The sequence below is a fragment of the Flavobacterium sp. T12S277 genome (genome assembly GCF_048514875.1).
In the GTDB taxonomy this organism is placed as follows: Bacteria; Bacteroidota; Bacteroidia; order Flavobacteriales; family Flavobacteriaceae; genus Flavobacterium.
Map to the genome: position 1 here is coordinate 57,672 of NZ_JBLYEG010000013.1, position 114,284 is coordinate 171,955.

Sequence of the window (114,284 nt, forward strand, 5' to 3'; positions counted from 1 at the left end):
TATTTAATGACGTACTGAATAAAATCTTCAGCCAAATCCATGTTGTCATCCAAATTATTGAAAGCAACTTCCGGCTCGATCATCCAAAACTCAGCAAGGTGACGAGAAGTATTAGAGTTTTCAGCTCTAAAAGTTGGTCCAAAAGTATAAATCTGACCCAAAGCCATCGCATACGTTTCTCCTTCTAACTGTCCTGAAACCGTTAAGTTTGTTTCTTTTTCGAAAAAATCTTCTTTATAGTTTACCTTTCCGTCTTCAGTTCTTGGCGTGTTGTCAAAAGGCAAAGCCGTAACTTTAAACATTTCTCCTGCACCTTCAGCATCAGAACCGGTAATGATTGGCGTATTTACATACACAAAACCTTTGCTTTGAAAATAATTGTGAACCGCAAACGATAATACCGAACGCACACGCATAATTGCACCAAACATATTAGTACGAACACGTAAATGTGCATTTTCGCGCAAGAAATCTAAACTAGGTTTGTTTTTTGGCTGTATCGGGAATTTTTCTGCATCAGAATCTCCTAAGATTTCCAATTTATTCACCTGAATTTCATATTTCTGACCAGCACCTTTACTTTCGATCAAGGTTCCAATTACAGAAACCGCAGCTCCGGTCGTAATTCTTTTTAAAGTTTCGTCAGGTGTATTTTCAAAATCAACAACACATTGTATATTATTAATGGTAGAACCGTCATTAAGCGCGATGAACTGATTATTTCTAAAAGTTCTCACCCATCCTTTTGCATTAACCTCCTGAAGCGTCGTCGTACTGTTTAATAAGTCTTTAACTTTTGTGTGTTTCATTTTATATATACTATTGAAATTAAATTATTTGTTGTGTAATAACTGCAAATATAAACGATAATAATTAAAATTAGAAGCTGTTTCCTGCTATCCGCTATATCTTTTTCTTCCTAAAGAAGTCAGAAAAAGGATACCGCTGCTATCAGGGCTAGGGCAATCGTTGTTATAAATCAGTTATTCTCTTTTGTCATTCCGAGGAACGAGGAATCTCCGTAAGCAGCTCTACAAAGATTGACGATCCTTAGTGCGGAGTTTCTAGTGTGATTTCTCCTTCGTCGAAATGACAGTATTGTGTTTTAAATCTTTATAAAGGTTTTAAGCTTTGATAAAAATCTAAGTTATCAATCCGTGTTAATTCGTGCAATTCGTGTTTACCCCTCCAAATTCTCCAAGTCCTCTTTCTTAGCCTTCTTTTTCTCGAAAGTCAAGACCAAAGCCGGTAAAACCAATAAATTGGCAAACATCGCAAAGGCCAATGTGCAGGAAATTAAACCTCCTAATGCAATGGTTCCGCTGAAGCTTGAAAGCGTGAAAGTAGCAAATCCAAGAATCAAAACCACCGAAGTGTAAAAAGTACTGATTCCGGTTTCTCTTAAAGCACTGAAAACTGATTTTTTTACCTTTCCGTTATTCTGCAATAAATCATGGTGGTACTTCGCCATAAACTGAATCGCATTGTCTACCGAGATACCAAATGCAATACTAAACACTAAAATCGTTGAAGGTTTTAATGGGATTCCAAAATACCCCATCAGTCCTGAAGTGATACACAGCGGTAAAATATTCGTAATTACTGAGGCAAAAACCATTTTAAACGATCGGAACAAGTAGAGCATCAGCGCGGCAATTACAAGTATCGCAAAAATCAAAGACTCAATTAAATTGTCAACCAGGTAAGAGGTTCCTTTTTGAAACACCAGTGCTTTTCCGGTTATCGTAACTTCATAGCGGTCTTTCGGGAAAATTTCATCAATCTTGCTGTGAAGTTTTTTCTCCACTTTAGCCATTTCATCCGTACCAATATCTTTCATGAAAGTCGTAATTCGGGCATATTGTCCGGTCGAATCTACATAGGCTTTCATCAGGTTTTCTTTGCTGTTTTTGGTTGCATTTTTAGCATACGACAAAATAAAAGTCTGTTCCTGCGAAGTAGGCAATTGGTAATATTCAGGATTTCCGTTATAAAAAGCCTGTTTCGAATACTTAACCAGATTTACGATCGAAACCGGTTTTGCCAGTTCAGGCATTTCTGTGATCGTGTTTTGCAATTCGTCCATTTTACGAATGGTAGATGCTTTCATGACACCCTTTTTCTTTTTGGTATCAATCATGATCTCAAGCGGCATTACACCATTGAATTCTTTTTCGTAGAAGAGAATATCCTTAAAGAAAGAAGCGCTTTTTGGCATTTCACCAATCAAACTTCCTGAAACTTTCATTTGAGTAACTCCAATAATACTAAAAATCAATAGTAAACCATAAATCGTATAGATTACTTTTCGTTTGCTTTTTACCGCATATTCAACAAAATCCAGTAAGGTCGAAATGTACGTTTTTGTTAAATGATACAAATGTTTTTCTCCCGGAACCGACATGAAACTGTACACGATCGGTACAATTAAAAGCGTTAGTAAATACACCGAAATTACATTGATCGAGGTAACCAGACCAAATTCAAAAAGCAAATCATTTCCGGTAATCATAAACGTTGCAAAACCAATTGCCGTGGTTAAATTGGTCATTAAAGTCGAAACTCCAATTTTAGAAATAATACGCTGTAATGCTTTTGCCTGATTGTTGTGGAGTTTGATTTCCTGCTGGTATTTGTTGATCAGGAAAATACAGTTTGTAATTCCGATTACAATAATCAATGGTGGAATAATAGCGGTTAGAATCGTAATTTTATAATGAAACAATCCTAAAGTCCCAAAAGACCAGATTACCCCCACAATTAAAATGCAGATGGAAATAAAGGTGGCTCGGTACGAACGGAAAAAGAAAAAGAAAATCAAAGAAACCGTCAGTAAGGCCGCACCAATAAAAAGTCCGATCTCGCCTTTCATATTGTCGGCATTGATCGTTCTGATGTACGGCATTCCCGATACACGTAAATCAATTCCTGTGGTTTTCTCGAATTTGTCAATTTTCGGAACCAGATTTTCCAGAATGAATGTTTTTCTTTCAGCGGTGTTTACAAGCGCTTTGTTGATGTAAATTGCTGAACGGATACTGCCGCTTTCTTTGTTATAAAGCAATCCTTCATAAAAAGGTAAATTATGAAATAAATCATATTGTACCTTTTTCAAATATTCGGGATCAGTTGCTTTGCTTTGATCGATAAACGGAGCCAGAACAAATTTTTCGTTAACCGTGTCTTTTTCCAGTTTCTTCAAATCGTTTAGGGAAACCACTAAGTCTACTTCTTTCGATTTTTTAAGGCCCGTCATAAGCTCATTCCAGGCAGCATAATTTTTTGGTGTGAAGAATTTTTTATCCTGAAAACCAATCACAACCAGGTTTCCTTCTTCTCCAAATTTATCCAGAAATTTTTGATAATCTTTATTGGCAATATGGTTTTTAGGAAGCAAATTTGCTTCAGTATAAGTCATAGAGAGGTTTTTCCATTGGTAACCAAGGAAAATAGTCAGGGCAGCGATCCCAACGAGTATAGAAATTCTGTTTTTAAGTATGATTCGGGCTAATTTCTCCCAAAATCCAACTTGTGTGACGTTTTTCATAAAATTTGTAAAATGGATGCAAATGTAGTGAAAAGTGCTCGAAATCTTAAATATTCGGCTTGGTTTTTACGGTTTGTTAACACAATTGAAACGATGCCGTCGTTTAAAAATGTGATATTTTATAGAATTCTACGTTAGCTTTTCTCATATTTGTATCTAATTTAAAAAGAGGTAGAAAATGAATTGGATTCTATTAATAATCGCAGGACTTTTTGAAGTTGCCTTTGCCTCTTGTCTCGGCAAAGCCAAAGAAACGACAGGAATGGTTTCGACCTACTGGATGATTGGTTTCTTTGTTTGTCTTTCCATCAGTATGTTTTTATTGTATAAAGCCACTCAGGTATTGCCCATTGGAACTGCCTATGCAGTTTGGACCGGAATTGGAGCAGTGGGAACTGTTTTGGTTGGAATATTAGTTTTTAAAGAACCGGCAACTTTCTGGAGAATATTCTTTCTTTCGACTTTAATTGCTTCGATTATTGGATTGAAGTTTGTTTCCAGTCATTAAAAATCTGTGGGCAAAAAAACTTTTAAACTTTACATAAACAATGCAAGACAATACGATCACTTTTATATTTCTGGCAATTCTCTTATTGCTTATCGCTATCATTTGTTTTTTGATGTACCAACTGCTGCAGTTCAAAAAAGCAAAAGACGATGCCGAGAAAAGCTTTTATGCACTCGAAATGAAGGTGAACGATTTACAGTTGGAGACTTTAGAGTCAAAACTGAATCCGCATTTGTTTAAGAATATTTTAAATTCGATTCAGTCACATGCTTATCAAACCTATTTTGCCTTAGATAAATTGGCGAATGTACTGGACTATATTCTTTACGAGAGTAAGAAAAAATTTGTCACGGCAAAAGAAGAAATTGATTTTGCACTCAATTTAATCGAAATCAATAAAATCAAAATCAGTCCGCTTTTTGAATTGAAAATCAAAACGAACATCAATAAAGAAGACAAGTTGTACGAGCAGCCTTTACTGGCACCGTTAATTTCGATCGATTTAATCGAAAATGCTTTTAAACATGCCGACTTACAGAGTGCTGATGCTTTTATTTCGGTTGTATTTGAGTTTAGGGACAATGCTTTTTCTATGACAGTTTCCAATAAAATATCGGATAAGAAAGTATTGAAAAAAGAACGAAGCGGTTTTGGCCACGCCACCTTAGAACACCGGTTGCGAATTATTTACAAAAACAACTTCAAACTCGACCGATTTGTCGAAAATGACATTTATATTGCTCATCTAAAAATAGACTTACTTGAATACAAAACTGAAATGCTTGCTGCTGGACGATGAGCTGCCGGGCTTAACGTATCTGAAAATGCTTTGTGAACAGATTCCCGAAGTAGAAATTGTAAAAACGTTTAACAATCCCGAAAAACTCCTCGCTGAAATTCCGAATCTCGATTTTGATTTGTTGATTTCAGATATCGAAATGCCCGGAATCGACGGTTTGCATCTGGCAGAAACTCTCGACAATAAGTTGGTTATTTTCTGCACAGCTTATAAAGAGTATGCCGCTGATGCTTTTAATATTGATGCTGTAGATTATATTACAAAACCGGTAAAACTCGAACGTTTGCAAAAAGCGATCTCAAAAGCTTTTGAACGTTTCGACAAACCGGATGCCGCTAAAAAATTCATTCAGTTGAATACCGATAAAGGCAAAACGTTACTTTATTTTAATCAGATTCAGTACATCAAGACGGCCATTAGTGACAGTCGGGATAAAACCGTACTGCTGGTTGACGGAAGTTTGCTCAACTTAAAGAATGTGAAATTTGATACCCTTTTACAGGAACTTCCCGAGACTGATTTTTGCCGTGTCAACAAAAAAGAAATTGTGGCTGTAAAGGCAATAAAGTTTTTTAACCATAACGAAATTGTATTGCACCATTTAGAAAAAGACGGTAAAAACAGCTCTTTAATTCTGAGTGAAACTTATCGTGCCGATTTCCTGAAAAGAGTGAAACTATAAGATTTTAGTTAAGGACGAAGTCCAAAGCCCTGTCAGGCTGAGCGAAGTCGAAGCCCCTCCTTTTTAGTTACAAAAACCTTCTACTTCGCTCAGGATGACAATCGTTTTAGAGGTTGTTGTTAACTTATTACAAAGTTTTTCGGACTTGTTACATGGATTGAAAATTAGCGGTAAATTTACTTTTGCACTACAATTGGAGTGTTGATATTTGCAGCAATAAATCAAAAAAACGAGTTATGAATAATATTAAAAACTCCTTGTTTTACGTTACTGTCATTGGAGGTTTTACGGCCCTGATATATTGGGTAATCTCAAAGGGAGCTTCACTTGAGGCCGGACGCGGAATCGTTCATAAAAAAATCGAAAGCAATCATTGGAATGATTTTCTTCACTCGATGGTAGATAACCTTCAGCATCCTTTAGCTATTTTGTTAGCACAGATTGTGACTATTATTTTGGTAGCACGTTTGTTCGGGTGGGTTTTTAGAAAAATCGGACAGCCTTCTGTAATTGGAGAAATGATTGCCGGAATTGTTTTAGGACCTTCCTTGATCGGAATGTACTTTCCTGAATTTTCAGGAGCCTTGTTCCCAAAAGAATCTTTAGGAAACCTGCAATTTTTAAGTCAGATTGGTTTGATTTTTTTCATGTTTGTGATCGGAATGGAATTGGATTTGAAAGTTTTGAAAAATAAAGCACATGATGCTGTAGTTATAAGTCACGCAAGTATTGTAATCCCTTTTGCCCTGGGTCTGTCATTAGCTTATTTTATCTACCATACTTTTGCGCCGGTTGGGGTTGAGTTTGCCTCTTTCGGATTGTTTATGGGAATTGCCATGAGTATTACAGCATTTCCGGTTCTTGCCCGTATTGTACAGGAGCGCGGAATGCAAAAAACAAAACTCGGAACCATAGCCATTACCTGTGCTGCTGCCGATGATATTACGGCCTGGTGTATTTTGGCATTGGTGATTGCCATTGTAAAGGCAGGTTCGTTTACAAGCGCTTTGTACGTAATTGGACTGGCATTATTGTATGTAATTATCATGCTGAAAATAGTTCGTCCGTTCCTGAAACGTGTTGGTGATTTAAATTCGACACGTGAGAGCCTGAACAAACCGGTTGTTGCTATTTTCTTTTTAACACTTTTATTCTCTGCTTATGCTGCTGAATTAATCGGAATTCATGCGTTGTTTGGTGCTTTTTTAGCCGGAGCCATTATGCCTGAAAATAATAAATTCAGAAATATCTTTATCGAGAAAGTAGAAGACGTAGCCATTATCGTTTTATTGCCATTGTTCTTTGTGTTTACAGGTTTGCGTACTCAGATTGGTTTACTGAATGACCCGTATTTATGGAAGGTAACTGCTGTAATTATTGGAGTAGCCGTAGCCGGAAAATTCTTTGGAAGTGCTTTTGCTGCAAAATTCGTCGGACAAAGCTGGAAAGACAGTTTAGCCATCGGAGCTTTAATGAATACCCGCGGTTTGATGGAGCTGGTTGTTTTAAACATAGGTTATGATTTGGGCGTTTTATCCACAGAAATTTTTACCATGATGGTAATTATGGCTTTGGTAACCACCTTCATGACAGGACCTGCACTGGATTTAATAGGTTTTATTTTTAAAGATAAAATAACGGCCATTCCACAGGAAATTGGAAATAAAAGCAAGTATAAAATTCTGCTTTCTTTCGCCACTCCTGAAAAAGGAAAAAAATTACTAAAACTGGCTAATAGTTTGGTGAAGAAACAAGCCGATAACTCTATAGTAACGGCAATGCATTTATCATTGAGTACCGAAATACACTCGTTTGATGTGAAAGATCACGAACGTAAAATGCTCATGCCTGTGATTGAAGAATCAGAACGTCTGAATCAGAATATGGTGAGCGTTTTTAAAGTGACAAATGATATCGATACGGATATTATTGATACTGCAAATCAAGGTGAATATGATTTATTGTTAGTGGGGTTAGGACAGTCCATTTTTGAAGGAACCCTGTTGGGTAAAATTCTCGGATTTACCACCAGAATTGTAAACCCGGATCGTTTGATTGATAAGTTTACCGGTAAAGAAGGATTGTTTGAGAATTCTCCTTTTGATGAAAGAACACGTCATATCATTGCAAAGAGCAAAATGCCAGTGGGAATTTTTATCGATAAAAAGCTGGAAGAAGTCAATCAGGTTTTTATGCCGGTTTTTAGTAAGGAAGATGCTTTTTTGATTGATTATGCTAAAAAGTTAATTAACAATAACGGCTCTCAGATTACCGTTCTGGACGCCAGCGGTGAAGTAAAAAACACCAGAGATATTCAGGAAACGATTCGTTCTATTGAACAAATTGCACCCAATCACATTATGATTATGCACGACCGAACGATTAAAAAAGAGTTTCTGGAGAATCAGAACTTAATGATTATTAGTTTGGACAGCTGGAAGAAATTAATAGAATCTCAAAGCACCTGGTTGAACAATACACCTTCAGTATTGATCTTGAAGCCGTAAAAGAGTTTAAATTACAATAGTTAAAATTACAAATCTCAAATCCCAAATTCCAATTTTATAATTGGGTTTGGGATTTTTTTGTTTGAGTTTTGTTCGCATTTTTATCATTCCTCGTTCCTCGAAACGAAACGATACGTCACATTGGAATTTGTTTTTTTTTGTTTGGCACGCGGATGACGCTGATTCGCTTTGCGAAAACGCGGATTTGTGCGGATTTCTTTGTTTCCTTATTTGTAATTACCCTTTTCGCTCAAATGATACTATACGTCACATTGGAATTTGGAATTTAGTTTTTGGGATTTAAAAGATTGGAATTTAGCTTTTGGGATTTGGAATTTAAAAGAATTGGAATTTTAGACTTAAAGTCCCAAATCCAGTACATAAGAAATCTTAACCGCAATGTTATCCTCAAACCTCATTAGCTGGTTCGGGCCATAACGATAGAAGCCACCTAAACCAATACCTTTATAAATCTTGTTGAGTTCTATTCCCGATTCGAAGAAACCTTTGTCGAGGGTTTTATAGGTCGGACCTACGTGCTGTTGCGGATTCTCCATATTTCCCCATGCCATTCTTGTAACCAGTACCAGAGAAGGACGGACTTTTTTGAGTATTCTGATTCGGTCAAAACCATGTTTGATTTGGAAAAATACATATTGACTGGAGAAAAACTCGTTAAAAAACATCGTTTCAAAACTGTTTCGTCCGGCAAAAGTGATACGCTGAATCACGGTTTCCTTCGTTAAGTTGTTGGGCATAGTGTTGTACAGATGGGTAAGGGGTACATCGCCCGTAGCGTAACCGCCCTGCAGGAGCAAACTTGTTTTCTGACCGTCCAGATATTTCTTTTCATACTCCGCTTTGAAATCTATTTTTCCAAAAGTAAAATCGTTTTCCATAACATTGGGCAGCGACTGCGTGTATTGAAAAGTAAACCTTGGAAATCTTTTATCCGTTTCCGTTCTTCCGGTCGGGGTTTGCATGAAAGCACTAAAGGGCGCCCAAACGATCGAAACCATTGCGGTAGTCATGACATAATCCGAGTACAGCTTCCCATTGTAATTAAAAAGATAATCGAATTTAGGTTCTACGGCAGTTCTCGAAAATTCCAGAATTGCTTCCGTTTTAGGGATGATTTTAGTCTGAATATTGGCTTTCCAGCCCACATACTGATAAAAAGTACTAATGTTGATAGGACGTGGGTCGTAAATCTTAAAAACGCGTTTGTCCACTGCAAAAACGGTACTCGCAATCTCCCGAACATCATCAGTATAATAGCCATTTACCCATGTATTGGTGTTTTTATCCAATAAAACTCCTGTGCCAAGACTGTACTTAAATGCACCGTCTTTTGTTCCGTAAGCCCCATATCCTTCGATTCTGAAATTTTTAGAAAAACGATCGTTGGTAATGCCGCCAAGCCCGAGTCTGAAACCTTCGTAATTGTTGTAACTGATAATTTTTTTCAAGTCCAGATCGACCGGACCAATCGGAAAATACCCGTTGATTATTTTTCGGCCCAATCCCAAACGATTTTCGATTCTTTTCTTTATCGAAAGACTGTCTATCAACTGATAGGTTTTTTGGCTTTTTAGGTCCAGACTTTCTTTTCTGTAGGTTTCCCAGAACGTTTCCGGTTTTTTGTTGGCATCGTCTTTAATTTCGATGTAAAGCGCCGGGTTTTTTATAGCGGGAGAGGTGTTGTAATGAATATCGAAATTATTACTCTCAGATAGCAGATACGTAAAATCGGAAGCCGATTTTTTTCGGGGTTCAAAATTATCTTCAACATCTCCGTCAAACTGAATCGTTCCTCCTAAGATCTTAATGTCATCGTCGCTTTTTCCTTTTACAATTTTAAAAGTAGTATTGCTTTGGAACCATATTTTTTCGCTGGGTACATATTCAAATTCATGAATTCCGCTAATGTCCAGAACTCCTTTGATACGCATTACCGCTTTGGCAACAGCAAAATTTTCCTGATCGATGTACAAAACGCCTTCTAAGCCCGATGATTTTCTTCTTTGTTTGTTTTTAAAGTAAATCATATAGGTTTCGCGACCCTTTATATTTACGGTATCCAGAATCTTGTAATTGTAACTTTGCGGAGCGTCGTTTGAAATTGGGTTTTCGTATTTCGTTTCAATCAGTTCGTACTTCGAATCATAAATCGAAATCGACTGTAGGTTAAAAGCAATAATTTCATAAATAGGCTGTTTAAACCCGGCCATCTTAGTCCCTAGTATGGTTTCTTTTAATTTATGATTGCCAAACTGATATTGGGAAACTTTTTCGGTTTGAAACAAATGCTGCTTGCTGATTATTTCTTTGAATTTATAATCAGAAGAATCAATGTTAATGCGTTTTTTGTCGAGATTTTTGTAAGCTGCTGTAGAGTCGATTCTACCGTCGATCGAATCCGGATTGGCGGTTACGATAAGTTTGTTGTAGCTTTTATATTCGAAGCTGTTGAGTTTTTTTTGCGGATTGTTTTTGTTTTTATTCGCAATGACCTTCTTAATGATTGTCAGGGCTGGGTTTTCGTTTGAAATCACCACCTCTTTTAAATCGTCGGTCTTTTGAGAAAGAGAGATGGGATAAAAAGTTTTATGTTCCGCAACTGAAATCGTTCTGGTTTGAAAGCCAATATACGAAACGGTAAAAGCAGCTGGTTTTGCAGACATTTTCAGAATGAACTTCCCGTCAACATCCGTAATCGTATTATTGCTGTCGGAAGTTGTAATGGTAGCAAAAGGGAGCGGTTTATTATTAGAGTCCGTTACAATTCCGTTTATTTGAAACTGCGCCTGAATGGTAAGCGTGAAAAACAAAGTCAACAAACAAAATAGCTTCATAGAGAATGTTATAGTTTCAAAAACGGACAAAATGTAAAAATGGTATGCAAAAATAAGAATAAAAAAATCCGTTCAGTACAATTTAACTAAACGGATTTTTATTTTGTGTTGATTAGGATTACACCTTCATGATTTCGGCTTCTTTTGCTGCCAGTAATTCATCGATTTTTTTGATGTACGTATTCGTTAAATTCTGAACCTGATCTTCGGCTGATTTGCAAATGTCTTCAGAAGTTCCTTCTTTTTCTAATTTTTTGATATCCGTATTGGCATCCTTACGTACGTTACGAACCCCAATTTTAGCATCTTCTGCTTCAGATTTTGCTTGTTTAGCTAAGTCTTTACGACGCTCTTCTGTCAAAGGCGGAACACTGATGATGATAACATCTCCGTTATTCATTGGGTTGAAACCAATGTTGGCTACCATGATCGCTTTTTCGATAACCTGCAGCATGTTTTTTTCAAAAGGCTGTAAAGTGATCGTTCTCGCATCAGGAACACTAATTTTTGACACCTGAGAAAGAGGTGTTGCAGATCCGTAATAATCTACAAAAACACTTCCCAACATTGCCGGAGAAGCTTTTCCTGCACGAATGTTAAGAAATTCTTTCTCTAAATGTGCAATCGAACCATTCATAGATTCTTCAGTACTATCTAATATAAATTCTATTTCTTCCGTCATTTTTTTAGATTTTTAGATTTTAGAGGATTGGTTTTTCAAATTTTAAAGAAAATACTCCTCTAATTTACTAACTAATATATTTTATTTTTATGAATACTTTGTAAACATTGTCAAAATTTAGAAAAATGGAATGATTTAAAATTCTGACAATCTAAGCAGTCTAAATGTTCACTACTGTTCCAACGTTTTCACCTTCACAGATTTTCAAAAGATTACCAATTTTGTTCATATCAAAAACAACGATCGGTAATTTGTTTTCCTGACTTAAAGTAAAAGCAGTGGTATCCATCACATTCAACCCTTTTTTAAGGACATCATCAAACGAAATAAAATCAAATTTTACAGCTGCTGCATTTTTTTCAGGATCTGAATCATAAACACCATCCACACGGGTTCCTTTTAAGATCACATCTGCATTGATTTCAATTCCTCTTAAAACGGCTGCTGTATCGGTTGTAAAATATGGATTTCCGGTTCCGGCACCAAAAATTACAATTCTTCCTTTTTCAAGATGACGGTCTGCTCTTCTTTTGATATAAGGTTCTGCAATAGATTCCATTTTTAAAGCAGTCTGCAAACGCGTTTTCATTCCTTTGTCTTCAAGTGCACCCTGCAAAGCCATCCCATTAATTACAGTAGCAAGCATTCCCATGTAGTCACCTTGTACTCTATCCATACCGGCACTTGCACCTGCAACGCCTCTAAAAATATTTCCTCCGCCAATAACAATAGCAATCTCTACTCCTTTGTTATGAATTTGCTTAATTTCTTCAGCATATTCAGCTAATCTTTTAGGGTCAATTCCGTATTGTAAATCACCCATTAAGGCCTCGCCGCTAAGTTTTAGAAGAATTCTTTTATATTTCATTTTTGTGTTGCGTTAATTTGTGCAAATATAGACATATTCTGATTTTTAGAAATAATGTTTCAAAAAAAATAATAGTTCTTTTCGTTTTAAATCAATACAGATTTTTTAGATTTCTTTGAATGTGACAAAAGTCATTCTTTAAGTCCTCTTAAAAGTTGTAAATTTATACAATCCAAAAAACGCTAAATATGAAAAATAGTATAGCCAAAGCATTATTCAACAGTCATTCGTATACTGAATATCGAAAAATAGTCACCGATTTATTAATAGAGGGTAAGTCAACCGGTAATGAACAATCTGAAAGCTTAACCAATTACAGCAAGCTCAATGAAGCCAGAATGAATCGACTGGAGAAAACCATGAAAGTTGCTGATGAGGTACTTTTAGAATTAGAAAATTTAAAGCACAATTATATCTGGCTGGTAATTTCGGAAGGCTGGTGTGGTGATGCGGCGCAAATACTTCCTATTCTTCATAAAATGGCTTTGGTTTCCCACAAAAAAATAGATCTGCGAATTGTTTTTCGCGATGAAAATGAGGTGTTAATGAATCAGTATCTCACAAATGGGGGGAGAGCGATTCCAAAAGTCATCGTGATTTGTAAAGAAACCGGAATTGCCCGTGCTGATTGGGGACCAAGACCCAAAGGTGCTGCCGACTTGATGATAAATTATAAAAAGGAGTTTGGTGTGATTGATGAAAAGATCAAAACCGATTTGCAATTGTGGTATTTGGCCGATAAAGGTTTGAGTACCCAAAACGAACTTATGGAAATAATGCGTTTGGTTGAAATTCGGGAGTAATGAATAGCTATGAGCAAACCGGATATGCCTGTCTCGAGAACTTTTTCTCCGAGAAGGAACTTATTGCTATTGAAAAAATACTGATTCAATTTCATGAACGCTGGTTATTTGACCATGCAGCGGATTATGAAAAGGGAGTTTTAAACAGCCATAGTCTTACCTCAGGAGAATATCTTAACGAAGAAGAGAAAGCAGCTCTTTTTGAATTTATTTCTCAGGACAAATTAGCAGAATTGCTGAAAGCGATTTTTCCGAAGACTCCAATTTTTTTGAACACACAGCTTTTCTTTAACCCAAAGAATGCCGATCAGAAAAATTATTGGCATCGCGATATTCAATATACTGGCATGACCGTCGACGATCAAAAGAAAGCCATCCAAACTCAAAATGTAGTTCATTTCAGGATTCCGATGAAAAGCGAACCCGGGATCGAACTGATTCCGAAAACGCATCGCGAATGGGATTCACCAAAAGAGTTTGAGGTTCGTAATGCTTTGAACGGTTGTCGCCCAAGTGATGCTTTAGAACGGGGAGAAGTTATAAAACTGAATCGTGGAGATCTATTGATTTTTTCTGCTAATATGATTCATCGTGGAATTTATGGAAACGATCGGTTTTCTTTTGATGTCATTTTTTGTGATAACATTCCCGAAATAAAAAGTTTTGTAAACAGAGACAATTTGCCGTCGGCGAAAATACTCGGAACGCTTAAAAACAAAGTGTTTTTTGATTTTTTGTAGGTTTTAGTGATAAAGAAAGTAGGAAAAGGCGCAATTGCAGCAAGTAAAAAAATAAATCGTTGAAACCCCTTATTTTTCGGGTAATCGGCTATAAATAAGAATTTTAGTAATAAAAAATATACTAAAATATTTTGTACTATTTTAATTTTTTGTAACTTGGCAGAGTAATCCCACTTCTATTATTCATTTTCTTATTTACTCTTTTTATTGGTGTTTATTTAATGTTTAACAATTAAAAAATACACTATCATGAAAAAGTTATTCGAAAGATTTTACGATTTTGTTTCGGGCTTGTTGTTTGGAGGTAAGAATGTACCACATTACTAACTTCTAAAAAAGAGAGCTTATGAAATAAAACTACTTTGCAAGAAGTTGGCACATTACTATGGATATACATGAAGTAATGTGCTTTTTTGTTTCTGACCCCCAAGGCAATTTAGTTTATTAGAGAAATGAATTGAAAAACAAGTGGTTTTCTTCTCTTACAGAAACGATGCTGTAAAATTTCCTTTGTATTACTTGGCCGTTTTAAAATCTATTAAAAAAGGCTTCAGTCTTATTCCGTTTTGCTTTCTGAAATTGTCCGAAATTAAAATTTGATAGTGATGATCGGGTTCTAAATCGGCTTTAATAGTCCACGATTTCATATCTGAGGACCAGATTCTTTCCGTACTTATTCGTGGAAAAAAGTTTTCGCCAAGTGGGCCAAAATCTACGCCTGTACTGCGTCCGTTTAGAGGTTCCGAAAACGTAATGGTAATTTCGATAGCTCCTGCTTTTACCTTTTGACTACCGTTTTTAAATGCTGACAGGGAAACAACAGTTGGTCTTTGCTTTTCGTAATTCTGCTGCAATTTTTTCAGACTTTGGGGGAATAGTTTTGTACCATCAACAATGCGGGCAACCTCTTTTTCATTGTGGTAATCCAATTCGATAAGCGTTTTTATCGCTTTTGCTTTGTCTTGGGCAGCATTGTAGTAACGTTCGCAAATTTCATAACCCACATAATAGCCCAGATCTCTAACCTTTAAGCTGTTTTTATTTTCACCCCAGATCCAATTGTAATTGTTGCTTCTGAGGTATAAGTCGGCAATAAACTGATCGATTACTTTTTGTTGGTTGCTTTTCCCAAATTCAATTGCAGATGCACTAGACTTTTTACCGGTTACTTTGCAGGAAATAAATTCGGCCACACCTTCATACAAACACATCGAAAGTAAATTTTCGACCAGTTCTTTTTGCTGTGTATGGATGTATTCATGTGTGCAGAGCAGTGCTATGTTTTTTCTCGGATGGTACTCTTTGTAAAAAGACTGTCTCCAGGCAGGGAGTTCATCAATAACAGTGGTTTCGTCTGCCAGACTCATTTCGCTTCCAATTAAAATCTGATCATTCTGAACCGTTCCGTTTGTTCGGAAAGCTCCAATAGAAAAATAAAGAGTTGATGGTTTTAAATCGGGATAAGCTTGTTTCAGTTTGTTGATGTCGGCATCGATCTCCGGGTAAAGTTCGCTCGAGTTTAAAGTATTTGGTTTTAATGAATTCCAGAATTTGGGATACTTGTTTATCGCATTGATAAAATCTTTAGAGGTGTAATTGCGAACTTCGATTAAGCTTTTTAAACCCGGACTGGCTTTGTCGAGGTAGAATTCCTGTAAAAGAGAATATTGTTTTACGCTGTCTTTTTCAATGCTGATTTTGCTGTAGGCATTCCAGAAATTATCAATATCAACGGAAACAATTTTTTGATTGCCGGTTTGACTATAGGAGGATATCGCAAAGACAAACAGTACTAGCAAAAAGTGGTTTTTCATGTTTTTGGTTTTTTAGTCTGCCGTCTAAAATACAAAAAAAATGAAAAGATATAGGTTTGCTAAAGCTCCCTGAAAAAAAGGTACGTTTTATTCGGACTGAAGGCTTTCTTCAAAAAGAGTAATGTCGATTGCGTTTTTTACGTCGTAATCGCCAATCTTAGTGCGTCGCAACACCGTTAAATGCGATCCGGAGTGCATCGCTTTTCCAAAGTCAAAAGCCAAAGAACGAATGTAGGTTCCTTTGCTGCAAACGACTCTAAAATCGATTTCAGGTAAAGCAATTCGGGTGATTTCGAATTCGTGAATAGTGGTTTTTCTGCTGGTAATTTCTACCGTTTCTCCGGCGCGTGCATGCTCGTACAAGCGAACACCATCTTTTTTGATGGCAGAGAAAATAGGCGGTTTCTGATCGATTTCGCCCAAAAACTGTTTCACTGTTTCATGAATCAACGCTTCGTCGATATGAGAAGTTGGAAAAGTCTGATCGATTTCGGTTTCTAAATCGTAAGATGGAGTGGTGGCTCCAATATAAAAAGTTCCTGTATATTCTTTCGCCTGACCCTGCAGCTCCGAAATTCTTTTGGTAAATTTTCCGGTACAAATGAGTAATAAGCCTGTTGCCAACGGATCTAAAGTTCCCGCATGACCAATTTTGAACTTTTTAGGAAGTCCAACTTTATTAATTAAGAGGTATTTTAATTTATTGACAGCTTGAAACGAACTCCATTTTAAAGGTTTGTCAATCAGTAAAACCTGTCCGTTTAAATATTCTTCAGGAGTCATTATATAATCGTAAGGGGATGAATGAAAAAGTGAATCAACAGCAGAACAATTCCGGCGATTATTCGGTAGTAACCAAAAACTTTGAAACCGTTTTTAGTCAAAAATCCAATAAAGGATTTGATGGCCAGAAGCGCTACAATAAAAGCAACGACATTTCCAATCACTAATATATTAATCTGATCGTGAGATAGTTCGAATCCGGCTTTGTAATAATCGTAACATTTTTTTACCGTGGCACCCAACATGGTCGGAACGGCTAAAAAGAAAGAGAATTCCGCTGCTGTGGTGCGGGATAGTTTTTGAGACATTCCACCCACAATACTGGCTCCGCTTCTTGAAACTCCCGGAATCATGGCAATACATTGAAACAAACCAATTTTGAAAGCTTGCAAATAGGTGATTTCTGAAGAACTTTCGGTAGCATTCGGATTGTTGAACCACTCGTCAACTTTTAGTAAAATTAACCCTCCTATTAAAAGAGAAATGGCAACTGTAACAGGGTTTTCTAATAAGCCATCGATAAAATCGCTTAGCAATAAACCTAATACTACAGCCGGAATGAAGGCTACTAAAAGTTTAAAGTAAAAATCAAGTGTTTGAAAGAAACGTTTGAAATACAAAACAACTACTGAAAGTATAGCACCAAGCTGGATGACAATCGTGAAAAGTTTGGTAAAATCTTCGTGAGCAATTCCAAAAAAGGAAGAGGCAATAATCATGTGACCTGTTGAAGAAACGGGTAAAAACTCGGTGATTCCTTCAATAATAGCAAGAACGATAGCTTGTAATGTATTCATTTATGAGATTGTTAGAATTTTAGGCTTCTTAGACTTCTTAGATTTTTTAAAAGATTATCTGAATAATCTAAAGATCGAAGAAGTCTAAGGAGTCTAAATAAAGTCTATTTGGATTTTTTGAAAATAGAGTAAATAGTGATTCCAAAGCCGATTAAAACGGTTGTTGGTGCCAGACGAATGCGTCGGAAATTAAAAACATCTTCATTAAAAACATTCGGATCGTTACTTCCTCCGCCAGACATTAAGATAAAACCTAAAGCGATAACTCCAATTCCGATTAATAGAATTTTGTAGTTGATTCCGTCAAAAAGGAATTCTTGTTTTGGTGCCTGTTCTTCTTTATTGTTGTTTTTCATTTTATTTCTTTTGTGCCGCTGAGCGTAGCCAAGGCTTTTTAAAAATGTGCAATCTAAAATCTATAATCTGCGATCTAAAAAATTAATACAGATCGTCGGTTCTTAAATTCAGGAAACGTTGTGTTGCAAAGTGCGTACTTACCCAGGTAATCAAAACTCCTAATCCGAATACGCCTACTAATACCAATCCAATTAAGGCTTTGTCTTCTATAATACCTAAGCCCGGGAAATTGGTTTCTACATAAAGTAAAAGTCCAACTAAAGCGATAATGGCCAAACCGGCACCTAACATTCCCAGTTTTACACTGCGCATTACAAAAGGCTTACGAATAAACGATTTTGTTGCCCCAACCATTTGCATGGTTTTAATGATAAAACGATTAGAGTGAATGGATAAACGCAGTGAACTGTTGATTAATAAAACGGCAATTATCGCAAGGAAACCGCTAATAATCAAAATCCACATACTTACTTTTTTGATATTGTCATTTACCAGATTTACCAATTGTTTGTCGTAAACAATATCTTCAATCATAGTATTTTGACGCAGTTTGCTTTCTATTTTAAGGATGCTGTCTCTTTCAACATAATCCGCTTTTAAGTGAATGTCGTAAGAGTTCAATAATGGATTCTCTCCTAAGAATGTCAGGAAATCTTCTCCAATAATGTCAGTGTGTTCCTTTGCCGCTTTCTCTTTGGTTACATAAACGAATGATTTTGCAAAAGGAGCTCTTTTTAATTCGGTATTGAAAGCTTTTATCACGCTATCATTGGCTTCGTTTTTAAAGAAAACCGTCATCGCGATTTTTTCTTTAAAATCATTAGCCAGTTTTCTAGAGTTGATAATGAATAATCCCAGTACCCCTAAAAGGAATAAAACCAGAAATACACTTAATACAACCGAAAAATAAGAGGAAATTAACCTGCGCTTTTGAAATTTATCAAAGTTAGAACTCATAGTTTGCTTAAATTATGGGGTAAAAATAATAAAGAATTTCTTTAAATGAAGTTAATAACGTTCAAAGTTTTAACTTTCGTACAATAAATGTAAATTTGCGGACTTAATAATTCAGTACAACAAAACTTAGCAACTAGGTTACCTGGTAACTCAGCAACTCAAAGAAATGAAATACAATCCAAACGAAATCGAAACGAAATGGCAGAAGTATTGGGCAGAAAACCAAACTTTTGCGGCGAAAAACAATTCTGAAAAACCTAAACATTATGTGTTAGACATGTTTCCTTATCCTTCAGGAGCGGGATTACACGTAGGGCATCCGCTGGGTTACATAGCTTCAGATGTATATTCCCGTTTCAAAAGACATCAGGGATTCAATGTTTTGCACCCAATGGGTTACGATAGTTTTGGATTACCCGCAGAACAATATGCGATTCAAACAGGGCAGCGTCCTGAAGATACAACACGTGTTAATATTGACGGGGGAGTAGACAAAGAAGGAAAGCAAATTGCAGGATATAGAAAGCAGTTGGATAAAATTGGGTTTTCATTTGATTGGAGCCGTGAAGTGCGAACTTCAAATCCGGATTATTACAAACATACACAATGGATTTTTATCCAGTTGTTTAATTCATGGTACAACAAGAATGCTGATAAAGCAGAAGATATAGCCACTTTGATTGCTCTTTTTGAAAAAGAAGGAAATGCAACTGTAAATGCGGTTTCTGATGATAACATCGAAGCTTTTTCGGCTGAGGAATGGAATGCTTTCTCGGCTGACAAACAAGAGAAAATTCTTTTGCAGTACAGATTGACTTATTTGGCAGAAACCGAAGTGAACTGGTGTCCTGGTTTGGGAACTGTTTTGGCCAATGACGAAATCGTAAACGGAGTGTCAGAACGTGGAGGTTATCCGGTGATTCGTAAAAAAATGACTCAGTGGAGCATGCGCATTTCGGCTTATGCAGAGCGTTTGTTGCAAGGTTTAAATGAGATCGACTGGAGCGAATCGATAAAAGAATCACAAAGAAACTGGATAGGAAAATCGGTAGGCGCAATGGTTACTTTTAAATTGAAAAATCACGATGAAGTAATTGACGTTTTCACAACCCGTCCTGATACCATCTTTGGAGTCACTTTTATGACTTTGGCGCCCGAGCATGATTTGGTGGCTAAAATTACAAGTCCTGAGCAAAAAGAAGCGGTTGAGGCGTATATCGAAAAAACAGCAAAACGTTCAGAGCGTGAGCGTATGGCCGATGTAAAAACAATATCGGGTGTATTTACCGGTGCTTATACAGAACATCCGTTTACAAAAGAACCAATTCCGGTTTGGATTGGTGATTATGTTTTGGCAGGTTACGGAACAGGTGCTGTAATGGCGGTTCCTTGCGGAGACGAAAGAGATTATGCTTTTGCAAATTTCTTTAAAGGTCAGAACGGAATGCAGGAGATTAAAAATATTTTTGCAAACGTTGATATTTCAGAAGCAGCATACGGTTCAAAAGACAATGTGGAGATCGCTAATTCTGATTTCTTAAACGGATTAAATTATAAAAAAGCCACTCAGGTTGCTATTGCCGAGTTGGAAAAAATAGGACAGGGTGTCGGAAAAACCAATTATCGTTTGCGTGATGCGGTTTTTTCCCGTCAGCGTTATTGGGGAGAGCCTTTCCCGGTATATTATGTAAATGGTTTGCCAAAGATGATCGAGGCGCAGCATTTGCCAATCATTTTGCCTGAGGTAGAAAAGTATTTACCAACCGAAGACGGTTTGCCTCCATTAGGAAACGCAGCTGTTTGGGCCTGGGATACAAAAAACAATAAAGTCGTTACTACCGACTTAGTAGATCATGCAACGATTTTTCCTTTAGAATTGAATACCATGCCAGGTTGGGCAGGAAGTTCATGGTACTGGATGCGTTATATGGATGCGCACAACGAAACTGAATTTGCAGGCAAAGAAGCACTTGCTTATTGGGAAAGTGTTGATTTGTATATTGGAGGAAGCGAACACGCGACCGGACATTTATTGTACTCCCGTTTCTGGAACAAATTCTTAAAAGACAAAGGTTTTGCTCCAACCGAAGAACCATTCAAAAAACTGATCAATCAGGGAATGATTTTGGGAACGACTGCCTATGTTTACAGATTGGAAGGAACGAATACTTTTGTGTCTAAAAATAAAATTGGAGAACAAAATGTACAGCCATTACGTGTAGATGTAAATTTTGTTAATTCTTCGGACGAGTTAGATATCGAAAAGTTCAAAAACTGGAGAGAAGATTTTAATACTGCAGCATTTGTTCTTGATGAAAACGGAAAATATATCGTTGGACGTGAAGTGGAGAAAATGTCGAAATCGTACTATAATGTAGTAACTCCGGATGATATTTGTAATGAGTACGGAGCGGATACCTTACGTTTGTACGAAATGTTTTTAGGACCATTAGAACAAGCTAAACCGTGGAATACTGCCGGAATCTCTGGAGTTTTTGGTTTCCTGAAAAAATTATGGAGATTGTATTTTGATGAAAATAATGGCTTAATCGTAAACAACGATGAACCAACAAAAGACAACTTAAAATCATTGCACAAAACCATTAAAAAAGCGGCAGAAGACATCGAGAGTTTCTCTTTTAATACTTCTGTTTCTCAGTTTATGATTTGTGTAAATGAATTGTCTGCTCAAAATTGCCATTCAAGAGCCATTTTAGAACCGTTAGCTGTTTTAGTTTCGCCTTATGCACCGCATATTGCTGAGGAATTATGGCAACAATTAGGAAATACAACTTCGATTTCAGAAGTTTCTTTCCCGGTTTTTGAAGCAAAACACTTGGTAGAAACGAGTAAAGAATACCCGGTTTCTTTTAACGGAAAAATGCGTTTCACCATCGAATTGCCTTTGGATTTAACCAAAGAGCAGATCGAAGAAATTGTCATGAAAGACGAAAGAACTTTACGTCAGTTAGAGGGAAGAACTCCAAATAAAGTGATTATTGTTCCGGGTAAGATTATCAATCTTGTAGGATAAATAAATTTTTCAATACTATAAAATTCCAAATTCCAATTTTACGATTGGGTTTTGGGATTTTTTTTGTTTGTCATTTCGACCAACGGGAGAAATCACACTAGTTAATCGACAAAGATTGTCGACTTAGTTTGCGGAGTTTCTTGTGTGATTTCTCGTTCCTCGAAATGACAGGATTGCGTAGTTGTTTGGAATTTTTTTTGCGTTTAGTTTGTCATTTCGACCAAAGGGAGAAATCGCACTAGTGAATCGACAAAGATTGTCGACATAGTTTGCGGAGTTCCTTGTGTGATTTCTCGTTCCTCGAAATGACAAGATTGTGGAGTTGCTTCATTTTTTTGTTGGAATTTGGAATTTGGGATTTGGAATTTTTTTGCGTTTAGTTTGTCATTTCGACCGAAGGGAGAAATCACACTAGTTAATCGACAAAGATTGTCTACTTAGTTTGCGGAGCTCCTTGTGTGATTTGCTACGCCAATTCGCTGTCGTTCGGGTCTCCCTTCGATCGAAATGACAAGATTGTGGAGTTGCTTCATTTTTTTGTTGGAATTTGGAATTTGAGATTTGGGATTTTTCTATTGTATTTGTTGCTGCTTTATTTTTAAATGGATGGCCAAAATGTTAGCTGCGAAAAAAAAAATTGAAATAATTTTTTAAAAAAAATAATCAACACCTCTGTGTGCTTCATCCCTTGTAGAGATTGGGGTTTTGGCTTATAGAGGAAGGTTGGGATTTGGAATTTGAAGATTAAAATTTATTTTTTTTTAAAACGATTTGTAACATTTTGAAACTTCTCGTATCCAAAAGGCGAATTTAACTAATAAACCATTTAACAACTTAAATCTATTAAAAATGAAAAAGTATATCATCTTAGTTATCGCCTTATTATTTTCAGCTGTATGTTTAAATGTATTTGCACAAACAAAAGCTTATCCGTTTGAGGTTCTTAAAACCGGAAAAGGAAAACAAACGATTGTCTTCATTCCCGGATTTGCTTCTTCAGGAGATGTGTGGAAGGACACCAGAGCTAATTTTGAAAAAGACTTTACTTGTTATACACTTACAATGGCTGGTTTTGCCGGAGTAAAACCACAACCGAATGCCTCTTTTAAAAACTGGGAAACCGAAATTGCCAGTTTTATCAAAACAAATAAAATCGAAAAACCAGTCATAGTGGGTCATAGTATGGGGGGAGGATTTGCATTGGCTTTAGCGGCAGATTATCCGGAATTGGTGGGTAAAATTATTGTAGTTGATGCGCTTCCGTGTATGGCGGCATTAATGGATCCTGCTTTCAAAGCGAAAGAAAATAACGACTGTTCGTCAATGGTGAATCAAATGGCGACAATGACAGATACTCAGTTTCAGGACATGCAGAAAAAAACCATGCCACGTCTTGTTCAGGATGCTTCAAAAATTGATATGATTGTAGACTGGAGTGTAAAATCAGACCGAAAAACATTCGCTGAAATGTATTGTGATTTTTCTAATACCGATTTGAGAGAAAAAATTTCGAACGTAAAATGCCCATCACTAATTTTACTGGAGTCATATTTTGTAAATTTAAAACCTGCTATTGAAGGACAGTATCAGAATTTAAAAAATGCAAACTTTCAATATGCTGCTAAAGGGTTACATTTTATCATGTATGATGATGCTGCATGGTATTTAAATCAGGTGAGTAATTTCGTAAAATCGTAATAATGGAATTTGAAGTTATCTATAAAAAATATTGGGATAGAATTTTCAGGCTTTGCATGGGTTTTGTAAACGACTATGATATCGCACAGGATCTGGCTCAGGAGACTTTTGTTATCGTATGGCAAAAATTGGATACTTTTAGAAGTGAGTCGGGTATTGGGACCTGGATTTTTAGGATAGCCTCTAATAACTGTTTGCGGCAAATTGAAAAAGACAAACGTTTTCTTAAATCAGATCTTCCGGTTAATTTGCAGGAAGAAAAACAACAATCGTTAGAACCGCAAATCCAGTTTTTGTACAAGTGTATTGCTGAGCTGCCGGAAACGGAACGTATTATTATTTCGCTCGAACTTGAAGAGGTTAAGCAGGCTGAAATTGCCAAAATTGTAGGGCTTTCAGAAGCGAATACAAGAGTGAAAATTCACAGGATAAAGGAAAAACTGACTCAAAAATTTAAGGAAAATGGACGACAATAACAATATAGACTTTAAAGATTTATGGAAAAAACAAACCGTAAGTCAACCCGACATGAAGGATTTACTGCTGAGACTGAAACAATTTAAAGCTGCCGGTTTGCGTCAGTTGTGGATCACCAATATACTGCTTTTGGCAACCACTGCTTTTATTATTTTTGTTTGGTACTATTATCAGCCGGAATTCATTTCGACCAAAATAGGAATTGTACTCGTGATTTTGGCAATGATTATGTATGTAGGTGTTTACAACAGATTGTTGGCGGGTTATAAAAATATTGATGCGACACAATCCAATCAGGACTACCTGCAGCGATTGATTTTAATTCGAAAAAAACAGCAATACCTGCAGTCTACGGTTCTGAATTTGTACTTTATTTTACTGGGTGTTGGAATCTGTCTGTACATGTATGAATACGCTTCAAGAATGAGTTCTCTTTCTGCGGTGTTGGTCTATGGAGTAACATTGCTTTGGATGGGGGTAAACTGGTTTTACATTCGCCCGAGACAAATTAAAAAACAGCAGGAAAAAATAAACAGCCTGATTGACAAGTTTGATGAGGTTAACAAGCAGCTGGAGTTGTAAAATGACTTTGCAGTATTTATGAAAATATTATGATAATACCCTGACTTTAAGATGTCAAAATGACAATTTTTGAATTTGGTTCAGAATTTGCGGTTTGTTTTGTAAATTTAATAATCAATCAAAAAAAATAAAGATATGGGAAGTGGATATTTAATTCTTGCGGGAGCAATTATGTTGTTCAGCTGGTTAGTGAGTTCAAGACTCAAGAGTAAATTTGAGTTGTATTCTAAACTGCAATTGAGAAACGGAATGAGTGGTGCCGAAATCGCCGAGAAAATGCTGGCCGATAATGGTATTAGGGATGTTCGTGTTATTTCGACACCGGGTCAGTTGACCGATCATTATAATCCTGCAGATAAAACAGTCAATTTAAGCGAAGCAGTTTACAATCATCGCAATGCAGCCGCTGCCGCAGTAGCCGCACACGAATGTGGACACGCCGTGCAACATGCTGTGGGGTATGAGTGGCTTACGATGCGTTCTAAATTGGTGCCCATTGTAAGTGTAGCCTCCAATTATGTGCAGTGGATTCTGTTAGCCGGAATTTTGATGATCAGAACCTTTCCGGGGCTGTTGCTGATTGGAATTATTATTTTTGCAGCAACCACATTGTTTACGATTATTACCTTGCCGGTAGAATATGATGCGAGTAATAGAGCGCTGGCCTGGTTGGAAAATAAACATATGCTAACGCAGGAAGAGCAGGCAGGGGCTAAAGATGCTTTGAAATGGGCTGCCAGAACTTATGTTGTGGCTGCAATCGGATCAATCGCAACGTTGTTGTACTATATCTCAATTTACTCCGGAAGCAAAAGGAATTAATAGGATAATTAGGTAATTAGATAATGAGATAATTTTTGATAGAAATTAGGCCCGACAGGTTTTTAAAACCTTTCGGGTCTAATTGTTTAAAGGGGTAGAAGAATTATCTAATGGACAAATTAAAATATTTAAACCGGACAGGTTTTCAAAACCTGTCCGGTTTGTTATTTTAAAAAAACGTAAGTAAAATTATCTCATTATCTAATTTTCTCATTACCGCATTAAGACCTCTAAAGTTGAATTTGTCTGTCAATCTGCTGATCCAGCGAAATAAAAGTTTCTGTTCTGGAAACGCCTTCTATTGCCTGGATTTTGGTGTTTAAAAGCTGCATTAGGTGTTCGTTGTCGCGACAGATGATTTTAATCAAAACTGACCAGTTTCCTGTCGTATAGTGGCACTCTAAAACCTCGGGAATCTTCTTTAAATCTTTTACGGCTTCAGAGTTTCTGGAGGCTTTGTCCAGATAAACGCCAACAAATGCCATGGTGTTGTATCCCAATACTTTCGGGTTAACGGTGAATTTTGAGCCTGAAATAACACCTGATTGTTCCAGTTTTTTCAAACGCTGGTGAATCGCAGCTCCTGAAATGCCTATCTTATTAGCAATTTGTAAAATGGGTTTTCGGGCATCGTCCATCAGGTAGCGCAGGATTTCTTTATCGATACCGTCAATTTCAATTATAAGGGAGTTGATTTTCATTGGAGTTGTGATTTGAAACTAAATTTAGTGATCTGGTTTTAGATGTAAATCAAATGTACTCATAATGATTTGAAAAAGGAAATTCCAATTTTTGAAATTCCAAATTCCAAAAATCAAATTCCAAATCTGGAATGAGCTATAGTTTGGTTTTAAGTGTGGGGATGCTGGAGTTGATAATGAAATGATCTGCAAGAGTTGCGATCATGGGTTGTGTTTGAAAAATTGCGATGGGGTAAAAAAGAAAAATTCCAAATTTCAACCCTAAAGTTGGAATTTGGAATTTAAATATTGTTATTTCCTAAAAGGTTTTATTTTCCTTTGTTTGCTTCGCTAATGTATTTTTCTAAAGCCATAGTCATCGAAGGCGTCTCAGGAGTCGGGGCAAGAATATCGATTCTTAATCCGTGATCAAGCGCTTCTTTTTGAGTTGTGCTTCCAAAAACTGCAATTCGGGTATCGTTTTGTTTAAAATCAGGAAAGTTTTTAAACAATGATTTGATTCCGGTTGGGCTAAAGAAGGCCAAAACATCATAATAAACATCCGCTAAGTCAGATAAGTCACTCATAACTGTTTTGTAAAAAACAGCTTGTGCCCAGTCTACTTTTAGATTATTTAAAGTTATAGGTGCGTCGGCATTCAATTGATCAGATGCTGGCAACAAGAATTTTTCGTCTTTGTACTTTTTGATAAGAGGTGATAAATCTGCAAAATCTTTTGCTCCAACGTAAATCTTACGTTTTCTATACACAACATACTTTTGCAGGTAAAATGCAACAGCTTCAGATTGGCAGAAATATTTCAATCCTTCAGGAACTTTATAACGCATTTCATCTGCTACTCTGAAAAAATGATCTACCGCATTACGGCTCGTCAAAATGATCGCAGTATAATGATTAAGATCGATTTTTTGTAATCGTATCTCTTTTGCATTAACCCCTTCCACATGAATAAATGGTCTGAAATCAATTTTTATTTTGTGTTTTTGTTGGAGCTCAAAGTAAGGAGAATTTTCCACTTTAGGTTCAGGCTGTGACACCAAAATTGTTTTCACTTTCATATTATAAACATTTACTAAGCCGCCTCTTTTGTAATCCAATAATACATGAAATAATAAGGGGCTATTTCAAGAGCGCAAAGATATAAAATAAAATAAAATAACTTGCTGATTATTGCATTTTGATACGTTTTTATTGAAATAAAATATGAGTATAGGCTTATACACAGCGAAATGGCTATTATTGCTAGGGGTACAATCTTCGGAATATTGTCATAATAAAACAAAACAGCATTGATAGGAAGGATTAAAACGCCTATATAAGTTCTATAAGTGACTTTTTGTAAGTTAAAAAGGTCTGCAAATTCGTCAATATTGAAGGAGGTTGCTACAATTTTCTCAATTAAAAATTTTCCGAGAATAAAATAAAGTAAAAATGTGGCAAGCTGAATGAATAAAACCCAGTCTGTTTTAGAGGCATATCCAAAAATGTGCATCGTCAGTTGTATGAAAAAAGCATACGAAACAATTTGCACAAAAAATAAACCAACGGTAAAGCTGCTTCTTAAATGGTTATTGTCACGATAGATTTTGGCGTATTTGTCTGAAAAAATAAGCTTGCTGAATTCGCTAAATCGGGTTTCATAAGCTGATTTTGTCATAGCAACAACGGCAAAGGTCAACACAAATAAAAGTGTCGCCCAGTCTTTGTTTTCCAGAATTCGGGGATGAAGTTGTTCAATCATAGCGATGCAAAATTAGTAATTTTTTGTGTCAATACTTTTATTATATATTTATTATGAATCAAATGCTATAAAAAGTTTACTTTTGCGGTGAAATTACTCAGAAAAATGAATGATTGTATTGTCATAATCCCTACTTACAACGAAATCGAAAATATTGAAAGCATAGTTAGAGCTGTACTTTCGCAACACAAACCTTTTCATCTTTTAATCATTGACGATAATTCGCCTGATCATACTGCCAATAAAGTAGTGGCGCTACAGGAAGAATTTCCGGACCGGCTGTTTTTGGAAAAAAGAGCTAAAAAATCAGGTTTAGGAACGGCCTATGTTCATGGTTTTAAATGGGCACTGGAACGTCAGTACAATTTCATTTTTGAAATGGATGCCGATTTTTCCCATAATCCAAATGATCTCGAAAAGCTGTTTGATGCCTGCCATTTTGGTGGAGCCGATTTAGCCATTGGTTCTCGTTATGTAACGGGGGTAAATGTTGTCAACTGGCCATTAAGCCGTGTTTTGATGTCGTACTTCGCTTCGGTGTATGTGAAATTTATTACCGGAATGAAAATACACGATGCAACAGCAGGTTTTGTTTGTTATAAAAGAGAAGTGCTGGAGAAAATCAATCTTAACAAAATTAAATTTGTGGGTTATGCTTTCCAGATTGAAATGAAGTACAGAACTTATTGTGCTAAATTTGAAATTAAGGAGGTTCCAATTATCTTTACTGACCGTACAAAAGGAGTTTCTAAAATGAGCAATGCCATTATTAAAGAAGCGATACTGGGAGTAATTTCACTTCGATTGAAAAAATTAGTCAATACTTTATAAAGATATGAAAATGAATAAGATTCTAATAAAAAATGCCAGAATTGTAAACGAAGGATCTATTTTTGAAGGAGATGTTTTGATCGAAAACGACCTGATTGTTGAAGTGGCAGACAGCATCAGTTTAAAAACATCTGACTGTAAAGTAATCGATGCCGAAGGAAATTATTTAATTCCGGGGGCTATTGATGATCAGGTACATTTTAGAGAGCCTGGACTAACACACAAAGGAGATATTGAGTCAGAATCAAGAGCAGCGGTAGCCGGAGGAATTACCTCTTTTATCGAGCAGCCTAATACAGTACCCAATGCAGTAACTCAGGAAATTCTTGAAGATAAATATCAGGTTGCGGCCGTGAAGTCATTTGCGAACTACTCATTTATGATGGGCGCTACCAATGATAATTTGGAAGAAGTTTTAAAAACAAATCCAAAGAATGTTGCCGGAGTAAAAATCTTTTTGGGTTCTTCAACCGGAAATATGCTGGTAGATAATGAAGCAACTTTAGAAAAGATATTCTCAAGTACCCCAATGTTGATCGCAGTACATTGTGAAGACGAAACGACGATACAGAATAATTTAAAACTGTTTAAAGAGCAGTATGGTGATGATATTCCGGTAACGGCGCATCATTTAATACGCAGCGAAGAAGCTTGTTATATTTCTTCTTCAAAAGCAGTAGCATTGGCTAAAAAAACGGGAGCGCGTTTGCATATCTTTCACCTTTCTACGGCGAAAGAAATGGAACTGTTTACCAATAAAATTCCATTGGAAGATAAAAAAATTACCGCTGAGGTTTGTGTGCATCACTTGTGGTTCACGGATGAAGATTATAAAACCAAAGGGAATTTTATTAAATGGAACCCTGCTGTAAAAACAGCAAACGACAGAAAAGCGCTTTGGGAAGCCTTAAACGATGGTCGTATTGATGTAATTGCAACCGACCATGCACCGCATACCAAAGAAGAAAAAATGCAGCCGTATCTCAATGCGCCATCTGGCGGGCCGCTTGTACAGCATGCTGTTGTGGCTATGTTTGAAGCGCATCATCAGGGGAAAATCAGCGTAGAGAAAATTGTAGAGAAAATGTGCCACAATCCGGCTAAAATTTTCAAAATAGAAAAAAGAGGATTTATCAAAGAAGGGTATTATGCCGATTTAGTGATTGTAAATCCAAGTTTGCCATGGAGCGTAAAACCGGAAAATATTTTGGCAAAATGCGGATGGTCGCCTTTTGAGAATTTTACTTTTAAGTCGAGAATTACACATACTTTTGTAAACGGTGAAATGGTTTACAATAACTTTAAAGTAAAAGATATTCGCGCAGGAAAACGTTTATTGTTTGACAGATAAAAAGCTGAAATGAAAAATTTTATAGTAATCGTATTGGTATTGTGTCTTTCTGTAAGTTGTAAAAAAGAGCTGGTCAAACAGCCTGCAAAGCTTATTGAGAAAGATAAAATGATTGATATTATGTATGATTTGTCTCTTATTGAAGCTATGAAATATCAGCATCCCGTTTCAGTAGACTCAGTCGAAACAAGTCCTACAGCGTTTATTCTGAAAAAGTATAAAATCGATAGTTTGCAATTTTCGCAGAGCAATCGTTATTATGCTGCCGATTATGAGAATTACAAAAGCATGTTTGACGAAGTAGGAAAACGTTTGGCTGTTAATCAAAGAGCTGTCGATTCGATTTTGAAAATTGAAGAGAAAAATGCAGCAAAAGAAAAGAAAAACAAACTTAAGGATACGCTTAAAGATAAAATCAAAAGAGACCTGAAAAAGGTGCGTCTGGATTCTATCCGAAAAACAACACGGTTGAGCCGATAGTTGTTAAAGCTTCGAAATAGTATTGATGTACCTATGTACATCCTGAAAAACCGTTCCCAGAGCGGTTTTTATTTTTTCATTAGAATACAGATTGTTAGAATAGGAAGCTTTTGCGGTTGCCTTTGTAAGGCGTCTTTTTTGGAAAAACAAAGTCGAAAAAATTCCGTCGGCAACCCAAAGGAAATTCATGAATACTGGTGTAGCATGAATATTGGGTCTTTTTACTTTTAACGTATCAGCAATCGTGTTTAGGATATCCTGAAAAACAATATTGTCGGCAATTAAAGTAAAGCGTTCGTTTTTTATATCGCTTTTCATTAATGCATTGGCAATTCGTGTCACATCGGTTATGGTTACAAAGCCGGTGCTCCCAAGTGTGTAAAAAGAAAGCCCGTTGGCGATTTTGGCATAAAGTTCGGCACTTCCCTGTACATTGGTTTTATTCTTCGGGATTGGCCCCATGATAACACCCGGATTTAAGATAATGACGTCTAAACCTTCCTGTAAGCCTCGCCAGACTTCCATTTCGGCTCCATATTTAGAAATGGCGTAATCACTATGGGGTTTTTCGGGATTCCAGTCGGTTTCTTCTGTAATGTACGTTTCGTGAGCTGCCAGATCTCCTAAGGCTGCGATAGAGCTTATATAGCAGAACTTTTTTACCGCTCTGGCAATCGAAAAATTAACCATATTGGAAGTTCCTTCGATATTGATTTTTCGAAGGGCTTCTTCGTCTTTGGGATCAAATGAAATTAGTGCAGCACAATGATACACATAATCAATGTTTGTAAAGGCGATTTCTAATGAAGGAACATCTAAAATGTCTGCTTCAACCCATTCGATTTTTTCAAACAGTTCTCCTTTTTTGTACAATTCAAAAACCGATTTGGTTTTCTCAATATTATTCAGATTTCGGTAAATAGCCCGGACATTTTCTCCATTTTCAATCAAATGAAGTAATAAATGTGCGCCAACTAAACCTGTACCTCCTGTTACTAATACCATCTTGTAAAGATAGTACTTTGGTTTAAAGGTGCAAAGAGAGGCAGGTTTAAAGGCATAAGTTTTTAATTGACTATTAGTTTTAGAAGGGGCTTTTAGAAAATGGTGTAGCCAAGTATAAAATCTAATGACTGGTAACTTCCGCTAAAAGAGTTGTATGCGTTCAGAACTTCCTTACGTGTGTTTACCCGGATTTCTGCACTCAGTTTGTTTTTGAAGTTGTAACCAAGTCCAAACAGGAAATTACCGCTTGTCGAACTTTCCAGGGTGGTTGGTTGGCTGGTAATTTTGAATTTACCGCTTACATCAAAGGCATAACCGGCATTAGTAAAGATTTTAGAATTGTTGCTTAAGAAAAAATAGTAACGTACTCCAAAAGGAACTTGTATGGCGGTGTATTTAGCTTCTGAAGGGAATTCGGTTTTTACGCCGTTATTCGTTCCGCTTGTTACTCCCGATTCTTTTTTGTTTTCGTACTGCTGATAGGTTGGGTTTATAAAAAGACTCCATTTGTTTTTGTTGAATGGAAGTATAAATTCACCTTCAAGTCCTATTTTAAAAGTTACTTTCTGGCCATAATCAACATTATTGTATCCGTAGCTGCCATCCACTGAGATCGAAGAAAAACCAATGCCGGGAGTGATCTTCATGAGGTAAATACTTTTGTTAGCTGAAGTAATTGTTTTTTCGATGTCACTCGATGAAACGTTGTTGTGCTTCAGGAAGTATTTCATCAAAGCATCTTTTTTATAAGATAAATTTTTGACGTCATTTTCGGTTGTGTTATTGGTTTTGACATTATTGAATAATTGTTGCCTGAAGTAGTTGTTCTCCACTGTTGCTTTGGAGTTGTCTAGTTGAGCAAGATATTCTTTGCGTACAAGCTGCTCCAAAGGTCTTTCGGCAGTCTCGTAAAAAAATCGTGTGATGTCATTATTGGCATAGTAATATAAAGAGGCGTCGCCTTTCACCAGAACTTTTAAGAAAACGAGCTGCTCTTTCCAAATCGGATTTTTGTCTGTAGAAAAACTTTCCAATACATCACTTGAAGTGTCGATATTGACTTTTGCTCTTTTGTATGTCGTATGGTTTTCAATTCCAAACTCCTGAACATTTGTAATTGTTTCGGTTTTAGTATCGGTGTCTTCGCTATTTATTTTGTACTTGAAATCTGTTGGGTTGTAGTTCCAGTCTATGTTTTTGATAAAACATGCTGTCTGGATTCCGTTAGTAGTGATGAAATATCCTTTCTCAAAAGAGATTTGGGCGTTAATAAAAGAGTAAGAAAGTAAGATTGCAAGAAGCAAAAGTTTTTTCATAAAGGTAATTTTTGGTTGGTTATTAATCAGTTGGTTGCGGTAAAAATAAGTAAAAAGTTATAGGTTGTATGTAAAATGTGAAAAGTTATATGTAAAAAGTTATATGTTTTAATTGGAGTTTTTGGAAGGGCTAAAATTTTAAGGGATGTTCTCTTTATAGCTAAGGATTTTGAGGTTGAAATTACTTTTTGTTGCTGATAATGAAACTGCTTTTTGCCATTGCCGTTACCATTGATTATATTTGCACAAATTATTAAAAAAATGAAGAATCTAGTTGAAGAATTAAAATGGCGCGGGTTATATCATGATAGCATGCCAGGAACGGAAGAACAATTGCTAAAAGAGGTAACTACAGCTTATATAGGTTTTGATCCAACGGCAGATTCGCTGCATATTGGCAGCATGGTTCAGATTATTTTATTGGTTCATTTAAAGAATTTTGGACATCAGCCTATCGCTTTGGTGGGTGGTGCAACCGGAATGATTGGAGATCCATCTGGAAAATCTGATGAAAGAAATTTGCTGAACGAAGAAACGCTGGCTAAAAACGTGGCGGGTATCAAAAGTGTTTTGTCTCGTTTTCTTGACTTTAATTCAAGCGATACAAATGCTCCTGTGATGGTGAACAACTATGACTGGATGAAAGAATTCTCGTTTATTGATTTTGCACGTGAAGTTGGAAAACGTATCACGGTAAATTATATGATGGCTAAGGATTCTGTTAAAAAGAGATTTGCCGGAGAAGGCGAAGGAATGTCTTTTACAGAGTTTACGTATCAGTTAATTCAGGGTTACGATTTTTATCATTTATATAAAAACAACAATTGTATCCTTCAAATGGGAGGTTCGGACCAGTGGGGAAATATTACCACGGGTACAGAATTAGTGCGCAGAATGGGAGGAGAAAATGCAAAAGCTTTTGCCTTGACTACACCCTTAATTACAAAAGCTGACGGATCTAAATTCGGGAAATCGGAAGGTGGAAATGTCTGGTTGGATGCTGATAAAACATCAGTATATAAATTTTACCAGTTTTGGGTAAATGCAACCGATGTTGATGCTGAGAAATATATTAAGATCTTTACGTTTTTAGACAAGGATACTATCGAGGCTTTGATCGAAGAGCACAAAACAGCTCCTCATTTAAGAGTTTTACAGAAGAAATTGGCAGAAGAAATCACCATTTTTGTACACAGCAAAGAAGAATTAGAAAAAGCGATTCAGGCTTCCAATATTTTGTTTGGAAATTCTACAGCTGAAGATTTGAAAAAATTGGATGAAGCTACTTTTTTGGAAGTTTTTGACGGTGTTCCTCAGGCCGAAATCGCAAAAGCAGATCTGGAAAACGGTTTGGAGATTATCACGGTTTTAAACGAAAAAACAGGTTTCTTTAAATCAAATGGAGAAGCGAGACGTGCCTTAACGGCAAATTCAATCTCGGTGAACAGAGAAAAAATAAAAGAAGATTTTGTTTTAACTGCAAATGATTTAATCAATAATCAATTTGTGTTATTACAAAGCGGAAAGAAAAACTATTTTGTAATTAGAGTGGTGTAATTGTTTAACTGTTTAATCGGTTAACCGTTAATTTGATTAATCGGTTAATTGTTTAATTGTTTTTTGGAAAGCAATTAAACGATTCAACAAATCAACGATTCAATATCTAAAGTACCATCAGGTTACAGCCACGAATATCAGAATTATCAAAACGTCCCAATACCTCGAAAGAGTTGTTGGGATATTTTTTGCCTAAATCCTGAGTGGCAATAAAGGAACAGGAATTGATGTTGGCCAAATCGATAACGTTGATTCCACCGGTTTTTCCGTCTTTCACGTAAGTGAGTGCATCTTCGGGATCACGAACTAAAATATTCATCCACGACGGACACTCAAAAATACCTTCGCCAAGGGAATACGCTTGTCCTAAAAGTTCAGTCATGCCGTATTCTGAATGAATGGCCGAAACGCCAAACCCCGCACAAAGCTGTTCGTGTAATTCTTCGCGAATCATTTCTTTACGTTTGCCTTTCATACCACCAGTTTCCATAATAATGGTATTCTGGAGCTTGAATTGGTGTTTCTCAATCAGATCCAGTAAGGCATAAGTAACTCCAATTAAGATCACATTTTGACCGGATTCGTCTAAAGCGGTAAGTTTTTTAATCAGGTCGTCATGATTGTGCAGGTAAAACCCGCTGTCAGGCTGATTGGAGAGTTTTATTAAATCTTCGACCATATAGATTAGCGAAGATCCATCGCGTTCGAGATAGGACGGTAAAAGAGCTAAAATAACGTAATCCTCTATGTTGCCATAGAATTGTGAAAATCCGTTGCGGTAGCTTTCTTCGTAAAGAGTTACATCGGTAACGATATGCCTGCTGGTAATCGTACCGGTTGTCCCGCTGCTTGTAAAAGTAACCTGAGCCGGATCAGTATTGGAAACGACATTGTGGCTTTTGAAAAACTGAATGGGTAAAAAAGGAATTTGCTCGAGGGCTTTTACCTGTTGCGGATTTACCTTTAAAAAATCGCAGAAATCACGATATACAACGTTATTCTCATGTTGAAAACGAAACACTTTTAGTGCTATTTTTTCAAATTGTTTCTGACTTGAAATGGTAAAGATATCGTTGGCTGTGATCAAAACTTTTTTTTGTGCAAAGATATTGTTTTTAGTGTTTAGTCATAGTATTCAGCCACAGTTTTCATTTTAGGGTTTCGTAGAAACTGAAAACTGTGACCGCGACTGAAAACTAAAAAAGCTCCAAAAGGAGCTTTTTTTATCGAATAATGAGTTTTCGTGTTGCCGAATTATTTTCTTCGCTTATTTTAATGATGTAAACGCCGGGAACGAGATCCGAAACGTTTAATTCTCGCGAACTTAAATGTGTCTGAAGTACTTTTTTACCCAAAACATCAAAGATAATGATCTCTTTTTCTAAATCATTTTTAGAAGAGATTGTTACTTTTCCACCAGTTACTGGATTAGGGTACAAGCTTAGACCCTCAATGGTTGCTGCCTGTTGAGGTTTTGGTAATTGCTTGCTGTCTTGTGCTGAAACACTAACAGTAAAGAAAAAAGCCAATAAGAAAGTAATATAAAAGTAATTTTTTGCCATCGCGTTATTTTGGTTACTGTAAATGTACAAAAAAAAATTACAAAAATTACGCCAAAAAAAAACATCCTAAATTTTTAGGATGTTTTTAACAATTTAGGCTCGAAGTAATTAGAAATCAACTACTAGGCTGATAACCATCGACTATAGAAGTACCTCGTGATATTAGGAATCCGATGGTATAAAAAAAGCTGCCTGAAATTGAATTCAGGCAGCTTCATTTTTATTTTTTGTATTTAATTACTTAGTCCAGTTAGCCCAGCTTGGTAAGTCAGCTCCAGCACCAGCTCCAACTGCTCCAGTTGTAGTTCCTGATAATTTAGGACCAACTAAATTAGTTATAGAAGCTCCAAAAGTATAGTTTGTGATGGTAAAGTTACCAGCAGCAATGTTTGCAGTTGCACCAGCATCAGTAGACAATTTAGCTAAGTCTGCAGGCATTCCAGTTGCAACAAATAAGTTTGTGTAAGCTTGTTTTCCACCACCTTCTTTGTAGTTGATTGCTTTTTCGTCTGCTAAGAAAGCAGCATCACCTTTAACGATAGAGATATTAATGATTTTAGCATTAGTCATTGGAACAGCTCCACTTGGATCTTTTGCGTTTGTAGATCCTTCAACACCTGCTTTAGTAACACCTTTAATGTAAACGTTTGTAGCAGTACCTACCCATCCGTCAGCAAAATCTAATGAATCATCATAAGAGTTAATGATTGTAAGGTTAGTAGCGTTTACAGCTCCACCAAAAAATTCGATTCCATCATCACCACTTTCAAAAGTGTAGATGTCAGATACTACAGTTCCAGAACCTACTCCGAAGAAAGAAACTCCATTGTATTCTTTTTCAGCAGTATATTTAGAACCTGTATAAGATATTTTTAAGAAGTTGATATTTCCAGAAGAATCTGCATTATCATTACCTCCGTAGCTTAAACCACCAACTTCAGTTGTACCGTTATCTCCAGTGTTTACTTTAGCATTACCAGCGATAATTAATCCACCCCAGTCACTTTGAGCAGGAGTAGCTTTTCCAGATGTCATAATAACTGGTTTAGCAGCAGTACCGTTGATGTTAATTTTAGCGTTTCTTTCTACAGCAATATATAAAGATGTAGCTAGTGCAGTAGCAGAACTTTTAATTGTAGTTCCAGCAGGAATAACTAAAGTAGCTCCACCTTTAACAACTAAACCTCCAGTTAAAGTGTAAGTTTTAGTTGGGTCTAAAGTTACAGTACCGTCATTAATGTTTCCTTGTAAATCGTCAACTTTCAATACAAAAGTACTTGTGTTTTCGTTCTTTTTATTGTTGTCGTCAGAACTACAGCTTGTTAAAGCAAGTCCTAATATTGCAGCCATTGCAAATAATGATTTTTTCATTGTTGTTGTGTTTTATTGTTTTATTTATTCATGGCAAAGTAAGTGAACATATGTTTTTGCTGAGTTAAGACCGCATTAACAATGCATTAAGTATAACTGTTAAAAAATAAAACTGCTTAATGTAAAGTTTACATTGGATTATGATGAATAAAAAAAGGTGATTAGCATTGGCTAATCACCTTTTGAGTTTTTATGGTTTTACTTTCTTTTAGAATGTGTAGCTTAAAGTAAGTCTGAAATCTGAACCTGCTTTGTATGAAACTGCTGTAATATCACCAATAGATTCTTTTCCTGGTACTTTCCCCTGCTCTTGTACACGTTTGAAAGTCGGATTCAGGATGTTATTGTAGATAAGACCTAATTTTAAGTTTTTGGTTAAACTTGCATTAGCGATAAAGTCTAATTTGTTTACAGCTTTGTCAACCAGGTTACCTACTCTTGAAGTTCCAATAACAGCTAATTTATCTGAAAAATAAGAATAAGATATTGTTGCGCTGAAATCCTTTCCTTCTCTGTATTCATTTAAAAATGATAAGTTGGCATTTGCTAAAAAATTAGAAGCTCCTGTTAGTTTACTTTCTGTAAAAGTAAAGTTTGCTCCAAAATCATTTTCATTGTTTACTTTATCATTGCTTAGGTCTTGGTTTGTGTATAAATAAGATCCGTTTGCGTCAAAAGTAAGTTTTGTCTTTAAGTTGTTGTCTTTTTCAATTTCAAAAATTTCTTTTTTAAATTCTACTTCAACTCCTGCTACTGTTGCTTTATCACCTGTATTTGCATAAGAAATATCATTTGAAGAAGAGTTTAGGAACATTTCATTGATTGGATTTTGAATAATTTTTCCGAAAGCAGTTACAGAGATTAATTCTGAACTTTTTGGGAAAAATTCCCATCCTAAATCGAAGTTGTAATTTGTTGAAGCATATAATCTTGGGTTTCCTTCGTAGGCTTGTGCAACATCTTCGTAAATAATTGGCACTTTTTCTTTAAACTGAGGAAGTGTATATGTTTTACTTGCAGAGAATTTTAAATTTTGCTTATCTGTCAAGGTGTATTTCGAGATTAAACTTGGTAAAATGTTAAACTTTGAATCATTTGAATTATCACCATTTGGAACTGTAGTGGTGATATAGAAAACATTTTGAGTTAATTGCTCTAATCTTGCTCCCAGTATTACACTTAATCTATCAGTTAAGGAATATTGAACATTTGCAAATGCAGCATTAATATCTAAATTTCCATTGTACAATTGGTTAATTCTGTTGGAATAAGCGGAACCCCAATTTGCTTGATTTAAATAGTTGTCTACGTGATGAATATCTTCTTTTGGGAAAGAAACGGTAGTTCTGTTCGGGAAGAATGAATATTGTTCCATTTTGTAATCTACATCCTTGAACTTTCCTGAATAACCAACAGTTATTTTTCCTTTGTAGGTATCATCGCTTTTTTTGTTGAAATTATATGATAATGCAATATTTGCAGCGATTTCATTTTCCTTTAAGTCCTGAAAAAATCGGTGATTGTTGATGTTAGAGTTGGTAAAAAATGTATAATCTTTAGCATTTGGAGCATATACAAAAGAGTTTTGCATACGATCCGGAATTGAACTGTTAGACATACTGTATCCTACTCCCCAGTTTAAATTCCACTGATCGTTGAATTTGTTTTTTCCTGTTAATTGGTTTACAATTAATTGAGTTCTTTCAAAAGTTCCACGTTTGATAAAACCTGAAATTTGTTGAAGAGCGTCTCCGCCACCGTCAAAATTTTGGTTTGTTCCTTCGTACTCACTGTAATCCTGATCACTTGAATTTAAGAATAAAGAAGTAAAGAAGATTGAGTTTTTATTATTGATTTTATAATCAGCAGTACCCATAACAGTTGTAGTAGTGCTATGTTTGTATGATGTTCTGATAAAGTCGGAAAAGATATCTCCGTCAGAAGTAATTCCTCCTCTGCTGTATCCTTCTGTGTATTTGTTTTTTGCGCTAAATGAACCAGTAACAAAAGTACCGATTGAACTTTCGTCATTTATAGTAAATCTTTTACCGGCAGATAACGTATAGAAAGCATTTAATACATTCTTGTTTTCTTGTCTGTCCCAGCTTGTTGCATAGCTATATGGCTGAAGTGGAGCATTAGGAACGCCAACTTTTTTAAATCCGGTATAAGTAGGTCCGTCTTGCAAGTAAAAATGATCCTGACCTAATACGTTTGTGTTAGCTCCTGTTCCAATTGAAAAAGTAACGAATGGTTTTCCATTGAATTTTTTTGCGCTAATATCAATATTTGCTCCTCCGAAATCGGCATAATTTTGAGATTCAAAAGTTTTGCTAATTCCGATATTATCTACAATATTCGTAGAGAAAATTTCCAACAAAATATTTTTGTTTGCCGGATTGTTTGATGGTAAAGGAAGTCCGTTTAAAGTTGTAACATTATAACGATCTCCTAATCCTCTTACGAAAACATTTCCGGAGTCATCCTGTTTAGAAACACCACTTATTTTAGCAACAGCATTTGCAACGTCGTTAACTCCTTTTCTTGAGATTTCCTCTGCTCCAATAGCAGCTTTAAATGAAACTGCATTTTTCTGATCTAAAAGTAATGCTGATTCTTTTTGCTTGTTTACTGCAGATGATTTTACAACAACATCTTTAAGTGTAAAATTTCCTGATGAAAGTACCTGATTTACTGTAATAGTTTCATTTGCTTTAACAGTTACTGGCTTTTCTACAGATTCATATCCAACGAAACTAAAAATAATGATATAATTTCCCGGATTTACATTAAAGGAATATTTCCCCTCAATGTCAGTGTTCGCGCTCATGTTAGTTCCCTTTAATAAAACATTTGCGAAAGGTAAAGCTTCATTGTTGGTTTCTTTGTCGGTTAATACACCAGAAATCGTACCTTTGTTTTGTGCGATCGAAATCGTACAGATGAATAATGTGATAAATAGAAATTTTAAATTGAATTTCATTTCAGTGTTGTGTTTAAATTTTTGTGCAAAGAAAGAGACGCTGTGTAAAGTTCATGTTAGCCACTTGTTATGTTTTCGTGTTGTCTAGATTATCAAATTGTTACCAGATTAAATTACCGTTAACCGTAATTTTTAACGGTCGTTTTATTAGTATATTTACCATCTCAAATGAAAATCATCGAATGTATAATAAAGAAAATTTGATGTAAAAATCTCAATTTTTGCTATTTATGAAAAAAACACAAACCAAGATTTTACTAGTTGACGATGAACCAGATATCTTAGAAATCGTTGGCTATAACCTTGCTCAGGAAGGCTACCAGATTGTGACTGCTTCTAACGGAAAAGAAGCAATTGCAAAGGCTCAGAAAGAATTGCCGGAATTGATTATTATGGATGTAATGATGGCTGAAATGGACGGAATGGAAGCTTGTGAACACATTAGAAAAATTCCAGAATTAAATAATGTTATCATAACATTCTTAACGGCAAGAAGTGAGGATTATTCACAAGTAGCTGGTTTTGATGCAGGTGCAGATGATTATATCACTAAACCAATAAAACCGAAATTATTGGTCTCCAAAGTAAAGGCGCTGTTAAGAAGGCTAAAAGAACAAGAAGTTGTAAGTGACACCTTAAATGTGGGCGGAATCGAGATCAACCGCGAAGAATATAAAATCATCAAAGGAAACGTGGAGATTGCCTTACCAAGAAAAGAATTCGAATTGTTTTACTTATTGGCCTCAAAACCGGGGAAAGTTTTCAAAAGAGACGAAATTCTGGATAAAGTATGGGGGAACGAGGTTGTAGTAGGAGGTAGAACCATTGATGTTCATATTCGAAAACTTCGTGAGAAAATAGGAGAAGACCTTTTTAAAACTATAAAAGGAGTAGGCTATAAATTTGAAGTTTAGATTTTTAAGCTGCTGAGGTTCTTAGAGGTTAAGTTGCTAAGAATTTTAGTTAAGAATTTAAAATCATTCCAATTACTTTAAAAGTATTCAATACATTTAAACCATATAAGAATTGAAGTTTGTGCAATCTTCATTTTCTTATATGGTTTTTGAGTTATTCCTTTTTTGTTTTTGCTCAAAAGAATAGCGCTCAAAAACAAAACTTAATTTTCTTAATCTCTTAATGGTTCAATAATTTCAAATGAAAATTAATTTTAAAAAAACATACAAGTTTGCTGTAAAGTCAGCATTATATATAAGTCTTTTTGCGACAGGGTTTGTGCTGATACTACTGTCCTTATTTTATAAAAACCAATTGAAGCATCAGGTTGCTTTTGGAATAATTTTTATAATATCAATTTATGCTTTTTCGTTCCTGGTTTTGCAATACCGTGTAGAACGTTTTATTTATCGAAGAGTTAAGAAAATATACGATGAGGTTTCGTTATTAGAATCCACCACATTGATCAATCAGCCGATAACCACAGATATGGAAACACTTTCTCGTGAGGTGAAAAAGTTTGCTACCGATAAAAAGCTGGAAATTGAAATGCTGGAAATCAGGGAACAATACCGACGTGAGTTTCTGGGTAACGTATCGCACGAGCTGAAAACGCCTTTGTTTACTGTTCAGGGATATGTTTCGACTTTGCTGGATGGTGCAATGGAAGATAAAAATATTCGAAAAAAATATTTAAAACGTGCTGAAAAAGGAGTGGAACGATTGATTTACATCGTTGAGGATCTGGACATGATCACCAAATTAGAATCCGGAGACCTCGATTTAATCATGACTGATTTTGATATTGTAGAGCTGATTCAGAATGTTTTTGATTTACTGGAAATGAAAGCCGACAAGAAGAAAATCAAATTGGCTTTTGAAAGCAAGAACATTAAATCGGTAATTATTCGAGGAGACAAGGACAGAATTCAACAGGTTTTAGAAAACCTGATCGTAAACTCTATCAAGTATGGTAAAGAGGGCGGTTTGACCGAAGTAGGAGTGGTTAATCTGACCAAGAAAAAAGTCTTAATCCGTATTAGTGATAACGGAGAAGGGGTTGAAAAACAAAATATCCCAAGGCTTTTTGAACGTTTTTACAGAGTGGATAAAAGCGGCACCCGTTCAGAAGGCGGTTCAGGTTTAGGGCTGGCCATTGTAAAACATATTATTGAAGCACATAAAGAGAAAGTATATGTAGAAAGTGAGTTCGGAATTGGTTCTGAATTTTCTTTTACGCTTGAAAAAGCAAATAAAACAATAAAAGCTGAAGTTAAATAATTGTAAGCTTGTTTGAGCGAAGTACTGTGAAGTATAGCGTTTTAACACTAATTCAATTTACGTAACTATTTGGCAACAATTCCTTTTTATTATGGTAACACCTTGTTAATGATATCTTAACATAGGTGGTGGATTTTTGCATTCGAAAAATAAGGCATAAGAAAATAGAAAGAATGAAAATAAAGCTAATAGCAGTTTTTTTGCTAATTACTTGTGTGTCAACTGCACAGGACTTAAAGAAAGAAGATGTAAAAAAAGAAGTAATTCGTCTTCTTGATTCAATCAACAAAGCAAAGTTACCGGATACGGATACGGAATCCGGGAATAGTGATGATGAAAAGGATAAGGACCGTTGGTACGACAAGATTTCTTTAAGAGGTTATGCACAGATACGATACAACGGTTTGTTTTCTACAAACGATAAAGTATCGTGTGACCAATGTGACAGGTCCTGGGGAACAACTTCTACAGCCCCGGGTGCAAAAGCAAACAATGGTTTATTTATCAGACGTGCACGTTTAGTGTTTTCTGGTCAGGTTCATCCCAATGTATATTTCTATTTTCAACCTGATTTTGCGAGTTCTCCGGTTACAGGAGTTCAGAATTTTGTTCAGGTTCGGGATTTGTATTTTGACCTTTCTTTTGATAAAAAGAGAGAGTACAGATTACGTGTCGGGCAGAGTAAAATACCATACGGTTTCGAGAATATGCAGTCAAGCGGACAGCGTTTAACTTTAGATCGAAACGATGCGTTGAACAGTGCCATATTAAACGAGCGTGATTTAGGAATGTTCTTTTACTGGGCACCGGCCGAAATCAGAGAGCGTTTTGAAATGTTGGTAAAAGACGGTTATAAAGGATCAGGTGATTATGGTGTTTTCGCTTTTGGAGTTTACAATGGTCAAATTGCGAATAGATTAGATGGAAACAGAGATTTGAATGTGGTGACAAGAGTAACGTACCCATTTGTAATTGGAAGTCAGATTATCGAACCCGGAATTCAGGCTTATGCCGGAAAATGGGCTTTTTCAGGTGAAATTTCACCAGGAGTTAAAGTGAACAATTCACAGCACGTAAAAGATCAAAGGGTAGGAGCAACATTCGTACTGTATCCAAGACCTTTTGGAATCCAGGCCGAGTACAATGTGGGTAAAGGACCAAGATACAATTCCGTAACTAACGCAGTCGATGAAACCGATTTAAACGGAGGTTATGTATTGTTTAGCTACAAATTAGATGTTAAAAAACAGCATATTTATCCTTTCGCCAAATTTCAATATTACGACGGAGGAAAAAAATACGAGAAGGACGCCAGAAGTTATGTAGTTAGAGATTACGAATTTGGTATAGAATGGCAGCCTCTAAAAGCCTTTGAACTTACTGCCGAATATGTTATTGCCGACAGAACTTTCCAGGACAGTGCACTTCCAATCAACAGACAGCAAGGAAATTTATTGCGTTTACAAGCGCAGTTTAACTTCTAGACTTCATCCTCAAAAACGGTAAACAAAGAATCCCAGTCTATAGTATCGTTAAATTGAGTCAAACCTTTAAACGACTTTACTTTTGAAAGATCTTCGATGGTAAAGTCGTCTTGCATTGCATAGGGAACCAAATTTTCTTTCTGAAGTTTTATCGCCAGATATTCCTGTTCGTATTGCCCCGGAGTTGGAATGAAAAAAGCTTTCTTGCCTAATTTAGCCAGATCCATAACGGTGGTATAACCCGAACGGCATAACACAAATTCACTTTCGTTAAAAGTCTGTTCCAGCTGTTTAGAGTTCATAAAATTGTAATAGGTCACATTTCCGGCCTGCCATTTGTTTTGTGTCTTCTCAACGATGCCTTGTACAAACACCACTTTGCCTTTATAATTGGCGACTTCTTTCTGTAGTTTTTCATCCAAAAAAGTACGCTGCGGTTCAGGTCCCGACAGGATGATCATCAAATCGTATACTTTTGGGGTATCCTTTTTGCGCATTCTGCTTAACGGCCCAATATATTTTAAGTTTAGCTCATCCGTTTTCAGATGGCCTAACTCACCGGTTAGATTAACAGCATCATTAGTGTCCGGCACCCAGCATTCGGTATATTTTTTTATAATATGCTGATGGCATTTACTGGTAAACCAGGTCGTGTTTCCGGTCATGACATTCAGCTGATGCGTCATAAAAACAGAGGGAACTTTTTTACTAAAAACACCTAGTCGGTTATCCGAGATAATTCCGTCTATTCCATGTTTTTTGATCCAGCTTTTTACTATTTTTTTCTCGTCAAGAATAGCCACAATCATTTTTGGCAGGTTTTTAATCAGCTTCCATTTGAAGTTTTTGGCATTCTTGGCATATTCGATATGATAAGACGGCAATTCAAGGGTTTGAATGTATGGGAATTCCTTTCGCAGCAATGCCAGTGCAATACCGTCAGAAGCGATTATAGGAATATAATTGTTTTCTTGAAGCGCTTTTATAATGGGGATACATCTTGTAGCATGGCCCAATCCCCAGTTTAGTGGAGCAACTAAAATTGTTTTGTTCGCTGAATAATCAATGCTCATGGTGTAACGCTTTTTAAAAACGAAGATAAAGAAATATGCTTTTTATGATATTTCACACGTATTACTAAATTATTAACTCTATAAGGCCGTTCAGCCCATATAATTCGCTGCTTAGGTTATGGAATTAGTGGTGTTTGGAAGGAAAAGTTATTTGTATGTTAACGAATATTTGGTTTCGCAATAGACAAAAAAAAGGAGTTACTGTAAGTAACCCCTTTCAGATGTTGGTAAAATGAACTTTATTCCTGAATATAGGTTTTATTGCCATTTTTATTAATGTAGTATTTACCGCCTTTAGGTCCGGTATATACTTTTTTTCCATTGTATTCGCCAGTTACTTTGTCGGCTACTTTTGGAGCTTTTTCATTCGTTTCTTTTATGGTTTTGGCGGCTGTTTTTTTAGCTGCCGTGGCCTCTTTTTTAGCTGCTGTTGATGCTTCAGTCGCTTTTGCTGCTGTTTTTGTTACATCAGCTTTTGTTTTTGCGGCTTTTGTACTGGCAGCTTTGTCAGCAGTTTTTGTTGCTTTCACAGCATCACTTTTTGCTTTTGTGGCTTCACTTTTTGCTTTAGTAGCCTGCTTGTCGGCCGTTTTTTTAGCAGCGCTTGCAGATTCCTTTGTGGCTTTTGCTGCCGCATCGCTGGCCTCTTTAGCTGCTTTTTTAGATTTTGCAGTTTCTTTTTTTGCAGCTGTTGCTGCCTTATCAGCTTCCGCTTTTTTCTTTTTAGCAGCGGCTTCCGTTTTACTTTTCGCTGCTTTAGTAATTGACTCTTGTCCATAGAAATTAGAAGACAGAAGAACTACAAAACAAAGTACTAATAATTTTTTCATAATGTTACAAGTTTAAATTTCAATTAAAATTAAACAATTTTTAAATAGGTTTTCGGTAAAGTGTTAAAAATAAGCGCGAAGCTGTATGTTTCCGGTGTGAACCACTGATCCTGTCTCGCTTTTCCTTCCCTGATAATTTAAATTCACATCTAAAAACTGAGTGATGTTTTTCTGTAAAAGGAATTTCCACACCAGATTTTGCCCTGCCTGAAGTCCTTCAAGCATTTGAAAACCGACAGATGAAAACTCATTTCCTGTGAATTTATTCTGGTAAAAAGAAAATTCTCCGTTCAGGGTCACTTTTTTCTCTCCTGCAAATGAAAAGGAAGTTCCGAGTCGGTTTTGAACCAGAGTTTCAAGATTTCCAATTTGATTTTCCTTATTCTGAAATTCAAAAAAGAAATCCAGACTGGTGTTTTTCGAAAACAAATAACTCACTTTAGGCGCCAGCTGATAGCCTGTGATGTCATAGTTTTTTTCGACAAAATCTTCAGAAACCAAATTGGTTTTGATCGTTTTGGTAAAGAAATTAAACAGCCAGCTTTTTTGATAGAGATGGGTGTATTGCAATTGATGCGAATTGTTCTGAACATTTTGCGACCCAATCGAAAGCAGATTTTTTCCTTTGTTGACAAGATAGGTGTAGGTTACGGAATGTTTTTGTTTGCTGCGATTGTAGTATAAACTATTTCTGAAACTCGAATTGAGTCCGAGTATATTTTCCTCTGAAGAATTAAAAGGATTGAGCTCCAAACGTTCTCCCTGACTCTTTACTTTTCGGTCCATAATGAAGGAAGTCTGGTTGTAAAAGTAAGACAGGAGTTTTTTAAAACCGGTTTCGTTCTGCCATTGCAATGGATTTAGAGCCATAGATTGGGAGAATTTATTTTGATTGGTTTTTATGTAAACCCGATTGGGCAGAAAGATTCGGATAAACCGCGCCTGATCGGGAAAGGCGGCAATTTCAAATTCTTCGAGTTCCTGAATTCCGTTTCCGTTATAATCATTCCAGGTATAAACTCCCTGCCCCGTTGGAACTTCGATATAGGTAAATTCCTGTTGGGCAATTGTTCCGGAACTGGTTTCATAAGCGCTGCCAATTTGCAGCAGCTGATTAAAAAAACGATCGTTATAAAGTATTCTGGAATTTAAGGAAGGCTCATTTTTTCGGGCTGCATCCGTAAAATCTAATTTGCGATAGCTGGCATATACGGCCAGATCTGTTTTTTTATTCTGAATCAATTTCGATTTTAAGAAATAAGTTTGAGAGTTGTTTACGTGCTGTAAAAGTCCATTTTGCAAACTGTCGTTTCGACGTTGCAGATAGCCAATTTCAACAAAAACCTTAGTGCTGTCACCACGACCAATAAAGGCACCATATTCAGAGAATCGTTGACTTAATGCCGAAAATTGATGGGTGATTTTATTTCTCTGCTGATTGTCTTCCAGCTGCATACTTGCCCCAATCCAGTTTTTACCAAAATGATATTTAGCTCTGGTTTGATTTCGAATAAATTTGGAAGTAGAACTTGTGGCATCTGACTTCAGGAAACTGCCCTGATTTTCGATGGTCCAATGCCGTAGTTTAAACAATGCGGTTGTAGTATGACGGGATCCGGAATAACTTTCGGAATAATCCAGCTTCTCCAATTGATAGGTAAACAAACCAATGTCAGCCGTTTCCTTTTTAGCAAATAAATCAAAGTTAAGTCCGGTGCTTAACATACTTTGGTTTCCCAAAAGTGTTTCGTTTAAGTTCCAGTCGCGATTAAACTCGATATTGTACAAACGCTCTACAGATCGAAAATCTTCCTGAACAAATTGATAATTGGCAAAGGCATCTAAAGTCCAGTTGCGTGTAAAAAGACGTTTTTTAATATTGGTTTTAAGAGCGATACCGTCATTGTTGGTGTCGTCTATTTTCGAGAACAGGTTTTTGTCGTTGTTGCTTATGGCAATTTCAAAGTCAACCAAAGTCTTTTCATCCGGATTGTACTTTCCTAAAAAAGTAGCCACCTGTAATTTAATAGGAGCAATCAGATTCACAATTGGTTCGTAGTTTCCTTGCAAAATTCCGTTAACAGGCGGTACATATTCGTAAATACGTTCTACTGAGTTGTTGTTCTGGATGATGTAATTACCGCTGTTGTTTCCAACGAGACTAAATTTTACATTGTACAAAACAGCAGTCGGATCTTTTGAATATTCATAATATTCAACGGAATTGACCAGTATTTTTTTATACAATATTTTAGTATCGGCATAAGTATCTTCATAGGCTGACGGGGCTTTCATTAAATTCGGATCGTCTCCGGCCTGACTTAAAACCTGAACCTGTGCTGTTGATAGGTTTTGCTGTAAAGGCTGATTTTTCATATCATTCTCCGAATAGAGATAACCGCCAAAACTCCAGTTTTTGCTTTCATGTGTTCCGCCCGCATAAGTCACGAGTCTGTTGTAGTTTCGCTCGGAATATTGATATTCTACATTGATTCGCATTTCGGAAGTAATCGTAAAAAGCGAGGTGAAAGTAATTTCCCCGGCATTATAATCGATCACATAATCGTTGTTTTCTCCGCGTTTCAATAAAACGCCATTTACATAAACACGCTCCGAACCGGAAATTACAAGTACATACAGCTCCCCATTTTGTCCTTTTAATTTATAAGGCCCCTGATTTCCTTCCTGACCCGTAAACGTACTTTTGGCATATTGCCCTTTTACAAAAGCGACCGAAGCGAAAATATTGGTTTTGTTTTCTTCTCCGCCAAAGTTAAAATTGGCCGAAAGTCCCTGAACTTTTTTATTGAAATTTAAGAACTGGGTTTTTCTGTTTTCTAAAAAAACATCTCCTGCCCGAATGTTCCAATCATCTGTAAAAAGCTCCATGAAAATATTGTCAAACTGATCCAGTTTTTGAGAGTAACCACCATCCTGAAGCGGAATGTTACTATCCTGCAACGAGGCCCTTAAACTAATTTTGTCGGATATTTTTCCCGTAATCTGCAGATCCAGATTAGAGTTCAAAACAGTATTTTGATTGTTTCCAACGGTGACGCCTCTGGTGATGCTTCCGGAAGTATTTAAACCATCAAAAGGAGTTACTTTTTTAGCAACAGCATTGTCAATTTTATACAGTTTTTCAGAGCCAATGTCGTTTGATACCACCTGATTGGATTTGTATAAAGTATATTCCTTGGTGAGAAAATCGGGGTACTTTAAATAATTGACCAGTAAAGTATCGCCTGTTATGGCCAGTTTTTCATTTAAAAGTAGAGTTCCTTTTTTAAAATCAACCTTATAAAAGGTGGAATCGAGCGGTTCGTTTTTGGTATTGAAAAGCTGAAAGAATCCCGAATTGATACTTACTTCTTCGAGACGAATAGTATCGCGGCTGGCAATTATTTTTTTGGTTTTGTACGATGATATCGTTTCCTGAGCCTGGAGCCCGGAAAACCAAATCAAAAATGTTAGAACCAGTAATTTTTTCAACATAAATACTTTAACTCTCAAAAATCAAAAGTAGTATTTATAATTGGGAAATAAAGCGTCTGTGATTCAGCCCCCGAGTATGCCAGTTCAATTGTAAAATACGGCAATAGGAACTAACGGCTGAGCATAAATTAGTGACAATTCATGTAATTCGTGTCACTTTTTATACTTGTGTCCACACAGTAACTATCTTCTGCTTTTGAGCTGATTGTACATGCTAATAAAAATAGAAAGCGCCAAAACAAGCGCGGTGCCCATTTTGATCATGTTACCCGTACGCTCCGGATTGTAAAAAAAGTAGGCCAGATAAAGACAGCTTGCAATTGCAATACTGTATTTGAAGATAAAGAATTTCATGTTTTCAATGAAGGTTAAGTAAAATAGCGGTTAGTAGTTTTGGGGTTATGGTTTAGAATCTCCGATGAGAATCAATACAAAGGCGATTGCTGCAATAGCGGTGCATATTGAATTTGGGTTTGCAAAATTGATGGTCCATCCAAGTAGTTTCATTCTTTTGGAAGGGAACAATCTTTTGTCGTGAGGGTTGTAATAGAAAATTCCCAAAATCCAATTGTTAGGATCACGGTTCCATTTTTTTTGGGTCTCTTTTGTAGGTTTAGTATTGAAATCCATATGCTTTAAGGGGCTAAGTTTTTTTATCAGACGGGGCAACTGTGATAAAATAATCTAGGTATTTTTTTTGCTAAAGCGATACCCTAAGGCTATAATAACAATTAAAAGCGTTAGTAGTAAGACAGAACGGATCATAGTTTTTTGGTTTTTTTTGGTTTTAGTGTTGATCAGCTGGTTGGTCTGATGGACACTGCATAATTTATTTGTTTTTTTGGTGCGACTAATTTAGTGTTTTGTAAGGTTTTATATTATGTGAATATCGGGTATTTTAATAAGAAATTGGGGTGTGTTTCTTTTATTTTAAAAAAAATGTGTTTTTTGTGAGTATAAATTGGAAAAGTTGTCCTCTATTGTTTTGGACGGAAAACTTTGCTTAATCATGAATAACCTTGTAGGAAACAAGCTTAAAATACTTCGGAAGAATAAAAAAATGTCGCAGGAAGAAGTGGCAGACTTTCTGGGTATATCACAATCCGCTTATGCGAGAATGGAGAGCGGGGAAAGCAGTTCATGGGCCAATTATATCTTAAAAATCTGTGAGGTTTTTGCAATATTTCCCGAAGAATTATTGAAAGTAGAGGATTTAAAACCGGATGCAGATCAAAAAGAAGATCCTTCAAGAGAAACAGGGACTCATTTATCTGATAAAGTAATCGAGCAGTATGAAGAGCGAATAAAAGAATTGAGAAAAATAATTAAGAAACTCAAGAAGGAACGAAAGTTAAAGTAAGGCTTTCGGTTACTAGCAAATGTTTCTCGAATCGATAAGCAGCCTACGTTGTAAAAATTTCATAAAACCCAGTTCCAATATAACATCTTTGGTACAAAAAGCTTTACTTTTTATTTTTTGTGCCAAAGGGACATCTTTTTATAAGATACTTTAAAGTTGCCATATAAGAATCGATACCACTGCCAAATGCAGTTCTTGTCTTAGAGTATAAAACACGTCCTGTATCATCATAAAAGCTAAGGTCGATAACGCTATTGTAATTGACAACTGTAGAATTGTTGGAGAAATTTTGTGATGTACTGGAGTAATTTGTCGTTTGTTGCGGAATATCTTTTCTGTAATTTAAGGGAGCAGTATTAGAGTTAAAAGAAAGTTGATTTTTTACCAGTTGCCCATTCTCATATTCATTTGTGGCTTGTAAATTTCCGTAGTTGGTAGTAACCGCCTCTTTGAGTTTGTTGTTTCCTGCATCATAGGAGAATTGATAATTATCAAAGCCTGTTACGTAAAGGTTTGGGGTGTTTGATTTCTGCTTTTCTTGTGATTTTACATCGTTTGGTTTGTTGACTGTTTTCAAACCTGTAGTGGTTTCCCACCCGTGCGAGGTTGAGGAAACGCCAACATTATCAATCATTGCGCGGCCGTAAACAACATATTGTACATTCAGAATAAGGGCCAGTTCTTTTGGTGTTTTAGATTTTATTTCAACCGGTCCTAATCCCGCTTTTTGTAAAATAGCAATGGTAGTAACAGGATCCTGTATTTCCAACATTGAAGTATGCTCTCTAAGCGTTTGGTAACAATCTCCTTGCAGTTTCAAAGCCATAATATCCATATTGTTTGAGTTTTCGTTAGAGATATAATCAAACGGCAGTATAGCAAGCTGACCACTTCTTTCTTTTGCAGTAGCGAATAGCCTGGCGTTAGTTTCTTCCTGAGATAATTCTGCTCTGTTTTGCGACACCGCAATTAAGGAGTGGACAGTTAGGATTAGGAATAATAGTTTGTTCAGAATAGTTGATTTCATGACTTGAATGTTTTTGGTTTGCAAAAAGTTTTATTCTTCCGGTTTATCAATTGCAATAAGAAATAACAGTTGATAAAGGAATTGTAGGTTACAATTAATTAGTTTTTTGAGGGGACTAATTAAGGAGTTAGGAATATTGTTTTTGCTTTCAGTCAGGATGTTTAATTAGCAGTGCCTGTCGGATATTAATGGAGTGGTTTATCCAGGTTCGAAGATATAATTTTACGCAGTTGTTGTCTTAGTCGAAAATCGGTTATTTAAAACCTAAATTCGGATAATTGTAAAACATTTCTTAGTTTTATGTTTGTAAAAATGTTTGTTATGAATAAAAACGTAGGAAATAATTTAAAAATATTGCGCAAAGCAAAAAACATGTCACAAGAGCAGGTGGCCGATCATTTAAAAATTTCTCAGTCTGCGTACGCCAGAATGGAGCGGGGAGAAAGTACTTCCTGGGCTACTCATTTTGATAGAATTTGTCAGGTTTTTGAAATAACTCCCGAAGAATTGGTTAAAAAAGAGACAGCTGGCGAAAGTTACGGGAGCTTAGTGAATAACAATCAACGAACTGAACAGCTAATGCTTAGTTTTTATCAGGAAATTTTAAAGAAATATGAATTGCAGATCGAAGACTTGAAAACTATAGTAAACCATTTGAAGGAAGGCCTAAACAAAAAAGGCTTCACGACGAAGTGAAACCTTTAAATGTGCTGAATTGATATAATTAACTTTATAAACAAAGAAGTTTAGTCGATTTCTTTGGTCACAATCTGAATTGTTTCGCGGCTTACTTGTTTTAGTAAAACGGCTTTGTTTTCCTCTACGGTTTGTGCCGCTTGTTCTGTAAAGTGACGAATGGTATACAAAGTCACGTTTTCGCTAAAATCTACTTTGAATTTTTTCGAAAGGATGGCATTCAGTTCATTGAAGTTTTCAAATTTATCTTCCACACAAACCGAAAAACTAATCGCCGAATTCTGAATCAGATTTACTTTTATTTTGAATTGGTGAAACAAAGCAAAAATCTCGCTAATGTTTTCTTCCATTATAAAAGAAAAATCGATAGATGATAATGAAATCAAAAGTTGGTTTCTTTTTACGATAAAGCAAGGATATTGCGGTTCCAGATCTACACCTTTAGAAACACAGGTTCCTTTTAAAAGCGGATTGATAAAAGATTTTACATATAATGGAATTTCCTTTTTCTGTAACGGCTGTAAAGTTTTCGGGTGAATTACGGTTGCTCCGTAAAACGCCAATTCGATCGCTTCACGATAAGAAATCTGGTTCAATAAACTGGCATTTTCAAAATAACGCGGGTCAGCATTCATAACCCCCGGAACGTCTTTCCAGATCGTAACGCTTTCGGCATTTAGGCAGTATGCAAAAATTCCGGCGGTATAATCAGAACCTTCACGACCCAAAGTTGTAGTAAAATTGTTCTCGTCGGCACCCAAGAATCCCTGAGTGATGTTTAGAATTTTGCGGGGTACATTTTTACTGATGTTTTGTTGCGTAATTTCCCAGTCTACTTCAGCATCACGATAATTGGCATTGGTTTTTATGAAGTTTCTAACATCAAGCCATTGTGTCTGAATCCCCATGAAATTCATAAAGTGGCTTAAGATCGTAGTCGAAATCAACTCTCCAAAACTCACAATCTGATCGTAAACAAAATTGTAATTTGGAGATTTATTATGTGCCAGGAAATATTCTAACTCTGAAAACAATGCTTTTACCGCAGCAAAAACCTCATGTTCTTCGTTTTCAAATAAATCCAGTAAGATTTGATTGTGGTATTTTTTTATTTCCTGTACCGAAGAGTTCAGCTCTGATGATTTGTCAAAGTAATTTTTGATCACCACTTCAAGAGCATTTGTGGTTTTTCCCATTGCCGAAACAACCAAAATGACATCTTCATAACCTACTTTTTGTAAAACGTCGTATACGTTTTTAATTCCTTCGGCATCTTTAACAGAGGCTCCACCAAATTTAAATACTCTCATTTTGTTATATATACTGTTTTTTATAAAATTCCAATTTTTTAAATTCCAAACTCCAATTTTCCTGGAATGGCAATTGTAGAGGCACACTGCAGTGCGTCTTTTTTTTTGCCACAGCTTATTAAGATTAAAAAGATTTGCAAATCATTTTAATCTGTGGCTAAACATATTTTTTATAATTTTTCTAAAAACGAATCAATTCCTTTTTCGTCCATTTGAACAACTTGCCAGCCTTCAAGAATCTTTGCTCCCGAATTCTCGTAAAATTTTACCGCAGGAGTGTTCCAGTCCAGTACATTCCAGTCAATTCTGCGCACATTATCTCTTTTTCCCTGTTTCATGATTTCGGCATACAGAGCCGATCCTAAACCAGTCCCTCTCATCTTTTCTTTAACGATGAGGTCTTCAAGATGTATTGTTTTTCCTTTCCAGGTCGAGAAGCGGTAATAGTACAAAGCAATTCCAACAATTTCTTTCTCATGTTCGTCAGAATCAATTTCTGCGACAAACACATGAAATAGTGGTTTTTCACCAAAACCATCGCGTACTAAATCCGCTTCTGTGATAACAACAGCGTCTGGTTCTTTTTCGAATATTGCCAACTCCTGTATTAATCCCAGAACCGATTTCATGTCTTCAGGATTCCCTTTTCTAATATTCATATATTCTTATTATTAAGTGTTTATTAGCCAAAAAAGCATTCTTTTATTCGGAACTTTAGGGGTTTAATTAGCAAATATACAATAGTGGCAAACTAACGAAATAATTTTTAAACCATTCTCACAAAAAAAACGATATTTGTGACTTAAAAACAAAACTACAACGATTTAGTAATGGAAGAACGCAATAAAACACTGGGAGAGTTTATTATTGAGAACCAAAAAGCATTTCAATATTCGTCGGGGGAGCTTTCCCGAATTATCAATTCTATACGTTTGGCGGCCAAGGTCGTTAACTATAAAGTAAATAAAGCTGGATTAGTGGATATCATTGGCGCTGCAGGCGAGCAAAATGTTCAGGGGGAAGACCAGCAAAAATTAGATGTATATGCAAACGAAGTATTTATTCAGACGTTAATTAACCGTGAGATTGTCTGTGGTATTGCTTCAGAAGAAAACGACGATTTTATTACTGTTCAGGGGAGCGACAACAGTCATAATAATAAGTACGTGATCTTAATGGATCCGCTTGACGGATCTTCAAATATTGATGTGAATGTATCTGTAGGAACTATTTTTTCGGTTTTTAGAAGAATTACACCTATCGGAACTCCGGTTACAAGCGAGGATTTTTTACAACCAGGAGTGAATCAGGTAGCAGCAGGATATGTAATTTACGGAACGTCGACGATGTTGGTATACACTACAGGTCATGGAGTAAACGGTTTTACCTTAAACCCGGCTATTGGAACATTCTATCTGTCACATCCGAATATGAAATTTCCAAAAAACGGAAATATCTATTCTGTAAACGAAGGGAATTACGTTCACTTTCCACAAGGGGTGAAAAATTACATTAAATATTGTCAGAGAGAAGAAGAAGACAGACCTTATACTTCAAGATATATTGGAAGTTTAGTTTCTGACTTTCACCGAAATATGATCAAAGGCGGAATCTATATTTATCCAACCAGTTCAAAAGCGCCAAAAGGAAAATTGAGATTGTTGTACGAATGCAATCCGATGGCTTTTATCGCAGAAGAGGCGGGAGGAAAAGCAACAGACGGCTTTGGAAGAATTATGGAAATACAGCCAACTGAATTACATCAAAGAGTTCCGTTTTTCTGTGGAAGCTACAATATGGTAGAAAAAGCAGAAGAGTTTATGGCAGAAAAGGAGTAATCTCCGTTTTTCGTTTAATTCAAACCCGACAGGTTTCAAAAGCTGTCGGGTTTATTTTTTGGTAAATTTTAGATTCGATTAAAAATACAAAACCCGACAAGTTTCTAAGAAGCTGTCGGGTTTATATTTTATTTAGTTTTAACGATCAGTCTGAAAACTGAAAATTGCGACTGAATACTATTTATGCATATGTTGCATTTCGTAAACAAAAGTGTCGCCGTCTACTTTTTTGTCGACTAATGATAATGCTTTTGCAATGATATAATTTACGTTGCTTGGAGTAAAACCTAAAGCGATACCTAATTTTCTTAACATCACTTCTTGTTGGTCTTCAAGATGGTGATCAACGTGTACCATTCGGGTTAAATCATACAAACGCTCTAAACGCTGTACGTGCAAATAAGGTGGGTTGATAGGATATTTTAATGGGTCGTTAAGAATTTCTTCGTATTCAGTTTCTGAAATCTCTAAACGTGCAGCCAATTTGTCTAAGAAATTTTTTTCCTCAGGATGCACAATTCCATCGGCTAATGCTACACGAACAATAGCTGAAAAGTGACCTTTGTTTCTTTGTTTGAATTCGCTATCAAATAAATCTGAAAATGACATAATTATGGTTTTTTTTATCCTACAAAGATAATTTTTATTTTAAATTATTAATTTTAAAGTTCTCATAAAATTTAACTTAATTTTTATGTGTTGTTTTAGTTTGAGACCGCAATGATTTTTCAAAATAAATCGTAAGTTTACAACCCCTAATCATTATAATAGTAGTACCCTTATGTCAGAATTTTGGATTTATTTTCAAATAGGATTGAAGCATGTTTTAGATATTAATGCTTACGATCACGTTCTTTTTTTAATTGCCCTAACAACCCCTTATTTGTTCAAAGACTGGAAACGCATTTTGCTGCTGGTTTCTGTCTTTACAATTGGTCATACACTGGCATTATTGCTTTCGGTTTACGGAATTATTGCGATAAAAGTCAATACCGTCGAGTTTTTAATTCCGATAACGATTTTAATAACTGCGGTCTTTAATCTCTTTACTGCCGGAAAGAATTCGAAGAATGATGGTTTGAATTTGGTGTTTTTTGTGACCTTGTTTTTTGGAATTATTCACGGACTTGGATTCTCGAATTATTTCAAAACAATTTTAGGAGGGTCGGCTGGTTCAAAATTACTACCTTTAGGCGAGTTTGCTTTAGGAATTGAAGCGGCACAGCTGGTTGTGGTGTTTGTGGTTTTGATACTATCGTATATTGTACAAACCGTATTTCGCTTTTCAAAACGCGATTGGGCACTTGTAATGTCGGCTTTCATTATCGGAGTGGTAGTGCCGATGATTATCGAAAGTCCAATTTGGAACAGATAAAATAAATGGAGATAAAAAAATTAAATAAATACGACAAAGCTTATCTGAGGATTGCCAAAGAGTGGAGTTTGCTGTCGTATTGCAAACGAAAGCAGGTAGGTGCTATCATCGTAAAAGACCGGATGATTATTTCGGATGGATACAATGGAACGCCATCTGGTTTCGAAAATTGCTGTGAAGATGAGGAAGGACTAACCCGTTGGGACGTTCTGCATGCCGAGGCAAATGCAATTCTGAAAGTGGCCAGGTCAACACAATCCTGTGAGGGAGCGACCCTGTATATTACACTTTCACCTTGTAAAGAATGCAGCAAATTAATACATCAGTCGGGTATCAAAAGAGTGGTGTATCATGACGGATATCGTGACGATTCCGGAATTCAGTTTTTAATAAAAGCAGGTGTCGAAGTCGAACATATTCCTGTTTTAGAAGAGTAAATGAAATTTAATTCAAAATATTTACCAATCGTTATCGGAGCCACCTTAGCTCTGGGTATAGTTCTCGGAAGCCTGATGAATGCTCCCGCAGATGATCAGCTTTTGGCTAAAAATTACTCCAAAACCAAATTGAATAAACTGATCGACTTTATCAATAATGAATATGTAGACAGCATCAATACAGATTCAATTGTAAACCTTACAGTCGATAATATCTTATCAAAATTAGATCCGCATTCCGTTTATATTCCTCCAACAGAACAAGCCGAAGTAGCCGAGAGCATGAAAGGTGACTTTGTGGGGATCGGAATTAATTTTTATATGTACAAAGACTCTGTTGCGATCATAAAACCAATTGAGAACGGACCTTCGGCGAAAGCCGGAATAAAGTCAGGGGATCGGATTTTATTTGCCGGAAAAACCAAATTATTCGGACGCAGATTGCCTTCTGACAGCTTGTTCTCGAAGTTAAAAGGATTAAAAGGGTCTGAGATCGAATTGACGGTTTTTAGAAAATCAGAACAGAAGAAACTTAAATTTAAAGTAAAAAGAGATGTCATCCCGATCAAAAGCGTCGATGCCTCTTTATTGCTTGGAAATAATACCGGATACATCAAAATCAATCGTTTTGCCGAAACTACTTTTAATGAGTTTAAAAGCGGTTTGACCAGATTGAAGCAAAAAGGAATCGAGTCGCTTGTTATCGATCTTCGTGATAATGGCGGAGGTTATATGGAAGAAGCCATTGCCATTGCTGATGAATTCCTCAAGGACAAACAGCTGATTGTTTTTACCAAAAATAAAAACGGGACCACTGAAAAGACCTATGCCACAAAAGCTGGTAGTTTTGAGACCGGAAAAGTATATGTTTTGGTTAATGAAAACAGTGCATCGGCCAGTGAGATTCTTGCCGGAGCATTACAGGATAATGATCGTGGTACCATTGTTGGCCGACGTTCTTTCGGAAAAGGTCTGGTACAGCGTGAAATGGATTTCAACGATGGATCGGCAGTGCGATTAACGGTGGCGCGATATTATACGCCAACGGGAAGATCGATTCAAAAACCGTATAAAAAAGGAAATGATGAGTATTTTAAAGAATCTGAAGGCCGAATAAAATCGGGAGAGCTTTATGCGAAAGACAGCATAAAAGTGGCCGATTCTTTAAAGTTTAAAACACCAAAAGGAAAAATTGTATACGGTGGCGGTGGAATTGTACCCGATGTTTTTGTGCCAATAGAAGCAGAACACGGGAACGAAAATGTAGCTTACTTGTTGCAGACCGGAATTGTGGGGCACTTTGTTTTTGAAGAATTGGATAAAAACAGAGGAGCTTTTGCAGGACTTCATTTTAATGAGTTTTTAGCAAAGATGAAAAGCTCTGATTTGTATTTTAAAAAGTTCAAAGCTTATGTTTTGCTGACTGGTTTAGACCTGAAATTTGACAAAACCAAAGCTTTGGTAAACCGTTATATCACCGCTGAATTTGCCAGACAATTATACGGTGAATTGTATTACTACGACGTCATTTTAAAGGACGATGCCATGATCAAGGCAGTTTTAAGTCCAAAAAAGTAATCTTTAATTCTTTTATCAGATGAAAATAGAAACTGTTGTAAATGCTGAGATTGAACTGTTAACGGCCATGAAAAATGCGGATCTTCCAACTCTGGAAAACGTACTGCATGATGATTTGCTTTTTAATTTACCGGACGGACAAACGATTACCAAAGAGTTTGACTTGAATACGTATCGCTCGGGTAAAATACAAATTGAGGTATTAGAAGCTTCGGATCAGATTATAACTGTAATTAATGATTCGGCTGTAGTAGCAGTAACAATTTTATTGAAAGGAAATTTTAATCACAATCCCGTAAGCGGAACTTTTCGATATATCAGGGTTTGGAAGCAATTTGAGGAGAATTTAAAAGTGATTGCCGGTAGCTGTACACAATTGCAATAAAAGCAATGCTTAATGCTTTAAATCACCCTGTCTTAATCTTAAACTAGCTGTATGAAAAATCTAAAAAGAATAAGCTTACTATTGGTTGTAATGGTTCTTGTCGTTTCCTGTACGGTTACAAAAAGTAATACTAATACGATTGCGGGTAAAGTAGATGCAATCGAGTCGGGAAAAGACGGTTATACGGCAAAAATCTCAACGGATGCTAAAGAGGTGTATTTTGCAACAATCAGTATAGTGAATGTTGGAGGACCTCAAAATTACAAAGTATTAAAAATAGGAGATATTGTCTCGGTCAAAGGAGAAATCTGGAAATCGGAAGACGAAAATCATATTAAAGTAACCCAGATTGTTTCGGTAAAATAAAACATAAAAGTTTCAAACCATTAAGAAATTAAGTTTATCCCGCTTTAAAGCTGGGTTTCTTAATTTCTTAATGGTTTTGTATTATTTAACCGTGTGTTTGTTTTATCGAATGCTGTCGTGTGCGTGCGTTTGTACGCCGTTGTTCCATAAAGTAAGGATATCTGTGGCAACAGCTGCGCCACTTCCGGCTGCAATGGCCAATTGGCTTCTCCACCCTGCCAAAGTCCCAATAACATAAATACCGTCGGCAACTTTGTGGTCGTCGTTTTTAAGCTGGATACGTTGTTTTTCGGGAAGTGCTTTTTTATGAGGTTCGATATAGTGCATCAAACCTTCGATGTCAAAAGTATTCGCAGAGCCAATTCCTACGACAATACTTTTGGTTTTGTATGTGTTTTTGTTGGTAGTTACTGTAAAGTCAGGGTAAGCACCTTCGACCTTGACTACTTTTTCATTTTCGATCTGCGTGATGTGTGGGTAACTGCTGGCCAAATCTTTTGTGCTTTCCAAAAGCAAATCAGATCCTAGTTTGCCTGGTGTAATGCCATAAGCATTGTAAAAAATGGCCTCTTGCAGTGAAGAGTTTTTTTGATGTGTAAAAATCCCGATTTTCTTATCGGTTGCAAAAACTTTGTTTTTAGCTGATCCCAGAACGAGGGCACAGGACATGCCTGAAACGCCTCCGCCAATAATTAAAACGTCAAACATAGTGTTATCGTCCGTTTGTTTTTTCTTCAATTCTTTTTGAGATTCTAAAAATCAAAAGAATTAAAACGGCGCAAAATGAAGCAGCGATTCCAATAAAAGCTACTACACTGTCTCCCTGAAAAGGATTTTTGAAGTCTAGCAACGTAATATTAAAAACGATTAAAGCTAATGCCAGAAGCACTAAGATAGAAGTAAAGATTTTCATAATGGTTGTTTGTTTGTCTAAAATAATAAAGTAGAACTTCGCGATGTGAAAAATATCTTAAAGTTGTATTTTAGAAATTTTATGGGGTAAATTTATAAAAATAAATGTTAGACAAACAAACCTTTAACATTAGCAGCAAATAATTTAACAGCAATTGCTAAAAGGATGACTCCAAATGTCTTGCGAACTACACCAAGTCCGTTTTCTCCTAATAAAGTTTCTATTTTTTTAGAAGATTTCAAAACAAAGTAGACCAGAAAAATATTCAGTAAAATCGCTATGACAATGTTAATCGTGTGAAATTGAGAGCGAAGCGATAACAAAGTGGTCATCGTACCGGCACCTGCAATTAACGGAAAGGCCAAAGGAACAATAGAGGCCGACCCCGGTTCTTCGTCACGATAGATTCGAATACCTAAAATCATTTCCAGCGCCAAAAAGAACAATACAAAGGAACCTGCAACGGCAAATGAATGTACATCTATTCCAATAAGCTGTAAAAAGCCTTCTCCGATAAAAAGAAAAATGATCATAATCAAACCGGCAACGATTGAAGCTTTCTCTGATTCGATATGTCCTACCTTTGCTCTTAAATTGATAATAATCGGAATTGATCCTACAATATCGATTACGGCAAAAAGTACCATTCCAACAGTGATAATTTCCTTAAAATCAATTTCTAACATATTTTTTTTATTTAGAGTTAAGAGATGTGCAAAAGTAGATAATAAAGTTAATGCTTTTTTAGGATATATGAAACGACGGGTATTTTTGTTATAAAAACACGTAATATGGTCTAAAAAAATGATTTTTGTAACAATAAGTAAGTTGTTTTGCATATTTGCAAGGCGTTTGGGGTAAAGTATTGAGGCTGTTTTGTGCAAAAGATTCCGATGTGGCCTTTGTGCAAAAAATGGTCAGACAAGTGTGAGCAAAGAATAAAAGGAATATCTGCTTTCTTTGCGTATCTTTGCACTTTATAAATTACAGTATTTAAGTATCATGTTTCAATTAGGAAAAACCATTATTTCAGAAGATATTCTTGAAAAAGAATTTGTGTGCAACTTGTCAGCTTGTAAAGGAGCCTGCTGTGTTGACGGAGATGCCGGTGCGCCTTTGAGTGAAGCAGAAACTAAAATTCTGGAAGAAATTTATCCTAAAGTAAAACCCTTCCTTCGAAAAGAAGGAATTGCCGCGATCGAAGCTCAGGGAACCTGGGTGAAAGGAACGGATGGTGATCTTGAAACGCCTCTGATTGATAATAAGGACTGTGCCTACGTTATTTTTGACGGCAAGACTGCGCTTTGCGGAATCGAGCAGGCATACAATCAGGGAATCGTAGATTGGAAAAAGCCGGTTTCCTGTCATTTGTACCCGATACGAGTGAAAGACTTTACAGAGTTTGCTGCGGTGAACTATGATAAGTGGGATATTTGCGACGATGCCTGTTCGTTAGGTAAAGAGTTGGAAGTTCCGGTATATAAATTTGTCAAAGAAGCCTTAATTCGCCGCTTTGGACAGGACTGGTATTTGGAGCTTGAAAAAGTTGCCGAAGAACTTAAAAAATCTTAAAAAATCGGTAGCCATTACCGTTGCTGGGAAGTACTCAAAAATTGATCAGAAAAAGAGAGAAGAGGCAGGGAAAAAACTTTTAAAAACATTTAAAAAATTCTTGCTTTTTATTCTAAAAAGTCTATATTCTACAGCAAAATGAGCAGTAAATGTAAGGATTAATTTACTCATTTACAGTGTCTTAATTGTTGTATGAAAAATATCTCAATTTTTCGCTGTTGTTAAAAACTACGCCCGATTGTGAATAAGTTTGGCTTTTATTTTTGGCAACAAATGACAATCTTTGTAGTCTACTGAATTAGCAAAAATTTAGTATAAAAATTAAAGTAAAATTTCATGTCACAAGTCGAGCCAATATTACAAGAAAATAAAAATCGTTTCGTTATTTTTCCTATTAAACATCATGATATTTGGGAATGGTACAAAAAGATGGAGGCTAGTTTCTGGACTGCGGAAGAAATCGATTTGCACCAGGATTTGACAGACTGGAATAATAAGTTAAGTGACGACGAAAGATATTTCATCAAACACATTTTAGCATTCTTTGCAGCTTCTGACGGAATTGTAAATGAAAATCTGGCAGAGAACTTTGTAAATGAAGTTCAATATGCCGAAGCTAAATTTTTCTATGGATTCCAGATCATGATGGAAAATATTCATAGTGAGACGTATTCTTTATTAATTGATACTTACGTAAAAGACGAAGCAGAGAAAGCAGAATTATTTAATGCTTTAGAAGTTTTTCCTGCAATTGGCAAGAAAGCAGAATGGGCTTTAAAATGGATCGAATCCGATTCATTTGCTGAAAGACTAATTGCTTTTGCAGCAGTAGAAGGAATCTTTTTCTCAGGTGCTTTCTGTTCTATTTATTGGTTGAAAAAACGTGGTTTAATGCCAGGTTTGACTTTTTCTAACGAGCTAATTTCACGTGACGAAGGCGTGCACTGTGATTTTGCAGTACACTTGCACAATCACCACTTAGTAAATAAAGTACCAAAAGACAGAATTAAAGAAATCATTGTTGATGCTTTAAATATCGAAAGAGAGTTTGTAACAGAATCTCTTCCGGTAAGTTTAATAGGAATGAATGCTACTTTAATGACGCAATATTTAGAGTTTGTTGCGGATAGATTATTAGTAGAATTAGGTTGTGAGCGTGTATATGGGTCAGCGAATCCGTTTGACTTCATGGACATGATCTCTCTTCAGGGAAAAACTAATTTCTTTGAAAAACGTGTTGCAGAGTATCAAAAATCGGGTGTGATGAACACCGACAGTGATGCTCAGAAAATTTCATTTGATGCAGATTTTTAGACAACAGGAATCATTTTAGTGGCCACTAACGCTAAAAAAGAATAAATCATTTTTAAGATTGAATCTTCATCCCCAATAGTTGATTCAAGAACAATTTTTAATGCCTTTCAATCTGTTTTTCGGATTGGAATCAGATAACTATTGAGAATCCTACAATTCTCAAAAAATAATTTAAAAACACACAATGTTTAAGCTTTGGGAATCGTTATTCCAGAGTCTTTCATTTTTTCAATAACTAAAATAGTAAGCTTATGTATGTAGTAAAAAGAGATGGCCATAAAGAGCCGGTAATGTTTGATAAGATTACAGAAAGAATCAAAAAATTGTGTTATGGTTTAAATGAACTTGTAGATCCTGTTAAGGTAGCGATGAGAGTTATCGAAGGATTGTATGATGGGGTTTCTACTTCTGAATTAGATAATCTTGCGGCAGAAACGGCGGCTTCTATGACTATTGCGCATCCTGATTATGCACAATTAGCAGCACGTGTGGCAATTTCAAATCTACATTCAAATACTAAGAAATCGTTCTCAGAAACGATGAAGGATATGTACAATTACGTAAATCCAAGAAACGGACAAGACGCTCCGTTGCTTTCGGATGAAGTATTTAAAGTAATTCAGGAAAACTCTGCTTTCCTTGATTCTCATATCATTTATACAAGAGATTTTAATTACGATTATTTTGGTTTCAAAACCTTAGAACGTTCTTATTTGCTAAAAATTAATGGTAAAATCGTCGAAAGACCACAACATATGTTGATGCGTGTTTCGGTTGGTATTCACCTTGACGATTTAAAATCGGTAATTGAGACGTACGACTTAATGTCTAAAAAGTTCTTTACGCATGCAACGCCAACGTTGTTCAATGCGGGGACTCCAAAACCTCAAATGTCTTCCTGTTTCCTTTTGGCCATGCAGGATGATAGTATTGATGGTATTTATGATACTTTAAAACAAACGGCTAAAATCTCGCAATCAGCGGGAGGAATTGGTCTTTCTATTCATAACGTTCGTGCGACCGGATCGTACATTCGTGGTACAAACGGAACTTCAAACGGAATTGTTCCGATGTTGAGAGTTTTCAACGATACCGCTCGTTATGTAGATCAGGGTGGTGGAAAACGTAAAGGAAGTTTTGCGATTTACATCGAAACCTGGCATGCTGATATTTTCGATTTCTTAGATTTAAAGAAAAACACAGGAAAAGAAGAGATGCGTGCGAGAGATTTATTCTTCGCAATGTGGACTTCAGATTTGTTCATGAAACGTGTACAGGAAGATACTACCTGGACGTTAATGTGTCCTAACGAATGTCCTGGTCTGTATGATGTTTACGGAGAAGAATTTGAAGCATTGTATCTGGACTATGAATTTAGAGGAAAAGGTAGAAAAACGATTCGTGCACGTGAATTATGGGAGAAAATCCTGGAATCACAAATCGAAACCGGAACGCCTTATATGCTGTACAAAGATGCGGCAAACCGTAAATCAAACCACAAGAACTTAGGAACCATTCGTTCGTCTAACTTGTGTACTGAAATTATGGAGTACACTTCTAAAGATGAAATTGCAGTTTGTAACCTGGCGTCTATTTCGTTGCCAATGTTTATTGATAACGGTAAATTCGATCACGAAGCACTTTACAATGTTACCAAACGTGTAACCCGTAACCTGAACAAAGTAATCGACAGAAATTACTACCCGGTTAAAGAAGCAGAAAATTCTAACTTGCGTCACCGTCCGGTAGGATTAGGAGTGCAAGGTTTAGCAGATGCTTTTATCATGTTGCGTATGCCATTTACAAGTGATGAGGCAAAAGCATTAAATCAGGAAATTTTCGAAACATTATACTTCGCAGCCGTAACCGCTTCTATGGAAATGGCGAAAGAAGAAGGACCGTATTCAACTTTTGCGGGTTCTCCAATGTCTCAGGGAGAATTTCAATACAATATGTGGGGATTGAAAGATGAAGAATTATCAGGTCGTTGGGACTGGGCATCTTTAAGAAAAGAAGTAATGGAGCACGGAGTTCGTAACTCATTATTGGTTGCGCCAATGCCAACAGCTTCGACTTCACAGATTCTTGGAAACAACGAAGCTTTTGAGCCGTACACCTCAAACATTTATACACGTCGTGTATTGTCTGGAGAATTCATCGTAGTAAACAAGCACTTACTGGAAGATCTGGTAAAACTTGGTTTATGGAACGAAGATTTGAAACAGGAAATTATGCGTCATAACGGATCCGTTCAAAATATTGATATTATTCCGCAAGACCTGAAAGATCTTTATAAAACAGTTTGGGAAATGTCGATGAAAGACATTATCGATATGTCACGTCAAAGAGGTTACTTCATTGACCAATCACAATCTTTGAACTTGTTCATGCAGGATGCTAACTACTCTAAACTAACGTCAATGCATTTCTACGCTTGGCAGTCAGGTTTAAAAACAGGAATGTATTACCTAAGAACAAAATCGGCAGTTGATGCGATTAAGTTCACGCTGAACAATGATAAAAAAGAAGAAATAGCTCCAACATTAGTTGCAGAAACGGAAGCAATCAGCGTTGAGGATTATAAAGCAATGCTTTTAAAAGCACAAGCAGCAGATCCTGAAGATTGTGAAATGTGTGGATCTTAATGATTTTAGATTTTTAAAATATAAAAGCAGTTATCGTAAGGATAGCTGCTTTTTTTGTTATTGTTTATTTTTAAAGAAAAAATCAAGAGGATTTCCACTTAGATCCTAGCTGGGTTAACTTAAAATTGAAAAAAATGAGTTTATTAGAAAAAACACTTGAAGATAAAGAGGAGTTGTATAAGCTTGCTCTGAAATATTTTCAAAATATAGATGCCGAAGAATATGAGAATGTTAAGTTTAATACGATTTCTCCAAAATCTATTTCGATTTTATTAGATCATGATTTCATTCCGACTCCATGTATCGAAATTCGATTAGATCTTTATCAGCAAGAACAGGAATTTAGTAATTGTAGATACATTTTATATGTTGATGAAAAAAAGGAATTTGTAAATGAGTTTTTAATCTTCAATTAGGAATATGGTAAAAGTGATTTTAGAAAGTTGGAGAGAAGGACTTCAAAAAGTAGCTCTTAGTAAATTGCAGAATGAAAAGTTAGGGATGTCTTTGGCAGATTGCAAAAGAAATGTAGATATGCTTTTGGATGATCATAGTATTATTCTTGAGATAGAAGGCCAAATTATTGCGCAAGAATTTTTAGTTGAAGCTGATAGGCTCGGTGTAAATTGTAAAATTCTGGAATAGATTAAAGAAAATCATAATTTTAAAGACGACAATATCCCCAAAAATTCCCCGTTTAAATTATTACCAAAGATTTAAAGCCCTAGCGCCTCAGTATCTAAGCACCTCAGAACCTTCCATTAAACCTTTAATAGAAAGTCAAGTCTTATTGTAATAATTTCTGAATTATGAAAAAAAGCAATCTTTGGTCGTTACGATTGGGTTTTTCCGGAAAAGAATCCGATGCAATTGAAAAACTGGGATTAGAAAAATTTCTAAAACATTCCTATGAATCCAAATTTGACACACAACTCCCCGCTTTTTTAGAGGATGATCCCAAGACACTATTAGAACTCAAAGAACTTCGAGAATCGATTAAAACTGCAGATTCAGAAGAAAAAAAGAAAGTCCTCAAGAAAGAAATCTATTCGGCAGTAGAACTAAAAAAATGGTGGATTGGCAAAATGCGTAATGACGAATTTCCGTTACGCGAAAACATGGTTTGCTTCTGGCACAATCATTTTGTGTCCACCACGCAAAAAGTAAAAGTCAACTACTGGATTTACCAGCACAATATGATTCTTCGGGAACATGCTTTTGGAAACTTTAAAGAACTCACCAAGCAAATCCTAAAATCGAATGCAATGGTGAAGTATCTTGATAATGTCGACAACAAAAAAGGGAAATACAACGAAAACCTTAGTCGCGAATTATTGGAACTGTTCACCATTGGAATTGGAAACTACACCGAAAGCGATATTAAAAACGGAGCAAGAGCTTTGGCGGGGCTGAATTATGGAGACAACAGAGCTGCCTACAGGAAGTTTGCCGAAGATGACACCGATAAAACCTATTTTGGTAAAACCGGAAACTGGAAAGCAGATGATCTGGTCGATATTATTTTTGAACAGAAAAACATTCCCTATCTGATTACCCGAAAAATCCTTGAATGGTTTGTTTATGATAATCCACCCGAAAATTTGGTGACCTATTATGGGGATTACTTTAGAAAGGTGAAGTTTGAAATTCAGCCTTTATTGACCAAGATTTTTACCGAAGAATATAAAAAAGAAAATTCAGGAACGAAAATCAAAGATCCGTTGGTTTATATTTTGCAGCTACTGGATGAATTGCATATCGACGATCTTGACGATGGGATGATTTTGTTCTTTCTGAAGCAGCAAGGAATGGATTTGTACAATCAGGTTAATGTAAAAGGTTGGGATGGCGGCAACTCCTGGCTCACTTCTCAAATTTACCTGCAGCGCAACAATACAGCCGATTTGCTTTGCAGCGGGAGAAGCATTACCCGAAAAGTCTTGAATACGATGACTGCCGAAGCTGAAAAACCAAAATCAGAATTTGAAAAAATCGAAGTAAAAATTGACTTTGATACCAACGGAAATAATAAAACAATCATCACTGATCTGTCCAACAGGTTATTGTTTAAAGTAAGTGATTCGGTGCAAAAAGACATGGAGAATTTACTTAAATACGATTTTGATCCAAAGGAGGAACATGCCAATTTTGCTGTAATCCGACTCTTTAATTACATCAGCAAACTGCCCGAATATCAATTAATTTAGAAAGCTGTAATTATGAACAGAAGAAATTTTCTAACGCTTACAGGAACACTTACTGGCGGATTGCTGGTGCTTCCTGATTTTTTACATGCATTTGGTTCGCAACCTAATTTGATAATTGGCGAGCAATGTGTGGTGTTTGTTCAGTTAAATGGAGGAAATGACGGTTTGAATACCTTTGTTCCGTACGATAATCCGCTGTATTATGATTTGCGCACTAAAATAGCGTTGAACAAAGATGCGGTTGTCGGGAAAAATAAAGGAATGGCGTTTCATCCGGCTTTAAAAGATTTTGCTCAGATGCAGCAAAATGGAGATCTGACCGTAATTCAAAATGTTGGATATCCCGAACCCATCCGGTCGCATTTTAGAAGTCAGGAGATTTGGCAGACGGCCACAGATTCTAATAAATACAACAACGAAGGCTGGTTAGGACGTTATCTGGATTTACAGTGCAACGGGCATCAGGCAACGGCAGGAATAAATTTGGATTCGATAGACAATCTGGCCTTGAAAGGAAATGAACCAAATTTTATCACGGTAAAAGATCCAAATCGGTTTAAAGTAAAAGCGGATAGAGAAGAAAATGTAACCTTGTCGGATAATCCACAATTGGATTTTGTTCGGAAAATAGCCAATTCGGTTACCGAAGGATCTGATGAAATTCAGAAAGCGTTGGCGAAATCCAAATCGGAAATCAGTTATCCAAAGACAGAATTATCGAAGAATCTGGAATGGATTGGCAGACTGATTAAAGGCAACTTAAATTCAAAAGTGTACTATACTTCGTTAGGCGGATTTGATACTCACGACAATCAGCTGGCCATACACGAAAAGAAATTAATGGATTTGAATGACGCTCTGTATAGTTTTTATCAGGATATGAAACAGTCGAAGTTGCTTCAGAATGTAACCGTTGTAGTGTTTTCTGAATTTGGCAGACGCGTAAAAGATAACGGAAACGGTACAGATCATGGAACTGCAGCGCCAATGTTTATCATTGGAGGAAGTAATAAAGGAACAATTTTAGGTAACAATCCTGATTTGTCTAATCTGGATAACGGAGATTTAAAATATGAAATTGATTTCAGAAGTGTTTATGCTTCGTTATTACAGCAAAAAATGAACTTTGATTCTACTAAAATTGGGATTGTGAACAAACCGGTTTCAGGATTGTTTTAAAGATTTTTTAGTAGTCAAGAATTCACGAACCATTTCGAATCATGGTTGTTTTTAAAGCAAATTGGTGAATTCGTGACAAATAAAACTTAGAATTTTCAAAAACGCAATTGTAAATATCTCATTTTAAGCAGATATTTTTATATTATCGTACAAAACATCATAAATTTGTTAAGAAATCCTTTTTTGTTTCATAAAATGTATTATTTTTTTTGGTGAGGTAAAAATAATTTATACATTCGCAGAGTATTTATTGAAAAACACAAACAAAATGACTAATAACCGTTTTTATTTTAGCAACTCTTTTTATTTCTTCTTTAGTAGAAGTGAGGATTGTGCTATGGTTATTTGAGAAAAATTTTAAAACAAATAAAACTAATATACAATCCTGATGCAAATCAGGATTTTTTTTTGAATATATGACAACGAAAATTGCAATACAAGGTATTAAAGGATCTTTTCATCATCAGGTAGTGAAAGAGTATTTCTCTGAAAACGTGGATATTGATGAATGTTTGTCTTTTGAAGAATTAATTGATAGTCTGCTTTCAGGAAAATCAGATCAGGCAGTAATGGCAATTGAAAACTCGATTGCAGGGCCAATTATCCCGAATTATGCTTTGATTGACAAGAATAATATTCACATTATTGGGGAGCATTATTTGAATATTCATCAAAACTTAATGACTTTAAAAGGTCAGAAAATTGAGGATATAAAAGAGGTTCATTCCCATCCGATGGCCTTATTGCAATGTATGGATTTCCTGAAACAGTATCCAAATATTAAGTTGGTTGAGGATAAAGATACCGCGGAAACTGCCAGAAGAATTCAGCAAAATCAATTGAAAGGAATAGCAGCGATCGCCAGTAGAACGGCTTCTGAAATGTACGATTTAGAGATTATCGCTCCCGAAATCCAAACCATTAAAAACAATATGACCCGCTTTGTGATTATTAAAAAACAGAATTCATTTCTGCCGGAAAATGAAATCAACAGAGCCTCAATCAAATTTGAATTGGATCACAAAAGAGGAAGTCTGGCAGCCGTTTTAAATGTAATGAGCGACTGCAAACTGAATTTGACAAAAATTCAATCGCTTCCAAAAATTGAAACACCCTGGAAATACTCGTTTTTCGTAGATGTAACATTCGAGAAATACGAAGATTTTGCAAAAGCCAAATCGTTATTAAACATTATGGCAGAATATTTTAAAGTGTTAGGAGAATATAAAAATACAAAACCATAAAAAAGGAAATTCCAATTTTTGAAATTCCAATTAAAATAGAAAGTTAAAAGAGCCTAAAGCAAATTAAAAATGATAACAACAGCAAAACGATTAGATACAGTTGAAGAATACTACTTCTCCTCAAAATTAAGAGAAGTTCGTCAGCTACAATCTGAAGGAAAACCTATTATCAATATGGGAATCGGAAGCCCTGATTTGAGTCCGTCAAAAGCAGTAATTGAAGCGGTAGCCGCAGCGATTCTGGATGAAAACGGACATGGCTATCAGAGCTATCAGGGATTACCGGAATTGAGAAAAGGAATGGCTGATTTTTATCAGAATCAGTTTGGTGTTGCGTTGAATCCGAATAATGAGATCTTGCCTTTGATGGGATCGAAAGAAGGGATAATGCATATTTCGCTGGCGTTTTTAAACGAAGGCGATCATGTTCTGATTCCGAATCCGGGTTATCCAACCTATACTTCGGTAACCAATTTGGTTGGAGCTGTTCCGGTTTATTATGATCTGAAAGAAGCAAATGCCTGGGAGCCGGATTTTGAAGCTTTAGAAAAATTGGATCTTTCGAAGGTAAAAATTATGTGGCTGGGATATCCGCACATGCCAACAGGAGCCAGAGGAAGTTTAGCGTTATTTGAAAAACTGGTTGCTTTTGCTAAAAAACACAAGATATTATTGGTCAACGACAATCCGTATAGTTTTGTTCTGAATGATAACCCAATGAGTTTGCTGCAGGTTGCAGGAGCAAAAGAAGTGGCTTTAGAATTGAATTCGCTTAGTAAAACATTCAACATGGCCGGCTGGAGAGTGGGAATGGTTTTAGGAAATCCTGAAATTATCGATGCGGTTTTAAAAGTAAAAAGCAACATGGATAGCGGAATGTTCTACGGAATTCAGAAAGGTGCGGTGGCTGCGTTGAATTGCGATAAATCATGGTTTGAAGATCAAAATAAAATTTACAGACGTCGTAGAGAATTAACAGAAAAACTGGCAGAAAAACTAGGCTGCAAAGTTTATGCAGCAGGAGTTGGACTTTTTGTCTGGGCAAAACTTCCGGAAGGAATAGCATCAGCAGAGAAATTCATTGACGAAATATTGTACGAAAAACACATTTTTATCACACCGGGAACCATCTTCGGAAGCAATGGCGAAGGATACATCAGATTCTCGTTGTGTGTAAAAGAAGAAAAAGTACAAGAAGCGATAGATCGATTTTAAGTATTAAGATTTTAGAATCAAGAATCAAGATTTTTATCCAGATTGTCTGGCTGAGCGAAGTCGAAGCCAGCTCTAGTTAGGAAAGCCCTTCGACTTCGCTCAGGGAGACAGGAAGTTTGACACAGTTTGTCAGACTGAGCAAAGGCGAAGTCCTTATAGTTGGAATTTGGAATTTTAGAACTTGGAAATTAAAGAAATAGTATGAAAGTATACGTAATAGGAATAGGGTTAATAGGAGGTTCAATGGTATTGGATATCAAGGATCGACATCCGAATGCTCTTATTTTTGGAATTGATAGTAACGAAAAACACTTGCAGGAAGCAATTGATTTGGGTGTTATTGATCAGGAAGGACATTTTGAAGATTTGGCGGGAGCTGATTTTGTAATTGTTTCGGTTCCTGTAGATGTGGCACTTGCAGTTTTGCCTAAAGTACTGGATTTGGTGGGCGACAAAACAATCGTTTTTGAAGTGGGATCGACCAAAAAACCAATCTGTGATGTAGTAGCAAGCCACCCAAAGAGACGGAATTTTATTGCCACACATCCAATCGCCGGAACTGAGTTTTCAGGACCTTCGGCAGCGATAAGAGGTTTGTTTAAAGGAAAAACAAACATTATCTGTGAAGTGGAAAAAACAACTTTTAAACTGCAGGAGAAGGCTCTAAAGCTTTTCGCCGAAATAGGAATGAGGATACGTTATATGGATCCGGTTTCACACGACAAACATATTGCTTACGTTTCGCATTTGTCGCACATTAGCTCGTTTATGCTTGGGAAAACGGTAATGAATAAGGAAAAAGACGAACAGGATATTTTTGATATGGCGGGAAGTGGATTTGAGAGTACCGTTCGTTTGGCCAAAAGTTCACCGGCAATGTGGACGCCAATTTTTGAGCAGAATAAGGAGTATGTTTTGGAAACGTTAGAAGCATACATTTCAAATCTCAGTCGGTTTAGGGATTTGTTAAAAGAAGAAGATTACAGTGCCATTTTTGAAGAAATGGAAAGCACCAATAAAATTAAAGAGATACTAAACGGATTAACAATTAAAAAATAAACTAAAGAAAAGATGGAAAATAAAAAAGAAATGAGAAAGTGGTTAGAAGATTTCAATTTAAATCACCCACTTGTGATTGCAGGACCATGTAGTGCAGAAACAGAAGATCAGGTGTTGAAGATCGCACACGAATTAAAAGATTCAAAAGTTAGTGTATTCAGAGCGGGAATCTGGAAACCAAGAACGCGTCCGGGAGGATTTGAAGGTGTTGGAGAAATTGGTTTGAAATGGTTGCAAAAAGCAAAAAAAGAAACTGGTTTATTGATGGGGACTGAGGTAGCAACTGCAGCGCACTGTAAATTGGCTTTAGAGCATGATATCGACGTATTGTGGGTGGGTGCCCGTACTACTGCAAACCCTTTTGCGGTTCAGGAAATTGCTGATACTTTGAAAGGTACTGATAAAATCGTTTTGGTTAAAAACCCGGTAAATCCAGATTTAGCATTATGGTTAGGTGGTGTGGAACGTTTACATATGGCCGGAATCGAGAAATTAGGAGTAATTCACAGAGGATTTTCGACTTACGAAAAAACAAAATACAGAAACATTCCGGAATGGCAAATTGCGATCGAATTGCAAAATAAATTCCCTAGTTTACCATTAATCATCGATCCGTCTCATATTACAGGAAATCGCAACATGATTTTTGAAGTAACACAAGAGGCTCTGGATTTGAATTACGATGGTATGATTATCGAAACGCATTACGATCCGGACAATGCCTGGTCTGATGCTGCTCAGCAAGTGACTCCTGATGCTTTGAAACAGATCATTAAAGATTTGACGATCAGAAAAACGGATGATACTACAGACGAGTACAACCAAAAAATGAAAAAATTAAGAGCGAATATTGACGTTTTGGATGCTAACTTATTAGAGTTACTAGGAAAACGTATGAAAGTAGCGGATGAAATCGGGCAGGTGAAAAAAGATGCAAACGTTGCAATTCTTCAAAACAACCGTTGGAATGAAATCCTTGGGAAAATGATTTTAGAAGGAGAGAAAAAAGGACTTACTGAAGAGTTTGTTTTGAGAATGTTCAAAGCAATTCACCAGGAAAGTATTGGTCACCAGGAAAAAGTATTCAATGCCTAATTTTTTCTAAAACATATAAGTGATATAAGTTATTGGAGTTTTTTAAAGACTACTCTGTACTTTCTTAGGTCATCATTTTAAAAATAGATTGTTTTTTTACATTAAATCTCCTTTGCTTTCGGGCTTTGGAGATTTTTTTTTGAAATATATAGTACCTTCCCAACCTTTTGAAGTTTTTTGTACTCTATACTAATATAAACCTAAATTTTTGTGTCATGAAGTCAAAATTGTTTTCGTCTGCGTCGGGCTTTTTTCGAATGAATCTGAATGTGTTGTTTTTTTTCTTCCTATTTATTGGAACAAAAGCTTTAGCACAAAGTCCGGAACTAACTGTTAAAGGAGAGGATGCCGAAAAAGTGAGAATGAATAAACTTTTCGTCAATGTAAAAGTGGTAGGGAACATTGCCTATACCACGGCCGAGATGCACTTTTTTAATTCAGGAACCCGTCAGATGGAAGCGGAGCTTATTTTTCCGTTGCCGGAAAATGTTTCGGTTTCCCGATATGCGATTGATATCAACGGAAAAATGCGTGAGGCAGTTCCGGTAAATAAAAATAAAGGCAAACAGGTTTTTGAAGCCATCGAACACCGTCGTGTTGACCCGGGATTGTTAGAGAAAGTAGAGGGGAATAATTTTAGAACCAGAATTTATCCGTTGCTGCCAAATGGAGAACGTACCGTGATTATTGGTTACGAAGAAGAACTTTCGGCTTTTGATAAAGACAATCTGGCGTACCAATTGATGAGCCGTTTCCCCAAAAAAATAGATCAGTTTGAAATTAAGGTAGCGGTTTTAGGAGCTGCAACGGCGCCAACTGTTGCGGAGAATTCAGGAAACGAAATTACTTTTTCAAAATGGGAGCAGTCTTTTCAGGCTTCCATCAAAAAAGAAAACTATCAGCCCGCAGAAAAAATAGTTCTTAAAATCCCTTTACAGCAAAGCATCCCAAATGTTTTGATGCAAAATGTTGGCGGGCAGCATTATTTTTATGGAAACACCTTTGTACAAGGCAATAGAACAGTGAAAAAAGCACCGGCTTCGATTGGTTTAATTTGGGATAACTCACTGAGCTGTCAGAATAGAGATTTAAAAAAGGAACTGGATTTGTTAAATGCTTATTTCCAGAAAATAAAAAACACAAAAGTTACCCTTTACTTTTTGAATTATACTTTCGAGAAACAACAGGAATATGTCGTTTCCAACGGAAATTGGGAGGCTTTGAAAGCCGTTTTAGAAAAAACAAAATACGATGGAGGAACCCGTTTTTCGAAACTCAGTTTTGCCGGTGAGGATGAATATTTGTTTTTTACAGACGGATTATCTTCTTTGAGTGAAAATGTCCTACCGAAAACTAAAAAATCAATTTATACCATTACCTCTTCGGTTTCGGCTGATTTTACTTTTCTAAATTATTCGGCAATGCAGACCGCTGGTGATTTTATCAATTTAAACCAGATTAATGTGGAGAAAGCCTTAGATAAACTGCTGCATACGAATTTGAAATTTTTGGGAATAAAAGAGAATTTAACGGTAACCGATTTATTTCCGATAGAAGGAACTTCGGTTTCGGGAAATTTTAGTTTTTCGGGGATTTCTTTAAATCCAAAAAATGAAATTACCTTGTTGTTTGGGTATAATAATGAAGGGGTGTTAGCGCGAAAAATCACTTTAGATGCTGCCGTTCAGCATACCAATGATGTAAATATTGAAAAGCTCTGGGCGCAGAAAAAAATAGCCAATCTTGATTTTGAATATGCAAAAAATGCTGACGAAATCGAACTTCTGGGCAAGAAATACGGAATCATAACGAAAAATACTTCACTGATTGTTCTGGAAGATATCCGCGATTACATTTCCTATGATATTATACCACCGGCTGAATTGCGTGCCGAGTTTGACCGAATTAAAAAACAGGAGCACGATAGCACTTTGGCGCAGCAAAAAAGTAACTGGGAGAGTATTGAAAGTTATTTTGACGGACTAAATAGCTGGTGGAAAAAAGATGTTAAAACGAGTTTACAGGCTTTTGCTAAATACAAAAAGAAGAATGCAAATCAAAGAATTAAAGGTGATCCTGATGCTGTTTTAGCGGTAGACGAACCCGTTGGAGCAGGACGGGTAGTAGAAATTGTGCAAGATAACAATGTGGATAGCGCTGCCTCTCCGCCAGCTGCGCCAAAAGTAGATCAGATGAAACTTGTTACGCCTGTGGTGGCAGGAGCGTCTGAAAGAGTAATAGAAGAAATCAAAGATAAAAAAGTTGGGCGTGAAGTAATTTCTGAAGATGTTTTAATAAGAGAATCAGTTGCGCAGGGAGTTACAAATAATTTGGTACAGACACTTGCTGGAAAAGTAGAAGGAGTTCCGATTAGTCAAACACCCAATACGACAGGAGCAGGACTTAATAATTCAGTAACCGATACTTTAAGTTTGAATTTTTCAAATGGTTATGCAGGTGATTTAAAAAAGGAGGATAAAATCTGGAATCCGGACCGATTGTATTTGAAAGCTTTAGCCAAAGCCCCAAAAGAAAAACAGTACGATTTGTATTTGGAACTAAGAAAAGCACAGGAAAGAAATCCGAGTTTTTATTTTGATGTGGCCCATTTCTTTTACAATCAGGGGGACGTTAAAAAAGCATTGTTGGTACTTAGCAATATTGCCGATTTAGGTTTAGAGAATCATCAGCTTTATAAAACACTCACCTATACGTTACGCCAATGGAAGGACTATGATGATGCTGTGTTTACTGCAAAACAGGTAGCAAAATGGCGTGTTCATGAACCACAAAGTTTAAGAGATTATGCTCTGGCACTGGAAGATGCCGGAAAATATCAGGAAGCTTTTGATCAGTTGATTAAAGCTTTGGAAGTAAATTATTATGGAGAAATGAGCGGGCAGTATGAAGGTGTGGAAGATATTATTTTAATGGATGTTAACCGTTTGACAGCAGAACATAAAGGAATAAAAACAGGCAAGTTAGACAAGAAATACCTCGCTAAAATGCCGGTGGATATCCGAATTATCATGAACTGGAATTTAATGGATGTCGATTTAGACCTTCATATTATCGAGCCAACGAATGAGGAATGTTACTACAGTCACACTTCAACACAAATTGGAGGAAGATTTTCCAAAGATTTCACGCAGGGTTATGGTCCGGAGCAATATTTAATTCGAAATGCGGTGAAAGGAAAGTATCAGATTAAAACCAATTATTTTGGAGAAACGAAACTAACAGAGGACGGTCCGGCCACAATTATGGTTGAAATTTATACCACTAAGGCCGGAAAAACATCCCGAACTTTAAAAACGATTCAGTTGGGGAAAGTTAAAGAGAATGAGATTTTGGCCGAAATTAGCTGGTAAATCTTTCAAATTAAGGGTAAGTCTTTAATTTTAAAAGGCGAAGTTGCGTTGTTCAATTCTAAAAACGTAATTTTGCCTTTTATTTTTTAGTTCAAAGTGTAATCTAAAAACTAAAATCAGCAATCTAAAAATAAAGAATGACAGGACTCGTATATAAATCTACAGGAAGTTGGTACACTGTAAAATCAGAAAATGGCGATTTTATAGAATGCCGTATGAAAGGGAAGTTTAGGATGAAAGGTATTAAAAGTACTAATCCTATTGCTGTAGGTGATATTGTCGATTATGAACTGGAGGAAACCTCAGATGCTGTAACCGGAACGATTTTTAATATTCACGAAAGAAAAAATTATATCGTTCGTAAATCGGTTAATTTGTCGCATCAAATGCATATTATCGCGTCTAATATCGATCGTGTATTTTTATTGATTACGATTAATAATCCGCCCACTACCTTTAATTTTATTGATCGTTTTTTGGTTACTGCCGAAGCCTATAATATTGAAACCATTTTGGTATTTAATAAGATCGATACTTTTGATGAAGCCACACTTGAAGATCAATTGTACATGCAATATGTGTATCAGCAAATAGGTTACCAATGCCTTCGTGTTTCTTCCACAGAAATGAAAGGTGTTGAAGAGCTAAAAGAAATGATGATAGGCAAAGTCAGTATGTTTTCCGGACATTCGGGTGTGGGAAAATCGACTTTGGTAAATGCAATGGAACCTTCTTTGCATCTTAAAACCAAAACCATTTCGGAGGCCAGCAAACAAGGCCAGCATACCACCACTTTTGCCGAAATGTATGATTTGTCTTTTAACGCAAAAATTATCGATACACCGGGAATTAAAGGGTTCGGAATTGTTGATATGGAACCTTCTGAAATAAGTGGTTATTTTCCCGAGTTTTTCAGACTAAAAGACCAATGTAAATTTAACAACTGTTTGCATAAAGAAGAACCGCATTGTGCAATCAAAGCGGCTTTAGAGCGCGATGAGATTGCCTGGTCACGTTACAATAGTTATTTGAAAATACTCGAAGGAGATGACGAAAACTATCGTACCGATTCTTATGACGAGGATCGAAAAGCAAGTGATGAATTGAGGAAATAATTGTTAATTATAAATTGTTAATTATGTATGAGAATGTTATATTGTCAACACAATTTATAATTTATAATTCACATGAAAATAGTTCTGCAAAGAGTTTCGGAAGCATCAGTCACAGTCGATCATCAAAAAGTAGCTGATATTCAAAAAGGCTTATTAATTCTGCTAGGAATTGAAGACGCAGACAATCAGGAGGATATTGATTGGCTGGTGGGGAAAATCATTAAAATGAGAATTTTTGGAGACGAAAATGATGTCATGAATTGCTCGGTTCAGGATATCGACGGAGATATTATTGTCGTGAGCCAATTTACGCTTCATGCTTCTACCAAAAAAGGAAACCGCCCTTCGTATATAAAAGCTGCAAAACCAGACTTTGCCATCCCGATGTATGAGCGTTTTCTACAATCTCTGGAAAAGGAATTTAACAAAAAAGTACAGGCCGGAATTTTTGGTGCCGATATGAAAGTTAATCTCCTGAATGATGGGCCAGTAACCATTTTGATCGACAGTAAAAACAGAGATTAAAAAAATATTAGACGAATGTTAAGAATTTCTAAAAAAAATATATATTTGACGAAATTACTGACTAAATGAAAAGCCTGGTTCTTGCCTTATTTTTTTGCCTGTTTACCCTTATTTCTTCCGCTCAAAAAAGCGAATATGCTGTGGCTGCAATAGCCGATAGCCTTAAAGAAAATGCCAATGCAGTGGTTCGTCTGGATCAGACAGATATCATAATTTCTTCGCAGCGTAGTATGAACATCAAAACGCAGAGAGTTGTTACGGTATTAAATGAAAAGGGAACACGAGCAATTAACGCCTTTGAAAACTACAACAAGAGAAGCTCTGTTAAAAATATTGAGGCAATTGTCTACGATGCATCAGGTAACGAAATTAAAAAAATAAAACGGAAAGATTTTAAAGACGTAAGTGCCGCTGACGGGGCTATGCTTGCTTCAGATGCTAGATACATTTATTTAGACTATACCCCGACCTCATATCCATTCACAATAGTTTATATTAGTGAAAAAGAAACTTCAAATACAGCTTTTCTTCCACGTTGGTATCCTTTAGAGAGCTATTACGTAAGTGTAGAAAAATCTATTTTAAATGTAAAATACCCTAATACCCTTGGGTTTAGAAAAAAGGAGAGTCAGTTCTCGGTTTTTGATATTAAAAGGATAGAGGAATCTGACAAACAAGTTTCCTATATCGCAAGGAATATCTTAGCCCAAAAATTAGAGGATTATAGCCCTGCATTCAGTGATTTATATCCAAAAGTGGTTATGAGTCTTGAATACTTTAACCTAGAAGGGATTGATGGAAATGCGAAAGATTGGAAAGAATATGGGAAATGGTTTTCTGAAAAGATATTAGCAGAAACTATATTATTGCCTGAGGAAACTAAAACAAAAATAAGATCACTTGTAGGAAATGAATCAGATCCTATAAAAAAAGCAAAAATTGTTTATCAGTATGTACAGGAGAAATCGAGATATGTAAGTATTCAATTAGGTGTTGGAGGATTTAAACCTATGCTGGCAACAGATGTTGACCGTTTGGGATATGGAGATTGTAAAGCATTATCTAATTATACAAGAGCACTTTTAGATGTCGTAGGAATACCATCATATTATACAGAATTATATGGTGATCGCGAGTTAAGAGATATTGATGAAGATTTCTTTTCTATAGAAGGGAATCATGCTATGTTATGTATTCCAGATAAAGAAAAATATGTTTTTTTAGAATGTACCAGTCAGAATGATCCTTTTGGATATCAGGCAAATTTTACAGATGATAGGAAAGTTGTTGTAATTAAACCTGATGGTGGTGAAATAATCAAAACGAAAATTTATGAATCAAAAGACAATACTCAATTCAGTAAAGGAAACTATTCTTTAGATGAGAATGGGGTTTTTTCAGGTAAAATAAATATTGTTTCTGAGGGCTCTCAATATGGGCTTAGACAACAAATTGAAAAACTTCAACCAACCGAAAAAGAAGCCCACTACAAAGAATACTGGGACAATATCAGCAATCTGAAATTGGGTAAAATTACGTTGAACAATAACAAAGAAACGATTCGTTTTACCGAGGATGTTCAGCTAAGCGCGTCAAATTATGCTGCGATTACGGAAAACAAAATGATGTTTGTTGTAGACGCCTTTAATCAGACTTCTGCGAATGTAAAAAGAATCCGAAACAGAAAAAATCCATTTCAAATTCAACGTGGGTATTTAGATGCCGATGAGATTGAAATTAATTTGCCTGTGGGTTATACGATTGAATTTTTACCCTCAAATTTCGAACTAAAAGGTAAGTTCGGAGCGTACAAAACCGAAATCATTAAAAAAGAAAACAATAAACTGCTGTACAAACGTTCGTTGTTTTTGAATAAAGGGAAATATTCCAATAAAGAATACGATGACTACCGTCTTTTTATGGAGCAGGTGTCAAAAAACGATAACGCCAAAATTATATTAACCAAGAATTAATCAAATGAAATTTATTAAATTTTTTAGTTTGTTTATTGCATTGTTGTTTGTTTCGGAAGTAACAGCACAAGAATTTAAACTAGGAAAAGTATCTGTTGCCGAATTAGAAGAAAAAGTGCATCCTAAAGATTCGTCAGCCACAGCAGCGATATTGTACCGAAAAGGTACAGCGAGAATTGAATTCGACGAGACGGAAGGTTTTGTTGTGGTAACAGAGGTCGAAACCCGAATTAAAATTTATAAAAAAGAAGGATACGGCTGGGCCAATCAAAAAGTATGGTACCGTAACGAGAATGACTTTAGAGAAAAGGTAGCATTTAGTGATGCCGTTACCTACAATTTAGTTGGCGGGAAAATCGAAAAAACAAAGCTAAAGAGCGATGGAGTGTTTGATGAAGTAGTCGACAAATACAGAGCACAAAAAAAGATCACAATGCCTAATGTTAAAGAAGGTACTGTTATTGAATTTCGTTATGTTTTAAGATGTCCAAGCGATCGACTTATCAGGGAGTGGGATTTTCAATCCAGTGTTCCTGTAAATTATTCAGAGTTTACAACCTACATTCCGGAGTATTATGTGTTTAATCCAAGACAAAAAGGATATATTTTTCCTAAAGTAACCGTAGAGAAAAATTTAAAGACGATCACTTTTACGAGTAAAGAAAGAAATGGATGGATGAACAGTTCGACATCATTTTCTACTGATAAACTGGATTATACAGAAGTAAAAACAATTTATGTAGCGAAAGATTTTCCGGCTATGAAAGAGGAAGCTTTTGTAAACAATATTGATAATTATACATCGAGTATTCAGCATGAATTATCGATGACTAAATTTCCGCGTTCCGAGTATAAAATGTATTCGGTAGACTGGAATGCGGTTGTGAAAACGATTTACGACTACAAGGATTTTGGCGCCGAATTAAATAAGACAGGGTATTTTGAAGAAGATTTGAAAAAGAAACTGGAAGGAAAAAATACAACCGACGAAAAAATCGTAGCTGTTTTGGATCACGTTAAAGGAAGTGTAAAATGGAACGATTATGTGGGGTATTACGCCGAAAACGGAGTTAAAAAGGCCTATAAAGAAAAGACAGGAAATACTGCCGACATTAATCTGATGTTAACCGCTATGCTGCGCTACGCTGGATTAACCGCAAATCCGGTTTTGGTTAGTACACGTTCTAACGGGATTTCACTTTTTCCAAACAGAACCGCTTTTAATTATGTAATCGCAGCCGTGGAGACTCCGGAAGGGAATATTTTACTAGATGCTTCTGATAAGTTTTCAACTCCGGGTGTTTTACCACTAAGAGCCTTAAACTGGTACGGTCGACTGATTCGTAAAGACGGAACTTCTGAAGAGGTAGATTTAATGCCTAAGAAAACATCAAACGATATTGTTTTTATGAATTTTAGTGTTGATCCGGAAGGCAAGGTCACAGGAAAAACCAGAAGACAATGTACCGATTACAATGCGATGATTACAAGAGCTAATATCTCGGGGCTGAAAGAAGAGGAGTACTTAGAAAAACTGGAGAATTCAAACAATAAAATTGAAATCAGTGAGTATTCAAAAACCAATGAAAAAGATATTTTATTGCCTATTATCGAAACGTATTCTTTTACAGGAAGTAATTTATGTGAAGTAATAGGAGGGAAAATCTATGTGAGTCCGATGTTGTTTTTTGCCAATGACAAAAATCCATTTAAACAGGAAGTGAGAGAATATCCGGTAGATTTTGGTTTCCCATTTATGGATAAATACAATATTACACTTCAAATTCCGGAAGGTTTTACAGCAGAAACAGTACCTGCACCTGTAGTTTTTAATATGGAAGATAATTTAGGAAGCTTTAAATTTAATATTGCTGCAAACGATAATCTTTTACAAATCACCATTCAGCATCAAATCAATGCCGCAATCGTTACGACGGAGCAATATGAAATGTTAAAAGAATATTACAAAGGAATGATCGCGAAAGAAACGGAGAAAATTGTTTTAAAAAGAATCTAGTGGTATTAAAAGATTAGAATTATTTTTGTTGAAAAATAGAACTATGGATTTGAAAAATGCACAACTAGATGTAGATACCTGGATTAAAGAGCATGGTGTTCGTTATTTTAATGAACTAACCAATATGGCGCAACTTACAGAAGAAGTAGGTGAAGTTGCCCGAATTATTGCACGCAGGTACGGAGAACAATCAGAAAAAGAAAGCGATAAAAATAAAGACCTGGGCGAAGAATTGGCCGATGTTGTTTTTGTAGTGCTCTGTTTGGCCAATCAAACCGGAATAGATTTACAAGCTGCTTTTGATAAAAAAATGGATTTAAAGTCAGTTCGCGATAAGGATCGTCATAAAAACAACGATAAATTAAAATAATGTGATAAGTCACGGCAAAGTTTTGGTGTGTCCTTTATTTAAAATAAATTTGCAAAAACGCATCATTTAATTACCTATAATGAATTTACTACTCCATACAACTCAACATAATTTACAAGGACAAATTGCAGTAACAGGATCAAAAAGCGAAACCAACCGGTTATTGTTGTTAAAAGCATTGTTTCCAAATATTACTTTGGCGAATACTTCCAACTCTGATGATAGTGAGGTCATGCAAAAAGCACTGATTGGTCATGATGAAATTATAGACATTCACCATGCAGGAACGGCAATGCGTTTTTTAACCGCCTATTTTGCAGTAAATGAAGGTAGAGAAGTAGTGATGACAGGTTCCAGCAGAATGCAGGAGCGTCCGATAAAGATTTTGGTAGAAGCTTTGGAGCAATTGGGTGTTGAAATCTCTTATGAAAAAGCAGAAGGGTATCCTCCAATTCGTATCAAAGGAAAAAAAGTAACCGCTTCAAAAGTAACTTTGGCCGCCAATGTAAGCAGCCAGTATATTTCGGCACTTTTATTAGTGGCGTCAAAACTGGAGAATGGTCTTGAATTGACATTAGAAGGGGAGATAACTTCCATTCCATATATCAAAATGACTTTGGCGTTGCTAAACGATTTAGATATTCAAACGAGTTTTGAAGGAAATGTGATTAAAGTATATCCAAAAGCTCAAGTAGTTTCTAAAGAAATGGTGGTGGAATCGGACTGGAGTTCGGCTTCGTACTTCTTTAGTTTAGTAGCCTTGGCTGACACCGCTTCCATAACTTTAAGCAGTTATAAAGAAAATAGTTTGCAGGGGGATTCTGAATTGGTATCACTTTATGAAAAATTGGGAGTGAAAACTACTTTTCAGGACAATAAAATGACGTTGGTAAAACAGGAGAATTTTAAATTTGAAACTGTAAATTTTGAATTGAACAATACGCCCGATATCGCACAGACCATCGTGGTAACTTGTTTAGGATTAGGAATTGGCTGTCATTTAACAGGTCTTCATACCTTGAAAATTAAAGAAACAGACCGATTGGAAGCGTTGCGAGTGGAACTTACCAAATTAGGGGCTGAGATCTCAGTAACGAATGACAGTTTGACTTTGACGGCATCAGAAAACATTAAGCACAATGTGAAAATTGCGACTTACAACGATCACCGTATGGCGATGGCATTTGCACCATTGGCTTTAAAAGTGCCCATAATTATTGAGGATGCCGAAGTAGTTTCAAAATCGTATCCTGATTTCTGGAATGATTTGAAAGCATTAGCCTTTGAAATTGAGACACTATAAAAAATAAAAGTTCTTTTAAGAGCTGAACAAAATAGAAAAAACCTCCGGTTCAAATCGGAGGTTTTTTTGTGTAATTATTTTTTTGACTTTGACGACTAAAATAGGTGTCGATTTTTCAGGAACGGGGATTAAAGTCACTTTGATTTCCTCTATAGTTAAAAAAAAGATAAAACTTTCATTTTTAAGCAACTCAAAGTATCCGTAAACCAACGACTTTTGAAAATAAACAGCAAAACACTTGACAACGCCTATCTCACAATCGTATATTTGCACACGATTTATAATTTTAGATAAAAAATCTAAAATCTACACTCTAAAATCAGCAATGTCAATATGAAATTATCACATTTTCAATTTAATTTACCAAAAGAACTTTTAGCGGAATTTCCAGCAGAAAACAGAGATGAGTCTCGTTTAATGGTAATCGATCGTCAAAAACAAACTATAGAGCACAAAATGTTCAAAGATGTTATCAATTATTTTGATGACGGAGACGTTTTGATCCTTAACAATACTAAAGTTTTCCCGGCTCGTTTGTACGGAAACAAAGAAAAAACAGGAGCAAGAATTGAAGTTTTCTTATTAAGAGAGTTAAATTCAGAGCAACGTCTTTGGGACGTTTTGGTTGATCCGGCACGTAAAATCAGAATTGGTAACAAACTTTATTTTGGTGACGACGATTCGTTAGTGGCTGAGGTAATCGACAATACTACTTCTCGTGGTAGAACTTTACGTTTCTTATACGATGGGTCTTATGAAGAATTTAGAAATAAATTGACAGAACTTGGAGAAACTCCAATTCCTAAATACATCAACAGAGAAGTAACTGCTGAAGATGCTGAAAGATACCAAACAATTTATGCAAAAGAAGAAGGAGCGGTAGCAGCACCAACTGCTGGTTTACACTTCTCAAAACACCTTTTGAAAAAATTAGAAATTAAAGGAGTAAACTTTGCTGAAGTAACACTTCACGTAGGTTTAGGAACTTTTAATCCGGTTGAGGTTGAAGATTTATCAAAACACAAAATGGATTCTGAGGAATTAATCATCAGACAAGAAGCTTGCGATATCGTAAATGCTGCAAAAGCAGGAAGAAAACGTATTTGTGCTGTTGGAACAACTTCAATGCGTGCCATCGAAAGTTCGGTTTCTTCTCAAAATACTTTAAATCCTTACGAAGGCTGGACGAATAAATTTATTTTTCCTCCTCACGATTTTAGTATTGCAAACTGTATGATTACAAACTTCCACACACCAAAATCAACATTATTAATGATGATTTCTGCTTTCTGTGGTCATGATTTAATGAAAAGAGCTTACGAAGAAGCAATCAAAGAAGAATACAAATTTTACTCTTACGGAGATGCGATGTTAATTCTTTAATTAGAATTTATCTTATAAACAGACCCGACAGGTTTTTAAAACTTGTCGGGTTTTCTATTTTATAATGGTTTCAAGTTTCAAGTTTCAGGTTCTGTTGGTAACTTGAAACCTGAAACTTGAAACAAAATAAACAATTTTTGTTATTTTTACTATTCAAAACAAACGCAATGACTTTTCAAAATACACGCGAATTCGCGAAACAACTCGATTCAGAGGATACTTTAAATCACTATCAGGACCAATTTATATTCCCAAAAGTTAATGACAAAAGAGTAATTTACTTTACAGGAAACTCCTTAGGCTTACAGCCAAAACGTACCAAAGCTTATATTGATGAGGTAATGAACGACTGGGCAGATCTTGCCGTAGAAGGCCATTTTTATGCAGAAAAACCGTGGTGGGATTATCAGGAAAGATTTGCAGCACCTTTGAGTAAAATAGTTGGAGCTTTACCTTCTGAAGTTACCGTGATGAATACGCTGACCGTAAACCTTCATTTGTTGATGGTTTCTTTTTATCAGCCAACAGCAACCCGTTATAAAATTATCTGCGAGGAAAAAGCATTTCCTTCAGATCAGTATATGTTTCAGAGTCAGGTGCATTTTCATGGTTATAAAGCAGAAGATGCGATTGTAGAAATCAAACGCCGTGACGGAGAACACAATATTCGTCTTGAAGATATACTGGCTAAAATTGAAGAAGTTGGAGACGAACTGGCTTTGGTGTTAATAGGAGGAGTAAATTATTATACCGGGCAGGTTTTCGACATGAAAACAATTACAGCTGCGGGACAAAAAGCAGGAGCAAAAGTAGGTTGGGATTTGGCACATGCTGCCGGAAATATCAAACTGGAACTTCACAACTGGAACGTAGATTTCGCCGCCTGGTGCAGTTATAAATACATGAATTCAGGACCGGGAAATGCTTCAGGCTGTTTTGTACACGAAAAACACCATAACAATCCCGACTTGCCAAGATTTGCCGGATGGTGGGGACACAACAAGGAACGCCGTTTTAAAATGGAACCTGTTTTTGACCCTGTTCATGGAGCAGACGGTTGGCAAATTAGTAATCTGCCTGTGCTTTCATTAGCTCCTTATTTAGCTTCGGTTGAAATGTTTGCTGAGGTTGGAATGGATACTTTGATCGTAAAAAGAGATAAAATCACCGCCTATTTAGAATTTATTTTGCATGAAATCGATAAGGAAGTAAAAGGCAATTTTGAGATCATAACACCTTCAAATCCTGAGGAAAGAGCCTCCCAGCTTTCCGTCTTTTTACACGGAGAAGGAAGAAGTTTGTTTGATTATCTGATGAAAAATGGTGTTATAACCGACTGGCGTGAACCCAATGTAATTCGTCTAGCACCAGTTCCATTGTATTGTTCATACGAAGACATGTACGATTTTGGACAAATTCTGAAAAAAGGAATTTTAGGGAAGTAAACTAAAATATAATTTCGCCAGGACTTAACGTTTTGGCGATTTTTTTTTAAAAGTGCTATAAAAATAATTGGTCTCCACAAAATCGGAAACCACTTAAAATCTTCAAATTGTATAAGCTTTACGTTAAATCTTGTAACTTCAATGATATAGATCTCCTTTACTTTGTAGTGTAATAATTTTTAAACTACAAAATCATGAAAGCCTTATGTATTTTAATAGCTGCATTATCTATTATTTCTTGCCAGAATCAGGGAAAAGAGGATATTAATAAAGCGAAACAAGCTAGTATTGATTCGATGAAAGTTGAAATTAATAAACAAAGAGTTATTGATTCAATGAAAACAGAAATGGCAAAGATCAAAGAAGAGCAAGAGCAAAAGGTGGAATCTCAAAAAGTTGTAGTGGTACATCAGCAAGCCGACAGATCCGTAGCAGCACCGCAAACCACAGCTAAAAAGAAAGGCTGGAGTTCAGCTGCCAAAGGGGCCGTAATTGGTGCCGGAGTAGGAGCAGTGACCGGAGCTATTGTGAGTAAGAAAAAAGGTCAGGGAGCCATAATAGGCGGTTTGGCCGGAGCAGGTGTTGGTGCCGGAACCGGAGCAATCATTGATGGCAGCAAGAAGAAAAAAGAATAAAGGATAAGATAGATTTTAAAATAAAACTGCCGATTTAAATTTTAAATCGGCAGTTTCTTTATACCAACTCAGCGACCGGGACTTTAATTGTAGCCAGTTCCAGTTTGTAAAAATCGAATTGATATTTAATTTTTTCGGTATCCTTTTGAAAATACAAAGCAGATCCGAATAAATCTTCGTAATAAGCAATTCCCTCCAGGAGATTCGCTTTGAAAGTATTCCATTTTTTTAATTGGGCATTCGTGATTTCTCCTGAAATAGTATGGATCTCATTTCTCAGATATTCAATATACATTTTCAGTTCCTTCACAAATAAATTAGGCCTGTTAGGGGTTCTCAAAATTGATTTATTTCCATAAATATGTGCAAGCATATCAGACAGGGAAACTTCGTGGTCAAAATAGGCCATATTGGGTCCTGGACAGATGACAACACCCTGTGGCTGACCTTTGATTTTAATATCATTTTCTAAATAAGAGGCATTGGCCAATCCAACACACAAACAGGATTTTTCGGTGATGGCAAATTTTGCTCTTTCGTAGGCTTCAGTGGAAAGAGATTCTTTTTTCGCGGCTAGTTCTTCTAATTTAATATCCTGAAATTTTTTAGAGGCTGTGCAAATCCCATGCGGGTCGTATTCTTTGCTTAGTGCCAGAAATTTTTTGGGACAGGCGCTTCCGGCTTTGTTTTGATCGATTCTTTTTTGTTTTAGAATTTCATTTGTTGTGCCTTTCAAAGTATTAAACGGAACACCCAACGGGGAAATATGACTCAAATACAAATCTTTCTCTGTCGCTTCCATTAATAAATTGCGGGTGGCCTGATCTACCGATGTGGCTTCGGGAACCAATAAAAATGGAGATCCCCATCCCACAGAATCAACCTTGTAATTTTGCAGCAAAAATGCGTGCTCTTCGGCAGTTCCCACGCCGCCTTGTACCGTAATTTTTAAAGGCAATGGATTTTCAGGCGCATGAACTTGTTTTTGCTGTAATACTTTTGTCATCAGCTCATGTGCCGACTGAATAAGCTGATTCTTTTTTTGTTTGAACTCTTCTAAAATCGGACCCAATAAAAGACCGTCAGTTGCAAAAGCATGTCCGCCGCAGTTTAACCCTGATTCGATTCGGTACTCAGAAACCCAAAGACCTTTTTTGGCCAGGAAATTTCCCTGAATCATCGCCGATCTAAAATCGCTTACTTTTAGAATAATTCTTTTTTTAAGTTCGTTTTTAGTATTGGGGAAAAAATCGGAGAAATTTTCAAAATAACTATACAATCTCGGATTCATCCCTGCCGAAAGTACAACCGAAGACTCCAGATTGCTATTGGCAAACCCTCTTAAAGCGGCATGAGCATCATTAAATTCGATGGGCAGCTGTTCGTTTTTCTCGAAATTATCCTTATCGAGTTTGGTCATGATATTGACATCAATAGAACCGGGCGAAAGATGAGATTCGATATAGTTTTGAATGTTTTCTTTAAAAGAAATCCCATCCTCCAGTAAATTCTGAAACCCTTTTTTGATGTCGGAAGTATTCGGCAGCATCGCCATATAATTTTCCAATGCGGTTTTGCTTTCGATTAATTCTGTTTTAAAATTTTCGAATTTTTCTTTCACAATCTTATCGACCAAATTGAGATAAGAGGTAATGCGCTGTGCTCGGTAGTCCTGAAATTTTTGACTTATTTCTTCGTATGGGAAATTAAACTTAGCACTGTAAAAATTACGCATCTTTTCAATTAAATCATCATCTGCAATAGAAACAACAGATGAAATACCAAATTGCGCCACCCGAATCGGGCTGTCAATCGTATATGCGAGACCCATTACGGGGATATGAAAAGTGTGTAAAGAAGGTTTTTCCATTTGCTTTTAAATTAAAATAATAAGCAAAGGTTGGAAAATAAATGGGCAAAAAAACTGATAATTGTCAGGTTTGCAGTTTGTTATTTTACAGAATTCATCAATCCTCTAAATGACAAGATCATTGCCAATAGTTGATCAATTCATTCGTGGTGAAAAACACCTCACCTCAAATCAAAATCTTCTTGAAAGACTCAGCGATGCTTCGCCATAAAAAATTATAGAATGATTTCTCCTGAATTCGTTCTAATTCAACATTGGCTGTTTTGGATTTTTCGCCCGAGTCATCTTTGAGCAATAAATTGGCAACGGCAGTCTTTAGTTTAGCTTCTTTTTCCGGATGTTTCTTTTTAAACAGCTTTACTTTTAAATTTTCATATTCAAGTAAGGCATTTCCTCTGGCATTCTCATCGTTGCCATAAAAGTTAAACTGGTATTTGTTGAATTTACCCGTAAAAGCAGTGTTGATGTAAGGTTTGGTAAACGGCTCCATCGCGGCAACATCAAAATGAGAAATGGTTCCCTGAATGTGAAAACTGTCTTTCCGATCAAGAACATTAAAACTCCAGTCGACATTCAATGGGGATGTTTTCATAAACAAACAATTGATTTTGATCTTTACATCAGCCGTTTTCTGTAAAGCAAAGCCACTTCTGATGTTCGTAGCCTGCAAGTTCAAACGATCAAAACTTAAGATTCCGGGGCCTTTTGAAAAATCAATTTCTTCCTCGTAAACCAGTTTTGACTGTAAAACCTGCACCGTATCAATCTGTAAAGGGAACTTAATTTTTCGCAGCAAAGCATTGTACAGGTATTTTTTACTGAGATCATCTTTTGGAATTTTGTTGCGGTATATATTGGCCTGCACATGGTGGGCAACGAGCGAATTGGCTTTAAAGAAAAACAGCTCTTTTTTAAAACCCCAGTCCATCTTTTCAATGTCGGCCGAATCCAGTTTTATGGTATAAATGTCCTTCTCTTTTTCTAGTTTACGAACAAACTCTTTTCGGCCATATTCAGGTAAGTACGAAAAGTTTTTCATCCTTAAAAAATGATTTTCGGTGGTAATCTGACCAATATTCAGGCGATAAAAGGCATTGGGTTTGTAATATAAACTATCACATACCAGAACGTATTTTTTAAAATGCATTGGAATTTTTTCTTTCAAAGTAGCGGCGGTGACCAAAATCCCTTCCAGTTTCAGAACAATTTTTTTGATGCGGAAAATAGGTTTGTCAGTGGTGAGCGAAACGACGTCAACACTTCCTTCATTCAGATAGATATTCGAAACCGCAACTATTTTTTGAAAGGGTTCTATGATCGCGGTCTTAATATTTTTACTGTTGTTTAAAAGCTTTTCCCCTTTTTTGTACAAAATAACCCGAGGTTTATGAATGATGATACTTTCGGCCCTGATGACATCCCGGAATGCCAGATCCCAAATGTTAAAATGCTTAATTGTAATCGATTCGATTTTAGCAAAGATTCCGTTTTTAGCCTTGCTGTTTTGAAGTTGGTTTTTGGGATGAACCAATAAGGTTTGTGCATGAATGCTTCGGGACCAGAGCGACACCTCTATTTTTTCATAGTGAATGGCATAAGCCGTGGTGTTTTTCTCGTGTACGATTATAGGTAATTGTTTTTTTATCCAATAATTAAGACCAATATGGAGTAAAATCACAAAAAAGAAGACTGAAATGAGACCGATCGCTATTTTTTTATAGATTGACATTTATAGGATTGATTTTAAATACATAAATTTAGACTTTTAAAAGCGATGTTTCTTACACGATTTTAAATTTAAGTTATATCATTTCAAAATCATTTATCCTTATACGTTTCATAAATATGAGAAAAATTAAAAAAATTCTGCTGGTACTATTGGTATTGATCGTTATTCTTGGAATCGGTTTATGCGCTTACATTTTTCACTTGAAGCCTAAATACGAAGGCGAAGTAGAATTGAAAAATCTCCAGAAAGAAACGACGGTATATTTTGATGATTTTGGAGTGCCCCATATTTATGCTGATTCTGAAAAAGATGCTATGACCGCCCTGGGTTACGTTCATGCACAGGAACGATTATGGCAAATGGAATTGCTTCGAAGAATTGCACCCGGAAAATTATCGGAAATCTTTGGATCGGTTGCACTAAAAAATGATAAATTTTTCTCCGGAATTGGTATTGAAGAAGCTTCGGCAAAAGCCATTGCGAAATTAGATCCGAACAGTCAGAGTTATAAAATGACAATGGCTTATCTGGACGGAATAAATCAATATCTGGAAGAAGGACCAACTCCGGTTGAGTTTACGCTGGTAGGGGTGAAAAAAGAAAAATTCACGATCAAAGACGTGTATAATATTTTTGGATACATGTCTTTTAGTTTTGCTATGGCTCAAAAAACAGATCCGTTATTGACCTTCGTCCGCGATAAATATGGTGTCGAATATTTAAAAGACTTAGGAATTGAAGGGGAGTTTAACACCACAAGAATCAAAAATTCAAAAGAAAACATCGAAGAATATACTGCCATTTCAAAGTCGGTGGCGGCATTGCTGGACAACTCACTCATACCTCCTTTTGTGGGAAGTAACAGCTGGGTGGCGGGACCAACTAAAACGAAAAGCGGAAAAGTGATTTTTGCAAACGATCCGCATATCAGTTTTTCACAGCCTGCGACCTGGTACGAAGCCCATTTGATAACACCTGATTTTGAATTGTACGGCTGTTATCTGGCCGGAACACCTTATCCGCTATTGGCGCACAACCGCAATTATGCTTACGGACTGACGATGTTTGAGAATGATGATATCGATTTTTATCAGGAAAAAAATAAAAGCGGTGATTCCAACCAGTATCAGACTCCAACAGGTTTTGCGGCTTATACAACCCTGAAAAAAACGATAAAAGTAAAAGATACCTCAGATGTGGTTTTGACGGTTAAATCAAGTCGTCACGGGCCAATTATGAATGATGTACTGGATCACTTAGATAAAAAGAATCCTATCGCCATGTCGTGGGTGTATACACAACAGCCTATTCAGATTTTAGATGCGGTTTACGGACTTTCACATGCTAAAAACAAAGACGATTTTAGAAAAGCAGTTTCGCTGGTTGCAGCACCAGGCTTGAACGTAATGTATGGTGATGCCAAAGGAAATGTGGCATGGTGGGCAACCGGAAAACTTTATAAACACGATAAAGACGTAAATACTTTTCTTATTTTGGATGGTGCAAGCGGCAAAGATGATATTAAAGAATATTTAGATTTTTCGAAAAATCCTTCTGCCGAGAATCCAAAATGGGGGTATGTGTACTCTGCAAATAATCAGCCGGAAGCTATAGATGGTTTTTTATATCCGGGTTATTATTTACCGGAAGATCGTGCAAAAAGAATTTCAGCGATAATGGATGCAAAATCAGATTGGGATAAACAAGCGATCAGTAAGATGATCTTTGACAACACTTCACCTGTTTCGCCGGGAGTAGTGCAGCGTCTGATTGCAGCTGTAGCCGGCAGTTCACTTTCAACAGAAGAAAAAGAAGCGATAAACGTTTTAAAGGCATGGAAAGGAACCAATAATCTGGAAGATGTTGGGCCAACGATTTATAATAAATGGGTTTATCTGTATTTAAAAAATACTTTCGAAGACGAGATGGGGGGCGATAATTTTAGTTTATACCTGGATACCTCTTTGGGCAAACAAATTATTGCGAGACAAATTGAAAAGGAAAACTCCGTTTGGTGGGACGATATCAAAACCAAAAATAAAAAAGAAACCAGAAGTGATATTGTTTCAAAATCATTTCATGAAGCGGTAGCAGGACTTCAGGAGCAATTGGGCAATACCGTAGCAGATTGGCATTGGGGGAAAGCACATACCGTAGAACACCAACATCCTCTGGGGAAAATAGCTGCTTTACGCCGACTTTTTAACGTAGGACCTTTTGCTGCTCCGGGATCAAATGAGGTAATAAACAACCAGTTTTTTGGATTCAATAAAGAAGGAGAGTATCATGTAAAAGGCGGACCTTCAACCAGAAGGGTTATTGATTTCTCAGATATCGAAAACAGCTGGAGTATTTTGCCAACCGGGCAATCCGGTAACCCGTTTAGCAAACACTACGACGACCAGGCCGAAATGTACAATGCCGGAAAATTCAGAAAGATGAAATTGAATAAAGAGGAGATTGTTAAAACATCAACCAAGTTAGTTTTGAAACCAAAAGCGAAGTAGTGTTTTTGGTTTCAGGCTTTAAGTTTCAAACTCCAAACTCCAAACTCCAAATTCCAAATTCCAAGTTTCAAGTTAACAATTAACAATTAACCATTAACATTTTACTTATACCTGCCACGAACAATATCATTTGCAAATATTTCAAGGTTATAGCCCAGTGCATCGTTGGTAACCATGACATTTGTAGTTTGGTATACAGTATCTTTTTGGTACGTTTTTAGTAATGCTTCTAATTCTATTTCGTTATAAAAAGCAAACATATTGTAAACAGCGTCACGGAAGTTTTTATAGTTGATACTTCCGGTTATTTCGACTGTTTTTTGATCGTTCCATTTTTCTTTAAGAGCGGCCTCGTTGATGGTTGCCAGACAAAAATCGGTCACATAGGTTTTGTAATTTGCAGCTTCCACAATTTTATCAATTATAATTTTGTTTTGCTGAGAAGGCATTGGGACTGTTTTTCCAGAGGTTTGAGAATTACCAATGAGCGGAATAAACATGCATAGTACGAACACTAAAAGAGTCTGTTTCTTTAATTTTTTCATAGGTTAAGTAAAACAGTTTACAACAGTTCTTGTTGTAAATCAGGTTGATTTGGGATTTATTATCATTTTTTTGGGCGGTGCTAAAATACTATTTTAAATATTTAATTATCGAATCTGATTGTTAGAAATTGTAACAAAAAATAACTCCGATAAAACAAATTCAGAATCAGTTTTATCGGAGTTTTTAAAGAAGTTTGCTGAGTGTTATTTTGTATTGTTTTTCGAAATTTCTTCTAATACCTTTTTGCCGTTTTCATTTTTGGGATCCAGTTCAACTGATTTGGAATAATTTACAAACGCAAGTTTTTTATCCCCATCAGCCAAATAGGCTTCTCCTAAACTATCATATACGTTTCCGGATTTTGGAAAAGAAGCGGCATTTATTTTAAAAATCTCGATTGCCTCTTTAATTTTTCTTTTTTGTAAAAGTTGATAGCCCACGTCATTCATGTCGTTTTCCTTGATAGCGTAAGTAGGATCGTTTTTTAATTTGGTATAGGCAGCCGTTCCGCTTGTAACCCCTTGTTCCGTGAAAACATCCAAAAGCTCAAACGCCAAAGATTTTTTCGGCTGGTTGAAGGATTGTTTGTACAAAATGGCTCTGATCGCATTGCTCATTTCATCCAAAACAGTTCCGCCGGTGTTGTTAAGTAAAACAATTAGATTTTTATCCGTCACAATACGAACGATATTGGTGTTAAAACCATTGATTCCACCACCATGTTCAACAATTTTTAATTGGGCGGCATCTTTTCCTTTATTGTTGTTGCTGACAACCCATCCGTAGCCGTAAGACTCATTTTTTCTTGTGCTGATGTAAGGTTTGAATAATAATTCTGTTGATGCCGCAGAAAGTATTTTATTGGCATAAAGCGCCTGATCCCATAGGTACAAATCCTCCACCGTAGAATATAAAGAACCTGCCGCATAAGGTATACTCATGTCGATATAGGAAGCATTACTAATTTTTTTGGCGTTTTTCTCATAACCGGCAGCTCTGTTCTCCAAAAGGACTTCGGGGCGATCATAGCCGGAATTGACCATCTTCAATGGCGTAAAGATGGTCTCTTGCAAATAGTGCTCGTATGTTTTTCCGGTAACTTTTTCGATAATATATCCTAAAAGGAAATATCCGGAATTACTATAACTGAATCTTTCACCCGGAGTAAAATCAAGCGGTAAAGTAGAGAACGTTTTAACAAACTCTTCAGGGGTATAAGGATTTCGGCTTTTATCTTTGAAAAAATCAGGTAAAGAAGTGTAATTTGGAATTCCCGACGTATGCGTAAGCAAATGATGAAGCGTTATTTTATCGCCGGTTTCTTTAGGGTAATCGGGTAAATAAGTAGTGATAGGAACATCTAGTTTCAGTTTTCCATCTTCAACTAATTTGACGATTAAAAAGGCTGTAAATTGTTTGGTGATCGAGCCCAATCTGAATTTGGTATTGGGCTGATTCGGAATATTCCATTCCATATTGGCAGAACCGTATCCTTTCTTAAAAATGATTTTTCCATTTTCGGTAACCAGTGCCGAACCATTAAATTGTCCGTATTGATTGTACGTACTTAAAAGTTGGTCAATTTGTTTTGCTTTGTCCTGTGCGGAAGAGATGTTTATAGCGAAAAAAAGGAAAAGAACGCTAAGAACAACTAGTTTGATTGGTTGCTTCATATTGATTGATGATTAAGGTTAGTAAACCAGTGATTGATTTTTGATTTGATGATTGAAACTCCGTAATCTGTTCAGGATTATGTTGTCGTCTTTTGTTAGACGACTCATTTTTAATTAAGTTTCAGAATCAATCCTTTTTTTATCTTTTTTTTAACACACTAGCGGGAGAGCATAGACGCAATGCTACTATTTTAAAGGTCTATGCTCATAACTAACAATTTTCTTTACCTTTCAATCTTTATTTTTTATTCCTCGATGAGGATGAATTCCTCCTCTGTGATCTGTATCTCTAAAATAACTGAGTTGGTTTAGGCGAATAACACTTCACCTAAAAATTGCACAATAAGGATAAATAACTTTAGCATGGATTTCCGAATAAGGATTTATTTCGTTTCTATATCAATTATTTTCTGACCCTTCTCACCAAAATAGTGTGTTACAATCTTTTCATAAACCTTATAACCATCATCAACATTGGTGAAAATAAGCAGACCTTGTTTGGTTTTTGGAAGCAATAAGAAAATGGTTTGAACACCCTGATCCGCTCCGCCATGCGATAAGGCATAATCGTTATCTCCTAAATTATAAATTTCAAAACCCAGTCCGAAGTACTTATTTTTCTTGGTTTGAATCTGATGGGAAGTCATGTCTTCAAAAACTTTTTTGCTCAGTCCATCGCTGTTCATAACGCTGCATAAAAACGTTCCGTAATCTTCAATAGTCGTTAGTAAATCATCGGCAGCATTTGCGGTTTTGTTTTTAGTAGGTTCATATGCATTCCCTTTATTGTCGTAACCAATGGCATATCTTGATAAATCAATTTTATCGTTCCAGACCAACTGAGTGTCGTTCATTTTTAGAGGTTTAAAAACCAATTCACCAGCTAACTGATCCAGCGTTTTATGAAATTTCTTTTCTAAGGCCCTTCTCAAATACTCTAAACCTTCTCCCGAATATTGGTGTTTTGTTCCGGGTTTAAATTTAAAATCCAGTTTGCCTGATTTGTTCATGAACCTCCAGTTTGGAAAACCGGTTTGATGACTTAAGACAATTCGGGTCGTTAGCAATTTAGTATTAGGATCATTTGCAATATCCGGATCTGTCCAGTATTTGTAAAGAGGCTCGTCGAGATCCCATTTTCCGGCACTCACTAATTTTAAAGTAACTATTGCCGTAACAGGCTTGGTTAAAGAAGCCACATTCCAAATCGAATTATAAGGGGCCGCAACTCCTTTTTTGAGTTCGCCAAATACTTTTACTTCCTGTAACTTTCCATCGTTGATTAAACCAATTCCCAGTGCCGGAATATTGTTTTGTACCAGCCATTTTTTAATTTCGGCATCGTTGTCAAAAATATCCGATTTGGTACCCGCAGTACTGACATATTGGTGATCGTAACTAAATGATCTTTTGAGTTTCCAAACACCATTTGCTAAAAGCCAGACGTGTGTAAATCGCGCTGTGCTTCCAAATTTTTCTTTAGCATCTGCAAAAGATTCATTTTTCCCTATTGATTTTTCATAAAATTGGTGGATTCCCATTTGGACCGCACCATACAATAAGCCTTTATTATAAAGCGGATAAACTTCGGTGCTGCCCGGAACCAGATACCTTCTTGCTTTGTACGTTTCAACAGAACGGCACAAACCTTTTTTGAGGTTGACTAAAAAAGTGGCTTTGTCAGAAGGACCATCTCTATCATGATAAAATTCAAAGTCGTCAGTATAAAGATTTTCAAACTGGCTGATATCGCAGGTATTAAAACCGACATTAAAAAGAAGGCTGTCTCTGGACATGATGGTTTGGTACAATTCGGAACCTTTTTTTTCCTGAGAGAATCCGGTTTGGAACTGGAAAAGGAACATTGCAATTAAAAAAACTTTTAATTGAAAAATAGAGGGGTTGGTTTTCATTTTATATTGGTTTGGTTGATTGATGATGGTGCAATAGTACTGCAATCTAAAATCTAAAAATTGTACAAATGCGAAATCCTATCTTTTTTTAGAAAGAAAATATAAACTAGAGTTGAACGTTTTGGGAGTCGTTTTCATAACCCCTTTAAATTGTTTTATAAAATGCGACTGATCAAAATACTTGTTGTAAAGCGCAACTTCAGTCAGACTGAGTTTTTCTAAATTGGAATGCACCATTTGATCCACCGATTTTCTGAATTTCAGAATCTGGATGTATTTTTTAATGGTAAGTCCGGTTGCTGCTTTAAATTTAATCTGCAATAAACGCTGAGAGACTTTTAAATCTTCCCCAATTTCCGAAACCGAAATTTCCTCATTGCGAAGTTTAATGATCTCACAGATTCTTTCTATGGTATTCTTGTCAGGGTTTGTAAAACTTAATTCCTCGAAATAGGCATTTAGTGTCGTCAGCAATACCGAAATGTCATTGCTTAAATTATAAGCTGTTTTAGTGGCAAAAGGCAGTTCGACCGGATTGATTTTGATAATAGAATCGCTAAAATTGCTCAAATCATATTGAGGAAACATCGAAAGCGTCCAGGCTTGTAATTGAATGATGGTAACTTTGGTTTTAGGTCTGATATTAACCAAAACCTTATTTGTCATTTGCGAACAAAAGTAGAACCCTTCGTTCATCTCGTATTTTTGCTTACTCGTGTGAACTTCTATCGAGGTTCCGCTCACAATAGCAAGATTAAAACAGCCGTTGGGTAAAACGAGTTTGTTTTCAATTGTCGTTTCACCATTGCCATTGTCCAGACACCAAATTTTATTCACAAACCGCTCGCTTTTTTCGCTTACATAATGTTCTGAATATAGATTCATTTTGAGATTATGTTTTGATGAGTTGTTGCCTATAATTCTTCAACGGTACAATACGTTAAATAATTTTCAATTCGTTCGGAGAGTCTTTTTTCTAAATAAACGTTGCCGCCTTTTAGCGTGTTTAGAATTTGTACAGCTTGTTGCTGATACTCTTTTATCTTTTCTACACTCCAGCTTTCTGGCGGAACTTGTAAATTAGTTATTCGGTCAGCTAATTTCACCGCCCAGACCTCTTTTGATAATTCTTTAATTCGGGCCAGACTATCGGCCATTCTTTCTTCTTTAGGGATTTTAGAATCCTTTGTTAAGGCCAGAACAGCCTGGCAATTTCTTCATCAAATTCGGTTACAAGTTCTTCAAATGTAGTTTGGGTATCTTCAAGTATATCGTGGAGTAATGCAGTTTGAATTGCAAATGCAGTATTAAAAGTCGTTGTGTTTTGCGAAGCCAATAGAATTTCCATTGTCACATTGCTTAAATGAACAACATAAGGGAGGTTAGTTCCGGGAATTACCTGATTTTGGTCGGCATGTTTTTTTGCGGCAAATTTTATGGTTCTTTGGTATATGGTCTGCAGTTCCGTCATAGAAGAGGTGTTTTAGAATAAGCTAAAATACCAATTTTCTATCACAATAGTTGAGGCGGTTTTCCTATATAAATTCAGGAAAATATTCCGTTTTAACAGCCTTCCAGTCCTCTGAAATAATACTGTAATAAACGTCATCTTTGCTCTTTCCTTCCGAATCGATATAATTGTTCCTGAAAACACCTTCTTTCGTGGCGCCTAATTTTTCAATGGCTCGTTGCGATTTTTTGTTTTCGAGATCGGCACTGAGCTGGATTCTTCGGAATTGAATATTTTCAAATCCAAAATTGAGCAATTCAAATTTACAGGCTTTGTTTAAACCGGTTCCCTGAAATTGTTTCCCATACCAGGTCCAGCCAATTTCACATTTTTGACTGGCAGGATTAAGGTAACCGTATCTTGTACTTCCGGCGACCTTGTTGGTTGCTTTATCAACAATTAAAAAAGGATAACAAATTCCGGCGGCTTTTTGCTCTAAGGTATTTTGAATATAGCTTTCAAAGTCTTTTTCATCGCGAATATACATACCCATATACTTCCAGATAGCATCGTCAAAAATGATTTCTTTAAGCTCAATGTTTCTTTCGTTTTCAAACGGAATTAATAGTACTTTTTCGTTTTCCAGAATAATTTCTGATTGTAAAATTTTGCTGTCCATGATTTTGATATATATTAAGGTAAAACCGAGTACGAAAGTAAGAGTTTAATTTTTCTAGATAAACCGAATAAAATAACATTTTGTTATATTTTTAAATTAACTCCGAATCCTGACAAAAATCGAAACGGTCGTGAGTGGTTACAGTAAATAATTTGTTTATTTTAAAGCTTATGTACAATTATTACTTATTTTTACGATCTTATATTTAGATTTTTCTTGATGCAAACTTCACTAAAAATTGCTGTTGTCGGTTCCGGATTAGTAGGATCGCTATTGGCAATTTATCTTAAAAAAGCAGGTCACACCGTTCATGTTTATGATCGTAGTCCTGATATTCGCAAAATTAATTTTTCGGGTCGTTCTATTAATCTGGCAATGTCTAATCGGGGCTGGAAAGCACTCGATGGCGTTGGTGTAGGAGATGCTGTGCGGGAAATCGCTATTCCGATGGACAAAAGAGCGATTCATTTGGTCGATAAACTCAATTTTCAGAATTACGGGCAGGAAGGCGAATCGATCTATTCTATTTCCAGAGGAACACTTAATCGGAAAATGATTGATCTTGCGGAAGAAGCCGGAGCAGAATTTCTTTTTGAACAAAAAATCTGGGATGTAACCCTAAGTGATGCTACTTTGCATATAGGGGAAACCGAAAGAGGAGAGTGGGAAGAGAAAAAATACGACATGGTTTTTGGTGCCGATGGTGCTTTTTCGAGAATCAGACACCGAATGCAGCGTCAGAGCATGTTCAATTATTCGCAGGAATTTTTGAATATGGGTTACAAAGAACTGAATATCCCGGCAAATGCCGATGCGTCACATAAATTAGATAAAAACTCTTTCCATATTTGGCCACGCGGCGAATACATGTTAATTGCACTTCCTAACCTGGATGGAAGTTTTACCTGTACTTTGTTTATGCCTTTTGAGGGTGAAAATTCATTTGCTTCGCTTACAGATCGTAAAATGGTGGAAGATTTCTTTACGAAAAACTTCCCCGATTCGATCGAAGTGATTCCTGAATTGGCAAATGACTTCTTTAAAAACCCAACCAGTACTTTGGTGACCATGAAATGTTTTCCGTGGACTTACGAAGATAAAATTGCTTTGATAGGGGATGCCTGTCATGCTATTGTTCCGTTTTACGGACAAGGGATGAATGCAGGTTTTGAAGATATTACGGTTTTGAATGAAATGATCGAAAAATACGGAGACGATTGGAAGAAAGTCTTTGACGAATATCAGATCTCGCGTAAACCAAATGCCGATGCAATTGCCGAATTGTCTTATCGCAATTTTATGGAAATGAGTACCAAAACGGCCGATGAGAAATTCTTATTACAAAAGAAAATTGAAAAAGCCTTCTCAGACAAACATCCCGATAAATGGATTCCGCTTTACAGCCGGGTAACTTTTAGCGATCGCCCTTACAGCGAAGCACTGGCGATTGGAGATTTTCAAAATGTAATTATGGAGCAAATATTGCGAATCGACAATATCGAAAATATCTGGGATACGCCCGAAGTAGAGTATAAAATTCTCGAATTACTGCAGAAATAAATCAATTGCAATATCAAAAATCAATTTAAAAAGGACATTGTAATTGCCATTGATTTTTGATATTGCCATTGATAATTGTTATTTCTTAAAGATTTTGGACAGAACTCCAAATACACCTCTAATAAAAGTAGCACTAGTAACCACTTTTAAAACCGATTTCCCAACAACGCTTGCGGTGCTTGGCTCTGATTTAGATGATCTTGTTGGTGTTTCTTCTTCTTGCTGTGCCGCAGCCTGCGTGGCCTGTTCAATTTTTTTGTTTAGAATTTCGTAGGCACTTTCGCGATCTATTTCCTCAACATATTTTTTTACCAGTTTTGACTTGCTGTTGATGGCGTCAATTTCGTCGGGAGTTAAAACATCCATTCGGCTCATTGGTGCACGCATCATCGTGGCAACAAGAGGAGTAGGGATACCTTTTTCATTCAGGGCTGTTACCAAAGCTTCTCCGATTCCTAAACTTGTTAGTAGCTCATCAGTTTTATAATAAGGTGAAGTAGGATAATTGTCTGCTGTTTTTTTAATCGCCTGACGGTCATTGGCAGTAAAAGCCCTTAACGCATGCTGGATTTTTAAACCCAATTGTGCCAATACACCACTCGGGACATCCATCGGATTTTGGGTTACAAAATAAATTCCGACACCTTTAGAACGAATTAGTTTTACAATCGTTTCAATTTGTTCCAGTAATGCCTTACTGGCTTCATTAAAGATCAAATGCGCTTCATCAATAAAAATAACCAGTTCCGGTTGTACAACATCTCCCTTCTCCGGCATTTGCTGATGAATTTCAGCCAGTAAACTCAACATAAAAGTCGAGAACAATTTAGGTTTGTCCTGAATATCTGTCAATCGGATAATGTTTACATATCCTTTTCCATTTTCGTCAATTCGCATCAGATCGTCAATTTCAAACGAAAGCTCTCCAAAAAACAAATCACCACCTTGTTGTTCCAGTTCGATTATTTTTCTTAAAATCGTGCCGGTAGTTGCGGTTGAGATTTTGCCATAATTGGCTGCTATTTCGTCTTTGCCTTCTTCGGTAATATAATTGAGAACCTTTTTGATGTCTTTTAAATCTAACAGTGGCATTTTATTGTCGTCGCAATATTTAAAAATAACAGCCACCACACCCGCCTGTGTGTCATTCAGATCTAAAATCCTGGAAAAAAGTACCGGACCAAACTCCGAAACCGTTGCTCTTAAACGAACTCCGTTTTGTTTGGAAAGCGACATTAACTCAACAGGAAAAGAAGCTACATTATAAGGTATGTTTATTTTGGCATGACGCTCGGTTATAAAACCCTCTTCTTTACCCTCTTCGGCAATTCCGCTAAAATCACCTTTAATATCCATCATCAAAACAGGAATCCCTGCATTCGAAAGTTGTTCAGAGAAAACCTGTATCGTTTTGGTTTTTCCTGTTCCGGTCGCGCCGGCTATTAATCCGTGGCGGTTTAATGTTTTCAGGGGAATCTTCACATGAGCCTCTCCAAGAGGTTCTCCGTCCAGAATGGCACTGCCAAGAATGATGCTGTCGCCCTTAGAAACATAGCCATTATTTATATCCTGAATGAAATTATCTTTTTTATTCATGTTTTTATTTGTAATTTAGATGATTATAAGAGTATTGCTCGATTTTTTAACATTTTTGGTTCTTTATTTTTAGTAAGAAAAAGCCTTTTTTGGTTGAAAATTATATAAAAAATAATTTCGCAACTTTTTAAGAAGATATCAAAGGATTGTTTGAATATTTACTAAAACGTTGTAATTTTCCCATTATTAGCCCTATTTTTTGTTTTATCTAAAAAACATACTCAGCAATTTAATGAGATATTTTTTAAATTGACGTTAAATTTCCTTGAATTAAATTAAAAAAAGTTTTTTTATTTAAACTAAACGTATAAATTTGCTCCTCTACAAGTTAAATATAACTAAAAAATAAAATTATTTAAAACTATTAAAATTAAAAAAAATGGCAAACGTTAAAGTTAAAAAAGAAAGCACTTCAAATGGGGGAGGAATGATTTCAGGAATCATTATTGCAGCATGTGTTTTTGTAGGATGGTTAATCTGGAAATTCGTTATGGGGGATTCCGCTAACTTTGAAGGAGGAAATCCAGAAACAGGTCACCCGATTAATACTTTAGGAATGGTATATAAAGGAGGTTTTATCGTACCGGTTTTATTAGGGATGCTTTTAATGGTTGTTGTTTTTTCTATTGAGAGATATATCGTTATCGGTAAAGCTGCTGGTAAAGCTAACTTAGATGCATTTATGAAAAATGTACAAGGAAGCATTAAAGAAGGAAACATCGAGGCTGCTATCGCTTCATGTGACAAACAACAAGGTTCAGTTGCAAACGCAATTAAATCTGCTTTGATTAAATATCAAGATGTTAAAAAAGAAGGTTTCAACAGTGAAGAAGCTTCAGAAGTAATCCACAAAGAAATCGAAGAGGCTACTTCATTAGAAATGCCAATGTTAGAAAAAAATATGACTATTATCTCTACTTTAGTATCTTTAGGTACATTAGGAGGATTATTAGGAACAGTATCGGGGATGATTAAAGCGTTTGGTGCGTTAGCTTCTGCTGGTACTCCAGACCAGGCTGCACTTGCAACAGGTATCTCTGAGGCACTTATCAACACTGCAACAGGTATCTCTACTTCTATCTTTGCAATTGTTTCTTACAACTTCTTTACTGCTAAAATTGACGATTTAACTTACTCTATCGATGAGGCTGGTACTACAATCGTGAATACTTACAGAAAATTCAGAGGAAGTTTAAAACAATAATTAATTTTTGATATAACAATAATTAGATTTAATTATATCAAAATAAAATAAAAGATAATGGCTAAATTAAAAATGAAAAAGAAGTCAACATCGACAGATATGACTGCCATGTGTGATGTTGCGTTCCTTTTGCTTACGTTCTTTATCTTGACTGCTACTGCTAAAGTACCTGAAGCACTTCCTGTAGATATGCCTTCTTCAACTGTACAAAGTAAATTACCAGATTCTGATTTGGCTATTATTACTATTGGAAAGGGAGCAGACGGAAAAAGCAAAGTGTTTTTTGATATCAAAGGAAGAGAGATCCGTAAAAGAACTCTTGAAGGTATGGGTTCAAAATTCGGAGTTACTTTTTCAGAAGAAGATAAAGCTAAATTTGCCTTAATGGACGACTTCGGTGTTCCAGTAACAAATTTAAAGCAAATCATCGATATGAAAGCGGCTGATAGAACAAAAGCAAATCAACCGGGTATTCCAATCGATTCTTTAGACAATCAGTTAAAAGAGTGGCTTTTAGTTTCAAGAAGAGCTGCAATTGACCTTGATGATAAAGAATTGCAGATTGCAATCAAAGGAGATGCTAAAGAACAATATCCACAAATCAAAAAGATTATGGATATTTTACAAGATCAGAAAATCAATTCCTTTAACTTAGTTACAGGTATGAGAGGAAAAGACTTTTAATTAAAAAAGATACACTAAAATGGCTGAATTAAATACCGGCGACGGTGGTGGCGGAAAAGGTGGCAAAGTAAGAAGTAAAAAGCAGAACTCTAAGGTCGATTTAACGGCGATGGTAGATTTGGCATTCTTATTGATCACATTCTTTATGTTAACCACATCGTTGTCAAAACCTCAATCGATGGATTTGTCGTTGCCAAATAAAGAGGACGATCCAACTGTAAAACCGACTAAGGTTGATGAGAATCGTACAATGACAGTAATGCTTGGTGCTGATAATAAAATTGTTTATTATATGGGATTATTAGAGTCTCCTATCGCGGGACCTAAAGATATTGCATATGGTAAAGATGGGATTCGTAGAGAAGTTCTGAAAAGAAAGAAATCGGTTTTAGAATATTCTACAGCTTTAGGAAAACCTAAAAATGGAATTATTGTTATCATTAAACCAACTAAAAAATCAACTTACAGAAATTTAGTTGATATATTAGATGAAATGGCAATTACTGGAGTTGAGACTTATGCTATCGTTCCTGAGTTTACACCGGAAGAAACAAAATTGGTAGATAAAAAATAAGATCAATCTTAATTTTTAATACCCTAATACTCAAGAAAAATGAAGTTAGATATAATCAAAAATCAGTGGCTTGATATCGTATTCGAAGGGCGTAATAAGATATATGGTGCATATGAGTTAAGAAAAGCAAACAATAAAACTACGGTAAGAGCACTTATCATAGGGTCTGTGATTTTTAGCTTTGCTGTAGCAGCTCCTCTTATTGCAAGTTACTTACCGGATTCCAGTGAGGATGATGTGAATACAGATATTAAAATTGCCACAGTGAAACTGCCTCCTAAAAAAGAGGAAGTAAAGCCAAATCAACCACCACCACCGCCACCACCACCAAAAGTGGATCAGGTGAAGTTTGTGAAGCCGGTTGTTGCTAAGGCAAATGAAGTTACTGAAGATCCTCCGAAAATTGAGGAACTTAAGGATAAAAAAGTAGGTAACGAAACCATCAAAGGAGATCCGGATGCAGTTTTAACTGTTGATGAGCCAGTTGGTAAAGGACCAGTTACAGAGATCATTCAGGAAGATAACAACGTTTATAATACTGCAGGTATCGAAGTAAAACCAGATTTCCCTGGAGGAATTGAGAAATTCTACAAATTCGTAGGAAACAATTACAAGACTCCGGAAGAAGAAGGTTTAAAAGGTAAAGTTTATGTTACTTTTGTAGTTGAAAAAGACGGTTCATTAACCGACATTAAAGTTTTAAGGGATATCGGTTACGGTACTGGAGCAGAAGCGATTCGTGTTCTTAAAAAGTGTCCAAAATGGACTCCTGGCGAGCAAAATGGTAAAAAAGTTAGGGTACTTTACTCTCTGCCTATTACTATTCAATCTGCAGAATAATGTTAAAAGATATGCTTAATAATATTCAGAAGAAATCGCTCAAAGAGCGATTTCTTCTTGTTTTAGGAATACTGTTTTTTTTAATATATCTTGTGCTTGGTTTAATGATTATGTTTTGGGAGAAACTTCCACTGGATATGGAGCCAAAATACAGATATGCTTTTGGTGGATTACTGATCGTATATTCTGCAATTCGTTTTTTGAGATTAATTAATTCAAATGCACAGTAATTATGTTAAAGTATAGTAAAATTGCAGGCTTGGTTGTTTTTGTTTTTTTGTTTGCCATGTGTAACCAAAAAAGCAAAAATGAAAGCGATAAAGAAACAATTTTAAAAGGATCGATAGATATTACTGTCGATGAAACTATAAAGCCTATTGTTGATGATCAGGTAGCTGTTTTTGAAGGAACCTATTACGGCGCTAAAATAAATGTAAAACCTAAATCGGAAGCTGAGCTTATAAATGATTTATTGAATCAGAAAGCAAAAGTGGTTGTTACAACTAGAGATTTGACTAAGGAAGAATTGGCTAAATTTGAAAAAAGTAAAATAAATCCGAGAGTTACGCCTTTTGCAAGTGATGCAATTGCTTTTATTTCAAACAAAGGCAATAATGATACATTAATTGCGTTGAAAACGGTAATCGATTTTATGCAGGGTAAGCCTGATCCAAGAATTAAAGGACTTGTGTTTGACAATCCAAATTCTAGTACAGTGCGTTATATGAAAGAGCTGGCTAAAGTTAAAGACATTCCGGCAAAAGGAGTGTTTTCCTTTAAAACAAACGACGAGGTTATCAAATTTGTATCTGAAAACGATGGTATGATTGGGGTAGTAGGGGTGAACTGGCTTTCTCAGCCTTCATCAAACATGGCGGATGTAATGAAGAAAATCAATGTGTTGAGCGTTAAAGGATTAAACAGTAATCAATATTACAGCCCAACTCAAAATGACCTTGCTGAAGTAAAATACCCTTTGGCACGTGATTTGTTTATCATTAATTGCCAGGGTTATTCTGGTTTGGGAATGGGGTTTGCATCCTTTATTGCCGGTGATATTGGACAAAGGATTGTTCTCAAATCGGGTTTGTTACCGATTAGAACACCTGGAAGAAAGCTTAAAATAAGGAATCAAATATTAAAAGATAAAGAATAAATTAATTACAAATAAAGATGAATAAATTTAAAATTTTTAGTCTTGCCTTAGTTGCTTCAGCTACTGTAGCAAAAGCGCAAGATATCAAAGAAGCTAAAAAGGCAATCGACGCTGAGCAATTTCAAAAAGCAAAATCATTGCTAAAATCAATCATCAAAGCAAAACCATCTGATGGAGAAGCTAATTTTGTTTTAGGTAATGTATATTTAAATCAGGCAATTATTGATTCTGCTAAAATTTATTTTGCAAATGGTTTACAGGCATCAGATAAGAAAAACTTAAGTTATATTGGATTAGGTCAATTAGATCTTGATGCTAAAAATGCTACTGCTGCTCAGGCAAATTTTGGTTTGGCGATAAAAGATATGAAACGTAAAGATGTAGAGGAGTTTATCTACATCGGTAGAGCTTATATGAATTCTATTTCACCAGACTACGTAAATGCAGTTGCAAATTTAAAACGTGCTTTGGCAATTGATCCTCAAAATGCAACAGCACTTTTAGCTATTGGTGATGCATACTATGGAGCAAACAATCAAAACGATGCTTACAAAGCATACCGTGATGCGTTTGCTGCAGATCCAACACTTTTAAGAGCTAAAATGCAATTAGGAGTTTTGTTAAAAGGAGCTAAATCTTATGATGAAGCTATCAAATCTTTTAACGAAGTAATTGCTTTAAATGCTAATTATGGTCCTGTTTACAGAGAATTGGCAGAGACTTATTACAAATGGGGAAGAAATAAACCATCTACTTCAAAAGTAAACATGCAAAATGCAATTACGAACTACGAGAAATACTTAAGTCTTACAGATTACTCTTTAGATTCTAAAATGCGTCACGCTGATTTCTTAATCTTGGTTAAAGATTATAAGAGCTTAGAGACTGTTGCAAACAAGATGATTGCTGAAGATAAAGTAAATCCTAGAATTTTCAGATACTTAGGTTATGCTGCTTATGAGAACGGAAATGTAGATGTTGCGATCAAATCGATTGAAGATTATATCAAAGTACCTTCAAACAAAGTAATTGGTAGAGATTATTTGTATTTAGGTTTGTCTAAAATTAAAAAAGGAACTACTGCAGAGGGAGCTGTTGATCAGACTTCGTTTGATGCTGGTGTTGCAGATATCAAAAAAGCAATCGAATTAGAGCCTTTAGTAGTTGAAGAACTTGGTGACTTAGGAAAAGCTTTGTTTGGAAAAAAACAATTTGCTCAGGCAGCTGCTATTTTAGAGTTTGGAACAACGAACAAAGAGTCTAAAAACTACTTAGATGATAATATTTATTACGGTATTGCTCTTTATTATGCTAACGCGAATAAAACGAATGGAGCTGCAGATGCTGTTGCTTTAGGAAAAGCTGAAGCTGCTTTTGACAGAATCTTAGAAGCTTCTCCATCTTATAGTGAAGCTTACTTGTACAAAGGAAGAATCAACAACTTGTTGGAGAAAGATGATTTAATCATTAAAAACTACGAAGAATACATTACAAGTATCACTGCTAAAGGTGCTGAGGAATTGGCTAAGCCTGCTACAGTGAAAAAATTAGTGGAAGCTTACAACAGTATTGGTGCTAGTTATGCGAATACCGATAAAGTAAAAGCAGTTGAATATTTCAATAAAACTTTAGCTTTAGATCCTGCTAATGCTTATGCATCACAATCTGTAAAAGCTTTAAAATAATATAAGTTTTTAAATTAAATATAAAACCGATAGTTTCTTTGAACTATCGGTTTTTTTTGTTCCGTATTTAATTGACTATCTTTGCACTTTAAAATAAAATAATGTTATCAAAAGAAATACAATTAGAAGTTAATAAAGGAGCTATGTTGCCTTTGATGGAAGAATTTTATACCATTCAGGGAGAAGGTTTTCATACCGGAACAGCAGCTTACTTTATACGAATTGGAGGCTGTGATGTTGGTTGTCACTGGTGTGATGTGAAGGAAAGTTGGAATGCTGAGTTACATCCGCCAACAAGTATTGATTTAATTGTAAATAATGCGTCAAGTCAGGCCGACACTGTTGTGATTACTGGTGGTGAGCCGTTAACATGGGACATGAGTTTGTTGACTCAGAAGTTGAAGGATAAAAACATGAAAGTTCATATCGAGACTTCAGGAGCTTATCCGTTATCGGGTACTTGGGATTGGATTTGTCTTTCGCCTAAAAAAAATAAACTGCCTACTCAAACCGTATATGATAATGCGCATGAGTTAAAAGTGATTATTTACAACAAACACGATTTTATTTTTGCAGAAGAGCAGGCAGACTTGGTAAATGATAATGCCATATTGTTTCTTCAGCCGGAATGGAGTAAAAAAGAAGAAATGACACCTTTGATTGTTGATTATGTAATGAACAATCCGAAATGGAGAGTTTCGTTACAAACGCATAAATATTTAAATATTCCTTAAATCGGTATAAAAAAATCTCTTCAATTGAAGAGATTTTTTCTTTTATAGTGGGTGCTATGTAAAACAAATAAACAGTCTGTTCTAATCCCAGTTTCTGCTCTTTTTTAAGGAGGTGATATGAGCCAGATGGTGGTTACTGTGCCAGGCATACATTCCAATAATTTGTTTTAATAAATATTCAGAATTATTTTCCGGATGAATAAATGATCTTTCTAAATCTGACCCGCTTAGATTTTTTAGGATATAGGCTATTCTAAAGTGCAATCCTTCTAATAACTGTAAGGTTGGTTCGATCGGCATGCTTAGATTATCCGGAAGCTCCGACCACAATTTTTCATCATAAGCCTTAATTACCGGGTTGTTTTCTGTTAAAGCCCATTTTAATCGGATAAAACAGTTCATATGGCTTTCGGCGCAATGGTGAATTACCTGTCGAACAGTCCATCCGTCAGGACGATAGGGAGTGTCGAGCTGTTCTTCAGTCAAATTAATGGTTTCTTTTTTTAATTTATTCGGAAACGATTCGATGATGGCGATATTAGTGGAAATATATTCAGCATCGTAATCTTTTGGAGCTTGAAATTTTCCAATGGGATATTTTAGTTTTTCTAAATCTGTTTCGTTCATAATTCACTCATTTTATAAAGAAAGTTTAGCCAGATAGTCATAATGATCGCCTTCAAGGATCAATTCGCATTTTAATCCGTTGGCATTAGCAGCATTTTGAAGGGTATTGTAGTCCAGGTACAACCAGTCGAAAGGCTCTTCTTTGTGTCCTTTGTAGGATATATTGAAAACAAGCTCTCCATAATAATCATTACTTGAAGGGATCCATTTTCCTCCATCTTCATCTTCGTCAAACATGTAAATAATGTCCGAGCTGTCAAGTAATATTTGTCCTCCGGGGTTCAGTAATGACTTAAGTTTGGATAAGTATTGGTTGCAGTTGTTTAATTTGCCAAAAATTCCAACACCATTCATTAGTAAAATGATAGTATCGAACTTTCCTTCGTCAAAATCCAGAATATTTTGAACCTGGGCGTTTTGTACTCCACGCAGCTTACAGGTTTCAATCGCTTTTGGTGAAATGTCAATTGCTGTAACGTTCAGATTACGATCCTTTTGTAAAGACAAACTATGGCTTCCGGCTCCGCAGCCTACATCCAAAGTCTTTCCGAATGCCAATTGTAATGCTTTTTGTTCGAGTTTAGGCATTTCGTTATACGAACGAAATAAATAATCCACACTCATCTCATCTTCTTCAGAAATTGAAGTTTCAGTAATAATATCCTCTGGTGAATTATTGGTTTGGAAATCATACATAGCTTTCCCGAAAAGATCTTTCATCGTATTTTAGTTCAAAGTTTAAGGTTTCAAGTTTAAAGTTGTTTAATTTTGCACATCAACTTTAAATTTTAAACTTGAAGCAAATTTTAAATAACTTAAATAAGTTAGCCAAAGATAAGCATATCGAAAACAAAAAGTATTTTGATAAGCTTAAAAAGAAACAACCAAAGAATTTGGATTATGTGATGCAGGATTTGCATGATGCTGAATTTAAGAAAACGGATTGTTTGCAATGTGCCAATTGCTGTAAAACAACCGGGCCTTTATTTACTTTGGCTGATATCGAAAGAATTTCAAAATCATTCAGACAAAAACCACAGCAATTCATTGAGCAGTATCTCCGAATTGATGAGGATAAGGATTATGTTTTAAAAAGTGTTCCCTGTACTTTTTTGGACAGTGAAAATTATTGTATGATTTACGATGTTCGTCCAAAAGCATGCAGAGAGTTTCCGCATACCGATCGTAAAAAGTTTCATCAGATCGCCGACTTAACCTTAAAAAATGTCGCGATTTGCCCTGCTGCTTATAATATAGTGGAAGAAATGAAAAAGAAACTTCCTTTGTAAGACCTTAAATAATTGGTAATTGTTTTTAGAAGCAATTCTTTTTTACTTTTTAAAATGTATTTTTGGTTTGAATCAATCAGGGATAGATAATTAATAATTTCAAGACAACTTAAAATTTGAATTTAGAATATTTCATAGCTAAAAGGCTTATTACGGCCAGGGACTTTAAAAGCAGTATCTCGGCTCCTATCATTAAAATTGCTATTTCGGCTATTGCTATTGGTATGATAATGATGATTGTTTCTGTTGCGACCGGGATAGGTTTGCAGAAAAAAATACGGGATAAAGTTTCTGCTTTTAATGGGCAGATTGTAATCTCCAATTTCGATAATAACAATTCAGAGGTTACACTGGTTCCAATTTCGAAAAAACAAGAATTTTATCCCAATTTCAAATCGGTTCCTGAAGTCAGTCATATTCAGGCAATCGCCACAAAAGCCGGAATTATCAGAACAGAAAATTCTTTTGAAGGTATAGTTTTCAAAGGGGTTGGTGCAGATTACGACTGGAAGAACATAGAAGAGTATCTTGTGGAAGGGAAATTGCCGGACTATACTAAAGCTTTAAACGAGGATGTTTTGATTTCCAGATTTCTTGCAAACCGGCTTCATCTTAAAGTTGGGGATAGTTTTAATACCTTTTTTATAAAAGAGGAGCAGGGTAAAATGCCTAATAGTCGAAGATTTAAAATCGCTGGAATTTTTAGTTCAGGTTTTCAGGATTTTGATGCGACCTATATATTTGGTGATATCAGGCATATTCAGAGGATAAATAAATGGAGTGCCGATCAGATTGGTGCCTTTGAAGTATTTATTAATGACTTTGATGCTATTAAAACAACAGGAGAGAAAATTTACGATCAAACGTCGTCTAATTTAGATACCAAAACAATAATCGAAAAGTACAGTTATATATTCGATTGGTTACAGCTTTTTGATTTTAATATTATTGTCATATTGGGGGTAATGATATTGGTTGCTACTATTAATATGGTTGTGGCCTTATTGGTCCTGATTCTGGAGCGAACACAAATGATTGGAATTCTAAAAGCATTGGGGGCAAATAACTGGACAGTGCGAAAAGTATTTTTGTATAATGCGTTTTATCTTATTGTTCGGGGCTTGTTTTGGGGTAATCTAATAGGTATTGCTTTGTTGTTGATTCAGCAGCAGTTTGGCGTTGTTAGTTTGAATCCCGAAAACTACTATGTAAATCAGGCGCCGGTCTATTTTAATTGGGGGTACATTGTTTTGTTGAATTTGCTTACGGTTGGAGTGTGTTTTATAGTGTTGTTAATTCCTTCCTATATAATCACAAAGATCTCTCCTGTTAAAGCCATCCGTTTTGACTAATTTTATTGTTCTATTATATCTACAACCCGACAGGTTTCCAAAACCTGTCGGGTTTATTTTTTCCTTCCTATATATAAGAGTAATTTTTGTCCAGCTGATCGAAAACATAACTAAGAGCAGTTTTGTCTGGCTGAGCGAAGTCGAAGCCTTCAAGTTTGGAATTTGGAATTTGGAATTTGAAGTTTTTAGAAGCCATCTCCCGCTATGCGTTACAATCTTTTGCTTTTTAAAGGAAAAAGCAAAAGGATTTCCACTTCTATCGGGGCTAGGGAGGAGGTTTTCAAAAGAAAATAACCCAAAAAACAAAACACAGCACCCTTTTAAACCCGACAGGTTT

At 36.0% G+C, this 114,284-nt stretch carries 103 protein-coding genes (1 of these 103 only partly in view); 60 read left to right on the top strand and 43 right to left on the bottom strand.

The features are described 5' to 3' along the window. Together asnS and ACN1CN_RS17645 are read right to left on the bottom strand one after the other, a co-directional pair. Positions 1 to 809: the 5' portion of an asparagine--tRNA ligase gene (gene asnS, locus ACN1CN_RS17640; RefSeq protein WP_419136563.1), read on the bottom strand. The gene continues 640 nt to the left of window position 1, outside the view; only the first 809 of its 1,449 coding nucleotides appear in the window; the start codon lies at positions 807 to 809; its stop codon lies beyond the left edge, outside the window. A 371-nt stretch (positions 810 to 1,180) separates the two neighbouring features. Beyond that, positions 1,181 to 3,547 (bottom strand): efflux RND transporter permease subunit, encoded by a 2,367-nt coding sequence (locus ACN1CN_RS17645; protein WP_419136564.1) that lies wholly within the window; start codon positions 3,545 to 3,547, stop codon positions 1,181 to 1,183. Between the two features lie 178 nt (positions 3,548 to 3,725). Between ACN1CN_RS17645 and ACN1CN_RS17650 the strand changes: the two genes are divergently transcribed. The 4 genes from ACN1CN_RS17650 to ACN1CN_RS17665 all read left to right on the top strand — a co-directional run bounded on the left by ACN1CN_RS17650 (position 3,726) and on the right by ACN1CN_RS17665 (position 8,043). Then, the gene (locus ACN1CN_RS17650) at positions 3,726 to 4,055 is read left to right on the top strand and encodes a DMT family transporter (RefSeq protein ID WP_173965997.1); all 330 of its coding nucleotides are present in this window, start codon (positions 3,726 to 3,728) and stop codon (positions 4,053 to 4,055) included. 40 nt (positions 4,056 to 4,095) lie between these two features. Continuing rightward, positions 4,096 to 4,854 carry a sensor histidine kinase gene (locus ACN1CN_RS17655; RefSeq protein ID WP_173965996.1) on the top strand — a complete coding sequence of 253 codons (759 nt, stop codon included), beginning with the start codon at positions 4,096 to 4,098 and terminating at the stop codon, positions 4,852 to 4,854. Continuing rightward, positions 4,817 to 5,536 (top strand): LytR/AlgR family response regulator transcription factor, encoded by a 720-nt coding sequence (locus ACN1CN_RS17660; RefSeq protein ID WP_264525500.1) that lies wholly within the window; start codon positions 4,817 to 4,819, stop codon positions 5,534 to 5,536. The genes ACN1CN_RS17655 and ACN1CN_RS17660 overlap by 38 nt, the downstream gene beginning before the upstream one ends. Before the next feature lie 236 nt (positions 5,537 to 5,772). Continuing rightward, positions 5,773 to 8,043, top strand: a complete 2,271-nt coding sequence (locus ACN1CN_RS17665) for a cation:proton antiporter (protein ID WP_264525499.1) — start codon at positions 5,773 to 5,775, stop codon at positions 8,041 to 8,043. A 359-nt stretch (positions 8,044 to 8,402) separates the two neighbouring features. Here the strand turns inward: ACN1CN_RS17665 and ACN1CN_RS17670 are convergent, their stop codons facing one another. From ACN1CN_RS17670 to pyrH, 3 genes are all read right to left on the bottom strand, one after another. Continuing rightward, a complete protein-coding gene (locus ACN1CN_RS17670; RefSeq protein ID WP_419136565.1) occupies positions 8,403 to 10,898 on the bottom strand; it encodes a DUF5686 family protein in 2,496 nt (831 codons plus the stop codon). A gap of 118 nt (positions 10,899 to 11,016) precedes the next feature. Continuing rightward, positions 11,017 to 11,580 carry a ribosome recycling factor gene (gene frr, locus ACN1CN_RS17675; RefSeq protein WP_264525497.1) on the bottom strand — a complete coding sequence of 188 codons (564 nt, stop codon included), beginning with the start codon at positions 11,578 to 11,580 and terminating at the stop codon, positions 11,017 to 11,019. A gap of 160 nt (positions 11,581 to 11,740) precedes the next feature. Beyond that, a complete protein-coding gene (gene pyrH / locus ACN1CN_RS17680; protein WP_264525496.1) occupies positions 11,741 to 12,448 on the bottom strand; it encodes a UMP kinase in 708 nt (235 codons plus the stop codon). Between the two features lie 188 nt (positions 12,449 to 12,636). Between pyrH and ACN1CN_RS17685 the strand changes: the two genes are divergently transcribed. Together ACN1CN_RS17685 and ACN1CN_RS17690 are read left to right on the top strand one after the other, a co-directional pair. Continuing rightward, complete coding sequence (locus tag ACN1CN_RS17685; RefSeq protein WP_264525495.1) at positions 12,637 to 13,251, top strand: thioredoxin family protein; 615 nt, start codon at positions 12,637 to 12,639, stop codon at positions 13,249 to 13,251. Next, on the top strand, positions 13,251 to 13,991 hold the full coding sequence (locus tag ACN1CN_RS17690) for a phytanoyl-CoA dioxygenase family protein (protein ID WP_419136566.1): 741 nt from the start codon (positions 13,251 to 13,253) through the stop codon (positions 13,989 to 13,991). The genes ACN1CN_RS17685 and ACN1CN_RS17690 overlap by 1 nt, the downstream gene beginning before the upstream one ends. Positions 13,992 to 14,506: 515 nt before the next feature. On the opposite strand, the gene ACN1CN_RS17695 is transcribed toward ACN1CN_RS17690, so the two are convergent. The 5 genes from ACN1CN_RS17695 to ACN1CN_RS17715 form a co-directional block, all read right to left on the bottom strand. Further along, positions 14,507 to 15,805 (bottom strand): DUF2268 domain-containing putative Zn-dependent protease, encoded by a 1,299-nt coding sequence (locus ACN1CN_RS17695; protein ID WP_419136567.1) that lies wholly within the window; start codon positions 15,803 to 15,805, stop codon positions 14,507 to 14,509. A gap of 87 nt (positions 15,806 to 15,892) precedes the next feature. Then, a complete protein-coding gene (truB, locus tag ACN1CN_RS17700) occupies positions 15,893 to 16,588 on the bottom strand; it encodes a tRNA pseudouridine(55) synthase TruB (RefSeq protein WP_419136568.1) in 696 nt (231 codons plus the stop codon). Continuing rightward, entirely contained in the window at positions 16,588 to 17,385 is a 798-nt protein-coding gene (locus ACN1CN_RS17705; protein WP_419136569.1) for an undecaprenyl-diphosphate phosphatase, read from the bottom strand. Before ACN1CN_RS17705 ends, truB begins: the two co-directional genes overlap by 1 nt. Positions 17,386 to 17,489: 104 nt before the next feature. After that, on the bottom strand, positions 17,490 to 17,741 hold the full coding sequence (locus tag ACN1CN_RS17710) for a DUF3098 domain-containing protein (RefSeq protein WP_173965985.1): 252 nt from the start codon (positions 17,739 to 17,741) through the stop codon (positions 17,490 to 17,492). A gap of 82 nt (positions 17,742 to 17,823) precedes the next feature. Further along, on the bottom strand, positions 17,824 to 18,699 hold the full coding sequence (locus tag ACN1CN_RS17715) for a cell division protein FtsX (protein ID WP_264525490.1): 876 nt from the start codon (positions 18,697 to 18,699) through the stop codon (positions 17,824 to 17,826). 166 nt (positions 18,700 to 18,865) lie between these two features. On the opposite strand from ACN1CN_RS17715, the gene leuS reads away from it, so the two are divergent. The 5 genes from leuS to ACN1CN_RS17740 all read left to right on the top strand — a co-directional run bounded on the left by leuS (position 18,866) and on the right by ACN1CN_RS17740 (position 25,312). Then, on the top strand, positions 18,866 to 21,733 hold the full coding sequence (gene leuS / locus ACN1CN_RS17720; RefSeq protein WP_419136570.1) for a leucine--tRNA ligase: 2,868 nt from the start codon (positions 18,866 to 18,868) through the stop codon (positions 21,731 to 21,733). Between the two features lie 849 nt (positions 21,734 to 22,582). Further along, positions 22,583 to 23,431: an alpha/beta fold hydrolase gene (locus tag ACN1CN_RS17725; protein ID WP_419136571.1), complete on the top strand. Its 849-nt coding sequence runs from the start codon at positions 22,583 to 22,585 to the stop codon at positions 23,429 to 23,431. A 2-nt stretch (positions 23,432 to 23,433) separates the two neighbouring features. Further along, on the top strand, positions 23,434 to 23,907 hold the full coding sequence (locus ACN1CN_RS17730) for an RNA polymerase sigma factor (RefSeq protein ID WP_173965981.1): 474 nt from the start codon (positions 23,434 to 23,436) through the stop codon (positions 23,905 to 23,907). Then, on the top strand, positions 23,894 to 24,490 hold the full coding sequence (locus ACN1CN_RS17735) for a hypothetical protein (protein WP_419136572.1): 597 nt from the start codon (positions 23,894 to 23,896) through the stop codon (positions 24,488 to 24,490). Before ACN1CN_RS17730 ends, ACN1CN_RS17735 begins: the two co-directional genes overlap by 14 nt. Positions 24,491 to 24,625: 135 nt before the next feature. Further along, on the top strand, positions 24,626 to 25,312 hold the full coding sequence (locus ACN1CN_RS17740) for a zinc metallopeptidase (RefSeq protein ID WP_419136573.1): 687 nt from the start codon (positions 24,626 to 24,628) through the stop codon (positions 25,310 to 25,312). Between the two features lie 230 nt (positions 25,313 to 25,542). On the opposite strand, the gene ACN1CN_RS17745 is transcribed toward ACN1CN_RS17740, so the two are convergent. The 3 genes from ACN1CN_RS17745 to ACN1CN_RS17755 form a co-directional block, all read right to left on the bottom strand. Beyond that, a complete protein-coding gene (locus ACN1CN_RS17745; RefSeq protein WP_017496220.1) occupies positions 25,543 to 26,013 on the bottom strand; it encodes an Lrp/AsnC family transcriptional regulator in 471 nt (156 codons plus the stop codon). Positions 26,014 to 26,321: 308 nt separating this feature from the next. Further along, complete coding sequence (locus ACN1CN_RS17750) at positions 26,322 to 27,071, bottom strand: uroporphyrinogen-III synthase (RefSeq protein ID WP_173965978.1); 750 nt, start codon at positions 27,069 to 27,071, stop codon at positions 26,322 to 26,324. Between the two features lie 14 nt (positions 27,072 to 27,085). Then, positions 27,086 to 27,754, bottom strand: coding sequence for a DUF4271 domain-containing protein (locus ACN1CN_RS17755; RefSeq protein WP_291285643.1), 669 nt, complete (start codon positions 27,752 to 27,754; stop codon positions 27,086 to 27,088). Positions 27,755 to 27,859: 105 nt separating this feature from the next. Between ACN1CN_RS17755 and ACN1CN_RS17760 the strand changes: the two genes are divergently transcribed. Genes ACN1CN_RS17760 through ACN1CN_RS17770 form a run of 3 tightly spaced genes read left to right on the top strand, consistent with a single transcriptional unit; the run spans position 27,860 to position 30,416 of the window. Further along, positions 27,860 to 28,585, top strand: a complete 726-nt coding sequence (locus ACN1CN_RS17760; protein ID WP_173965976.1) for a polyprenol monophosphomannose synthase — start codon at positions 27,860 to 27,862, stop codon at positions 28,583 to 28,585. 10 nt (positions 28,586 to 28,595) lie between these two features. Beyond that, on the top strand, positions 28,596 to 29,936 hold the full coding sequence (locus ACN1CN_RS17765) for a dihydroorotase (RefSeq protein ID WP_291285644.1): 1,341 nt from the start codon (positions 28,596 to 28,598) through the stop codon (positions 29,934 to 29,936). Between the two features lie 9 nt (positions 29,937 to 29,945). Next, positions 29,946 to 30,416 carry a DUF4296 domain-containing protein gene (locus ACN1CN_RS17770; RefSeq protein WP_419136574.1) on the top strand — a complete coding sequence of 157 codons (471 nt, stop codon included), beginning with the start codon at positions 29,946 to 29,948 and terminating at the stop codon, positions 30,414 to 30,416. 3 nt (positions 30,417 to 30,419) lie between these two features. Here the strand turns inward: ACN1CN_RS17770 and ACN1CN_RS17775 are convergent, their stop codons facing one another. Both ACN1CN_RS17775 and ACN1CN_RS17780 read right to left on the bottom strand, forming a co-directional pair. Continuing rightward, positions 30,420 to 31,421, bottom strand: coding sequence for an NAD-dependent epimerase/dehydratase family protein (locus ACN1CN_RS17775; protein ID WP_419136575.1), 1,002 nt, complete (start codon positions 31,419 to 31,421; stop codon positions 30,420 to 30,422). A 92-nt stretch (positions 31,422 to 31,513) separates the two neighbouring features. Further along, positions 31,514 to 32,737 (bottom strand): hypothetical protein, encoded by a 1,224-nt coding sequence (locus ACN1CN_RS17780; RefSeq protein WP_419136576.1) that lies wholly within the window; start codon positions 32,735 to 32,737, stop codon positions 31,514 to 31,516. 261 nt (positions 32,738 to 32,998) lie between these two features. Between ACN1CN_RS17780 and tyrS the strand changes: the two genes are divergently transcribed. After that, positions 32,999 to 34,294 (top strand): tyrosine--tRNA ligase, encoded by a 1,296-nt coding sequence (gene tyrS / locus ACN1CN_RS17785; RefSeq protein ID WP_419136577.1) that lies wholly within the window; start codon positions 32,999 to 33,001, stop codon positions 34,292 to 34,294. 106 nt (positions 34,295 to 34,400) lie between these two features. On the opposite strand, the gene ACN1CN_RS17790 is transcribed toward tyrS, so the two are convergent. From ACN1CN_RS17790 to ACN1CN_RS17805, 4 genes are all read right to left on the bottom strand, one after another. Then, a complete protein-coding gene (locus ACN1CN_RS17790; RefSeq protein ID WP_419136578.1) occupies positions 34,401 to 35,381 on the bottom strand; it encodes an acyl transferase in 981 nt (326 codons plus the stop codon). 136 nt (positions 35,382 to 35,517) lie between these two features. Next, positions 35,518 to 35,856, bottom strand: a complete 339-nt coding sequence (locus ACN1CN_RS17795; RefSeq protein WP_264525477.1) for a T9SS type A sorting domain-containing protein — start codon at positions 35,854 to 35,856, stop codon at positions 35,518 to 35,520. 237 nt (positions 35,857 to 36,093) lie between these two features. Then, complete coding sequence (locus ACN1CN_RS17800; protein WP_264525476.1) at positions 36,094 to 37,227, bottom strand: hypothetical protein; 1,134 nt, start codon at positions 37,225 to 37,227, stop codon at positions 36,094 to 36,096. Between the two features lie 208 nt (positions 37,228 to 37,435). Continuing rightward, a complete protein-coding gene (locus ACN1CN_RS17805; RefSeq protein WP_264525475.1) occupies positions 37,436 to 40,210 on the bottom strand; it encodes a TonB-dependent receptor in 2,775 nt (924 codons plus the stop codon). 230 nt (positions 40,211 to 40,440) lie between these two features. Between ACN1CN_RS17805 and ACN1CN_RS17810 the strand changes: the two genes are divergently transcribed. From ACN1CN_RS17810 to ACN1CN_RS17820, 3 genes are all read left to right on the top strand, one after another. Beyond that, a complete protein-coding gene (locus ACN1CN_RS17810; RefSeq protein WP_017496206.1) occupies positions 40,441 to 41,124 on the top strand; it encodes a response regulator transcription factor in 684 nt (227 codons plus the stop codon). A gap of 241 nt (positions 41,125 to 41,365) precedes the next feature. Continuing rightward, complete coding sequence (locus tag ACN1CN_RS17815) at positions 41,366 to 42,445, top strand: sensor histidine kinase (RefSeq protein ID WP_264525474.1); 1,080 nt, start codon at positions 41,366 to 41,368, stop codon at positions 42,443 to 42,445. A 173-nt stretch (positions 42,446 to 42,618) separates the two neighbouring features. Continuing rightward, positions 42,619 to 43,929, top strand: a complete 1,311-nt coding sequence (locus ACN1CN_RS17820) for a porin (protein ID WP_419136579.1) — start codon at positions 42,619 to 42,621, stop codon at positions 43,927 to 43,929. Here ACN1CN_RS17820 and ACN1CN_RS17825 read toward each other — a convergent pair. The 5 genes from ACN1CN_RS17825 to ACN1CN_RS17845 form a co-directional block, all read right to left on the bottom strand. Continuing rightward, positions 43,926 to 45,002, bottom strand: coding sequence for a glycosyltransferase (locus tag ACN1CN_RS17825; RefSeq protein WP_419136580.1), 1,077 nt, complete (start codon positions 45,000 to 45,002; stop codon positions 43,926 to 43,928). The genes ACN1CN_RS17820 and ACN1CN_RS17825 overlap by 4 nt on opposite strands. Positions 45,003 to 45,241: 239 nt before the next feature. Then, entirely contained in the window at positions 45,242 to 45,832 is a 591-nt protein-coding gene (locus ACN1CN_RS17830; protein WP_419136581.1) for a hypothetical protein, read from the bottom strand. A gap of 63 nt (positions 45,833 to 45,895) precedes the next feature. Then, entirely contained in the window at positions 45,896 to 49,327 is a 3,432-nt protein-coding gene (locus tag ACN1CN_RS17835; RefSeq protein WP_419136582.1) for a hypothetical protein, read from the bottom strand. 183 nt (positions 49,328 to 49,510) lie between these two features. Then, complete coding sequence (locus ACN1CN_RS17840; protein WP_264525469.1) at positions 49,511 to 49,681, bottom strand: hypothetical protein; 171 nt, start codon at positions 49,679 to 49,681, stop codon at positions 49,511 to 49,513. A gap of 45 nt (positions 49,682 to 49,726) precedes the next feature. After that, on the bottom strand, positions 49,727 to 49,957 hold the full coding sequence (locus ACN1CN_RS17845) for a DUF5808 domain-containing protein (protein WP_291285653.1): 231 nt from the start codon (positions 49,955 to 49,957) through the stop codon (positions 49,727 to 49,729). Positions 49,958 to 50,336: 379 nt separating this feature from the next. Between ACN1CN_RS17845 and ACN1CN_RS17850 the strand changes: the two genes are divergently transcribed. After that, positions 50,337 to 50,687, top strand: coding sequence for a helix-turn-helix transcriptional regulator (locus ACN1CN_RS17850; protein WP_419136583.1), 351 nt, complete (start codon positions 50,337 to 50,339; stop codon positions 50,685 to 50,687). A 103-nt stretch (positions 50,688 to 50,790) separates the two neighbouring features. Here the strand turns inward: ACN1CN_RS17850 and ACN1CN_RS17855 are convergent, their stop codons facing one another. After that, a complete protein-coding gene (locus ACN1CN_RS17855) occupies positions 50,791 to 51,714 on the bottom strand; it encodes a hypothetical protein (protein ID WP_419136584.1) in 924 nt (307 codons plus the stop codon). A gap of 321 nt (positions 51,715 to 52,035) precedes the next feature. Here ACN1CN_RS17855 and ACN1CN_RS17860 point away from each other — a divergent pair, with 321 nt between their 5' ends. Next, positions 52,036 to 52,410 carry a helix-turn-helix transcriptional regulator gene (locus ACN1CN_RS17860; RefSeq protein ID WP_419136585.1) on the top strand — a complete coding sequence of 125 codons (375 nt, stop codon included), beginning with the start codon at positions 52,036 to 52,038 and terminating at the stop codon, positions 52,408 to 52,410. A gap of 50 nt (positions 52,411 to 52,460) precedes the next feature. Here the strand turns inward: ACN1CN_RS17860 and ACN1CN_RS17865 are convergent, their stop codons facing one another. Then, on the bottom strand, positions 52,461 to 53,720 hold the full coding sequence (locus ACN1CN_RS17865) for an aspartate kinase (protein ID WP_419136586.1): 1,260 nt from the start codon (positions 53,718 to 53,720) through the stop codon (positions 52,461 to 52,463). A gap of 170 nt (positions 53,721 to 53,890) precedes the next feature. Then, entirely contained in the window at positions 53,891 to 54,379 is a 489-nt protein-coding gene (locus ACN1CN_RS17870) for a GNAT family N-acetyltransferase (RefSeq protein ID WP_291285657.1), read from the bottom strand. Between the two features lie 171 nt (positions 54,380 to 54,550). Between ACN1CN_RS17870 and fbp the strand changes: the two genes are divergently transcribed. Then, complete coding sequence (fbp, locus tag ACN1CN_RS17875) at positions 54,551 to 55,558, top strand: class 1 fructose-bisphosphatase (RefSeq protein WP_419136587.1); 1,008 nt, start codon at positions 54,551 to 54,553, stop codon at positions 55,556 to 55,558. Positions 55,559 to 55,735: 177 nt separating this feature from the next. Here the strand turns inward: fbp and ACN1CN_RS17880 are convergent, their stop codons facing one another. Then, on the bottom strand, positions 55,736 to 56,167 hold the full coding sequence (locus ACN1CN_RS17880) for a TerB family tellurite resistance protein (protein ID WP_264525461.1): 432 nt from the start codon (positions 56,165 to 56,167) through the stop codon (positions 55,736 to 55,738). A 172-nt stretch (positions 56,168 to 56,339) separates the two neighbouring features. On the opposite strand from ACN1CN_RS17880, the gene ACN1CN_RS17885 reads away from it, so the two are divergent. Genes ACN1CN_RS17885 through ACN1CN_RS17905 form a run of 5 tightly spaced genes read left to right on the top strand, consistent with a single transcriptional unit; the run spans position 56,340 to position 59,699 of the window. After that, a complete protein-coding gene (locus tag ACN1CN_RS17885; protein ID WP_173965953.1) occupies positions 56,340 to 56,933 on the top strand; it encodes a HupE/UreJ family protein in 594 nt (197 codons plus the stop codon). A 5-nt stretch (positions 56,934 to 56,938) separates the two neighbouring features. Then, a complete protein-coding gene (locus ACN1CN_RS17890; RefSeq protein ID WP_264525460.1) occupies positions 56,939 to 57,370 on the top strand; it encodes a deoxycytidylate deaminase in 432 nt (143 codons plus the stop codon). Further along, on the top strand, positions 57,371 to 58,948 hold the full coding sequence (locus tag ACN1CN_RS17895; RefSeq protein WP_419136588.1) for a S41 family peptidase: 1,578 nt from the start codon (positions 57,371 to 57,373) through the stop codon (positions 58,946 to 58,948). Between the two features lie 19 nt (positions 58,949 to 58,967). Then, positions 58,968 to 59,333 carry a nuclear transport factor 2 family protein gene (locus ACN1CN_RS17900; protein WP_264525458.1) on the top strand — a complete coding sequence of 122 codons (366 nt, stop codon included), beginning with the start codon at positions 58,968 to 58,970 and terminating at the stop codon, positions 59,331 to 59,333. 51 nt (positions 59,334 to 59,384) lie between these two features. Continuing rightward, positions 59,385 to 59,699 carry a hypothetical protein gene (locus ACN1CN_RS17905; protein ID WP_419136589.1) on the top strand — a complete coding sequence of 105 codons (315 nt, stop codon included), beginning with the start codon at positions 59,385 to 59,387 and terminating at the stop codon, positions 59,697 to 59,699. A gap of 102 nt (positions 59,700 to 59,801) precedes the next feature. Here ACN1CN_RS17905 and ACN1CN_RS17910 read toward each other — a convergent pair whose 3' ends face one another. From ACN1CN_RS17910 to ACN1CN_RS17920, 3 genes are all read right to left on the bottom strand, one after another. Then, the gene (locus tag ACN1CN_RS17910) at positions 59,802 to 60,407 is read right to left on the bottom strand and encodes an NAD(P)/FAD-dependent oxidoreductase (protein WP_264526361.1); all 606 of its coding nucleotides are present in this window, start codon (positions 60,405 to 60,407) and stop codon (positions 59,802 to 59,804) included. A gap of 4 nt (positions 60,408 to 60,411) precedes the next feature. Next, positions 60,412 to 60,612, bottom strand: coding sequence for a hypothetical protein (locus ACN1CN_RS17915; protein ID WP_017496183.1), 201 nt, complete (start codon positions 60,610 to 60,612; stop codon positions 60,412 to 60,414). A 107-nt stretch (positions 60,613 to 60,719) separates the two neighbouring features. Beyond that, complete coding sequence (locus tag ACN1CN_RS17920; RefSeq protein WP_264525456.1) at positions 60,720 to 61,298, bottom strand: MarC family protein; 579 nt, start codon at positions 61,296 to 61,298, stop codon at positions 60,720 to 60,722. Positions 61,299 to 61,614: 316 nt separating this feature from the next. Here ACN1CN_RS17920 and ACN1CN_RS17925 point away from each other — a divergent pair, with 316 nt between their 5' ends. The 21 genes from ACN1CN_RS17925 (at position 61,615) to ACN1CN_RS18025 (ending at position 88,279) form a co-directional block, all read left to right on the top strand. Further along, positions 61,615 to 62,184 (top strand): DUF3109 family protein, encoded by a 570-nt coding sequence (locus ACN1CN_RS17925; RefSeq protein WP_264525455.1) that lies wholly within the window; start codon positions 61,615 to 61,617, stop codon positions 62,182 to 62,184. A gap of 336 nt (positions 62,185 to 62,520) precedes the next feature. After that, on the top strand, positions 62,521 to 63,498 hold the full coding sequence (locus ACN1CN_RS17930; RefSeq protein ID WP_089054274.1) for a ribonucleotide-diphosphate reductase subunit beta: 978 nt from the start codon (positions 62,521 to 62,523) through the stop codon (positions 63,496 to 63,498). A gap of 251 nt (positions 63,499 to 63,749) precedes the next feature. Continuing rightward, complete coding sequence (locus ACN1CN_RS17935) at positions 63,750 to 66,143, top strand: ribonucleoside-diphosphate reductase subunit alpha (RefSeq protein WP_419136590.1); 2,394 nt, start codon at positions 63,750 to 63,752, stop codon at positions 66,141 to 66,143. A gap of 134 nt (positions 66,144 to 66,277) precedes the next feature. After that, the gene (locus ACN1CN_RS17940) at positions 66,278 to 66,559 is read left to right on the top strand and encodes a hypothetical protein (RefSeq protein ID WP_419136591.1); all 282 of its coding nucleotides are present in this window, start codon (positions 66,278 to 66,280) and stop codon (positions 66,557 to 66,559) included. A 4-nt stretch (positions 66,560 to 66,563) separates the two neighbouring features. Then, positions 66,564 to 66,788 carry a hypothetical protein gene (locus tag ACN1CN_RS17945; protein ID WP_419136592.1) on the top strand — a complete coding sequence of 75 codons (225 nt, stop codon included), beginning with the start codon at positions 66,564 to 66,566 and terminating at the stop codon, positions 66,786 to 66,788. Positions 66,789 to 66,952: 164 nt separating this feature from the next. Then, positions 66,953 to 68,350, top strand: a complete 1,398-nt coding sequence (locus tag ACN1CN_RS17950) for a DUF1800 domain-containing protein (RefSeq protein WP_419136593.1) — start codon at positions 66,953 to 66,955, stop codon at positions 68,348 to 68,350. Between the two features lie 12 nt (positions 68,351 to 68,362). Continuing rightward, on the top strand, positions 68,363 to 69,529 hold the full coding sequence (locus tag ACN1CN_RS17955; RefSeq protein ID WP_419136594.1) for a DUF1501 domain-containing protein: 1,167 nt from the start codon (positions 68,363 to 68,365) through the stop codon (positions 69,527 to 69,529). A gap of 416 nt (positions 69,530 to 69,945) precedes the next feature. Then, on the top strand, positions 69,946 to 70,773 hold the full coding sequence (locus ACN1CN_RS17960; RefSeq protein ID WP_419136595.1) for a prephenate dehydratase: 828 nt from the start codon (positions 69,946 to 69,948) through the stop codon (positions 70,771 to 70,773). A 69-nt stretch (positions 70,774 to 70,842) separates the two neighbouring features. Next, positions 70,843 to 71,988 (top strand): pyridoxal phosphate-dependent aminotransferase, encoded by a 1,146-nt coding sequence (locus tag ACN1CN_RS17965; RefSeq protein ID WP_419136596.1) that lies wholly within the window; start codon positions 70,843 to 70,845, stop codon positions 71,986 to 71,988. Between the two features lie 201 nt (positions 71,989 to 72,189). After that, the gene (locus tag ACN1CN_RS17970; protein ID WP_419136597.1) at positions 72,190 to 73,047 is read left to right on the top strand and encodes a prephenate dehydrogenase; all 858 of its coding nucleotides are present in this window, start codon (positions 72,190 to 72,192) and stop codon (positions 73,045 to 73,047) included. Between the two features lie 12 nt (positions 73,048 to 73,059). Then, positions 73,060 to 74,142 (top strand): bifunctional 3-deoxy-7-phosphoheptulonate synthase/chorismate mutase type II, encoded by a 1,083-nt coding sequence (locus ACN1CN_RS17975; protein WP_264525444.1) that lies wholly within the window; start codon positions 73,060 to 73,062, stop codon positions 74,140 to 74,142. A gap of 215 nt (positions 74,143 to 74,357) precedes the next feature. After that, positions 74,358 to 77,513, top strand: coding sequence for a VIT domain-containing protein (locus tag ACN1CN_RS17980; RefSeq protein WP_419136598.1), 3,156 nt, complete (start codon positions 74,358 to 74,360; stop codon positions 77,511 to 77,513). A gap of 137 nt (positions 77,514 to 77,650) precedes the next feature. Continuing rightward, positions 77,651 to 78,628 (top strand): ribosome small subunit-dependent GTPase A, encoded by a 978-nt coding sequence (rsgA, locus tag ACN1CN_RS17985; protein WP_264525442.1) that lies wholly within the window; start codon positions 77,651 to 77,653, stop codon positions 78,626 to 78,628. 72 nt (positions 78,629 to 78,700) lie between these two features. After that, positions 78,701 to 79,153, top strand: a complete 453-nt coding sequence (dtd, locus tag ACN1CN_RS17990; RefSeq protein ID WP_419136599.1) for a D-aminoacyl-tRNA deacylase — start codon at positions 78,701 to 78,703, stop codon at positions 79,151 to 79,153. Positions 79,154 to 79,218: 65 nt separating this feature from the next. Next, positions 79,219 to 81,126, top strand: a complete 1,908-nt coding sequence (locus tag ACN1CN_RS17995) for a DUF3857 domain-containing protein (RefSeq protein WP_419136600.1) — start codon at positions 79,219 to 79,221, stop codon at positions 81,124 to 81,126. Between the two features lie 4 nt (positions 81,127 to 81,130). Beyond that, positions 81,131 to 83,143 carry a DUF3857 domain-containing protein gene (locus ACN1CN_RS18000; protein ID WP_419136601.1) on the top strand — a complete coding sequence of 671 codons (2,013 nt, stop codon included), beginning with the start codon at positions 81,131 to 81,133 and terminating at the stop codon, positions 83,141 to 83,143. Positions 83,144 to 83,186: 43 nt separating this feature from the next. Then, a complete protein-coding gene (locus tag ACN1CN_RS18005; protein WP_012022600.1) occupies positions 83,187 to 83,513 on the top strand; it encodes a nucleotide pyrophosphohydrolase in 327 nt (108 codons plus the stop codon). 79 nt (positions 83,514 to 83,592) lie between these two features. Next, complete coding sequence (aroA, locus tag ACN1CN_RS18010; RefSeq protein ID WP_419136602.1) at positions 83,593 to 84,816, top strand: 3-phosphoshikimate 1-carboxyvinyltransferase; 1,224 nt, start codon at positions 83,593 to 83,595, stop codon at positions 84,814 to 84,816. A 333-nt stretch (positions 84,817 to 85,149) separates the two neighbouring features. Next, complete coding sequence (gene queA, locus ACN1CN_RS18015; RefSeq protein ID WP_173965934.1) at positions 85,150 to 86,199, top strand: tRNA preQ1(34) S-adenosylmethionine ribosyltransferase-isomerase QueA; 1,050 nt, start codon at positions 85,150 to 85,152, stop codon at positions 86,197 to 86,199. Positions 86,200 to 86,366: 167 nt separating this feature from the next. Further along, the gene (gene kynU / locus ACN1CN_RS18020) at positions 86,367 to 87,644 is read left to right on the top strand and encodes a kynureninase (RefSeq protein WP_419136603.1); all 1,278 of its coding nucleotides are present in this window, start codon (positions 86,367 to 86,369) and stop codon (positions 87,642 to 87,644) included. Positions 87,645 to 87,838: 194 nt separating this feature from the next. Then, on the top strand, positions 87,839 to 88,279 hold the full coding sequence (locus tag ACN1CN_RS18025; protein ID WP_419136604.1) for a glycine zipper family protein: 441 nt from the start codon (positions 87,839 to 87,841) through the stop codon (positions 88,277 to 88,279). Positions 88,280 to 88,337: 58 nt separating this feature from the next. Here ACN1CN_RS18025 and ACN1CN_RS18030 read toward each other — a convergent pair whose 3' ends face one another. Both ACN1CN_RS18030 and ACN1CN_RS18035 read right to left on the bottom strand, forming a co-directional pair. Beyond that, positions 88,338 to 90,149, bottom strand: a complete 1,812-nt coding sequence (locus ACN1CN_RS18030) for a hypothetical protein (protein WP_419136605.1) — start codon at positions 90,147 to 90,149, stop codon at positions 88,338 to 88,340. Positions 90,150 to 90,315: 166 nt separating this feature from the next. Continuing rightward, positions 90,316 to 91,878: a hypothetical protein gene (locus ACN1CN_RS18035; RefSeq protein WP_419136606.1), complete on the bottom strand. Its 1,563-nt coding sequence runs from the start codon at positions 91,876 to 91,878 to the stop codon at positions 90,316 to 90,318. Between the two features lie 116 nt (positions 91,879 to 91,994). Between ACN1CN_RS18035 and ACN1CN_RS18040 the strand changes: the two genes are divergently transcribed. After that, positions 91,995 to 94,385 (top strand): penicillin acylase family protein, encoded by a 2,391-nt coding sequence (locus ACN1CN_RS18040; protein WP_419136607.1) that lies wholly within the window; start codon positions 91,995 to 91,997, stop codon positions 94,383 to 94,385. 101 nt (positions 94,386 to 94,486) lie between these two features. On the opposite strand, the gene ACN1CN_RS18045 is transcribed toward ACN1CN_RS18040, so the two are convergent. From ACN1CN_RS18045 to ACN1CN_RS18075, 7 genes are all read right to left on the bottom strand, one after another. Then, on the bottom strand, positions 94,487 to 94,930 hold the full coding sequence (locus ACN1CN_RS18045; RefSeq protein WP_264525432.1) for a hypothetical protein: 444 nt from the start codon (positions 94,928 to 94,930) through the stop codon (positions 94,487 to 94,489). 204 nt (positions 94,931 to 95,134) lie between these two features. Further along, on the bottom strand, positions 95,135 to 96,604 hold the full coding sequence (locus ACN1CN_RS18050; protein WP_419136608.1) for a serine hydrolase: 1,470 nt from the start codon (positions 96,602 to 96,604) through the stop codon (positions 95,135 to 95,137). Between the two features lie 383 nt (positions 96,605 to 96,987). Then, positions 96,988 to 98,517, bottom strand: coding sequence for a serine hydrolase (locus tag ACN1CN_RS18055; RefSeq protein WP_419136609.1), 1,530 nt, complete (start codon positions 98,515 to 98,517; stop codon positions 96,988 to 96,990). A gap of 78 nt (positions 98,518 to 98,595) precedes the next feature. Next, a complete protein-coding gene (locus ACN1CN_RS18060; protein WP_419136610.1) occupies positions 98,596 to 99,402 on the bottom strand; it encodes a helix-turn-helix domain-containing protein in 807 nt (268 codons plus the stop codon). Positions 99,403 to 99,431: 29 nt separating this feature from the next. Beyond that, positions 99,432 to 99,674 carry a hypothetical protein gene (locus ACN1CN_RS18065; protein ID WP_419136611.1) on the bottom strand — a complete coding sequence of 81 codons (243 nt, stop codon included), beginning with the start codon at positions 99,672 to 99,674 and terminating at the stop codon, positions 99,432 to 99,434. Positions 99,675 to 99,706: 32 nt separating this feature from the next. Further along, on the bottom strand, positions 99,707 to 99,988 hold the full coding sequence (locus ACN1CN_RS18070) for a hypothetical protein (RefSeq protein ID WP_419136612.1): 282 nt from the start codon (positions 99,986 to 99,988) through the stop codon (positions 99,707 to 99,709). Positions 99,989 to 100,052: 64 nt separating this feature from the next. After that, the gene (locus ACN1CN_RS18075; protein ID WP_419136613.1) at positions 100,053 to 100,646 is read right to left on the bottom strand and encodes a GNAT family N-acetyltransferase; all 594 of its coding nucleotides are present in this window, start codon (positions 100,644 to 100,646) and stop codon (positions 100,053 to 100,055) included. A gap of 219 nt (positions 100,647 to 100,865) precedes the next feature. Here ACN1CN_RS18075 and ACN1CN_RS18080 point away from each other — a divergent pair, with 219 nt between their 5' ends. Then, positions 100,866 to 102,206, top strand: coding sequence for an FAD-dependent oxidoreductase (locus ACN1CN_RS18080; RefSeq protein WP_419136614.1), 1,341 nt, complete (start codon positions 100,866 to 100,868; stop codon positions 102,204 to 102,206). Positions 102,207 to 102,284: 78 nt separating this feature from the next. Here ACN1CN_RS18080 and ACN1CN_RS18085 read toward each other — a convergent pair whose 3' ends face one another. Beyond that, the gene (locus tag ACN1CN_RS18085; RefSeq protein ID WP_419136615.1) at positions 102,285 to 103,802 is read right to left on the bottom strand and encodes a helicase HerA-like domain-containing protein; all 1,518 of its coding nucleotides are present in this window, start codon (positions 103,800 to 103,802) and stop codon (positions 102,285 to 102,287) included. 379 nt (positions 103,803 to 104,181) lie between these two features. Here ACN1CN_RS18085 and ACN1CN_RS18090 point away from each other — a divergent pair, with 379 nt between their 5' ends. The 8 genes from ACN1CN_RS18090 (at position 104,182) to ACN1CN_RS18125 (ending at position 110,679) form a co-directional block, all read left to right on the top strand. After that, complete coding sequence (locus tag ACN1CN_RS18090) at positions 104,182 to 105,006, top strand: MotA/TolQ/ExbB proton channel family protein (RefSeq protein WP_419136616.1); 825 nt, start codon at positions 104,182 to 104,184, stop codon at positions 105,004 to 105,006. 57 nt (positions 105,007 to 105,063) lie between these two features. Further along, positions 105,064 to 105,690: an ExbD/TolR family protein gene (locus tag ACN1CN_RS18095; RefSeq protein WP_419136617.1), complete on the top strand. Its 627-nt coding sequence runs from the start codon at positions 105,064 to 105,066 to the stop codon at positions 105,688 to 105,690. 19 nt (positions 105,691 to 105,709) lie between these two features. After that, entirely contained in the window at positions 105,710 to 106,264 is a 555-nt protein-coding gene (locus tag ACN1CN_RS18100) for an ExbD/TolR family protein (RefSeq protein ID WP_419136618.1), read from the top strand. A 39-nt stretch (positions 106,265 to 106,303) separates the two neighbouring features. Further along, a complete protein-coding gene (locus ACN1CN_RS18105) occupies positions 106,304 to 107,104 on the top strand; it encodes an energy transducer TonB (RefSeq protein WP_419136619.1) in 801 nt (266 codons plus the stop codon). Beyond that, the gene (locus tag ACN1CN_RS18110) at positions 107,104 to 107,334 is read left to right on the top strand and encodes a hypothetical protein (RefSeq protein WP_291287811.1); all 231 of its coding nucleotides are present in this window, start codon (positions 107,104 to 107,106) and stop codon (positions 107,332 to 107,334) included. Before ACN1CN_RS18105 ends, ACN1CN_RS18110 begins: the two co-directional genes overlap by 1 nt. A gap of 2 nt (positions 107,335 to 107,336) precedes the next feature. Continuing rightward, complete coding sequence (locus ACN1CN_RS18115; protein ID WP_419136620.1) at positions 107,337 to 108,260, top strand: PstS family phosphate ABC transporter substrate-binding protein; 924 nt, start codon at positions 107,337 to 107,339, stop codon at positions 108,258 to 108,260. A gap of 17 nt (positions 108,261 to 108,277) precedes the next feature. Then, on the top strand, positions 108,278 to 109,945 hold the full coding sequence (locus ACN1CN_RS18120) for a tetratricopeptide repeat protein (RefSeq protein WP_419136621.1): 1,668 nt from the start codon (positions 108,278 to 108,280) through the stop codon (positions 109,943 to 109,945). A gap of 101 nt (positions 109,946 to 110,046) precedes the next feature. Beyond that, on the top strand, positions 110,047 to 110,679 hold the full coding sequence (locus tag ACN1CN_RS18125; RefSeq protein ID WP_291287808.1) for a 7-carboxy-7-deazaguanine synthase QueE: 633 nt from the start codon (positions 110,047 to 110,049) through the stop codon (positions 110,677 to 110,679). Between the two features lie 81 nt (positions 110,680 to 110,760). Here the strand turns inward: ACN1CN_RS18125 and ACN1CN_RS18130 are convergent, their stop codons facing one another. Both ACN1CN_RS18130 and ACN1CN_RS18135 read right to left on the bottom strand, forming a co-directional pair. Next, the gene (locus tag ACN1CN_RS18130) at positions 110,761 to 111,306 is read right to left on the bottom strand and encodes a YfiT family bacillithiol transferase (protein WP_419136622.1); all 546 of its coding nucleotides are present in this window, start codon (positions 111,304 to 111,306) and stop codon (positions 110,761 to 110,763) included. Between the two features lie 12 nt (positions 111,307 to 111,318). Next, a complete protein-coding gene (locus ACN1CN_RS18135; RefSeq protein WP_419136623.1) occupies positions 111,319 to 112,026 on the bottom strand; it encodes a class I SAM-dependent methyltransferase in 708 nt (235 codons plus the stop codon). Positions 112,027 to 112,100: 74 nt separating this feature from the next. On the opposite strand from ACN1CN_RS18135, the gene ACN1CN_RS18140 reads away from it, so the two are divergent. The 3 genes from ACN1CN_RS18140 to ACN1CN_RS18150 all read left to right on the top strand — a co-directional run. Further along, positions 112,101 to 112,595 (top strand): YkgJ family cysteine cluster protein, encoded by a 495-nt coding sequence (locus tag ACN1CN_RS18140; RefSeq protein ID WP_419136624.1) that lies wholly within the window; start codon positions 112,101 to 112,103, stop codon positions 112,593 to 112,595. 116 nt (positions 112,596 to 112,711) lie between these two features. Further along, on the top strand, positions 112,712 to 113,947 hold the full coding sequence (locus ACN1CN_RS18145; protein ID WP_291287804.1) for an ABC transporter permease: 1,236 nt from the start codon (positions 112,712 to 112,714) through the stop codon (positions 113,945 to 113,947). Then, positions 113,940 to 114,284: hypothetical protein (locus ACN1CN_RS18150; RefSeq protein WP_419136625.1), on the top strand; the 345-nt coding region annotated here is incomplete at its 3' end. The genes ACN1CN_RS18145 and ACN1CN_RS18150, both read left to right, overlap by 8 nt.

What these genes read in the sequence shown, in the direction of transcription:
- ACN1CN_RS17975 (WP_264525444.1), top strand. Translation starts at nt 73,060, where the DNA reads ATGGAAAATAAAAAAGAAATGAGAAAGTGGTTAGAAGATTTCAATTTA.
- ACN1CN_RS18065 (WP_419136611.1), bottom strand. Translation starts at nt 99,674, where the DNA reads ATGGCCGATAGTCTGGCCCGAATTAAAGAATTATCAAAAGAGGTCTGG.
- ACN1CN_RS18030 (WP_419136605.1), bottom strand. Translation starts at nt 90,149, where the DNA reads ATGGAAAAACCTTCTTTACACACTTTTCATATCCCCGTAATGGGTCTC.
- ACN1CN_RS18100 (WP_419136618.1), top strand. Translation starts at nt 105,710, where the DNA reads ATGGCTGAATTAAATACCGGCGACGGTGGTGGCGGAAAAGGTGGCAAA.
- ACN1CN_RS18050 (WP_419136608.1), bottom strand. Translation starts at nt 96,604, where the DNA reads ATGAAGCAACCAATCAAACTAGTTGTTCTTAGCGTTCTTTTCCTTTTT.
- ACN1CN_RS17880 (WP_264525461.1), bottom strand. Translation starts at nt 56,167, where the DNA reads ATGTCATTTTCAGATTTATTTGATAGCGAATTCAAACAAAGAAACAAA.
- ACN1CN_RS17920 (WP_264525456.1), bottom strand. Translation starts at nt 61,298, where the DNA reads ATGTTAGAAATTGATTTTAAGGAAATTATCACTGTTGGAATGGTACTT.
- ACN1CN_RS17645 (WP_419136564.1), bottom strand. Translation starts at nt 3,547, where the DNA reads ATGAAAAACGTCACACAAGTTGGATTTTGGGAGAAATTAGCCCGAATC.
- tyrS (WP_419136577.1), top strand. Translation starts at nt 32,999, where the DNA reads ATGAAGAATCTAGTTGAAGAATTAAAATGGCGCGGGTTATATCATGAT.
- ACN1CN_RS18105 (WP_419136619.1), top strand. Translation starts at nt 106,304, where the DNA reads ATGAAGTTAGATATAATCAAAAATCAGTGGCTTGATATCGTATTCGAA.
- ACN1CN_RS17690 (WP_419136566.1), top strand. Translation starts at nt 13,251, where the DNA reads ATGAATAGCTATGAGCAAACCGGATATGCCTGTCTCGAGAACTTTTTC.
- ACN1CN_RS18125 (WP_291287808.1), top strand. Translation starts at nt 110,047, where the DNA reads ATGTTATCAAAAGAAATACAATTAGAAGTTAATAAAGGAGCTATGTTG.
- ACN1CN_RS17755 (WP_291285643.1), bottom strand. Translation starts at nt 27,754, where the DNA reads ATGATTGAACAACTTCATCCCCGAATTCTGGAAAACAAAGACTGGGCG.
- ACN1CN_RS17780 (WP_419136576.1), bottom strand. Translation starts at nt 32,737, where the DNA reads ATGAAAAAACTTTTGCTTCTTGCAATCTTACTTTCTTACTCTTTTATT.
- ACN1CN_RS17685 (WP_264525495.1), top strand. Translation starts at nt 12,637, where the DNA reads ATGAAAAATAGTATAGCCAAAGCATTATTCAACAGTCATTCGTATACT.
- ACN1CN_RS17865 (WP_419136586.1), bottom strand. Translation starts at nt 53,720, where the DNA reads ATGAGAGTATTTAAATTTGGTGGAGCCTCTGTTAAAGATGCCGAAGGA.
- ACN1CN_RS17775 (WP_419136575.1), bottom strand. Translation starts at nt 31,421, where the DNA reads ATGGTATTAGTAACAGGAGGTACAGGTTTAGTTGGCGCACATTTATTA.
- ACN1CN_RS17885 (WP_173965953.1), top strand. Translation starts at nt 56,340, where the DNA reads ATGTCAGAATTTTGGATTTATTTTCAAATAGGATTGAAGCATGTTTTA.
- fbp (WP_419136587.1), top strand. Translation starts at nt 54,551, where the DNA reads ATGGAAGAACGCAATAAAACACTGGGAGAGTTTATTATTGAGAACCAA.
- ACN1CN_RS18060 (WP_419136610.1), bottom strand. Translation starts at nt 99,402, where the DNA reads ATGAATCTATATTCAGAACATTATGTAAGCGAAAAAAGCGAGCGGTTT.
- ACN1CN_RS18055 (WP_419136609.1), bottom strand. Translation starts at nt 98,517, where the DNA reads ATGAAAACCAACCCCTCTATTTTTCAATTAAAAGTTTTTTTAATTGCA.
- ACN1CN_RS17960 (WP_419136595.1), top strand. Translation starts at nt 69,946, where the DNA reads ATGACAACGAAAATTGCAATACAAGGTATTAAAGGATCTTTTCATCAT.
- ACN1CN_RS18080 (WP_419136614.1), top strand. Translation starts at nt 100,866, where the DNA reads ATGCAAACTTCACTAAAAATTGCTGTTGTCGGTTCCGGATTAGTAGGA.
- ACN1CN_RS17945 (WP_419136592.1), top strand. Translation starts at nt 66,564, where the DNA reads ATGGTAAAAGTGATTTTAGAAAGTTGGAGAGAAGGACTTCAAAAAGTA.
- ACN1CN_RS17655 (WP_173965996.1), top strand. Translation starts at nt 4,096, where the DNA reads ATGCAAGACAATACGATCACTTTTATATTTCTGGCAATTCTCTTATTG.
- ACN1CN_RS17930 (WP_089054274.1), top strand. Translation starts at nt 62,521, where the DNA reads ATGTCACAAGTCGAGCCAATATTACAAGAAAATAAAAATCGTTTCGTT.
- ACN1CN_RS18070 (WP_419136612.1), bottom strand. Translation starts at nt 99,988, where the DNA reads ATGACGGAACTGCAGACCATATACCAAAGAACCATAAAATTTGCCGCA.
- ACN1CN_RS17665 (WP_264525499.1), top strand. Translation starts at nt 5,773, where the DNA reads ATGAATAATATTAAAAACTCCTTGTTTTACGTTACTGTCATTGGAGGT.
- ACN1CN_RS17965 (WP_419136596.1), top strand. Translation starts at nt 70,843, where the DNA reads ATGATAACAACAGCAAAACGATTAGATACAGTTGAAGAATACTACTTC.
- ACN1CN_RS17795 (WP_264525477.1), bottom strand. Translation starts at nt 35,856, where the DNA reads ATGGCAAAAAATTACTTTTATATTACTTTCTTATTGGCTTTTTTCTTT.
- ACN1CN_RS17805 (WP_264525475.1), bottom strand. Translation starts at nt 40,210, where the DNA reads ATGAAATTCAATTTAAAATTTCTATTTATCACATTATTCATCTGTACG.
- ACN1CN_RS17950 (WP_419136593.1), top strand. Translation starts at nt 66,953, where the DNA reads ATGAAAAAAAGCAATCTTTGGTCGTTACGATTGGGTTTTTCCGGAAAA.
- ACN1CN_RS17860 (WP_419136585.1), top strand. Translation starts at nt 52,036, where the DNA reads ATGAATAAAAACGTAGGAAATAATTTAAAAATATTGCGCAAAGCAAAA.
- ACN1CN_RS17750 (WP_173965978.1), bottom strand. Translation starts at nt 27,071, where the DNA reads ATGAAAGTGAAAACAATTTTGGTGTCACAGCCTGAACCTAAAGTGGAA.
- ACN1CN_RS17915 (WP_017496183.1), bottom strand. Translation starts at nt 60,612, where the DNA reads ATGAAAATCTTTACTTCTATCTTAGTGCTTCTGGCATTAGCTTTAATC.
- ACN1CN_RS17935 (WP_419136590.1), top strand. Translation starts at nt 63,750, where the DNA reads ATGTATGTAGTAAAAAGAGATGGCCATAAAGAGCCGGTAATGTTTGAT.
- ACN1CN_RS17940 (WP_419136591.1), top strand. Translation starts at nt 66,278, where the DNA reads ATGAGTTTATTAGAAAAAACACTTGAAGATAAAGAGGAGTTGTATAAG.
- ACN1CN_RS18120 (WP_419136621.1), top strand. Translation starts at nt 108,278, where the DNA reads ATGAATAAATTTAAAATTTTTAGTCTTGCCTTAGTTGCTTCAGCTACT.
- ACN1CN_RS18110 (WP_291287811.1), top strand. Translation starts at nt 107,104, where the DNA reads ATGTTAAAAGATATGCTTAATAATATTCAGAAGAAATCGCTCAAAGAG.
- ACN1CN_RS17765 (WP_291285644.1), top strand. Translation starts at nt 28,596, where the DNA reads ATGAATAAGATTCTAATAAAAAATGCCAGAATTGTAAACGAAGGATCT.
- ACN1CN_RS18040 (WP_419136607.1), top strand. Translation starts at nt 91,995, where the DNA reads ATGAGAAAAATTAAAAAAATTCTGCTGGTACTATTGGTATTGATCGTT.
- truB (WP_419136568.1), bottom strand. Translation starts at nt 16,588, where the DNA reads ATGACTCCTGAAGAATATTTAAACGGACAGGTTTTACTGATTGACAAA.
- ACN1CN_RS17730 (WP_173965981.1), top strand. Translation starts at nt 23,434, where the DNA reads ATGGAATTTGAAGTTATCTATAAAAAATATTGGGATAGAATTTTCAGG.
- ACN1CN_RS17725 (WP_419136571.1), top strand. Translation starts at nt 22,583, where the DNA reads ATGAAAAAGTATATCATCTTAGTTATCGCCTTATTATTTTCAGCTGTA.
- ACN1CN_RS18025 (WP_419136604.1), top strand. Translation starts at nt 87,839, where the DNA reads ATGAAAGCCTTATGTATTTTAATAGCTGCATTATCTATTATTTCTTGC.
- ACN1CN_RS18005 (WP_012022600.1), top strand. Translation starts at nt 83,187, where the DNA reads ATGGATTTGAAAAATGCACAACTAGATGTAGATACCTGGATTAAAGAG.
- ACN1CN_RS17840 (WP_264525469.1), bottom strand. Translation starts at nt 49,681, where the DNA reads ATGAAATTCTTTATCTTCAAATACAGTATTGCAATTGCAAGCTGTCTT.
- ACN1CN_RS17830 (WP_419136581.1), bottom strand. Translation starts at nt 45,832, where the DNA reads ATGAAAAAATTATTAGTACTTTGTTTTGTAGTTCTTCTGTCTTCTAAT.
- ACN1CN_RS18045 (WP_264525432.1), bottom strand. Translation starts at nt 94,930, where the DNA reads ATGAAAAAATTAAAGAAACAGACTCTTTTAGTGTTCGTACTATGCATG.
- kynU (WP_419136603.1), top strand. Translation starts at nt 86,367, where the DNA reads ATGACTTTTCAAAATACACGCGAATTCGCGAAACAACTCGATTCAGAG.
- ACN1CN_RS17970 (WP_419136597.1), top strand. Translation starts at nt 72,190, where the DNA reads ATGAAAGTATACGTAATAGGAATAGGGTTAATAGGAGGTTCAATGGTA.
- pyrH (WP_264525496.1), bottom strand. Translation starts at nt 12,448, where the DNA reads ATGAAATATAAAAGAATTCTTCTAAAACTTAGCGGCGAGGCCTTAATG.
- queA (WP_173965934.1), top strand. Translation starts at nt 85,150, where the DNA reads ATGAAATTATCACATTTTCAATTTAATTTACCAAAAGAACTTTTAGCG.
- ACN1CN_RS18000 (WP_419136601.1), top strand. Translation starts at nt 81,131, where the DNA reads ATGAAATTTATTAAATTTTTTAGTTTGTTTATTGCATTGTTGTTTGTT.
- ACN1CN_RS17855 (WP_419136584.1), bottom strand. Translation starts at nt 51,714, where the DNA reads ATGAAATCAACTATTCTGAACAAACTATTATTCCTAATCCTAACTGTC.
- aroA (WP_419136602.1), top strand. Translation starts at nt 83,593, where the DNA reads ATGAATTTACTACTCCATACAACTCAACATAATTTACAAGGACAAATT.
- ACN1CN_RS17925 (WP_264525455.1), top strand. Translation starts at nt 61,615, where the DNA reads ATGTTTCAATTAGGAAAAACCATTATTTCAGAAGATATTCTTGAAAAA.
- ACN1CN_RS17760 (WP_173965976.1), top strand. Translation starts at nt 27,860, where the DNA reads ATGAATGATTGTATTGTCATAATCCCTACTTACAACGAAATCGAAAAT.
- ACN1CN_RS17650 (WP_173965997.1), top strand. Translation starts at nt 3,726, where the DNA reads ATGAATTGGATTCTATTAATAATCGCAGGACTTTTTGAAGTTGCCTTT.
- ACN1CN_RS17995 (WP_419136600.1), top strand. Translation starts at nt 79,219, where the DNA reads ATGAAAAGCCTGGTTCTTGCCTTATTTTTTTGCCTGTTTACCCTTATT.
- ACN1CN_RS17870 (WP_291285657.1), bottom strand. Translation starts at nt 54,379, where the DNA reads ATGAATATTAGAAAAGGGAATCCTGAAGACATGAAATCGGTTCTGGGA.
- ACN1CN_RS18075 (WP_419136613.1), bottom strand. Translation starts at nt 100,646, where the DNA reads ATGGACAGCAAAATTTTACAATCAGAAATTATTCTGGAAAACGAAAAA.
- ACN1CN_RS17715 (WP_264525490.1), bottom strand. Translation starts at nt 18,699, where the DNA reads ATGAGTTCTAACTTTGATAAATTTCAAAAGCGCAGGTTAATTTCCTCT.
- ACN1CN_RS17850 (WP_419136583.1), top strand. Translation starts at nt 50,337, where the DNA reads ATGAATAACCTTGTAGGAAACAAGCTTAAAATACTTCGGAAGAATAAA.
- ACN1CN_RS17705 (WP_419136569.1), bottom strand. Translation starts at nt 17,385, where the DNA reads ATGAATACATTACAAGCTATCGTTCTTGCTATTATTGAAGGAATCACC.
- ACN1CN_RS17980 (WP_419136598.1), top strand. Translation starts at nt 74,358, where the DNA reads ATGAAGTCAAAATTGTTTTCGTCTGCGTCGGGCTTTTTTCGAATGAAT.
- ACN1CN_RS17670 (WP_419136565.1), bottom strand. Translation starts at nt 10,898, where the DNA reads ATGAAGCTATTTTGTTTGTTGACTTTGTTTTTCACGCTTACCATTCAG.
- ACN1CN_RS17770 (WP_419136574.1), top strand. Translation starts at nt 29,946, where the DNA reads ATGAAAAATTTTATAGTAATCGTATTGGTATTGTGTCTTTCTGTAAGT.
- ACN1CN_RS17745 (WP_017496220.1), bottom strand. Translation starts at nt 26,013, where the DNA reads ATGAAAATCAACTCCCTTATAATTGAAATTGACGGTATCGATAAAGAA.
- rsgA (WP_264525442.1), top strand. Translation starts at nt 77,651, where the DNA reads ATGACAGGACTCGTATATAAATCTACAGGAAGTTGGTACACTGTAAAA.
- ACN1CN_RS17810 (WP_017496206.1), top strand. Translation starts at nt 40,441, where the DNA reads ATGAAAAAAACACAAACCAAGATTTTACTAGTTGACGATGAACCAGAT.
- ACN1CN_RS17845 (WP_291285653.1), bottom strand. Translation starts at nt 49,957, where the DNA reads ATGGATTTCAATACTAAACCTACAAAAGAGACCCAAAAAAAATGGAAC.
- ACN1CN_RS17910 (WP_264526361.1), bottom strand. Translation starts at nt 60,407, where the DNA reads ATGTTTGACGTTTTAATTATTGGCGGAGGCGTTTCAGGCATGTCCTGT.
- ACN1CN_RS18115 (WP_419136620.1), top strand. Translation starts at nt 107,337, where the DNA reads ATGTTAAAGTATAGTAAAATTGCAGGCTTGGTTGTTTTTGTTTTTTTG.
- ACN1CN_RS18090 (WP_419136616.1), top strand. Translation starts at nt 104,182, where the DNA reads ATGGCAAACGTTAAAGTTAAAAAAGAAAGCACTTCAAATGGGGGAGGA.
- ACN1CN_RS17900 (WP_264525458.1), top strand. Translation starts at nt 58,968, where the DNA reads ATGAAAATAGAAACTGTTGTAAATGCTGAGATTGAACTGTTAACGGCC.
- dtd (WP_419136599.1), top strand. Translation starts at nt 78,701, where the DNA reads ATGAAAATAGTTCTGCAAAGAGTTTCGGAAGCATCAGTCACAGTCGAT.
- ACN1CN_RS18095 (WP_419136617.1), top strand. Translation starts at nt 105,064, where the DNA reads ATGGCTAAATTAAAAATGAAAAAGAAGTCAACATCGACAGATATGACT.
- ACN1CN_RS17895 (WP_419136588.1), top strand. Translation starts at nt 57,371, where the DNA reads ATGAAATTTAATTCAAAATATTTACCAATCGTTATCGGAGCCACCTTA.
- ACN1CN_RS17735 (WP_419136572.1), top strand. Translation starts at nt 23,894, where the DNA reads ATGGACGACAATAACAATATAGACTTTAAAGATTTATGGAAAAAACAA.
- ACN1CN_RS18035 (WP_419136606.1), bottom strand. Translation starts at nt 91,878, where the DNA reads ATGTCAATCTATAAAAAAATAGCGATCGGTCTCATTTCAGTCTTCTTT.
- ACN1CN_RS17740 (WP_419136573.1), top strand. Translation starts at nt 24,626, where the DNA reads ATGGGAAGTGGATATTTAATTCTTGCGGGAGCAATTATGTTGTTCAGC.
- frr (WP_264525497.1), bottom strand. Translation starts at nt 11,580, where the DNA reads ATGACGGAAGAAATAGAATTTATATTAGATAGTACTGAAGAATCTATG.
- ACN1CN_RS17890 (WP_264525460.1), top strand. Translation starts at nt 56,939, where the DNA reads ATGGAGATAAAAAAATTAAATAAATACGACAAAGCTTATCTGAGGATT.
- ACN1CN_RS17835 (WP_419136582.1), bottom strand. Translation starts at nt 49,327, where the DNA reads ATGTTGAAAAAATTACTGGTTCTAACATTTTTGATTTGGTTTTCCGGG.
- ACN1CN_RS17825 (WP_419136580.1), bottom strand. Translation starts at nt 45,002, where the DNA reads ATGAGCATTGATTATTCAGCGAACAAAACAATTTTAGTTGCTCCACTA.
- ACN1CN_RS17815 (WP_264525474.1), top strand. Translation starts at nt 41,366, where the DNA reads ATGAAAATTAATTTTAAAAAAACATACAAGTTTGCTGTAAAGTCAGCA.
- ACN1CN_RS17695 (WP_419136567.1), bottom strand. Translation starts at nt 15,805, where the DNA reads ATGAAAAACCACTTTTTGCTAGTACTGTTTGTCTTTGCGATATCCTCC.
- ACN1CN_RS17800 (WP_264525476.1), bottom strand. Translation starts at nt 37,227, where the DNA reads ATGAAAAAATCATTATTTGCAATGGCTGCAATATTAGGACTTGCTTTA.
- ACN1CN_RS17820 (WP_419136579.1), top strand. Translation starts at nt 42,619, where the DNA reads ATGAAAATAAAGCTAATAGCAGTTTTTTTGCTAATTACTTGTGTGTCA.
- ACN1CN_RS17955 (WP_419136594.1), top strand. Translation starts at nt 68,363, where the DNA reads ATGAACAGAAGAAATTTTCTAACGCTTACAGGAACACTTACTGGCGGA.
- ACN1CN_RS17905 (WP_419136589.1), top strand. Translation starts at nt 59,385, where the DNA reads ATGAAAAATCTAAAAAGAATAAGCTTACTATTGGTTGTAATGGTTCTT.
- ACN1CN_RS18085 (WP_419136615.1), bottom strand. Translation starts at nt 103,802, where the DNA reads ATGAATAAAAAAGATAATTTCATTCAGGATATAAATAATGGCTATGTT.
- leuS (WP_419136570.1), top strand. Translation starts at nt 18,866, where the DNA reads ATGAAATACAATCCAAACGAAATCGAAACGAAATGGCAGAAGTATTGG.
- ACN1CN_RS18130 (WP_419136622.1), bottom strand. Translation starts at nt 111,306, where the DNA reads ATGAACGAAACAGATTTAGAAAAACTAAAATATCCCATTGGAAAATTT.
- ACN1CN_RS18135 (WP_419136623.1), bottom strand. Translation starts at nt 112,026, where the DNA reads ATGAAAGATCTTTTCGGGAAAGCTATGTATGATTTCCAAACCAATAAT.
- ACN1CN_RS17710 (WP_173965985.1), bottom strand. Translation starts at nt 17,741, where the DNA reads ATGAAAAACAACAATAAAGAAGAACAGGCACCAAAACAAGAATTCCTT.